This window comes from Undibacterium sp. RTI2.2 (assembly GCF_035018705.1).
Taxonomy (GTDB): domain Bacteria; phylum Pseudomonadota; class Gammaproteobacteria; order Burkholderiales; family Burkholderiaceae_D; genus Undibacterium.
Genome location: NZ_JASJXN010000005.1, coordinates 57672 through 171623, shown reverse-complemented (window position 1 = coordinate 171623; position 113952 = coordinate 57672). Strand labels below are relative to the sequence as shown.

At 46.7% G+C, this 113952-nt stretch carries 95 protein-coding genes, 1 tRNA gene and 2 pseudogenes (1 of these 98 cut by a window edge); 40 read left to right on the top strand and 58 right to left on the bottom strand.

Annotation, left to right across the window (positions count from 1 at the left end):
- Both QN395_RS04755 and QN395_RS04750 read right to left on the bottom strand, forming a co-directional pair.
- A pseudogene (locus QN395_RS04755) lies at positions 1–494 on the bottom strand (hypothetical protein); the annotation flags it as partial.
- A gap of 661 nt (positions 495–1155) precedes the next feature.
- Positions 1156–1908, bottom strand: coding sequence for a DUF2846 domain-containing protein (locus QN395_RS04750; protein ID WP_323492567.1), 753 nt, complete (start codon positions 1906–1908; stop codon positions 1156–1158).
- 382 nt (positions 1909–2290) lie between these two features.
- Here QN395_RS04750 and QN395_RS04745 point away from each other — a divergent pair, with 382 nt between their 5' ends.
- From QN395_RS04745 to QN395_RS04730, 4 genes are all read left to right on the top strand, one after another.
- The gene (locus tag QN395_RS04745; RefSeq protein ID WP_322117860.1) at positions 2291–4213 is read left to right on the top strand and encodes a PrkA family serine protein kinase; all 1923 of its coding nucleotides are present in this window, start codon (positions 2291–2293) and stop codon (positions 4211–4213) included.
- A 73-nt stretch (positions 4214–4286) separates the two neighbouring features.
- Positions 4287–5555, top strand: coding sequence for a YeaH/YhbH family protein (locus tag QN395_RS04740; RefSeq protein WP_322117861.1), 1269 nt, complete (start codon positions 4287–4289; stop codon positions 5553–5555).
- 8 nt (positions 5556–5563) lie between these two features.
- Complete coding sequence (locus tag QN395_RS04735; RefSeq protein ID WP_322117862.1) at positions 5564–7219, top strand: SpoVR family protein; 1656 nt, start codon at positions 5564–5566, stop codon at positions 7217–7219.
- A gap of 224 nt (positions 7220–7443) precedes the next feature.
- Entirely contained in the window at positions 7444–7755 is a 312-nt protein-coding gene (locus QN395_RS04730; protein WP_322117863.1) for a hypothetical protein, read from the top strand.
- Positions 7756–7854: 99 nt separating this feature from the next.
- On the opposite strand, the gene QN395_RS04725 is transcribed toward QN395_RS04730, so the two are convergent.
- The 5 genes from QN395_RS04725 to QN395_RS04705 all read right to left on the bottom strand — a co-directional run bounded on the left by QN395_RS04725 (position 7855) and on the right by QN395_RS04705 (position 16274).
- Entirely contained in the window at positions 7855–8538 is a 684-nt protein-coding gene (locus QN395_RS04725; RefSeq protein ID WP_322117864.1) for a MarC family protein, read from the bottom strand.
- A gap of 604 nt (positions 8539–9142) precedes the next feature.
- A complete protein-coding gene (locus QN395_RS04720; RefSeq protein WP_322117865.1) occupies positions 9143–10624 on the bottom strand; it encodes a PepSY domain-containing protein in 1482 nt (493 codons plus the stop codon).
- Positions 10625–10678: 54 nt separating this feature from the next.
- Entirely contained in the window at positions 10679–12985 is a 2307-nt protein-coding gene (locus tag QN395_RS04715) for a TonB-dependent receptor (RefSeq protein WP_322117866.1), read from the bottom strand.
- A 273-nt stretch (positions 12986–13258) separates the two neighbouring features.
- The gene (locus tag QN395_RS04710) at positions 13259–15652 is read right to left on the bottom strand and encodes a TonB-dependent receptor (RefSeq protein ID WP_323492566.1); all 2394 of its coding nucleotides are present in this window, start codon (positions 15650–15652) and stop codon (positions 13259–13261) included.
- 223 nt (positions 15653–15875) lie between these two features.
- Positions 15876–16274: a DUF2946 family protein gene (locus QN395_RS04705; RefSeq protein ID WP_322117868.1), complete on the bottom strand. Its 399-nt coding sequence runs from the start codon at positions 16272–16274 to the stop codon at positions 15876–15878.
- Between the two features lie 362 nt (positions 16275–16636).
- On the opposite strand from QN395_RS04705, the gene QN395_RS04700 reads away from it, so the two are divergent.
- From QN395_RS04700 to QN395_RS04685, 4 genes are all read left to right on the top strand, one after another.
- The gene (locus QN395_RS04700) at positions 16637–18037 is read left to right on the top strand and encodes a metal-dependent hydrolase family protein (protein ID WP_322117869.1); all 1401 of its coding nucleotides are present in this window, start codon (positions 16637–16639) and stop codon (positions 18035–18037) included.
- 382 nt (positions 18038–18419) lie between these two features.
- On the top strand, positions 18420–19898 hold the full coding sequence (locus tag QN395_RS04695; RefSeq protein WP_322117870.1) for an APC family permease: 1479 nt from the start codon (positions 18420–18422) through the stop codon (positions 19896–19898).
- Between the two features lie 204 nt (positions 19899–20102).
- A complete protein-coding gene (locus QN395_RS04690) occupies positions 20103–20540 on the top strand; it encodes a CreA family protein (protein ID WP_322121517.1) in 438 nt (145 codons plus the stop codon).
- Positions 20541–20659: 119 nt separating this feature from the next.
- Positions 20660–21523 (top strand): HDOD domain-containing protein, encoded by an 864-nt coding sequence (locus tag QN395_RS04685; RefSeq protein ID WP_322117871.1) that lies wholly within the window; start codon positions 20660–20662, stop codon positions 21521–21523.
- A gap of 48 nt (positions 21524–21571) precedes the next feature.
- Here QN395_RS04685 and QN395_RS04680 read toward each other — a convergent pair whose 3' ends face one another.
- The 4 genes from QN395_RS04680 to QN395_RS04665 form a co-directional block, all read right to left on the bottom strand.
- Positions 21572–21766 carry a hypothetical protein gene (locus QN395_RS04680; RefSeq protein ID WP_322117872.1) on the bottom strand — a complete coding sequence of 65 codons (195 nt, stop codon included), beginning with the start codon at positions 21764–21766 and terminating at the stop codon, positions 21572–21574.
- Between the two features lie 429 nt (positions 21767–22195).
- The gene (locus tag QN395_RS04675; protein WP_322117873.1) at positions 22196–22477 is read right to left on the bottom strand and encodes a DUF6968 family protein; all 282 of its coding nucleotides are present in this window, start codon (positions 22475–22477) and stop codon (positions 22196–22198) included.
- A gap of 69 nt (positions 22478–22546) precedes the next feature.
- Positions 22547–22918: a glyoxalase superfamily protein gene (locus tag QN395_RS04670; protein ID WP_323492565.1), complete on the bottom strand. Its 372-nt coding sequence runs from the start codon at positions 22916–22918 to the stop codon at positions 22547–22549.
- 285 nt (positions 22919–23203) lie between these two features.
- Positions 23204–24133: a LysR substrate-binding domain-containing protein gene (locus QN395_RS04665; protein ID WP_323492564.1), complete on the bottom strand. Its 930-nt coding sequence runs from the start codon at positions 24131–24133 to the stop codon at positions 23204–23206.
- A gap of 107 nt (positions 24134–24240) precedes the next feature.
- On the opposite strand from QN395_RS04665, the gene QN395_RS04660 reads away from it, so the two are divergent.
- On the top strand, positions 24241–25260 hold the full coding sequence (locus QN395_RS04660; RefSeq protein ID WP_322117876.1) for a DUF1338 domain-containing protein: 1020 nt from the start codon (positions 24241–24243) through the stop codon (positions 25258–25260).
- Positions 25253–26707 (top strand): FAD-binding oxidoreductase, encoded by a 1455-nt coding sequence (locus QN395_RS04655; RefSeq protein WP_323492563.1) that lies wholly within the window; start codon positions 25253–25255, stop codon positions 26705–26707. Before QN395_RS04660 ends, QN395_RS04655 begins: the two co-directional genes overlap by 8 nt.
- Positions 26708–27129: 422 nt before the next feature.
- Here the strand turns inward: QN395_RS04655 and QN395_RS04650 are convergent, their stop codons facing one another.
- Positions 27130–29100 carry a protease pro-enzyme activation domain-containing protein gene (locus tag QN395_RS04650; protein WP_323492562.1) on the bottom strand — a complete coding sequence of 657 codons (1971 nt, stop codon included), beginning with the start codon at positions 29098–29100 and terminating at the stop codon, positions 27130–27132.
- Positions 29101–29403: 303 nt separating this feature from the next.
- On the bottom strand, positions 29404–29742 hold the full coding sequence (locus QN395_RS04645) for a hypothetical protein (RefSeq protein ID WP_322117879.1): 339 nt from the start codon (positions 29740–29742) through the stop codon (positions 29404–29406).
- Positions 29743–30561: 819 nt separating this feature from the next.
- On the opposite strand from QN395_RS04645, the gene QN395_RS04640 reads away from it, so the two are divergent.
- From QN395_RS04640 to QN395_RS04610, 7 genes are all read left to right on the top strand, one after another.
- Positions 30562–30960: a hypothetical protein gene (locus tag QN395_RS04640; protein WP_322117880.1), complete on the top strand. Its 399-nt coding sequence runs from the start codon at positions 30562–30564 to the stop codon at positions 30958–30960.
- A 149-nt stretch (positions 30961–31109) separates the two neighbouring features.
- Positions 31110–33278 carry a TonB-dependent receptor gene (locus QN395_RS04635; RefSeq protein ID WP_322117881.1) on the top strand — a complete coding sequence of 723 codons (2169 nt, stop codon included), beginning with the start codon at positions 31110–31112 and terminating at the stop codon, positions 33276–33278.
- 285 nt (positions 33279–33563) lie between these two features.
- Complete coding sequence (locus QN395_RS04630; RefSeq protein ID WP_322117882.1) at positions 33564–34481, top strand: DMT family transporter; 918 nt, start codon at positions 33564–33566, stop codon at positions 34479–34481.
- A gap of 112 nt (positions 34482–34593) precedes the next feature.
- The gene (locus tag QN395_RS04625; RefSeq protein WP_322117883.1) at positions 34594–35574 is read left to right on the top strand and encodes a quinone oxidoreductase; all 981 of its coding nucleotides are present in this window, start codon (positions 34594–34596) and stop codon (positions 35572–35574) included.
- Between the two features lie 415 nt (positions 35575–35989).
- Positions 35990–37825, top strand: a complete 1836-nt coding sequence (locus tag QN395_RS04620; protein WP_323491784.1) for a S41 family peptidase — start codon at positions 35990–35992, stop codon at positions 37823–37825.
- Between the two features lie 143 nt (positions 37826–37968).
- On the top strand, positions 37969–38112 hold the full coding sequence (locus QN395_RS04615; protein ID WP_322117885.1) for a hypothetical protein: 144 nt from the start codon (positions 37969–37971) through the stop codon (positions 38110–38112).
- 183 nt (positions 38113–38295) lie between these two features.
- Entirely contained in the window at positions 38296–40560 is a 2265-nt protein-coding gene (locus QN395_RS04610) for a DUF1631 family protein (RefSeq protein ID WP_322117886.1), read from the top strand.
- 146 nt (positions 40561–40706) lie between these two features.
- On the opposite strand, the gene QN395_RS04605 is transcribed toward QN395_RS04610, so the two are convergent.
- Positions 40707–41381 carry a DUF4136 domain-containing protein gene (locus tag QN395_RS04605; protein WP_322117887.1) on the bottom strand — a complete coding sequence of 225 codons (675 nt, stop codon included), beginning with the start codon at positions 41379–41381 and terminating at the stop codon, positions 40707–40709.
- 356 nt (positions 41382–41737) lie between these two features.
- Here QN395_RS04605 and pepN point away from each other — a divergent pair, with 356 nt between their 5' ends.
- The 3 genes from pepN (at position 41738) to ribA (ending at position 46804) form a co-directional block, all read left to right on the top strand.
- The gene (gene pepN, locus QN395_RS04600) at positions 41738–44422 is read left to right on the top strand and encodes an aminopeptidase N (protein ID WP_322117888.1); all 2685 of its coding nucleotides are present in this window, start codon (positions 41738–41740) and stop codon (positions 44420–44422) included.
- 158 nt (positions 44423–44580) lie between these two features.
- On the top strand, positions 44581–45582 hold the full coding sequence (locus QN395_RS04595) for a class 1 fructose-bisphosphatase (RefSeq protein WP_322117889.1): 1002 nt from the start codon (positions 44581–44583) through the stop codon (positions 45580–45582).
- A 535-nt stretch (positions 45583–46117) separates the two neighbouring features.
- The gene (gene ribA / locus QN395_RS04590; RefSeq protein WP_322117890.1) at positions 46118–46804 is read left to right on the top strand and encodes a GTP cyclohydrolase II; all 687 of its coding nucleotides are present in this window, start codon (positions 46118–46120) and stop codon (positions 46802–46804) included.
- A 142-nt stretch (positions 46805–46946) separates the two neighbouring features.
- On the opposite strand, the gene QN395_RS04585 is transcribed toward ribA, so the two are convergent.
- The 3 genes from QN395_RS04585 to QN395_RS04575 all read right to left on the bottom strand — a co-directional run bounded on the left by QN395_RS04585 (position 46947) and on the right by QN395_RS04575 (position 50546).
- Complete coding sequence (locus tag QN395_RS04585) at positions 46947–48050, bottom strand: branched-chain amino acid aminotransferase (protein WP_323491783.1); 1104 nt, start codon at positions 48048–48050, stop codon at positions 46947–46949.
- Between the two features lie 437 nt (positions 48051–48487).
- Positions 48488–49888, bottom strand: coding sequence for a sensor histidine kinase (locus QN395_RS04580; RefSeq protein ID WP_322117892.1), 1401 nt, complete (start codon positions 49886–49888; stop codon positions 48488–48490).
- Positions 49872–50546 carry a response regulator gene (locus QN395_RS04575; protein WP_322117893.1) on the bottom strand — a complete coding sequence of 225 codons (675 nt, stop codon included), beginning with the start codon at positions 50544–50546 and terminating at the stop codon, positions 49872–49874. Before QN395_RS04575 ends, QN395_RS04580 begins: the two co-directional genes overlap by 17 nt.
- A gap of 299 nt (positions 50547–50845) precedes the next feature.
- Between QN395_RS04575 and QN395_RS04570 the strand changes: the two genes are divergently transcribed.
- From QN395_RS04570 to QN395_RS04560, 3 genes are read left to right on the top strand one after another with little or no spacing between them, the layout of a single operon-like run.
- Positions 50846–51853 (top strand): ABC transporter substrate-binding protein, encoded by a 1008-nt coding sequence (locus tag QN395_RS04570; RefSeq protein ID WP_323491781.1) that lies wholly within the window; start codon positions 50846–50848, stop codon positions 51851–51853.
- A 41-nt stretch (positions 51854–51894) separates the two neighbouring features.
- The gene (locus tag QN395_RS04565) at positions 51895–52698 is read left to right on the top strand and encodes an ABC transporter ATP-binding protein (RefSeq protein ID WP_322117895.1); all 804 of its coding nucleotides are present in this window, start codon (positions 51895–51897) and stop codon (positions 52696–52698) included.
- Positions 52699–52713: 15 nt separating this feature from the next.
- Positions 52714–53583: an ABC transporter permease gene (locus tag QN395_RS04560; protein WP_322117896.1), complete on the top strand. Its 870-nt coding sequence runs from the start codon at positions 52714–52716 to the stop codon at positions 53581–53583.
- A gap of 464 nt (positions 53584–54047) precedes the next feature.
- Here QN395_RS04560 and QN395_RS04555 read toward each other — a convergent pair whose 3' ends face one another.
- The 6 genes from QN395_RS04555 to QN395_RS04530 all read right to left on the bottom strand — a co-directional run bounded on the left by QN395_RS04555 (position 54048) and on the right by QN395_RS04530 (position 59044).
- The gene (locus QN395_RS04555; RefSeq protein WP_322117897.1) at positions 54048–54719 is read right to left on the bottom strand and encodes an SAM-dependent methyltransferase; all 672 of its coding nucleotides are present in this window, start codon (positions 54717–54719) and stop codon (positions 54048–54050) included.
- Between the two features lie 82 nt (positions 54720–54801).
- Complete coding sequence (locus tag QN395_RS04550) at positions 54802–55653, bottom strand: PA4780 family RIO1-like protein kinase (protein WP_322117898.1); 852 nt, start codon at positions 55651–55653, stop codon at positions 54802–54804.
- Between the two features lie 885 nt (positions 55654–56538).
- Positions 56539–56997: a DoxX family protein gene (locus QN395_RS04545; RefSeq protein WP_322117899.1), complete on the bottom strand. Its 459-nt coding sequence runs from the start codon at positions 56995–56997 to the stop codon at positions 56539–56541.
- Positions 56998–57047: 50 nt separating this feature from the next.
- Positions 57048–57854 carry a DNA-binding domain-containing protein gene (locus QN395_RS04540; RefSeq protein WP_322117900.1) on the bottom strand — a complete coding sequence of 269 codons (807 nt, stop codon included), beginning with the start codon at positions 57852–57854 and terminating at the stop codon, positions 57048–57050.
- The gene (locus tag QN395_RS04535; RefSeq protein WP_322117901.1) at positions 57847–58770 is read right to left on the bottom strand and encodes a DUF692 domain-containing protein; all 924 of its coding nucleotides are present in this window, start codon (positions 58768–58770) and stop codon (positions 57847–57849) included. Before QN395_RS04535 ends, QN395_RS04540 begins: the two co-directional genes overlap by 8 nt.
- Before the next feature lie 22 nt (positions 58771–58792).
- Positions 58793–59044, bottom strand: coding sequence for a DUF2282 domain-containing protein (locus QN395_RS04530; protein WP_322117902.1), 252 nt, complete (start codon positions 59042–59044; stop codon positions 58793–58795).
- A gap of 531 nt (positions 59045–59575) precedes the next feature.
- Here QN395_RS04530 and QN395_RS04525 point away from each other — a divergent pair.
- The gene (locus tag QN395_RS04525) at positions 59576–59794 is read left to right on the top strand and encodes an RNA-binding S4 domain-containing protein (RefSeq protein WP_322117903.1); all 219 of its coding nucleotides are present in this window, start codon (positions 59576–59578) and stop codon (positions 59792–59794) included.
- Positions 59795–59829: 35 nt separating this feature from the next.
- On the opposite strand, the gene QN395_RS04520 is transcribed toward QN395_RS04525, so the two are convergent.
- The 7 genes from QN395_RS04520 to edd all read right to left on the bottom strand — a co-directional run bounded on the left by QN395_RS04520 (position 59830) and on the right by edd (position 68958).
- Entirely contained in the window at positions 59830–60285 is a 456-nt protein-coding gene (locus QN395_RS04520) for a hemerythrin domain-containing protein (RefSeq protein WP_322117904.1), read from the bottom strand.
- Positions 60286–60598: 313 nt separating this feature from the next.
- The gene (locus QN395_RS04515; protein WP_322117905.1) at positions 60599–60799 is read right to left on the bottom strand and encodes a YjfB family protein; all 201 of its coding nucleotides are present in this window, start codon (positions 60797–60799) and stop codon (positions 60599–60601) included.
- Positions 60800–60852: 53 nt separating this feature from the next.
- A complete protein-coding gene (gene mobB / locus QN395_RS04510) occupies positions 60853–61383 on the bottom strand; it encodes a molybdopterin-guanine dinucleotide biosynthesis protein B (RefSeq protein ID WP_322117906.1) in 531 nt (176 codons plus the stop codon).
- 81 nt (positions 61384–61464) lie between these two features.
- On the bottom strand, positions 61465–64215 hold the full coding sequence (gene ppc / locus QN395_RS04505; RefSeq protein ID WP_322117907.1) for a phosphoenolpyruvate carboxylase: 2751 nt from the start codon (positions 64213–64215) through the stop codon (positions 61465–61467).
- Positions 64216–64548: 333 nt separating this feature from the next.
- Complete coding sequence (pgi, locus tag QN395_RS04500; RefSeq protein WP_322117908.1) at positions 64549–66168, bottom strand: glucose-6-phosphate isomerase; 1620 nt, start codon at positions 66166–66168, stop codon at positions 64549–64551.
- A gap of 197 nt (positions 66169–66365) precedes the next feature.
- Positions 66366–67016: a bifunctional 4-hydroxy-2-oxoglutarate aldolase/2-dehydro-3-deoxy-phosphogluconate aldolase gene (eda, locus tag QN395_RS04495; protein ID WP_322117909.1), complete on the bottom strand. Its 651-nt coding sequence runs from the start codon at positions 67014–67016 to the stop codon at positions 66366–66368.
- A gap of 73 nt (positions 67017–67089) precedes the next feature.
- Complete coding sequence (gene edd / locus QN395_RS04490; RefSeq protein WP_322117910.1) at positions 67090–68958, bottom strand: phosphogluconate dehydratase; 1869 nt, start codon at positions 68956–68958, stop codon at positions 67090–67092.
- A gap of 388 nt (positions 68959–69346) precedes the next feature.
- Here edd and zwf point away from each other — a divergent pair, with 388 nt between their 5' ends.
- From zwf to QN395_RS04465, 5 genes are all read left to right on the top strand, one after another.
- Complete coding sequence (gene zwf / locus QN395_RS04485; protein ID WP_322117911.1) at positions 69347–70816, top strand: glucose-6-phosphate dehydrogenase; 1470 nt, start codon at positions 69347–69349, stop codon at positions 70814–70816.
- Positions 70803–71504 carry a 6-phosphogluconolactonase gene (gene pgl / locus QN395_RS04480; protein WP_322117912.1) on the top strand — a complete coding sequence of 234 codons (702 nt, stop codon included), beginning with the start codon at positions 70803–70805 and terminating at the stop codon, positions 71502–71504. The genes zwf and pgl overlap by 14 nt, the downstream gene beginning before the upstream one ends.
- A 33-nt stretch (positions 71505–71537) precedes the next feature.
- The gene (locus QN395_RS04475; RefSeq protein ID WP_322117913.1) at positions 71538–72437 is read left to right on the top strand and encodes an SIS domain-containing protein; all 900 of its coding nucleotides are present in this window, start codon (positions 71538–71540) and stop codon (positions 72435–72437) included.
- Positions 72438–72594: 157 nt separating this feature from the next.
- Positions 72595–73437 (top strand): HDOD domain-containing protein, encoded by an 843-nt coding sequence (locus tag QN395_RS04470; protein WP_322117914.1) that lies wholly within the window; start codon positions 72595–72597, stop codon positions 73435–73437.
- Between the two features lie 273 nt (positions 73438–73710).
- The gene (locus tag QN395_RS04465; protein ID WP_322117915.1) at positions 73711–74652 is read left to right on the top strand and encodes a DedA family protein/thiosulfate sulfurtransferase GlpE; all 942 of its coding nucleotides are present in this window, start codon (positions 73711–73713) and stop codon (positions 74650–74652) included.
- A gap of 76 nt (positions 74653–74728) precedes the next feature.
- On the opposite strand, the gene QN395_RS04460 is transcribed toward QN395_RS04465, so the two are convergent.
- The 6 genes from QN395_RS04460 to QN395_RS04435 form a co-directional block, all read right to left on the bottom strand.
- Positions 74729–75634: a neutral zinc metallopeptidase gene (locus QN395_RS04460; protein ID WP_322117916.1), complete on the bottom strand. Its 906-nt coding sequence runs from the start codon at positions 75632–75634 to the stop codon at positions 74729–74731.
- A gap of 69 nt (positions 75635–75703) precedes the next feature.
- Positions 75704–76057 (bottom strand): single-stranded DNA-binding protein, encoded by a 354-nt coding sequence (locus QN395_RS04455; RefSeq protein ID WP_322117917.1) that lies wholly within the window; start codon positions 76055–76057, stop codon positions 75704–75706.
- Between the two features lie 95 nt (positions 76058–76152).
- Positions 76153–76524: a hypothetical protein gene (locus tag QN395_RS04450; RefSeq protein ID WP_322117918.1), complete on the bottom strand. Its 372-nt coding sequence runs from the start codon at positions 76522–76524 to the stop codon at positions 76153–76155.
- A gap of 96 nt (positions 76525–76620) precedes the next feature.
- The gene (locus QN395_RS04445; protein ID WP_322117919.1) at positions 76621–77352 is read right to left on the bottom strand and encodes a flagellar brake protein; all 732 of its coding nucleotides are present in this window, start codon (positions 77350–77352) and stop codon (positions 76621–76623) included.
- 120 nt (positions 77353–77472) lie between these two features.
- A complete protein-coding gene (locus tag QN395_RS04440) occupies positions 77473–78789 on the bottom strand; it encodes a sensor histidine kinase (protein WP_323491780.1) in 1317 nt (438 codons plus the stop codon).
- Position 78790: 1 nt separating this feature from the next.
- Positions 78791–80209 carry a sigma-54 dependent transcriptional regulator gene (locus QN395_RS04435; protein WP_323491779.1) on the bottom strand — a complete coding sequence of 473 codons (1419 nt, stop codon included), beginning with the start codon at positions 80207–80209 and terminating at the stop codon, positions 78791–78793.
- A 349-nt stretch (positions 80210–80558) separates the two neighbouring features.
- Here QN395_RS04435 and QN395_RS04430 point away from each other — a divergent pair, with 349 nt between their 5' ends.
- From QN395_RS04430 to QN395_RS04410, 5 genes are all read left to right on the top strand, one after another.
- A complete protein-coding gene (locus tag QN395_RS04430; protein WP_322117922.1) occupies positions 80559–81845 on the top strand; it encodes an efflux RND transporter periplasmic adaptor subunit in 1287 nt (428 codons plus the stop codon).
- A 360-nt stretch (positions 81846–82205) separates the two neighbouring features.
- The gene (locus QN395_RS04425) at positions 82206–84722 is read left to right on the top strand and encodes an ABC transporter permease (RefSeq protein WP_322117923.1); all 2517 of its coding nucleotides are present in this window, start codon (positions 82206–82208) and stop codon (positions 84720–84722) included.
- Between the two features lie 86 nt (positions 84723–84808).
- Positions 84809–85489: an ABC transporter ATP-binding protein gene (locus QN395_RS04420; protein ID WP_322117924.1), complete on the top strand. Its 681-nt coding sequence runs from the start codon at positions 84809–84811 to the stop codon at positions 85487–85489.
- Positions 85490–85603: 114 nt separating this feature from the next.
- On the top strand, positions 85604–88012 hold the full coding sequence (locus tag QN395_RS04415; protein ID WP_322117925.1) for an ABC transporter permease: 2409 nt from the start codon (positions 85604–85606) through the stop codon (positions 88010–88012).
- Between the two features lie 116 nt (positions 88013–88128).
- Positions 88129–88656 carry a GNAT family protein gene (locus QN395_RS04410; protein WP_322117926.1) on the top strand — a complete coding sequence of 176 codons (528 nt, stop codon included), beginning with the start codon at positions 88129–88131 and terminating at the stop codon, positions 88654–88656.
- A gap of 145 nt (positions 88657–88801) precedes the next feature.
- Here the strand turns inward: QN395_RS04410 and QN395_RS04405 are convergent, their stop codons facing one another.
- Positions 88802–89068: a hypothetical protein gene (locus QN395_RS04405; protein ID WP_323491778.1), complete on the bottom strand. Its 267-nt coding sequence runs from the start codon at positions 89066–89068 to the stop codon at positions 88802–88804.
- Between the two features lie 282 nt (positions 89069–89350).
- Positions 89351–89737 (bottom strand): glutathione S-transferase N-terminal domain-containing protein, encoded by a 387-nt coding sequence (locus QN395_RS04400; protein ID WP_322117928.1) that lies wholly within the window; start codon positions 89735–89737, stop codon positions 89351–89353.
- Between QN395_RS04400 and QN395_RS04395 the strand changes: the two genes are divergently transcribed.
- Positions 89736–89861, top strand: coding sequence for a hypothetical protein (locus QN395_RS04395; protein ID WP_322117929.1), 126 nt, complete (start codon positions 89736–89738; stop codon positions 89859–89861). The two genes, QN395_RS04400 and QN395_RS04395, sit on opposite strands and share 2 nt — an antisense overlap.
- Positions 89862–89915: 54 nt before the next feature.
- On the opposite strand, the gene QN395_RS04390 is transcribed toward QN395_RS04395, so the two are convergent.
- From QN395_RS04390 to QN395_RS04375, 4 genes are all read right to left on the bottom strand, one after another.
- Positions 89916–91319 (bottom strand): tetratricopeptide repeat-containing glycosyltransferase family protein, encoded by a 1404-nt coding sequence (locus tag QN395_RS04390; RefSeq protein ID WP_322117930.1) that lies wholly within the window; start codon positions 91317–91319, stop codon positions 89916–89918.
- 219 nt (positions 91320–91538) lie between these two features.
- Positions 91539–92372: an alpha/beta hydrolase gene (locus QN395_RS04385; protein ID WP_322117931.1), complete on the bottom strand. Its 834-nt coding sequence runs from the start codon at positions 92370–92372 to the stop codon at positions 91539–91541.
- A 190-nt stretch (positions 92373–92562) separates the two neighbouring features.
- Complete coding sequence (gene maiA / locus QN395_RS04380) at positions 92563–93231, bottom strand: maleylacetoacetate isomerase (protein ID WP_322117932.1); 669 nt, start codon at positions 93229–93231, stop codon at positions 92563–92565.
- 535 nt (positions 93232–93766) lie between these two features.
- Positions 93767–94231, bottom strand: coding sequence for a hypothetical protein (locus QN395_RS04375; protein WP_322117933.1), 465 nt, complete (start codon positions 94229–94231; stop codon positions 93767–93769).
- 200 nt (positions 94232–94431) lie between these two features.
- Between QN395_RS04375 and QN395_RS04370 the strand changes: the two genes are divergently transcribed.
- Entirely contained in the window at positions 94432–94701 is a 270-nt protein-coding gene (locus QN395_RS04370; protein ID WP_322117934.1) for an N-6 DNA methylase, read from the top strand.
- Positions 94702–94768: 67 nt separating this feature from the next.
- Here QN395_RS04370 and QN395_RS04365 read toward each other — a convergent pair whose 3' ends face one another.
- The 5 genes and pseudogenes from QN395_RS04365 to QN395_RS04350 all read right to left on the bottom strand — a co-directional run bounded on the left by QN395_RS04365 (position 94769) and on the right by QN395_RS04350 (position 97662).
- Positions 94769–95203: an Imm50 family immunity protein gene (locus tag QN395_RS04365; RefSeq protein WP_322117935.1), complete on the bottom strand. Its 435-nt coding sequence runs from the start codon at positions 95201–95203 to the stop codon at positions 94769–94771.
- A 335-nt stretch (positions 95204–95538) separates the two neighbouring features.
- A complete protein-coding gene (locus QN395_RS04360; protein ID WP_323491777.1) occupies positions 95539–95820 on the bottom strand; it encodes a hypothetical protein in 282 nt (93 codons plus the stop codon).
- 21 nt (positions 95821–95841) lie between these two features.
- A pseudogene (locus tag QN395_RS21590) lies at positions 95842–96030 on the bottom strand (DUF6538 domain-containing protein); the annotation flags it as partial.
- Between the two features lie 94 nt (positions 96031–96124).
- Positions 96125–96209: transfer RNA gene (locus QN395_RS04355), tRNA-Leu, on the bottom strand.
- Positions 96210–96342: 133 nt separating this feature from the next.
- Positions 96343–97662 carry an aspartate aminotransferase family protein gene (locus tag QN395_RS04350; protein ID WP_323491776.1) on the bottom strand — a complete coding sequence of 440 codons (1320 nt, stop codon included), beginning with the start codon at positions 97660–97662 and terminating at the stop codon, positions 96343–96345.
- Positions 97663–97946: 284 nt separating this feature from the next.
- On the opposite strand from QN395_RS04350, the gene QN395_RS04345 reads away from it, so the two are divergent.
- Entirely contained in the window at positions 97947–98345 is a 399-nt protein-coding gene (locus QN395_RS04345; protein ID WP_323491775.1) for a hypothetical protein, read from the top strand.
- A 271-nt stretch (positions 98346–98616) separates the two neighbouring features.
- On the opposite strand, the gene QN395_RS04340 is transcribed toward QN395_RS04345, so the two are convergent.
- The 10 genes from QN395_RS04340 to QN395_RS04295 all read right to left on the bottom strand — a co-directional run bounded on the left by QN395_RS04340 (position 98617) and on the right by QN395_RS04295 (position 106807).
- A complete protein-coding gene (locus tag QN395_RS04340) occupies positions 98617–99849 on the bottom strand; it encodes an AI-2E family transporter (RefSeq protein ID WP_322117939.1) in 1233 nt (410 codons plus the stop codon).
- A 243-nt stretch (positions 99850–100092) separates the two neighbouring features.
- A complete protein-coding gene (locus tag QN395_RS04335) occupies positions 100093–100404 on the bottom strand; it encodes a BON domain-containing protein (protein WP_322117940.1) in 312 nt (103 codons plus the stop codon).
- A 150-nt stretch (positions 100405–100554) separates the two neighbouring features.
- Positions 100555–101103: a hypothetical protein gene (locus tag QN395_RS04330; protein ID WP_322117941.1), complete on the bottom strand. Its 549-nt coding sequence runs from the start codon at positions 101101–101103 to the stop codon at positions 100555–100557.
- Positions 101104–101181: 78 nt separating this feature from the next.
- Positions 101182–101397: a CsbD family protein gene (locus QN395_RS04325; protein WP_322117942.1), complete on the bottom strand. Its 216-nt coding sequence runs from the start codon at positions 101395–101397 to the stop codon at positions 101182–101184.
- Between the two features lie 118 nt (positions 101398–101515).
- Positions 101516–101662, bottom strand: coding sequence for a lmo0937 family membrane protein (locus QN395_RS04320; protein ID WP_154668220.1), 147 nt, complete (start codon positions 101660–101662; stop codon positions 101516–101518).
- A 215-nt stretch (positions 101663–101877) separates the two neighbouring features.
- On the bottom strand, positions 101878–102531 hold the full coding sequence (locus QN395_RS04315; protein ID WP_322117943.1) for a glycine zipper 2TM domain-containing protein: 654 nt from the start codon (positions 102529–102531) through the stop codon (positions 101878–101880).
- A 93-nt stretch (positions 102532–102624) separates the two neighbouring features.
- Positions 102625–102843 carry a glycine zipper 2TM domain-containing protein gene (locus QN395_RS04310; protein ID WP_322117944.1) on the bottom strand — a complete coding sequence of 73 codons (219 nt, stop codon included), beginning with the start codon at positions 102841–102843 and terminating at the stop codon, positions 102625–102627.
- Positions 102844–102936: 93 nt separating this feature from the next.
- Positions 102937–103248 (bottom strand): BON domain-containing protein, encoded by a 312-nt coding sequence (locus QN395_RS04305; protein ID WP_322117945.1) that lies wholly within the window; start codon positions 103246–103248, stop codon positions 102937–102939.
- A 559-nt stretch (positions 103249–103807) separates the two neighbouring features.
- Positions 103808–106576: an EAL domain-containing protein gene (locus QN395_RS04300; protein ID WP_322117946.1), complete on the bottom strand. Its 2769-nt coding sequence runs from the start codon at positions 106574–106576 to the stop codon at positions 103808–103810.
- Positions 106577–106585: 9 nt separating this feature from the next.
- Positions 106586–106807, bottom strand: coding sequence for a hypothetical protein (locus tag QN395_RS04295; protein WP_322117947.1), 222 nt, complete (start codon positions 106805–106807; stop codon positions 106586–106588).
- Positions 106808–107500: 693 nt separating this feature from the next.
- On the opposite strand from QN395_RS04295, the gene QN395_RS04290 reads away from it, so the two are divergent.
- From QN395_RS04290 to QN395_RS04275, 3 genes are all read left to right on the top strand, one after another.
- On the top strand, positions 107501–108220 hold the full coding sequence (locus QN395_RS04290; protein ID WP_322117948.1) for a Crp/Fnr family transcriptional regulator: 720 nt from the start codon (positions 107501–107503) through the stop codon (positions 108218–108220).
- Between the two features lie 158 nt (positions 108221–108378).
- Positions 108379–111093, top strand: coding sequence for a PAS domain S-box protein (locus QN395_RS04280; RefSeq protein WP_416352034.1), 2715 nt, complete (start codon positions 108379–108381; stop codon positions 111091–111093).
- Positions 111094–111208: 115 nt separating this feature from the next.
- Entirely contained in the window at positions 111209–112042 is an 834-nt protein-coding gene (locus tag QN395_RS04275) for a response regulator (protein WP_322117949.1), read from the top strand.
- A gap of 298 nt (positions 112043–112340) precedes the next feature.
- Here QN395_RS04275 and QN395_RS04270 read toward each other — a convergent pair whose 3' ends face one another.
- Positions 112341–113952, bottom strand: partial view of an AsmA family protein gene (locus QN395_RS04270; RefSeq protein ID WP_322117950.1) — the 3' portion only. It continues 545 nt past the right edge of the window; only the last 1612 of its 2157 coding nucleotides appear in the window; its start codon lies off the right edge, out of view; its stop codon occupies positions 112341–112343.

Genomic DNA, 113952 nt, shown 5'->3' with positions numbered 1-113952 from the left:
CGGACATCGTGCCAGTCCTGGTGTGCTGCGGTTTCCAGATAGCCGGCATTCTCAATCCGTAAATCACGTTTGCCGCCGCGCTCTATCAATTGATCTACTCTGATCGTACTATCGACAGTTTTATCTTTAGGTTTTCCTGCGCCGATTCCCAGTTTGGGATTAATACCAGCGGTTTGCAGCGTCAGCAAGGGATTAGGCGGCGCAGCAGCTATCGTTTTCATCGCGTTGGCAGTATCAATCGCAATATTGCCAAGCTTGAGATCGCGGTTGTGCTGCAACGCATATTCCAGCGCTTGCTGCAAAGTCAATCGGGGCAGTGACGATACGATCTCCTGCTCATCATGCGCTCCAGAGTTACGACTATTTTGGACGGAGGAGGTAGTGGCGCTATCGATTAAATTTGCGTGTGCTGTGATTGGTGCTAGCAGACTGATCGTAGCAAGCCCGATTAAAAAGACGGCAGATTGGGCTTGCCATGAGTTTGACGAAATCATTACGGTTTCTCTATACAAAAAGGTAGAGATGAAAAAGCATTTTTTTGCTTTTAAAAAAATATTGGAGCTAATTTGACGTCTGTTTTAACGCCATTATTAGTCTCTGTTTTAATGTCAGTTGTACTACGTGTATGAAGCGATTTCCTTCCGGTTTATTTGTATTTTTTTTGTCGTTATGAAAGCAAACACTATACTCAACTTCGCTAAGATGAAAGACATGAATCAGTCACTTTCGCCAGATATGGCCCAACAAAAATGTTTCCAAATGTTTCAATTTTTTTGTCCGGCTTACGAATAAATATTTTCGTAACAGGTGTTGGTAGTTGTTGATCTGCTTTGATGATGACAAAACAATGAGTTTGTCATCTGCTATTGACATAGCTAAATCAGCTTCTAGTGATTTAGAATTTGAGAAAGATTTTTAGTCTTTGAGTGAGGTGAATAATCAAATATTTTTGTGCCGGGTCAGAGGTTTATTTCACATTGATTGTTGACGATTTTCGTTTGCAAAAATAATGGATTTTTAGTGACCTTGATTCAATCAAATATGCCAAGCGCAAAAAATCAGTCAATAAAAAAGCGCCGGTGATTGTTTGTATTAAACAATCACCGGCGCTTTTTTACTTTTATTTCACATAGCTAATGCATTTTAATGTGCGCTTTATTTCATCATCTGACATTGGCGTAATTCACAACGCGCCATAAACGTGCCGCCGCCTTCACAGCTCATACGATAAATTTCTATTGGACCAGGTGGCGTCAGCAAGCCCGCTCCTTGCCCTCCATTGCAGTTATTTTGTTTCGCTAGTTTCTCTACCGTCACCGATGAACTTCCAGGACGGAATTCTACTTTTTGCAGCGACGCAGTTCCATTGCCATCCATTATTTGACTAGAAGCCCTGTTGCTGGATGACGCGAACTTTGTGCTGTAGGCACCGGATATAGTGATTAATTCAGAACCATTGACCCCAGCTTGACCCGTTGTTGCATCGACCAATTGCAATTTGCTGCCCGCCGATATAAACCCTAATTTGACTTCTTGCCAGACAAAATAATTTTTCCCGGCTTCAGTCATAATACTTAAAACTGATTCGTTTTCTGCTTTTGATGCCAACTTGTGTTGACCAGGATTAACGCTGACTAACATGTAACTTTTTGACGTAGTCTGGCCGATTTCTTTTCCGTCGAGTTCTACCGGCATTTTGCTGACGGCACCAAAGAGCTCATTGCGATAAATGTAGATATTGGCTTGGCTTGGATTAGTTTTAAAGGTTTTAGCTCGTACATCCTGCTCTTGGCTGGCCATTTGTACCGATGCACAACCAGTTAACAGGCCGGAGGCCAAGCTAGATAGCGCTATTACGCTGAGTGTAAGTAATCTGAGTGATCTGAAAGTGCCGAGCAAACGTTTCATGTTTTTCCTGTTGATAAAAATAGCGCTCCTATTTAAGCAAATTCTTGCTGACATGAAAAGCTAAATGTTACAAATGGAGAAATGCTTGCACGACGCTTTGGTGTCGCCGCCACAAAGTTGGCGTTTAGTTTCTGCTTAATTACATTTAAATTTGAATTAGCTTGCATCTGTAGAAAAAAATTATTAGGGGATATGCTTTTGATTTTTACGGATAAATATTTAATGTTTCGTTTGAGACACAAAATTTCACGAATTTCGCCAACTTTTTTTGTAAATTCACCTACACTAAAGTTGTAGGGTGCATAAAAGCAAAGTGTCGGAACTCTAGTTAGCTTGCTTTGTCTATCAGCTTATCGGTCTATCGCTATCAAAGGAGATCACTATGAAAATCTTTGACAACTACACAGCACGGTATGAGAGGACTCGTGAAGAAGAATATTCTTTGCCAGAGTTCTTAGAATTATGTAAGAAAAATCCATTGGCTTACGCCACCGCCCCCGAACGCATGCTGGCCGCGATCGGTGAGCCAGAAATGGTTGATACGCGTCATGATTCCCGACGTTCACGCATCTTCTCCAACAAAGTCATCAAAATTTATCCCGCCTTCCGAGAATTTTATGGAATGGAAGAGGTGATAGAGCAAGTCGTATCTTATTTCCGTCATGCTGCACAAGGCTTAGAAGAGCGCAAACAAATCTTGTATTTGTTAGGCCCCGTCGGTGGCGGTAAATCTTCGATAGCCGAAAAGCTGAAGTATTTGATGGAGAAAATTCCGTTTTATTGTATTAAGGATTCGCCCATCAACGAATCGCCTTTGGGCTTGTTTGATGAGGCTGAGGACGGAACGATTTTAGAAGAAGATTTTGGGATCCCACGGCGCTATTTACGCAATATTCCTAGTCCTTGGGCGGTTAAACGCTTGCATGAATTTAATGGTGACATTAATCAATTCCGTGTGGTCAGGCGCTACCCATCTGTATTGAAACAAGTAGCGATTTCTAAGACCGAACCTGGCGATGAAAATAATCAGGACATTTCTTCTCTGGTCGGCAAAGTAGATATCCGCAAGTTAGAAGATTATGCACAAGATGATCCCGATGCCTACAGTTACTCGGGTGGCTTGTGTCTTGCCAACCAGGGTTTGATGGAATTTGTAGAGATGTTTAAAGCGCCAATCAAGGTGCTGCATCCATTGCTGACTGCGACGCAAGAAGGTAATTTTAAAGGTACTGAAGGCTTTGGCGCGATTCCGTTTGAGGGCATTATTTTGGCGCACTCAAACGAATCTGAATGGAAAACTTTTAAGAACAATAAAAATAATGAGGCTTTTTTAGATCGTATTTATATTGTCAAAGTACCGTACTGCCTGCGGGTCAGCGATGAGGTAAAAATTTACGACAAGCTGGTACGTACATCTTCATTGTCCGAAGCACCTTGCGCGCCGGGCACATTAAAAATGATGGCGCAGTTCGCCGTATTATCACGGCTGAAAGAGCCGGAAAATTCCAGCATCTTTAGCAAGATGCAGGTCTATGACGGTGAGAACTTAAAAGACACTGACCCCAAAGCAAAATCGCGTCAGGAATACGCGGATTATGCCGGCGTTGATGAGGGAATGAATGGACTTTCTACCCGTTTCGCTTTCAAGATTTTATCGAAAGTATTTAATTTTGATAATACCGAAGTAGCTGCAAATCCCGTTCATCTCTTGTACGTACTGGAGCAGCAAATTGAACGTGAACAGTTTGCCCCAGAAACGGAGCAAAAATATTTTTCCTACATTAAAGAATATTTAGCACAACGTTATGCAGAGTTTATTGGTAAAGAAATTCAAACCGCTTATTTAGAAAGTTATTCCGAATACGGCCAGAATATTTTTGACCGTTATGTAACCTTTGCCGATTTCTGGATACAAGATCAAGAGTTCCGCGATCCTGATACCGGTGAAAGTTTTGATCGTGATGCACTAAACAATGAATTGGAAAAAATTGAAAAGCCAGCAGGCATTTCCAACCCTAAAGACTTTAGAAACGAGATCGTCAATTTTGTGTTGCGTGCCAGAGCACAGAACGCTGGTAAAAATCCTACCTGGACAAGTTACGAAAAATTACGCACGGTCATAGAGAAAAAAATGTTCTCTAATACCGAAGAGTTATTGCCAGTCATTTCATTCAATGCCAAGGCGAGCGCCGACGATGCTAATAAGCATCAGGAGTTTGTGTCGCGTATGGTTGCAAAAGGCTACACGGCCAAACAGGTACGCTTGTTATGCGAATGGTATTTGCGAGTGAGAAAGTCTTCTTAAGCTGAAAGCCGTGATGATTGGGCTGATTCAATCTAGGTGAGGTTTTAAAACAGTATCTTTACAGGAGACCGCTTTGGTTCATCTGATAGATAGACGTGTACAGGGAAAAAATAAATCTGCCCCAAATCGTGAGCGGTTTTTGCGGCGCTACAAAGGGCAGATTAAAGAGGCGGTTGCACGCGCGATCAAAGGGCGTTCAATTACTGATTTTGAAAATGGCGAAAATATTCGCATTCCAGTTAAGGATGTAAGTGAACCTACCTTTGGTCATGACAGAGGTGGTGTGTGGGAGACAGTGCAACCTGGTAATCAAGAATATCTAAAAGGTGATCAGGTTGCCCGGCCCAAAGGTGGTGCAGGATCAGGAAAAGGGCAAGCCGGTAATAGCGACGAGTTAAGTGAGGATGATTTTGTTTTTCAGCTTAGCCGTGAAGAATTCATGAATTACTTTTTTGAAGATCTGGAGCTGCCAAATCTGATCAAAACTCAACTGGCATCCACCACTGATTTCAAAAGCCAGCGCGCCGGTTACAAAACCTCAGGCACCACCTCCAGCTTGCATGTACTCCGTTCTTTACGCGGCGCTTTAGGGCGGCGTATTGCCGTCGGCGGCAGATCTGCAAGACGATTAAAACAAGCAGAAGCCGAAATGGCAGATTTGTTGCAAACGGTCTCCGACATGGCGGATGAGCGCATCGTGTTGCTAAAACAAGAGATACATCATCTGCGTACTCGTTTGTTGGCAATCCCATTTATTGATCCGTTTGATTTGCGCTACAGCAATCGCATCAAAGTACCGAAACCCTCTACGCAAGCTGTCATGTTTTGTTTGTTGGATGTATCGGGGTCTATGGACGAACAAAAGAAGGAAATCGCTAAACGTTTCTTTATTTTGTTGTATCTGTTTTTGACCAGAGCGTATGAAAAGATTGATGTGGTGTTTATCCGTCACCACACAGCTGCATTAGAAGTGGATGAGAATGAGTTTTTTCATTCACGCGAATCAGGCGGCACCATCGTATCTTCTGCTTTGCATTTGCTGACCAAGATCATCAAAGAACGTTATCCCAGTGGTGATTGGAACGCCTATGTAGCGCAAGCCTCTGATGGCGATAATTGGGATAATGATTCTATCGCCTGCCGCCAGTTATTGATCAATACAATTATGCCGCTGGTTCAATACTATGCTTACGTAGAAATCACCGAGGGCGACCCCCAAAATTTATGGGAGGAATACGCCCAGGTAACAGATCATCATGCGCACTTTGCGATGCAAAAAATTCGGACACCGGCGGATATTTACCCAGTGTTCAGAGAGTTGTTCAAGAAACAAAGCAAATGAGGTCGGCCATGGACAGCGACAAAAACCATACCGCAATTAGTAAGACAGAAAGCACTGGTGAAGTGAATGAAACCAGTGATGTCAATGCTAACAGTACCAACCGTGCCAATGTAAACGGCGCTACTATACCGACTGACGGAGTGCGTCCTAAAAATCCTCATCGCTTGCCAGAACAGTCCGAATGGACGTTTGAGTTAATCGAACAAGTGCATGATGAAATCCGTCGTGTTGCACAATATTTTCACCTCGATACTTATCCTAATCAATTAGAAATCATCACCGCAGAGCAAATGATGGATGCTTATGCATCCGTTGGTATGCCGGTCTCTTACCACCACTGGTCATTCGGTAAGCATTTTGTATCGACTGAGAGAAATTACAAACGTGGCCAGATGGGTTTAGCGTATGAGATCGTGATTAATTCTGATCCTTGCATCTCCTATTTAATGGAAGAAAATAGTTTGACCATGCAGGCTTTGGTAATTGCCCATGCTGCGTATGGACATAATTCTTTTTTTAAAGGGAATTATTTATTCCGGACCTGGACTGATGCCGATGCGATCATTGACTACATGGTATTCGCCCGAAATTATGTTAGCGATTGTGAGCAGCGCTATGGTGTAGAAGCGGTGGAGTTATTGCTGGATTCTTGCCATGCTTTACAAAATTACGGAGTCGATCGTTACAAACGTCCCGCTAAATTGTCGCTGGCAGAAGAGCGAGAAAAACAAGAAGAGCGCGAGCGATATTTGCAATCACAAGTTAATGACTTATGGCGCACTTTGCCACGCCGCGATGAGACAGTAGCGAGTGAGGAAGTGCTACGCTTTCCTCACGAGCCGCAAGAAAATCTACTCTACTTTATTGAGAAATATTCGCCTTTGCTAGAGCCGTGGCAGCGTGAATTAGTGCGTATTACACGCAAGATTTCTCAGTATTTTTATCCCCAACGCCAAACCCAGGTAATGAACGAAGGATGGGCAACCTTTTGGCACTACACGATTTTGCATCAGCTATATGACGAGGGCATTGTTGGTGATGGTTTTATGATTGAGTTTTTACAAAGTCATACAAACGTCGTTTATCAGCCGCCTGTGACCAGTCGTCATTTCAGTGGAATTAATCCCTACGCGCTCGGTTTTGCGATGATGCGTGATATCCGGCGTATTTGTGAAAATCCAACTGAGGAAGATAAACATTGGTTCCCGGATATTGCTGGCAGCGATTGGCAAAAGACGTTAGATTTTGCGATGCGTAATTTTAAGGACGAAAGTTTCATCGCCCAATTTTTATCACCTAAATTGATACGTGACTTTCACTTCTTTGCGGTATTGGATGATGATAGCCAGGATAAATTAAATATCTCTGCCATCCATGATGAAAATGGTTACCAATACCTGCGCCAGCAATTGGCAGGACAATACAATCTGGGTAATCGTGAGCCTAATATTCAGGTCTGGTCCGTAGATTTGCAAGGCGACAGGGCGCTGACGCTGAGGCATACCGAATATCAACGGCGTCCGTTAAATAAGCAAACCGATGAAATGCTCAAACACGTAGCGCGCTTGTGGGGATTTGATGTGTATCTGGAGACCGTCGATACGCAAAATAAGATATTACATACACAAGAATGTAAATGGGAGAAACGTAGCCGCGTACGTTAACTCCGATTGATTCACGTTAAGTAATTATGGTGCTCTGAACAAGCGCCATAAAATGCAAATACCCTAGATTAACTTAGATTAAATTTGCAACAGCCCTCAATTAATGTCGGTCTATCGGATAGAATAAGCGCAGCACTGATGCGTATCCACTGTGCGATGCAGCAAGCATCGTTAAGAAAAACATCAGAATTCTCTCAGCTAAACCATTCGACGGAGTGTGCAAGATGTACCTCGACCATCCAAAAATTTCTGCAACCCACAGTGAGACAGAGCCGGACAGGCTGGAGCGTTTATACCGAGTATATGGCTACGCCATTGGTCTGGCGGATGTTGATGGCAACACCACTTGCATTACCAAGTTAGCCAAAGTCCATGATCACAAAGGTACGTTGATGGTGATCTGGCATGTTGCACCGACCGAAAAAGAAAAGCAGTATTTTGTCCGCGCCTGGCAAAGTAAAGTAGGCGATGAATCCTCACAGGTAGAACACGCGTTGATGTTGGCTGAGACGCCGATAACAGCGGTCGCAGCTTGATTGGTTTTAGGCCGAGTAGCTGAGCTTATTTCTTTATAGAGTTTAAAAAAAGCGCCATGCAATCTTACTTGCATGGCGCTTTTGCGTAAGTCCAAATTTTTAATGCAATTTCAAATCCACTAGCAAATCAGAAATTCCCGTCCAGCCAATTTCAATACCAATACAAAGCAAAATAAAAGCGGATAAACGCAACAAAACGATCGCTCCGATATCACCTAAAAATCGCTCCATATTGCGGGCAAAGCGATAGCACAGATAGATTACCAAAGTTGTCAACAAAACCCCAATAGCAGAAGCGATACTGGTAATCAGAAAATCCACCGGCTTGTTTGGCATTTGCGTGCCCAGTGTGACCGATGCCGCAATCGTTCCGGGACCGACCGTTAACGGAAAACTAAAGGGATAAAAACTACGACGACGCAATTCTTCTTTGCTCCATATACCTATTTGTGACTCGGCAACCGAAGTGCGCAACTTATCTTGCTCTTGGTCATTCAATAGCTTCCAGCCTGCCATCGCTACGACTATCCCACCCGCTACCCGCACGATAGGGAGTGAGATACCGAAAAAATCCAGAACATAAGAGCCGATAAAAATCGCCCCCATCAACAAGAAAAAACAATTCAGTGCAATGCGCTTTGCCAGACGACGAGCAACAATCGTCTCAATCGGCCCGGTCATTGAGAGAAAAATCGGCGCAATCGCTATCGGATTTAAGATGGGCAGCAGCGTGATCGGAACCACGATCAAGGCCTTAAAAAAAACAATCACTGAAATGCTCATAACAACTCCTGAAAAATCTGAGCCTTGATTATAAAGTTGTATTGAGGTTTAAAGCGAATTTGCGTTATTTATAGATTTCAAAAATAGTAGTCCAATCATTCTGGGGCTTGTAGCGCGAAAATGGCCTGGAAGCCGCATAATGATTGGACGATGCTTTTTTTAGGAAATGTCTAAAATCTATTTGTTTGCTCTTCGCTTCTGTGCAGTGATCATCGCTAGCAAGCGATATTCTTAAACCCAGATTTTCCATTAGACCGCTACCACTTCGCAAAAAACGCAGACGGCGTGCGGTCTTCAGAGGGATAGCACCACCGCGATTTGATTGGGAGCGCTACAGCGATAATTGCACCTTTGGCGAACTGCCTGGCGTTGTTGCTCCTCCTAGCAAGATGCAGCTTGCGTCGTCGTCGCGTCTAGCCAGTCAGTCCGCCAAAGGCGCACTTGTCGCTGTTCCAATGGAAAATCTGGGTTTAAGTGATAGCAAAAGTCCGGAGACGTTTGTTAAATCATGAACGCCGCTGGATTCTTGCTAACAGCACGCAGGAATGACATGCTTAGAGCTTACCTTTATTTAGTTAGTGATCTGTCTTGCACTCAATTGTTTTCACATTACAGGCTGTCTTTGCCACAGCAGTGCACCTGCTTCTAAACTTAAAATGATTAAGAGGCTCATTCCCAGAGTGGGTAAGAAAATACCCAATCCCAGCAAACTGACCCACATCCACCAGGGGACGGCACGTATATGATAGCTTTGGATTTTAGGCGCAGAAATGGATCTTGCTTTGCGGCGTTGTAGCCACATCACATAGCCTGAAATGACGGAGAACATCACGCTTAATCCTACTAACACCAGTAGAGCTTGATTCCACCATCCAAACTCACCGCGATGGAAAGCGATACCAACTGCGGTGGCGCGTGCCAGGGTCGGTAAGCTTGCCCAGTCAGACTGGTATAAAGCGTTGCCTGCATAGGCATCTAATACTAGCTGAAATCGCTTTGCAGGTTGGCTACGATCATAGTTTTCTACACGCCAGATACCGCCCGAAGCTTTTGGTGGCGTCAATTGCATTTGTATATCGGGTGCGAGCTGTTTTGCCTTGGTATATATGGCTTGCAGGCTCAGTGCAGCAGCTCCATCAACTGGTACGATTGAGATCAGATTTTTGGGTGCTCTGGGCGAATTTTGTGATGTCAGGTTTTGAATCATGCGGAAATTTTCTCCCGCATATTTTGACCAGGTGATGCCGGTTAATAAGATCGTCAGTGTGACTAATCCTAAGGCAACGCTGACGATACTATGCAGATAGCGCCAGTTGGCGCGAGTATTTAGCGCGGTGTTATTTCCTGTCCACTGCAAGACGCTACGCCAACTTGCTTTGCCGCGTGGCCACCAGAGATAGATGCCAGTGATCATCATCAATAACATCCAGCTCGCTCCCAGCTCAATCAGCCAACGCCAGCCGTCACCTTGCAACATATTTGAATGCAGCTTGCGTGACCAGTTACGAAAACGATCCGATTCTGCCAATGCCCCTTGTACTCTTGCCGTGCCGGGATCAACATAGGCAACGATTGTTTCGGCAGCCGCAGGCTGGTTGGTATTGTGCTCTGAATGATCTGTCTTACTTTCCTTACTGATTTTATCGACAGGCGCTGGATGCTTGTGCTCAATATGATCACTGTGCTCGCTAGTGTTTGTTCCTGCCGGTACCGCCGCTATCGATGCTTTCGGTAATAGTTGCTCGCGCTCTTGCCTTGCTTCGCCAAAAACGATTTTGGTGGTTTCACCTTCCAGATACGCTGGGATGATTGTTTTGACGGTTTTTCCTGGCAACGCAGATTGTGCTGCTGCCAGTTGCTGGTCTAGCGGCAAGCGAGACATGATGCGGTCTACCTGATCTAAGTCCTGATATTTCCATGCTTCGATTTGCGGCGTAAAAATATATAAGATGCCGCTGACCGCAGCGAATAAAAGAATAGGTGCAGTCATTAAACCTGACCAAAAATGTAGTCGCCAAAAGATGCGATATAACATGGCTGCGGTGTTGCCGCTTGATGCTTCGTTAGTAGACAGATGAGTGCTCATATTATTCCTTGAACAAAAATAGAGCAGGGCATCAGCGCTGCTCCGTGCTACAAATTAAAATGCGTAACGGGCTTCGGCAAACAAATTGCGCGCTGGTAGAGGATGCGATTGATAAGCGCGATAATCAAATACGTTATCGATACCTGCTGCTAGTTCCAGACCTTTTGCTGGCTTAAATAACACCCGCAAATCTAGTTGTTTAACCCGTGATAAACCGCCATAGGTATCTGGATTGATATCGATATTCGTCATCTCGTTGTATTGACGACCGGAGTAGCGATAAGTCCCGGCGACACTCCATTTGTTGCTCGTCGCATAGCTTAGTGTGACGGCACTGCGCACACGTGGAATACGTACCCAGGTTTTTCCGACGGAGGCGATAAAATTATCATTCTCGATAATTTTACTGTCGTTAAAAGCCAGATTGCCATCCAGATTAAGGCCATTGATAAAGAGGTTGTCCATCTCTGCTGCCAACTCTATCCCTCGGGTGCGGACTCGTCCCACATTTTGTACATTGGTGATGTTAGGAAAAACAGCCGTATTGGTCTGGCTCCAGATAGTGTTGCGTATGTCATCCTGGAAAAGCGAAACCCGCAGGCTGGCATTGCGGTAGCGCTTTTCTAACATCAGCTCTACTGCATCGGATTGTTCTGGTTTAAGATTAGGATCATTCACGACGATGGCGCTACCTGATTGCGATCCCTGGAATAGTTCTGCCACGGTAGCAAAGCGGGTACCGCGACCTGCAGATAAACGCAGAGTCATATCGTCGGTGGCTTCCCATGCAAGTGATACTTTAGGTGAGGCGGCTGAGATAGATCGCTCGGTATAATTCTGGGTTGCGCCAGGGATAAACCGTTGCACGCCATTAAAGGCTTTCCAAGATTCTAGCCGCAAACCAAATGTGGCTCTCCAGTCGCTTGCAAAGCGCCATGCATCCTGCGCGTATAGCGCAAACAAACGAGTGTCGCCGCCAACAAATTGATTCTCTGCGCCTGCGCCAGTACGCCAGTCGTTGTTCAGGGTTTGAGTGCTTTGTTGTAAATGGTAATCGTTGGCGTGAATGCCAAAAGTCAATGCGTGTTTGCCATCGCCAAAATCACCCGCCACTGGTGTGTAGGCAGACTGGACTTCAAACGTACGAAAGCCTGTGCCATCTCGCAATACTGCGTTACCGGCACCGCCATTGGCCGCGATTGGGTCAGCAAAGTTAGCATTGCGTTGCAGGTCTTTAAGTATTCGATATTGACTGGCGACGACTGACATATTCCAGCCCGTCTGATAATGGGATTTGACGGTCAGACCCGCTTGCAAATGGGTTTCTGCACGGTTGTAAGGGGCAAAACTATTCGCCGGAATATCGAAGACGTTGCCGTTGTTGCTGACGCGCCCCGACCATATCCGATTGCCGTTTGCGTCGCGTAAAAAGCTGTTGTTGCGAGTGACGGTGTCATTCGTCCACCAGGCAAGCATTGCCTCGGCACTGATCGCTGACGTGATGTCGTAGCCGGCGACCGCTTTTGCAGTGGTTTGTACGGTGTGGTCAATTGCGCCAGCGTTGGCACCAAACACAGCGCGGGTTTGTCCGGTTGGTGCAGCATCGTATTGCACGCCAGTGACTGGCGTCGTTGGCTTGCTACCAGTAGGCGGGACAAAAATGCCAGCAGCATTGGCGTTGACTGTGTAGTACTGCATAGGGTGGCCGGTAGAATCCTGACGATTCAGCATCAATCGATAGGACCAGCCGGACGCCAGTTTGTCGCCCAATAAAACGGAGGCTTGGGTGTTCGTAAAAGTTTCGCTCTGACCATACGCATCGAAGCTTTCTGACTGTACCGCAAAGCGGGCTGAGCCTTCAAACGTCTTCGGTTTTTTCGTCGTCATTACCACTGTTGTGCCGATAGAGTTACCAGGATAAATAGCAGAGAAGGGGCCGTATAAAACATCGACGCGTTCGATTTCCTCAGGTGCGATCATGTTCCAGCGTGGCGCGTCAAAGCGTCCGAGGAAATTAGAAATCAAATAGCCATCCATAAATACCAGACCACGCGGTGCTTGTGTGGTACCAAAGCTACGACCACCTATGAGTGCGTTGCGGTCGCCGCTATAACGTTTGCGGATTGTGGTGTTGGGGAGATTGCGCAGGACATCCTCTGGATTAAAAACATTTTGCTGCTCGCGTAACTCTTGGGCAGTCATGCTGGCAGTGGTCATCGGCAGATTGGGTGCGAGCGGCAAGCGGTTGCCATCAATTGCCACCGACTGCAATTGCTGATCGCTGGCGACGCCTTGCGCGAGACTGCCCCCTGAGAAGGTGGTAGCGATGAGTAAAACTAAAGGTTTAAGGGATGATTTCATAGAGTTGAGTTAAATTTTTAAATGAGCTGTAAATGAGCTGTAAATGAGCTGTAAATCAGCTGTAAATAAGTTGTATGTGCGTTTGAAATAAGCTTGAACTGAGTGCTCAATAAGTCGGACATAACTTGGAAATAAGTTTGTTTTGCAAAAGTGGCCAACTGAAAAAGTCAAAATTGATCGTCCAATCATTCCGCGGCTTCTGGCACAAAAATGGCCTGGATGCCGCAGAATCATTGGACAATGCTTTTTAACTTTTAATAATCAGATTAAATTTTAAAAATCAAACTTCAGCTCACCCACCACAGTGCGCTGTGTGTAAGGATGAAAAGCCCAGTATTTGGCGTTGTTAAGATTGTCGATGCCGACTGATGCAGTCCATTGCTTGGCGACTTGGTATTGCACGCGCAAGTCCACCACAAAAAAGCGAGAAAATCCTGTGTACGTTTTGCCATTAGGATCGCTGTTGTCTAAGGTGCCGTATTGCTTGCCGCTATAACGTGCGCCGAAGGTGGTGGCGAGTTTGTCGTTGACTTTGTAGCTGCTGACAAAGTTGGCGCGCCAGTTAGGTACACGTGGTTGCCACATGCCGACGCTGGTGGGGAATTTATCGTTTTTTACGATTTTTGAATCGGTATATGTCAGGCTGGCAGTCAGGTCTAAGCCGCGGGTAATGACGTCATTTGCCATGTACGCCAATTCCAATCCGGTAGTGTGGATGTCATCAATGTTTTGGATATTGGTGATGTTAGGTGTAACGCTGACATTGGTTTGCGAATACAGCGCATCCTGCGTACGCTCATGGAATAGCGTAGCGCGCACCATGCCAGTTTCTAAGCTTCTCTCTACGCTCCATTCTGAGGTCCAGGATTTTTCTGGCTTTAAGTTCGGATCGTTATTGACGATGGTATTGACGCTGACCGACCCCTGATATAACTCGGACACAGTCGGCATACGTATAGCCCGACCGACGGATGCTTTGATCGTCCAGTCGTTATCGGCTTTGTAGGCCAGGGCGGCTTTGGGCGAGAAGGCGGTTTCTTTCCGTGGAATAAATGGCAAGCTGCTGGTGGCGGTACAGATGACACCATTATTGGCAGCCCACTGTTCTATGCGGCCGCCGAGTATGGTTTTCCATTGCGGATTGATGCGCCACGCGTCTTGCGTATATATGCTTTGTAATTCGGTATTGCCCTGGAAGCCGGAGAATACCGTGCTGGCTGCACCGTTAATCCAATCGCTGGTATTGGAAACTAGGGTGCGTAGTTTGTAAGCTTCGCGCTGGTAGCCGAATTCAACCGTATGATCTTTGGCCGCTTCTGGACGCCAGATGCCTTTGAGTGCCAGCGTGTTCCAGCCGGTACCGCTCATATCGGTGATGCGACCTGCGCCGCCGCTGTTGGCTTGCGGGATTGCAACGGTAGGTGCGCGTGCGATATCTTTGCTGTAATCGTAAAGGCTGGCGGCGATTTCCCAGTCCCATACGCCTTTGGTATTGCTCTTCAGGTTGAGCCCGTGGGTGACATGCTCCAGGCTATTGGTGCTGTTGGAAAAATCGGTCGGAACCAGGGTATATTTTTTGCCGTTGACATTGATGTCGCCGTTAAGCACCGGATTGCCAGCAGCATCGCGCAGATAGCTTTCTACGGTGCTGGTCATATTATTGCGCCAGTAGCCCAAGGTATAGCTGGCACGTAGCGTGGGTGTGATGTCGTAAGCGACTTTGAATTTGGCGTGGTCTTGCACCGTATTGTATTGACCCGTTGCACCAAGGATGAGCCAATCTTGATTTTTCGGATTTTTATCCAAGATCGCGCCGCTCACTGGCGTACCCAAATTGCTGCTCACGCCTGCGGATAATAATTTATTCACGAAGACAATAGGGTGGCCATCACTATCGAGCCGGTTGACATTCGCCCACCATGACCAGTCACCTTGTTTGTCACCTAACGAGGCGCTGAGCTGATGGCCGCTATAACTTTTATCGGTACCATATTGCTGAAAATTCTCACTAAAGGCCATGACTTTTGCATGGGCTTCAAATTGGCTGGGCATCCTTGTGATGTAGTCCACCACCGCACCGACCGAGTTGCCAGAATATGCTGCTGAAAACGGACCGTAGAGGACGTCGACACGTTCGATCTCTTCGGGCGTCACCAGTCCCCAGCGTGGCGTATAACTTGCGCCATTACCTAGTAAGTTCGACAGTAATATGCCGTCGGCATACACCAGCGAGCGGGCGCTATTGCCTGTGCCAGATGCGCGCGTTGCGAGCACGGCATGGTTGTAGTCACCAATGTAGCGCTTGCGCACTAGCAAGCTGGGCAGATATTTGAGCGCGTCTTCTGCATCCGTCGCATTGATGGTTTGTGCCAGCGTTTTAGCATCGATACCTTCGATCGTAGTTGGGATTTCGGTCGGCAATGAAGACGGACGACCAGCAGTAATCAAGACACGATCGGCCACATCATTGCTGCCAACGACGATATCGCTAGCGGCGTCATTATTACCATTAGCCGCCAGTACGCTGGCAGACAATAAAGGCAATGCGGCGGCGATGCCGACGCTGAGTGTGTGCCGGATAAAACGGTCGCTGCGCTGAGACGACGGATTTTGGGACGAGTTTTTTGGCGGATTTTTGTATAGCGTGAGGGTGATAAAAGGATTCATGATGTGAGCAAACTTTAAAAAAACAGGACTTACGCAAAATTGTCCCAGCAAGGCGCAGCGACGACGACAATACCTCTGTACGGCTAGTCGCTGTAACGCAGCTGGGGCGGTTTTGCGCAAGTTCTGAAAAAAACAAACGCACGCAGCACCGCATTCGCAGGTGAGCGCAGGACAAAATCTGATCAAATGAGTAGATGATCAGACGTTGAGCAAACAGATTGTTTTAATTTAAAGCAGGTGGCCCACGCGCCGGTAAAGGCGCAGAAACCATAGAGGCCAGCCGTGCCGCTGGAATAGCGCGCAGGGCATAAGACAAAGTATGTGGTGGTTCTACGATGTCTTGTTGAGGAAACGCATTAGTGATGCCGGTTGCCAGGCAGAACGAGCAATCCAGCAAATGCGACATAGATTGGCCAGTTTTGCTAGTTTTTCCATCAGCGGATAAGTCATTGCCAGCGAAATCGCCGCTAGTCTGGCTGATCAGCTTGATACCCGTGCTGGTACAAATCACATTCATTGCCTGCGGATTGAACACCGGAGATGCAATTGCCACGCCCAATGCCGTAACGTACAAAAAAAGTACGAGGGCAACCAGTTGGCGGGAGAGGCGGGGCATGTTCATGGAAGCGGATTATAACAGCGCTGTAACAACTGGATACAAATTGGCTTCTGTCGTGGCGAATATCTGATCAGGTTTGTTTGGCGTAGTGATATCCAGCGACATGCCCAGCGACATGTCCAATGATATCGGCCGCGATAGCCGTAAAGCTGCATCTGGCAATAGCTAAAAAAGCGGCATGACGCGCCGGATAGGAGTAAAAATCATCTAAATTGTTCTACAAAATACAACGGACTTCTTTTTGCAACACAGATAGAATGTTCGACACTGTAGGCGAGCCATCAGAACCTTGATTGTCTTGCTCTGCTATTGGCCTTTCCGTTATTTTTTTGGTTCTTTTATTGATCTTGCTCTCAGAGGATTACATGCAAAAGCGTCGCCCTGTTTTGTCACTCGCTATGTCCCGCGTTTTACCTCGTATTTTGTCCCCGCTGGCTGCCAGCTTGTTAATGGTCAATTGCATTGCGGTTGCTAATCTTGCGCATGCTGCGGATGCTGCTACCTCGGTTGCTACTCCAGTGACCCAGTCTACAAATAAACCAGCGCCTGTGCTTGCAATCAAGGCAGGTAAATTGATTGATGTAGAGGCCGGTAAGGTATTGCTGGATCAAATTATTTTGGTACAAAACCAGCATATTCTCTCCGTCGGTTCTAGCAAAACCATGGCGATCCCGGCAGGTGCGCAAATTCTCGATTTGTCCAAATCCACGGTATTGCCCGGCTTGATTGACTCTCACACGCATCTGACTGGGAATGCACATCAGCATGGCTATTCCAGTATTGGTACTTCTAATATCCGTGCTGCTTTGTATGGTGTTCGCGCTGCCCGCGACACTTTGCAGGCCGGTTTTACGACAGTGCGTAATGTCGGTGCAGATGGTTTTGGCGATGTCGCCTTGCGGGACGCGATCAATGACGGCGATGTACCTGGCCCGCGCATGCTGGTTTCTGGCTATGCGCTGGGGATTACCGGCGGTCATTGCGATAATAATTTATTGCCGGCTGAATATAACGATATCGGTAAAGGTGTGGCCGACGGACCTTGGGCGGCCCGCGCTAAGGTGCGCGAGATGGCGAAGTATGGCGCCGACTTGATTAAAATTTGTGCGACCGGCGGTGTGTTATCCAAAGGCGATGCTGCTGGTGCGCAGCAATATACGCTGGAAGAAATGCAAGCTATTGTGTCTGAAGCCCACAAACTCGGTCGCAAAGTCGCAGCGCATGCGCACGGCACCAGCGGTATCAATGATGCTATCCGCGCCGGTGTCGATTCGGTAGAGCATGCCAGTTTGATTGATGCAGAAGGCATGCGCATGGCGAAAGAAAAAGGTACTTATCTGGTCATGGATATTTATGATGATGACTACATTTTGAGTGAAGGCGAGAAGGCAGGATTTTTACCAGAGTCCCTCGCCAAGGAAAAAGAGATCGGTCAGCTGCAACGCGATAACTTCCGCAAAGCATTTGAGTTCGGCGACAAAATGGCATTCGGTACTGATGCCGGCGTCTATCCGCATGGCGACAACGCTAAGCAATTTTTCTACATGGTCAAATACGGCATGACGCCGATGCAGGCAATCCAGGCAGCGACCATTAGCGCGGCTGATTTACTCGGCTGGAAAAATAAAGTAGGTAGCATTAAGGCTGGAAAATTCGCCGACATTATCGCCGTAACAGGTGACCCTATGAATGATGTGACGGTACTGACCAAGGTTGATTTTGTGATGAAAGATGGCGAAGTTGTGAAGTCGTCTGTAGCGCAATAAGGATTGTTTGCTCGATATTTCCCCTTGGTAAATTTTATAAAAAAGGGGGAGTATGTTGGTAAATATGCCTTAATGTCCAGTTATTGTATGGACGTTAAAATATACATAGGTGGAGTATATTTTGCGGGGTACGAGGTGTAGCGTGCTTAAAGAACGAATAAGCCGGAGTGCTTCAACCTCGGGATTCTAGTCTTTTGGTATGGCGAGCTTTTGGAAACTTGAACTTCCCCCTCATCCTGCCTTCTCCCGCTAGCGGGAGAAGGAGCTACAGCAGATGCTAAAGTCGCTGCTACAGCCGAAGCCAAAGCCAACGTAGACAATAATTATTTAATACAGCATTACAATTAAATCCTGATTCAAAAATTTAAAAAAAGGAATTCTTTTGGGACAGCAAACATTTGGGCAGCAACTGATACGTACCAAGCCAGTTGATGCCAGCGGTAGTGAGGTTGAGGCAGGTAGCAGCAATGGTTTACATCGCTCGCTAGGCTTGTTTTCTTTAACCATGATTGGCGTTGGTGCCACGATTGGGACCGGTATCTTTTTTACCATGGTGGAGGCCGTGCCCAAGGCAGGGCCTTCGGTGATTTTGTCCTTTATTCTGGCGGCAGTGACGGCGGGTCTGACGGCACTATGCTATGCCGAATTGTCATCCCGCATCCCAGCGTCAGGCTCTTCATATTCATATGCTTACGCTACCGTCGGCGAGTTTCCTGCGTATATCGTCGCTGCTTGTTTACTATTGGAATATGGGTTGGCTGCCAGCGCTACGGCGGTGGGTTGGTCAGCTTATTTAAATAATTTTCTTGCGAATGCCATTGGATGGCAAATCCCAGAAATGCTGCGCTCATCCATGATAGTGGCAGGGGCAAATGGGGTTGAATTCCACCCCGGGCAAATTAATTTACCGCCAATTATTCTGGTGATCGTTTGTGGTTTTTTATTGTTACGCGGAACCAAAGAATCTGCCACCGTCAACGCGGTGATGGTACTGACTAAATTAGTTATCTTGACTTTTTTTGCAGTAGTGGCGTTCTCTGGTTTTAATGCAGAACACTTCACACCATTTTTCAACCCAGACAACAGCAAAGGTCTGGGCGGCATGGCTGGCGTGACCGCTGCTGCCGGTACCGTGTTTTTTTCTTTTATCGGTCTGGATACCGTCGCTACCGCAGGTGAAGAAGTTAAAAATCCAAAACGCAATGTGCCACTGGCGATCTTGGCCGCATTGGTAATTGTGACGGTATTTTATTTATTGGTTGCTGTTGCGGCCGTCGGCGCTCAGCCTGCCAGCATGTTTGCAGGGCAAGAAGCTGGTTTGTCCGTGATTTTGCAAAACGTAACTGGCAAAGCCTGGCCTGCTTTGATCTTATCTGCCGGTGCAGTGATCTCGGTATTTAGCGTGACGCTGGTGACGATCTACGGTCAGACCCGGATTTTGTTTGCGATCAGCAAAGATGGCTTGATCTCACCCTCTTTCCAGCGCTTGCATGCACGTACTCAGACCCCGACTAGCAATACAATTATCGTTTGTGTCGTGGTCAGTATTGTTGCCGGTTTAGTCGATGCGACCTTCTTGTGGGACATGGTTAGTATGGGCACGCTGGTGGCATTTATCGTAGTCTCAACGGCTGTGCCAGTGATGCGTGCTAAAGGTATTGGTGCTGGCAGTGGTGGTTTCCGGGTTCCGTTTGGGCCATATTTTTTACCCGGACTAAGTATCTTGGCTTGTTTATATATCGTTAAAGATTTACCACCGACGACTTACAAGGTATTTTTTATCTGGATGGCAGTAGCGATCGGTGTATATTTTTTATATGGAATGAGACATTCACGTTTGCGCCAAAATGACGAAAAATAAATATTGGTATAAGCGCAATGGCATTGCAAAGCCATTGCGCCATAGACCAGATTTTTTCATGATAGCTTTATGATGTGTCAGATGGACATACGGTTAACGATTGATCGTGCTAATTATTTTTCAAATTGGTGATATATGAAATTGAAACTGAAAAAAATCTGCAATGGCGTAGTCGCTGCAAGTAGCCTGGCTGTCCTCGCTTTGATGACGCCGGTATGCAGCGCAAACGCTGAAGTCATTGGCAGCGTAGATACCGCTTTCATTTTGATTGGACCCGACCATAAAATTATCGTTGAGGCCTATGACGATCCTAAAGTGGATGGCATAACTTGTTACATTTCTCGTGCAAAAACGGGTGGTATCAAAGGTGCGATCGGCTTGGCAGAGGACAAGGCAGAAGCTTCTATCGCATGCCGCCAGGTTGGCCCTATTAGTTTTAAAAAACCTTTGGTGCAGCAAGAAGAAGTATTTAATGAGCGCTTATCTATTTTGTTTAAAAAACTCAGAATAGTCCGTGTCGTTGATACCAAACGCAATGCGCTGGTATATCTGACGTATTCTGATCGCCTGATTAATGGTTCACCGCAAAATAGTGTGACCGCAGTGCCGGTAGATAAAGCTATGCCGATTCCGCTAAAGTAAATTATCTGAAAGATTTAGTGATAAATACGAGAAATAAATGCAGCAAAGCAACGATTGCGCTTTAAAATCTGGGATTACACGAAAAAATGTGCTGGCAATATTTGTCCTAAATCAAATCAATGAAAACCTCTGCTGCCCCAGCCAGAACCACTGAGCAATCAGTTGATGCTCTGCTTAAAACGATCAGAATTCCGCCGCGCCCTAGTTTGTTAGCAGAGGTTCAGCAAGAACTGTCGTCTAAAGAGCCCGATCCGCGTCGCCTCGCAAAAATTATCGCTAATGATGTCGGCCTGGCAGGTTCTTTGATGAAGTTGACCAACTCCTCTTTTTTTGGATTACGTTTAAAGGCGAGTTCTGTCGATCATGCGGTTGATCTATTAGGCATGGCGCAGTGCGGCACATTAATGACGGGCATCATTGCCCGTCAGTCGGTTGTAGTGCAAGGGCAATCACTGGTGAAGTTTTGGGATTTTTCTACCAAGCGGGCGCAGGCGATGATTTATCTGGCGCGTAATATGCATATTTATCCCTCAGATATTGCGCATACGTTTGGCTTGTTTTGCGATATCGGCATTCCAATTATGCTGGAGCGTTTTCCTCACTATGCAGCAACGCTGACTAAAGCTAATCAGGAATTTACTAAAAAATTTACCGAGATCGAAGATGAGGCGCATCAGTGCAATCACGCCGCAGTCGGGTCTTTGATGGCGCGTACCTGGGGTTTGCCCGAAGATGTTTTTACCGCGATTTTATTGCACCATGACTACGCGGTTTTAGAAGATAGCGCTACGCCAGAAATGGTTCGTGCACTAGTAGCAATGGCCTTGATGTCGGAATACGCCATACAAAAATATCATGGGCAAGATGTTTCCGCCGAATGGGAAAAAGGCGGAGTGCAGGCTTGCCATTTTCTGGGTTTATCCACAGATGAAGCTGCCGATAAATTTGATGAATTACATGAAATGTTTAATAGTATGGAGTGATCACGGTATTTTTCTTGCAACGACTCCTACCGTGAACATCACCAAACTTCAAGCTTTCCCCCGCAGTAAACGTGCTGGCAACAAAACGATTGCACGCAATAATTCAAACACGCCTTCTACGGCAATCCCCATCAGTCTGAATGGCAAGCAGATCAGCCATACCAGCGGATAAAGCACCAGTGCGAACAAGGCCAGCGGCCAGCACATTACTAACAGCACAATCCACAAAATAAACGTCAGCATTGAGTTTCCTAGACTTGAGGTTTCAGACAAAAAGTTGGTGTATCACACTGCTGATAATCAGGATGGCGATGCTCAGGATAACAACGCCATCCATGTCTGCTTTGAGGTCCATACAATATCCTTTCAAATTCTTGGGTTGGTTTTTGTTAGCTTATAAAAATCCGTATCCCTGGTGCGGCTAGCTTGCCAGACTAGCATGCTGGATCAAGCAGAATATGCGCTTAAGTATTGATCCAAATACGCATCACAGTCTTAGTTTTTTTAGAAGCTAACTCCAATATAGTCAGTGTCGCTCAATCCCGCTAGGACGGTCTGACGAACTGTAATTTGGCAGGCTTGATCGATCTGAATTGGAGGATCAATGGTGTAGGGGAGATTTAAAAAACTCCACATTTGAGCACATAGCGTTATGGTTGTTGTTCAGTTTGATCAGGTGGATTTACTTAATCCTGAAGTAATCAGATCGTGTAGCGTTGCCGGATTGCCGTCTTTGTCCCAATAAAATAACCAGCCAGTTTCAGAAAAATGCCTAACTCTCAGTGCAATGAATGACATTGCCATTTGTACAGCATGCCAGCTATCGCACCCATAAATCCTTGATGGGTGCGAGTCGAGTATCCCCAGCGATACGGCGCAACCCCAGTCAATATGATCCTTGATCGGGGCAGCAATACTTAAGTTCAGGTCTGCGCCGACACCGTCTGGTGACACGGCATATCAGCGTCGTTCTATCAAAAAATCGTTCATGACCGAGCCTCTTTCTTTGAAATGGATTTCTGTTTAGCTTGTGGTTTTTACTTCATTGAACAGAATCTTGTTGGAAAAAGGGTCTGTCAGGCTCAAGATTCTGTCGCCCCATACGGCGATTTCAATGCCAGGTTTATTGTATTTGTAGGTCTTCTGAGATAACTCTTGGTACAACGCATCGATGTCTGATGTGTTTACAAATACCTTGCTTCCCGGTGTGCAGTCACCGGAATGTTCGCTCAGGTGAAAAACTAGATTGTCTTTCGATACTTGCATATAGATAGGAAAATCGTCCTTAAACCGATGTTCCCAATCGATACTCATGCCGAGAAACTCAACATAAAACTGTTTCGCTTTTTCTTCATCAAAGATGCGTAAGACGGGAATGCTCTGGAAGTCCATCATTGCTCCTTATTCCTATGCCAGTTGCGACAGTGTGTTGAGTGAATGGTAATCAAGATAATAATTTATATTTAGGACTGACGTAAAAATGCCCCAGCCACGTTGTAGCTCCTAGCCGTACTAAAGTACTGTCATCGTCGCTACGCCTTGCTGGGACAGTTTTGCGTCAGTCCTAATATTCTCAACTTAAATATACTGCCTATTAGTATATTTAAGTTGTCCAGGTAATATTTGGAGGATAAGCGGTATTTTATAAAAATAATGGGGAGTATATAAAAATTTCTAGGTTTAACCCGCCTGTTTGGCACTATCTAACAACCAGTTCTTAAACGCCAGCAAAGGTCCCAGACTCGCGTTTTGTTCCGGATACACCAGATAATAGGCGGCCGAGCGGGGTAGGCTTAATTGCAGTGGAATGCTTAGCGTGCCAGCATCCAATTCTGCCTGCACCATAAAACGCGGAATCAGCGCCACACCTAAACCGGCGGCGGCGGCACTGATCAGCATGGTGAACAATTCATAGCGAGCACCTTTGACAGCGGATACATCATTGCGGCAATCATGTAAATCAAACCAGCGTCGCCAATCGTCTAAACGGCTGGTCAGGTGCAGCAAAGGCATTTTGCTGATATCTGTGATGCCTATGATGTTCTCGTTGGCTTTGGTCGCATCCGTAGTTTGATATTTTGCCAATAAGGCAGGGCTGCAAACTGGTGTCGTGTCATCTTCACCGATTAAAAAATCCCCAATGGTGCCGGGCCAAGGCGCTTGTCCTGAATGAATCGCCGCATGGAAATGCGATTCAGAAAAAATAAACGCATCGGTTCTGGTACTGAGATTAATCGTAATGTCGGGGCGCAGTGCGTGGAATTGTGCCAGACGCGGGATCAGCCATTGGGTCGCAAAAGTCGGTACGACTGCCAATTCCAGCACGCCGGAACCCTCCTGGCTCGCCATTAACTCCAGGGTGTCGCGCTCTATTCGGCCCAGATGCAGACGTATACGTCCGGCATACTCTTGCCCGGCAGGCGTTAATACGACGCGTTGTTTGATGCGGGCAAATAGCGGTATACCCAACCAGCTCTCTAACCCCGCAATTTGTTTGCAGACCGCGCCTTGGGTCAGCGCCAGTTCATCCGCGGTACGGGTAAAACTTTGCAGGCGTGCTGCAGCCTCAAAGATCATGAGCGCATTTAAGCTAGGGATTTTTTTTCTCATTGATATAGATTATTCTTTTTATTCACTAACTTGTGATTTTATATCGTTTGTCCCGATTGTCCAGTTAAGTGAGAATGCTGCACTAGCTAACAATTAAACTATCTACTATGAATCCACATATTCAAACCCTGCTTGTTGCCAGTATAGGCGAGCAGCAAACAAGCAACTTAGTGAATTTATTGCATGTATCTCCTAAATTTGACCACGTACAACCGGGGCAGGTAACACGTGCCGAGATCGCGCAGGCCTTGAATATGTTGCTGTTTTACGGAATTTTGCAGCGGGTTCCCAGCGGGAAGACTTACACCGATGAGCTCGTTGCCCGTGGCGGCAAAGTCATGCTGGATCATGGTGCTTTGCGCACGGTACGCTGGTTTGGCATCGGTGCTTTGCCACCGGGCGAAGCCGCTGTGACGCGGATTCTCAAGCCACTAGGGTATCGCCTGAATGGCAAATATCCGCTGGATCGTTTAAACATGACCGGGCGTTCTTATGCACAGATCGATGATCCTGAAAATATCTCGCAGTTTTTTGTCAGCGAACTACATCCAGAACGTTTTAGTCCGGCTTTTCAGCAAGCGGTGAGCCGGGTTTTGGGCGACTCCAAAGATCCTTTGACGCCAGCGGCGTTTAGTCTGCTCAATGAACTGGAGCGCGACGGCAGTCTGAGCGTGCAGCAGTCGCTGGAATTATTGCCCGTGCTGGTTGCCTGTTTTGATCGTCAACATGGCACTCCGCAATTAAGCGACTATGAGTTGCTAATCAAAGAATCCGCCGAAATGGCATGGATCGCCACTGAGGGAAATGTGTTTAACCACGCAACGGACCGCGTAGCGGATGTGTTCCAGACTGCGGAGGAGCAAAAAGCCTTGGGGCGCCCCATCAAAGCGCAGGTCGAAGTCTCTGGCTCTGGCCGCGTAAGGCAGACCGCGTTTAAGGCCGACAATGTTGTGCGGGAATTTTATGATGCAGAGGCGGCGCTGGTGATGCGCGAAGTGCCGGGATCATTTTATGAATTTATCTCACGCGACACGATGCTTGATCCCGTCACCGGATTGTCAAAACTCGATCTGCAGTTTGACACAGGCAATGCGCAAGGTATTTTTAAGATGACTGCCAATGCTTGAGCCTGTCAACCGCTTAGCTGTGCTGGAGTCACTGCAAGATTTATTGGGTAATGCCGGCTTGCTGACCACGCCAGAGGACTGCGCTCGTTACGTAACCGGAGCGCGTTATGGCGTCGGGCAGGCAATGGCGGTCGCGCGTCCCAATAGCACCGCGCAATTGTCGCAACTGGTCAGTCTGTGTGCAGCGCATCACTTGAAGCTGGTGGTGCAGGGTGCCAATACGGGCTTGGTCGCAGCCAGCACACCAGATCAGAGCGGACAGTATTTGGTGTTAAGCACGGAACGTCTTAGTCGTTGCATAGAGATTGATACGGTCAACCGCTCAGTCACCGTCGATTCTGGTGTGACCTTGCACGATCTGAATGAGGCGCTGAAAGAACACGATTTATGCTTCCCGATTGACCTCGGTGCCAACCCGACCATCGGCGGTATGATCGCCGCCAATACTGGGGGTGCACGATTGATTAAATATGGCGACGTGCGGCAAAATTTGTTGGGGCTGGAAGTCGTATTGCTGAATCCGGCAGGCAGGGTGCTGGATCTGCAATCGGCGCTTCGCAAAAATAATACCGGCCCCGATCTAAAGCAATTGTTTATCGGCACCAGCGGCGCCTACGGGATTATCAGCAAAGCCGTTTTACAAGTGCATCGCCTGCCAAAACAAAGCGCTACTGCATTAGTTGTGCCGCGTGATCAGGCGGCGGTTTTAGAATTGTTGCAAAGGCTGGAGCGTGATTGCGGCGAATTTTTGAGTGCCTTTGAGGGGATTTCTGGACAAGCATTGGCGTCGGTATTGCGACATGTCCCCGCGATCAGCAATCCCTTTGGCGGTCTGGCTGATATCCCCGATTATTGCGTCCTGATTGAGCTGGATACCAGCATCACTCAGCAGCATTCAGGCTTGTGTCTGGAGGATTTATTAAGCAATTCGCTGGCTGCCTTGTTGACTGGAAGCGATGACGACATCATCACCAATGCAGTGATTGGTCGCGGTAAAGATTTATGGCGTATCCGGCATGCAATCAGTGAGTCTTTGCGTAGCGAAGGTAAGATCATTGCGTTTGACATTTCTATGCCGCGTTCATCTTTGGTTGATTTTCGGCAGCAGGCGATTGGCTTGATCGAAACCGATTATCCATTTTTACAGATCATGGATTTTGGTCATTGGGCGGATGGCGGTTGCCACTTCAATCTGGTGTGGCCGCATGTGGCGACGATCGCTTACGATGCGGCAACGGTCAGCGCAGTGCGTGATGCGATCTACGATATGGTGGTGAATGAGTATCAAGGCAGCTTTAGTGCCGAACACGGAGTCGGCCCCTATAATCAAACCTACTACCATCGGTTTACGTCGCAAGCAGCGCAGCAACTGGCGGGAAAAATGCAAACACTGCTCGACCCTGATCGCTTATTTGGCCTGACCTGGTTCGGTGAGCTGGCTGAATAAAGCAATGCGCTCATTGCTACGTTTGAGAGTGACTTTTGAGCGACCGCTGAATGACGAGGCAGGGAAAATAAGTGGGCGAAACCTCATTGAGAATGTCTAAATCGATTCGTCGTTAAATATATACTCATAGTAGGTATATTTTAGTAGTCCATATATTTAATGGTCAATAAGCCAGTTTTTATAAAAATAAACGGGAGTATGTTGATTGTTGTGGAATCCAATTGCCTCCACGCTACCTTGTTAAGCTAATCAAGCAGTGTCTTTTACCAATGCTTAGTCGCACCAGATCAACATCAGCGCTGAAACGATTTCGCCCTCATTCTCGTCAGAATGAGGGCGAAATTCTTTATAGCTTATTTGACTGACCGCAAACTTGTGGCAGCCAGCCAAACTCACTAGCGACTAATCGCTAACAATACCTATTAGTCAGAAGCCACCAAGCTCACGCCGCTGAAGCTAGCGTAAGAGTTGAGCAACAGGTAGTAAGTACCTGCGGCTGGTGAGCTAATAGTGATCGTTTCAGTCGTGGTAGAACCATCAGATTTTTTCAAATAAGATGATGTTGTCGGTGCAGAACCTAGTTTGACGTAGATATCTGCATCGCCAGTTCCGCCCGATATTTTAAAGGTCAATGTAGTGCGACCTGATGGAACCACAAAAGTGTATACCGTGGAGTTGCCAGTCGTCAGAGCGAGGCCAGTTTTTGCTACGCCATTGCTCAATACATTGGATGGTGGAGGTGTTGTACCGCCGCCTGATCCCATGACAGTCGCAAAATTAGCAACGTTCAAACTGCCGTAGCCACTCGCATAATCCCAACCAGTTTTTGCAGTATAACCACCGTTGCTGCCAGAAGTTACGTCATGGAACATTGTTGGATTAGCCGCTGCTTTTTGATAAATGGCAGAAGCTGGGAAGGCCAGTGTATTGTTGTTCATGGACTGAACGCGAGCCCAGAAACCAGTGAACAACGGTGCTGCCAGACTAGTACCACCGATTTGCGAGCTAGTACCGTTGACGATTACCAATGCGCCGCTATTAGGTGATGCATCAAATGCGACGTCAGGTGCGCCACGTTTGGTTGAGCTGCCTAATACGCCGGCGGCAGTTTGCCAGCTTGGTGCTGCTTCTGTCAGGCTTGGTCCGCCGCCTGCGCCACCACTGGAACTTTGCTGGCAATTAGCAGAGCTGGTGCAAGCCCATACTGTTTCAGATGTCCATGTGGTACCTGACGTGTTCAGCAAAGTGCCGCCAACAGAGATGACATAAGGGGATACTGATGGATAGCTTTGAGCAGTGCTGGTGCCGCCGCATTCATATGCGCCTGAATCGCCGGAAGAGACCGAGAAAGTCTGCCCTTGTGCTACCGCAGTCTGGAAGATCTGATCATTACTTGCGATGATGCCGGAGCTTTGCGCATCAGTTTCGCATTCGCCTAAAGACACGTTGATGGTTTTGGCCAAGTTATCACTGACAGCTTTGTTATAGGTATTTGTCAGGTCAGCATCGCTCAAGGTATTGGCTGTATACAAAATCATCTGTTTGATCGTACCACCTGCTGCTGCCAGTGCATCTTGTGTATCCATATTCCATTCATCTACACCAGACGTATCTGTGCTGGCAGAGCCGACAGTAACAGTAGTGACATTGGTTTTTGGATAACCAGCGTTGGTGGTGAATGTGTTCAGATCTTTGATCGTTTGCGTCATGCTACCTTGGGTAATAATACCGATAGTGGCATTGGTCGCACTTGGCAAGCTCGATGCATTATAGATCAGAGGAAAATCAGTTGGATTGTGACCAGCTGTCGTCAGTGTTTTTGCATCAGGACGTATTGCCATTGTGTGATGCAGATGAACAGTTTGCAGACCATGGACTGCCAATACGATATCACCCAGCGATTGGGGTACAGAGACATCACTTACGTTGGCATGCGCAGTGCGGCCATTGATGTTGTATGTTTGCAGGTCGGTGTTGAAGGCAGTTTTGATGGAGGATGCAGTACCGTCAGCACTCACCAGCATACGATTGTCAGCAACGACGATGTTGACGAAACCGCTTTTTGTCAAATGATCGACTACGGATTTTACTTGTTCTGCGGTTGGTGCGTAGTGACTCAAGAACTCTGCGCTAGTGATGGGCTTTGCGCCGCCGCCAGTGATGAGGTTGGCCGTCAATGCATCAAGATCTGCTTTATTGCGTACTTTTAAAGAGATCACAACATGGGTAGGTGTACCCGCTTGCATCAATGCAATGGGTGTCGCTGCGCTAAGTAAACGAGGTGCTTTAGTCGCGGTAGATGCACGTAGTTCTGCTGCATGTGCTGCGCCACCAATTGTGGCTAAAACCATTGCTGCCACTGGCAGCATTTTAAATTTACAACTGAGTTTCATTACTTATCTCCAAATGGTAATACGAAGAAAGTGACCAGTCCAAAGGATTTTGAAGCGATCGGTTCAGTCACAGCAACCTGAGAGAAAATCTTGTTTTCTACAGGCTTGGCAAATTCAATTTCCCGTTTTTAAGAGGCGGTCTAGAAAAAATGCCTATTACAGGGCCGACTTACGTTGGATAGTAAGTTGGTCGACCTTGAAATATTCTTGGTAAAGCAGTGATGCGTAAATCTAAAAACGAGGCTTTGAAGCTAGATTTTTAAAATCAGACTTTTGAAATAATATTTTTACAGCTCGGAATTGTTAACTGAGGCAAAAATAATTAGGTTTGAAACGCTTAGTCTCAAAGTCATACTGGCTAATTTGACTGTTGACGCTGTTGTTTGATGTTGGAGCTAATGTTGTAACTGATGCTGGAACGAGAGGATTGAAGTGATGCAGCTGAGGTGTATCAAGCTCAGAAGCAATTACCGTAAAGAGGGACATTTTTTCTTCTGTTATCGATAATCTCAGATCAATAGAACCGGGAGACGTTGGGTGGCGCATGGCGATCAGGTCGCCATCATTAAAGAGACTTTTTTTGTCTATACAATCTGCATTCCAATTAACTCTTTCAGCAATCTGTTGATAATGCTGGATCATCTTTAATGCACTCCAATGAATGGGTGACACAAACAATTACAACCAATTTTAAGCAACTTTATACTGATGCATCGCCAGTTTTTCGCAGCGCCAATCAGCTTCTTTTTTTGGATCTTGCTAGTTTATTAATTTAGTTCCCGGCTCGCAGTTTTACGCTCAAATCTGAATTTAATTTAGCGTTTAAATCTGTTGAATCTGAGATAAATAATTGACTGAAAGAAAACTTATGCTAGCAGAAGAAATATTCTGGAAAGTTAAGGAACACCGATTAATGTGTAACTATCAGTAACAATCTGCTGAAATGGATATTGAAAAATAAGTCATTTTTATGTTTTTTTTACATTCCTAAAAATCACCAAATTTATCTGCAAAGATGCAGCTTTTTTTCTCATCGATTTTGGAGATTTAATTTGTGTAAAGAAATCAGCTTAGAATTTTTATACTAATACTGTTGTATTTTCTGCCGTTGTTTTCAAGCGTCAAAATTCATAATCAAAAAACTTTCTTCAAGAAAAAATATTCAACGGCTTTTTTGCTGGATAAAAAATTTTGATGAAAATCTCGTCAGCTTGGGAAGTGCAATGATCAGATATTCGACAGATATTCTCCAAGCGACATCCTCGCCGCTGCGCCTTGCTGCGACAAATTGGCGTAAATCTTGTTGACGACTTAGTGAAGACTTAGTGATGATTGAGTGGCTGGCTAATGCTGGGTCAAATGCTGAGCCAAATGTTAAGGATGCAATCCGATGATGTCAGAATGTTTTTTTCTTGTTATGATCTCGCATCCTTAATGCAACTCAAGTGCAAAAACAAAAGAATGGTTCAGCGTAAGTCTACCGATCAACATCCGCTTGCTAAGCAAGGCACTGCCGCCATGTCGGAGATGCCTGCAAAGTTGGCTACAGCTACATTCGCTCGTGCATTTGCAGCGCGTGATGTATGGCGCTTGCTGATTATTTTGTTTGGTGCTTTTGCCTTGGTCTTAGCTTTGACAACGGCTGCGACACATCAACACAAGACCGCGCTGGACACCAAAGAATGCGCCATCTGCAGCGATGTAATCGATAAGGTAGTCGGTCTGCCGTTGTTACCTGCGATTGTTCAGCACGTTTATGTTATGCCTTACCGGGTTCTCGCTGTCTCGGTCAAGATCGCCAACTATTGCTCGCCTGAGCTTTTTCCACCAAGCTGCGGTCCCCCGCACGCCTCTGCGTAATTCATCAAAAACAGTTCAATTTAAAAATTGAGCTGAACTCCGGTTTTAATTTAAATTTTCGAACTTCAGTTTGAAAATTATATTTTTAAGCGAGCTTGCCTTCATTCGACAAGGCTGGGTTTCGCGTATTTTATTCAGAGGTTATTAACATGCAACGTACTCTTAAACTGAGTAAGCTTTCACTCGCCCTGGCTGGTCTGTTTGCCATTTCATCCACTCATGCTGCAGGTGATTCTGTGGCGGACACGCCGGACGCATCAGGCAAATCTGACACGCCAGTACAAAGCGTAGAAGTGACCGCGGCGCATCTTAAAAGTGCGCGGATTGAATTGTCACCCAAGATCGGTACCACCGTTTATAGCATTGATACCCACATGATAGACATGCTGGGACAAGGCGATAACACACCGTTTAATGAGGTTTTGCTGCGTTTGCCTGGCGTCGCTCAAGACTCTAAGGCGTCTGGCGGTTTGCACGTACGTGATGATCACGCTAACGTGCAATATCGGATTAACGGTGTCCAGCTGCCAGAAAGTATTACTGGTTTTGGGCAGTCGATTGACACGCGTTTGGTCGATCAGACTGATTTTATGACAGGGGCATTGCCAGCACAGTTTGGTTTGCGTACTGCGGGTATTGTTGATATCCAAACCAAGGAAGGCGGCGTAACGCCAGGTGGCCGGATTGGTATCCAGATGGGTAGCCATAGCTATGTTGAACCTAGCGCGGAATTTTTTGGTAGCAAAGGCGCGTTCAATTATTATTTGTCCGGTAGCTTCTTATCCAACTCTCTGGGGATTGAGAATCCGGTACCAAGTTCTAGCGCATTGCATGACAAAACCCGGCAATCTAAAACCTTTGGTAATTTGTCTTATTTTTTAGATGACAACACGCGTCTGGGTTTGATGTTTGGTACCTATAACGGTCGTTTCCAGATTCCAAACAATCCTAACCAGGCGCCCGGTTTTGCGCTCACAGGTTTTAGTGACGGTACCACTAGCAGTTTGCCCTCATCCAACCTGAATGAGAACCAACGTGAGGTGAACCGCTTCGCCGTGGTTTCGCTGCAAAAAAGTTTAGGGAACGTCAATTTTCAGCTATCCGCTTTCAATCAATATTCTGAATTGCATTTTACGCCGGATGCGAATGGCGATTTAATTTATAACGGCGTCGCTTCAGATTCGCTGCGTTCTAACCGTGCCAACGGCGTGCAATTTGATATCAGTTATAAACTGCATCAAGATCACACTTTGCGGGCGGGCGGTGCTTATACCCGTCAAGTCACGGCCAGCAATAATGCTGTGTCCTTATTTACGACGGATGATTCCGGCGCACAAAATTCTTCAGACGCCATCACGATTCAAGACAATGGTGGCAAAACCGGTACGCTATCTAGTTTGTATTTGCAGGATGAATGGCATATCGCCCAACCACTGACATTGAACTACGGCGTGCGCTTTGACAAAGTGTCGGCCTACACCTCTGAACAGCAATGGAGTCCCCGTTTAAACCTGGCGTATAAATTGAGTGATACCACCGCTTTACACGCAGGTTATTCACGCTACTTCACGCCGCCACCGCAAGAATTGGCCGCGCAATCGAGTATTAATTTGTATGCCGGTACCACCAACGCACCACAAATTCCGACCTCCGACAACGTCAAGGCGGAGCGCACGCATTACTACGATCTGGGGATTAGCCATCACGTCAATCAAGACCTGGTATTGACCGCTGATGCTTACTATAAAAAAATTACCAATATGCTGGACGAAGGCCAATTTGGCCAGGCCTTGATACTCACGCCATTTAACTATGCGCAGGGTTACGCCAAAGGCTTGGAGTTGTCTGCAATTTACAGCCAAAAAAATTGGGGAGCGTATCTGAATCTGGCTTTTCAAAAAGCTCAAGGTAAAAATATTAATTCCGGCCAGGCTTTGTTTGGCGTAGATGAAGTTGCTTATATCGCCAATCATTACATCTATGTGGATCATGATCAGACCATGACGTTGTCGGGCGGTACTCACTACCATTTCGGCGATTCTCAACTCAGTGCCGACTTCTTATACGGTAGTGGTTTACGTGATACGCCAGATGGTGCAGCACCAAATTCAGGTACTTTGCCAAGCTATACAACGATCAATACGGCGTTCACCCATACCTGGAAAAATACCCCCGCCGGTAAGATAGAAGGACGAATTGCCTTGATCAATTTGTTTGATAAATCCTACTTACTACGTGACGGTTCTGGCGTCGGCGTCGGGGCTCCACAATATGGCCCGCGTCGTACTTTGTATGTGGGATTGTCCACCAGTTTTTAAGAGAATGTTTATTTAAATTTGTTAATGTGAAATGAATAGCCGATACTATAAAAAGATCGGCTATTTTTATATACTCCCCATAAATTTTATTATAAATGCCTTATTGTCCAATTAAGATATGGACGATCAATTTATACTTAAGGTGAGTATATGTTTTACAAGCGAGATTTATATCGGTATCTTGACAATAAAAAATGAATGTTAATACGTACAAATAAGTATCTGCAATTGAAACATCAGCATCCAAAATAACCTCAAACTGAATATGCTCGTACAATATTCCAAATGAGCACACCCACCTCGAACCCTCAATCCGCTTACGAGCGCCGTCAATATTTAATTGGTCTGGTGATCGCCATTACTGGGGCGATTTTATTTTCGACCAAGGCAATTGTCGCCAAACTGATTTACCGTTATCACGTTGATGCGGTCACTCTGATTATGTTTCGCATGCTATTTTCTTTGCCAATTTTTGCTGCAATTGCTATTTGGCAAGCACATAAAGGTGGCGCCTTGTCAGTAGCTGATCGTTGGCGTTTAGTGGTCTTGGGTTTGATCGGTTATTACCTCTCCAGTTTTTTAGATTTTTTGGGTTTGCAATACATCACCGCAGCACTGGAACGCCTGATTTTATTTTTGACACCTTCATTTGTGCTGCTGATTTCAGCAACATTTTTAAAACGTAAAATCAGCAAAATAGAATGCGCCGCTTTAGCAGTTTCTTACCTTGGAATAGTGCTGGTATTTGTGCATGATTTACAGTTTGGTGGCGCAGATGTTTTGCTAGGCGGGTTGCTGGTTTTAGGTGCCGCCACATCGTATGCTCTGTACTTAATACAGTCTGGTCAATTGGTGATGCGCCTTGGTAGCCTGCGCCTAGTTTCTTATGCGATGTGTGTATCTAGTGTGGCATGTATCGGGCAATTTTTTGCGCTGCGCCCTGTCAGCATGATGATCCAGCCCGCACCTGTATACTGGTTGTCTTTAATTAACGCAATATTGTGTACTGTGTTGCCGGTATTCCTGACCATGATTGCGGTGCAACGTATTGGCGCGCCCATCGCCTCGCAAGCAGGCATGATAGGGCCGGTTTCTACTTTATTTTTAGGGGCGTTTTTTTTAAGTGAACCGATCACCGCCTGGCAGCTTGCAGGCACTGTTTTAGTCGTTGGCGGCATGTATTTATTGTCGATGAAAAAATGATTATTTTTTTAATCTGAGTTCACATTTCAATTCAGCTCAATTCACATTAAGAGCTAAATTAAAACTTTAATTCAAATTTGAATTACAGCTAATTAACCAAGAGAGCGAGACCATGACAACCACAAAAGCCATCATAATCCAGCAAACCGGCGGTCCAGAAGTGATGGAATACGTCGATGTCACACTGGGCCAGCCAGGCCCCGGCGAAGCGCTGGTCCGCCATGCCGCCTGCGGGCTGAATTATATCGATGTGTACTTTCGTACCGGCCTATATCCGCAAGTCTTGCCAGCGGGTTTAGGGATGGAAGCCGCAGGCGTAGTGGAGGCTGTTGGTGCTGATGTGACTTATGTCAAGGTAGGTGATCGTGTTGCTTATGCCGGTCGCCCCAACGGTGCGTATGCCGAGGCTAGGATTATGCCAGCCGATAATCTGGTGCGTCTGCCAGACAATATCTCGTTTGAAACCGCCGCAGCAATGATGTTGCAAGGCTTGACTGTGGAATATTTGTTTAACCGCACCTTTCCGCTCAAAGGTGGAGAAACTATTTTGTTCCATGCCGCAGCAGGTGGCGTCGGTTTGATTGCTTGTCAGTGGGCGCGGGCGATTGGCGTGACGATGATAGGTACCGTCGGTTCGGACGAAAAAGCCGAGCTCGCCAAAGCGCACGGTTGTACTCATGTGATCAATTACAACAAAGAGAATTTTGTTGAACGGGTGAAAGAAATTACCGGCGGCAAAGGCGTGCCAGTCGTGTATGACTCCATCGGTAAAGATACCTTCATCGGTTCGCTCAATTGTTTGTCGCCATTGGGCATGATGGTTAGCTTTGGCAGCGCTTCCGGTCCCGTACCAGAATTTGGTTTGAACGAACTCGCATCGCGCGGATCTTTGTTTATCACCCGTCCTAGCCTGATGAGTTATGCCGCTAAGCGCGAGGATCTGGAACAGATGGCAGCGCATTTATTTGCCATGGTGGAGGGCGGCAAAATCAAAATCGACGTGCATCAGCGCTATGCTTTAAGTGAAGTAGCCCAAGCACATCACGATCTGGAAGCCCGAAAAACAACGGGTTCTACCATTTTGATTCCTTAGTATTGATTCCCTAAGATCGGCGCTGTCAGACACTCGGGACTTACGGAAAAACTAAAACCCCTCATTGCAGGGTCGTGGAGGCGCGGAGTCGCAACAAGAGCAGAGAAAAGCATTGATTTGCTGTTTCCCAGATTTCTCTGCGTTTGTTCATCTTCTCTTCCTCTGCGGTGTGCGGGGTTTTTTGTAGATTTGAATCCAAGCATACAGTTAGAAACGACAATAAAGCAACAGCACAATTAACAGCAGTGCATGTGGTAATCCTCATCAAATTTTTGTGCATGCAAATTTATTTGGTATTTTCAAAATAGATCATCCGCAGGCTTAACTTTTTATCTGTTTTTTTGGTTGTTTTTTATTTGCGTCGTTTTATACTTCAGTCAAGTATGTTGGGTGTATTTATTCTTTTTATCTCGATATGAATCCAAAAATAATCTATTCAACCGTGATAGCAGCAATGTTTTTTTACTTTGATTTGACTTCGATTGCCTGTGCAGAGACTCCATTGAATCATTTGGTTCAAGCAGACATCGAGTTGGGTAAAGCTAAGACAGCGTTTGAACTTCTGCGCAAGCAAGCTGACAGTTTGATCTCAACAAATGATGCCACCAAGATTCAACAACTTGCCCAAGAGCTGGCAGAAGCAGAGGTGGTGTTAAGTGGCAAGAGCCTTAGTAAGATTGACGGAGACTACTCTCGCTTAGGTGGGCTGTTGTACGATATACGCTCTGACCTTGCCAGAGCGTATATGAGGTTAGGCAATACAGAGCGCGCACTATTGGTATTGGAATCAATGAGTGGCCAAGTAATTGGACCATTTCTTCGTCCCCTAATTGAAAAGGATGAGATATATAAACCAGTTATAACAGATTCTCGATTTCAAAAGTTTCTTGCTACTCAAGATATACCCAAGTCAATTGGCAGCAACTCGCCGATTGGAAGTGGTTTTCAGACCACACTTTCAGTCGAACAACGTATCGCTGGTTTATCACTCTTTTGGGCTAATGCGAGACGTGATTTTGTCTACATAAATCGACTGCCTGAACTGAGCTGGGACAAGATTTATATGGAATTTCTTCCTCAGGTCATCGCTGCAGAATCAACCAAGGATTATTATCAGGTCATGATGCGTCTGGCTCCGCTGTTGAACGATAGTCACACCAATATTTATCCACCAGACGAATTATCAGAAGTTTTCTTCTCGCGCCCTCCAATGATGACTAGCAAGATTGGCGATCAGGTCATCATCCTTGAAATAAGAAGCAATACATTACGCCACCATTTATCCGTCGGCGAGGAAATACTGAAAGTTAATGGGCAAGAGGTGCATCAATATGTAGCCTCGCGTGTGGCGCCTTATGTGAGTAGTTCAACGCCACAGGATCGTGCTGTTCGTGAGTACTATTACCAATTTTTGGCAGGAGATGCTGATACTCCAGTCAAATTTACCATTCGTGGGATTGACGGAAAAATACGTGAGGAAATTGTTGCCCGAACTGGTTATACGGATATTGAGGAGAGGAAGATTTTTAGTTTTGCAGTATTGTCGGACAATATCGCGTACTTAGCCCTTGAGCAATTTGAAAATAATGACGGTGTCCAGGCGTTCATAAAAGCCCTTCCCATTATTTTAAAATCGAATGGATTGATCTTGGATGTCCGGAGAAATGGTGGGGGCTCTACTAATGAGGGGCTAAAAATTTTAAGCTACCTCACCAAAGAATCAATCCCATATCCTACAAGTATAAAGAGATCGGAAACTGGGCTTGATCGCGCACGTGGTGACATCATATCCTGGACTCCAATACCTTTAAGTGGAAATTTTGTACTTCGACATACGCAGATTTATTCTGGACCTGTTGTCGTTCTCGCTGGGCCACAAACGTTTTCTGCTGCAGAGGATTTTTTAGTGGCTTTTGACGTCATGAAGCGCGGAAAAATTATTGGAGAAACGTCTGCCGGTAGTACTGGTCAGCCATATTTTTTTAAGCTGCCAGGTGGCGGTAATGCGCGAATTTGCGTAAAACGCGACACATACCCAGATAGCAAACAGTTTGTCGGTGTAGGAATAAAACCAAATATTGAGATCATTCCAACTGTGAATGACATTCGCTCAGGCCGCGATATTGTTTTGGATACGGCAGTGTTACAGTTAAAATCGTACTCAGAACAGACTGCTAACAAGGTAGAAGCTAGTGATAGCGCAGGTTTTCATTTTTTCTCTAAAAAATCAACATCCAGTGCGATAAACTAATTTTCAATATGTTTGATTAATAAGCAAAATAATTCATTTCCTGAGTCTGCGCTAGGGAGTGGTATTGGTCTCTGTTACCATTCATGACTTGAGACAATTTCAAAATTAAGACAAAATCAAGACAAAACCGAGACGAAATTAATATGAGCAAGCAAGAGCAAAAAGAACCAGTCGCCTCAAATAATGTAGATGGCGTACCAAAGTTTGGGCGGTTATTGATCGTACTATTTTTGGCTGTTGCCTTAATTGTATTTATTACGTTTGCGACAGAAGCTTATTACTCATAAAGCATAACGCTGGCGCAAATCATTTTTTGATTAAGTTAGGACTTACGCAAAACCGCGCCTAACTACGTTGTATCTCCTAGCTGTGTAAGGTAGTATCTTCGTCGCTACGTGTTACCGGACAATTTTTCGTAAGTCCTATAAGCTTAATTGATGGTGTGATTCATAAAATAAGTTAAATAAACAATGGACACTATCCCACTCGGACTTGGCAACACCACCAAAAAGAGCGAATTTTCTAGCTCGAGCAGACTATTGATTTTACAAAGTCTGGTACCGGTTGCGACTAATCGAGTCTCTTCTCAATTAGAGGCATTTTGTGCCCGGTTAACGGAGGCTTTGTTTAAGATTTCTGATCAAACGGTCAGGCCGGAAGAGGCGACTACTAGTTTTCATGCCTATCAGCTTTTAAAAAGAAACAGCACAACCTTTTATCGTTTGGTCGGTGGGCAAATTAATGCAGCGCTTGCCAAAGAAGTTAGCACTGTTAATACCCGCAAAAAGTCCAAAAAAGAAGATGAAAAACAAGACTTCTCGCTGGTCACCTTTGAGGAGATGGAAAGTAAAGTCTTGATCCGAAACTTGTGCCAATCTTTAGAAGTCAGCAATGCAGAGCAGTTAGTGGCATTGAATATCCGTATTGGACATGTCTTAAGGCGGACACCAATCAACGTGTCGCAGAATCCATTCCGGCCGGAGCTGTTTGTACGTGCGGTATATCAAGCCTGGATGGAATTCGACACCACACCAGAATCACACCATCTGGTATTACGGCTGTTGCAGCCTAATTTGTTTTTGCAGCTCGCACCGATATTGCAAGAGGTGAACGAGGCCTTAATCGCGCGTGGAATTTTGCCTGATATCAGCGAATCATTTAGGAAGAATCAGCGTAAAAGTGAGTTTAGCCGCTCTGATGATATTGCCGACCGTGATCCTTATTTAGAAAATAAACTCAGGAATATTTTTTCTGCACAATCAAATAATCAAGCTGTGTTCAGTTCATCCGGGCAGAGTGGTCAAACTCATCAAGCTGGCCAAACTCCTCAAACCGGCCAAGCTGGTCAATCTAATCAAACTGGTCAATCTGAGCATGCAGGAAAAGAACATTCTCTCGAGTGGACTGGTAGAGAAACACATACCGCAGGCAATGTTAATCATGCCGAGAAAATCACCATAGACCGTAACTTTTTTGACTACCTGACCAGCATACAAAGAAATAATAATTTGGCGTCTGCTACCGGCAATCCAGATGCGTCGGCTTTGCGCCAATTGTCGCAGCAAGCGACAAGCGATAGTAAGCTGACGCACATTGATCAAAATACGATAGAACTATTGGCACGTATTTTTGATTTTGTTTTTAATGATCCGAATATTCCAGGTGACATTAAAGGATTGATTGGGCAGTTGCAGATACCGACGCTCAAGGTTGCGTTGATGGATAAAGATTTTTTTTTCAAAGAAACGCATCCAGCGCGAGTTTTGATCGACACTCTCGCCAAGTCCAGTATTTTGTTGAATGCAGAGAGTAATAGCGAGGATCCCTTATATCAAATGATAGAAGGCATCGTCGAACGCGTGCAGCAAGAGTTTGATCAGCAAATCGATTTGTTTTCTGATGTGGTTTCTGATCTGGAAACCTTCCTCAAAGATGAAGAACAGAAGATAGAAGATGCGATAGTGCAGCCCGTTGCTAACGCGCTCAAGCAAGAAAAAATGCGCCTGGCGCGCGAATTTGCAGAGCATGACGTGTCTTTGCGGGTAGAGACAGGTGAAGTTGCCGGCTTCTTAGAAACCTTTTTACTAGAGCAATGGATACGTATTCTGACCATTGCGCACAGCGTAAAAGAGCAAAAGCCGCACGCTCTGGAAAACGCCTTAAAAACGATGGACGACCTGATCTGGAGCTTAAAGCCTAAGAACAGTGCCGAAGAACGTAAGAGCCTGGTCAGCAAATTACCATCGATGCTGACCTTGCTCAATGCCTGGTTAAATGCGATTAAATGGGATGAGCCAGATCGGGTGATTTTCTTTTCTAAGTTGGCCGAGCGGCACGCTGCCATTGCCCGCGCCCCGCTGGAGTTTTCACCGCGTCGTCAATTAGAAATCGCGGTGAACATTGCTCAGCGTGCGAGTGAGCGCCGCCTCAATCGTCATGTGCAAGACCAGATTGATCAAACGGATGATGAATGGGTATTATTGCTGGAGAGTTTGGAGAGAGGCATCTGGATCGACTTTACCCGCAGCAATGGCTCTATTGCGAGATTCAAACTAGCATGGGTTAGCCCAAAACGTACCCGCTATATTTTTACTAATCGTCAAGGGCATGACGCTTTTTCTATCGCCAGTGAAGAGCTGGCAAATAAATTCCGCAATGGAGAAGCGCTATTAATTTCAGCAGATTCTGTGGTTGACAGAGCGCTGGTCGAAGCGTTGCGCGATCCTCCAAATTAAACTTGAGCTGTTTAGTTGGTGCCAACAGGATTGCAATTCTGCTAGTCAGCAATAATATACTCCCCATTATTTTTATTGAAAATGCCTTATTGTCCAGTAAGCGCCTGGACAATCTAAAAATACGGGAGGGGAGTATATTTTCTGATTTACTTCATAATTGGTAATTCTATCTCCATCGTACTGCCAGTTTTGGCGGGGAAATCAATAAAAGCGCTATCAATCAAATACGGCATTTGCAGATTAATTTCTGGGCTCAATTGCTCGGTACTGGCTTTGATTTCATACAGCTTTTTGCCGCTGACTTTGTCGGCAATGCCAATTTCTAATTGATGCAAATAGTAACGTCGCACGCTCAGATCTGACATCAGCATGCTATCGGTGCGCCCAAAATAGTATGGCGAATAAGAATAAGGGTAGCGATAGTAATAGGCTCTCGGGATAAGGCCTCTTCTGAAATGGCTACCCCAGAATGGGTCATACAAAGCTAAATCCCAAGGTGCGGAGAATTGGATTTCACTTAAGCCAGTGCCGTATTGCATGCTGATTTTAAGCGCCGCATTCGCCTCGCTGCCAGCTTCTGCAAAGCCTAATGTCTGTAATTTGTTACGCAATAATTGCTCATAGCTGTTGTACTCAGGACTATTTTGTTGCGGCTCTGTGCGCTCGATGACATAGCTTTTATCTTTAATATCGGCTGGCCATTCCTGAAAAACACTGACTCTGCTCGTTACGCTGGTTGCGCAGCCCGCTAACAACAAGCTAGTCGTCGCCAGTAATAACAAAAGAGATTTTCTGATGGGGGAGGTTCTTCCTGTTTTCATGATCGTGCTCCTGTTTTGCTTTTACATTGTTGCTGTGTTGCTTCGATTTGTATCTCTGTTGGTGTCTGTACATATTAGTCGATAGAATTTTAAGTTGGTTCTGTTTGCGATCTATTATCTGTTTCTCTTTGTAACTACGTTACCTCTTAACGATGATTTACTCGACTTAAACGACGATTCGCTTAACCATATCCCTAAAAATCCACACACTTACCCAAATTTTCTGCGGTAATCATCAAAGCTTGCATGCCTTCCGGCGCAGCTTGGTAAAATGGTAGCCTTTGCTGTGTCTTTAAACTAGTTGCAAAATAGATTAAAGACACAGCACCTATTCTTTTTAGAAGGCTCACCATCACATGCGCACAGACAACAACGATACCGCAGTTACCCCAGTGACGATTTATCGCAAAGATTACATCGCTCCAGGATATTGGGTAGATACGGTCGAAATGGGTTTCGACCTCGACCCTGACGCTACCCATGTTGCCACCAGAATGGTGATGCGACGTAATCACGATAGCAGCGAAAAAGATATCGTGCTGTTTGGTGAGTCACTCAAATTGCTGCAACTGCGCATGAACGGTGTCAACCTCAAAAAGTCGGCGTACAAAATCGAAGGCGAAACACTACGTATCGCCAATGCGCCGGACGAAGTCACGCTAGAAATTGAAACGCTGATCAAGCCAGTCAAAAATACCTCCTTGTCCGGCTTGTACACCTCCAATCAAAACTTCATCACGCAATGTGAGGCAGAAGGTTTCCGCAAAATTACCTGGTTTCCGGATCGTCCTGATGTGATGGCGAAATACACCGTCATGCTGCGCGCCGATAAAAAGAAATTTCCGGTCTTGCTCTCCAACGGCAATCTGATTGAAGAAGGTGATCTGGGTGACGGCCGTCATTACGCCAAGTGGGAAGATCCGTTTAAAAAACCTTCTTATTTATTCGCGCTGGTTGCAGGTAAATTAGTGTGTCAGGAAGAAAAATACAAACTTAAATCTGGCCGTAAAGTCTTGTTGCAAGTGTGGGTAGAAAACGGCAATCTCGACAAAACCCAACATGCTATGGATTCGCTGAAAAACAGTATCCGTTGGGATGAGGAACGTTTCGGCCTGGAGTTGGATTTAGATCGTTTTATGATCGTTGCCACTGGTGACTTTAATATGGGTGCGATGGAAAACAAGGGTCTAAATATTTTCAACACCAAGTATGTACTAGCGAATCCACGTGTTGCAACGGACGTGGATTATGCCGGTATTGAATCGGTCGTCGGACACGAATATTTTCATAACTGGACCGGTAATCGCGTTACTTGCCGCGACTGGTTTCAGTTGTCGCTAAAAGAAGGCCTGACAGTATTCCGTGACCAGGAATTCTCTGCTGATCTGGTCGGTACTGCCACTGGCCGCGCCGTAAAACGGATAGAAGATGTGCGCTTGTTACGCCAAGTCCAGTTCTCTGAGGATGCAGGTCCGATGGCGCATCCTGTGCGTCCAGATTCTTTTGTTGAGATTAATAATTTTTATACTGTCACGATTTACGAAAAAGGGTCGGAAGTCGTACGTATGTATTACACCTTGCTCGGTCATGAAGGATTCCGTAAGGGCATGGATTTATACTTCCAGCGCCATGATGGGCAAGCAGTCGAGTGTGATGATTTCCGTGCGGCGATGGCGGATTCTTCCGGTCGCAATCTGAAGCAATTTGAACGCTGGTACAGCCAGTCTGGCACGCCTCGCGTCAAGGTCGTGACGAGCTTTGACGCCGATACAAAAACTTATGAAATTAAGCTGAGCCAGTCTTGCCCGGCGACGCCAGGTCAGCCAAAAAAACAGGCTTTCCATATTCCTGTTGCAGTCGGTTTGCTGGACGCGGCTGGTAAAGATTTACCATTAAACGTAGAGGGGCAGCCAGCCACGGATAAAACTACTTTAGTGCTGGAACTGACGCAAGCCAGCCAGAGCTTTAAGTTCACTGGCATTGCGCAAGAACCTACGCCATCAATTTTGCGTAATTTCTCTGCACCGGTCATGTTAGAGATTGATTACACCGATGAGCAACTCGGTCATTTGCTGGCACATGACAGTGATCCGTTTAATCGTTGGGAAGCCGGCCAACGTCTGGCAATACGTCGCTTAGTGAAGCTGACAAACGCAGTACAAAATGCGGAAGTCTTAGAACTGGACAGCATGTTTATCGAAGCGCTGCGGTCCACTTTAAATGACAAAACATTAGATCCGGCTTTCCGTGAACTGGTCTTGACCTTGCCATCCGAGGCAATGATCGCAGAAGAGTTTAAGGTGGTCGATCCGCAAGCGATCCATATCGCCAGAAAATTCGTCCGTAGCACTCTGACACAACATCTCAAAGCCGATCTATTGACGACCTATGAAGAGAATTTGACGCCAGGAAAATACAGTCCAGATGCAGTGTCTGCCGCTAAACGGGCGCTAAAAAATCTGGCATTGTCCTATCTGCTGGAGTGGGCGGATGACAGTACATTTGATCTGGCAAAAACCCAGTTTGATGAAGCCGAAAATATGACAGACAGAATTGCAGCGTTGACTGCCTTGACGAATTTTTCTGGCTCTGCCAAAAATACTAAAGCTGCTGCCCAGGCATTGAATAAGTTCTTCAGAGACTTCAAAAAAGAAGCTTTGGTCATCGATAAGTGGTTTATGTTGCAAGGCACGGCACGCACCACGGATGTGGCAAAGGTGCGCGAGTTAATGAAGTATCCAGCCTTTACTCTGAGTAACCCAAATCGTGCACGTAGTTTGGTGTTTAGTTTTTGTAATGCTAATCCGTCCCGCTTCCATGCGGCAGATGGCAGCGGTTATGCTTTATGGGCAGAATTAGTCATCACTTTAAACAAGATGAACCCACAAGTTGCTGCACGTTTAGCGCGCAGTATGGATCGTTGGAAAAAATATCCTAAGAATTTGCAAGTGCATATGAAGGCCGCTTTGCAAAGTGTTGCCGATACTAAAAAATTATCTAGCGATGTGTTGGAAGTGGTGACAAAAGCACTTGCTTCTTAAGTTTCTGTTGAATTGCTGCTGAGCTGTAGTTGAGTTGCAGCTCAGTTGCAGCTCAGTTACAGTTAGCCGCTCTAATTTTGAATTGTTATGTTGAATCACTGCCTGTGCGTTGTAATACGTTTTAATAGTAAGCAACGCAGAGCATAAAAAGGAAGCTCATGAAACGTGTCAGTCTGACCCAATATCTGGTCGAAGAACAACGCCTGAATAATTCGATTCCAGCAGAATTGCGCTTGTTGATCGAAGTCGTCGCACGCGCTTGCAAAACCATTAGTCATGCCGTCGGCAAAGGTGCCTTGGGCGAAGTCTTAGGTACCGCAGGTAGCGAAAATATTCAGGGCGAAGTGCAAAAGAAATTAGATATTTTGTCTAATGAAATTCTGCTGGAAGCCAATGAATGGGGCGGCCATCTGGCAGCGATGGCATCCGAGGAAATGGAAAGTATCCACCCAATTCCCAACCGGTATCCTAAAGGCGAATACATGTTGCTATTCGACCCGCTCGACGGCTCCAGCAATATTGATGTCAATGTTTCCATCGGTACGATTTTCTCCGTGCTCAAGGCACCAGAAGGTATGGCAGAGCCGACTGAGCAAGATTTTATGCAGGCCGGTAATAAGCAAGTTGCAGCGGGCTATGCGGTATATGGTCCGCAAACTGTGCTGGTGCTCACCACTGGCAATGGTGTAAATTGCTTTACCTTGGATAGGGAAATGGGTTCTTGGGTACTGACTCAACAAAACATGCAAATTCCCGTCGATACCAAAGAATATGCGATCAATGCCTCTAATGCGCGCCATTGGTTGCCGCCAGTGACTCGCTATGTTAATGAGTTACAGGCTGGCGTCACTGGTCCACGCGGTAAAGATTTTAATATGCGCTGGATTGCTTCTATGGTGGCTGACGTGCATCGTATTCTTAACCGTGGTGGTGTCTTCATGTACCCGGCTGATGCGCGTGAACCAGACAAGCCAGGCAAGCTACGTTTGATGTATGAAGCGAATCCTATGTCCTTCATCGTAGAACAAGCGGGTGGCGCATCCACCGATGGCAAGCAGCGTATGCTGGATATTCAGCCAGAGAAATTGCATCAACGCGTACCCGTTTTTCTGGGGTCGAAAAACGAAGTTGAGTTAGTGACTCGGTATCATCAGGAATAGTTTGATAACAGGTAGTTACTGCGAGCCAACGCTGCTGAGGACGTAGCTGATCTGTTGATAGAAAAAGCCCACTTCATTGTGGGCTTTTGCTTTTATCGCCGAATCCGGCTCTGTGACTTGGAATTACACTTTTTGGCCTTATATCGGTAAAGGACGTCATCAAAAGTATCACCAATAGCATCACCTAGCAAAGCAGTTGCAAAGCTAGATAAGCAGAATTTTTTACGAAGAACTATTGTTTTTATGTAAATTAATTGCGATTTAAATAAATACAACCAAGCACAACCAAGCACAATCAAGCGTAACCAAGCCAGAAATAGCCTGTAAATCCCGCCAAGATGCTTGGTTCGCCTCTAAATTGGTACCGTCGTTTATACTCTGCTCTTCACGTTGTCACTGTAAGTTGTTGTGGTGATAACAGCTAGATAAGCTTTATACATGTTTATATTTGTTTAAACCCGTTTTAGACATGGTTTACAGATAAGAAGTAACGAGTCATCAAGACTCCTAAAAAGAATCAATCGCGAGAACCTTTATGTCCAGCCACCCATCGCCTGCAAGTACGCTCGCAGGTAATCCAAAATCTAACGACAGCAATACCAGCAACCCGAGCAGTAGCTCAGGTCAGGATTTGGATTATGTTACCTCCTGCATTTTGCCAACGACTTGGGCAACTTTTCAGATGCATGCTTTTTTTGAGCCAGCCACCGGCAAAGAGCATATTGCGCTGACCCTGGGTGATGTCGCCAACGGTGAACCTGTATTAGCCCGCATTCACTCAGAATGTCTGACCGGCGACGCCTTATTTAGCCAGCGCTGCGATTGCGGTCCGCAGCTGGAACTAGCATTACAAAAAATCGCCCAGGAAGGCCGCGGGGCTTTGCTGTATCTGCGCCAGGAAGGACGCGGTATTGGCTTGCTAAACAAAGTACGTGCGTATCATTTGCAAGACTTGGGTGCCGACACGGTAGAAGCCAATCAACAACTTGGGTTTGCTGCAGATTTACGTAACTACAGCCTGTGCGATCCTATGCTCAAGCATCTGGGCATTAGCTCGCTAAAACTGATGACCAATAATCCACGCAAAATCGCCGCGATGGAAGGATTAAACGTCAAGGTCACAGAGCATATCCCGCTAGTGATCAAACGCAATCCCCACAATGATCGCTATTTGAGTACCAAGGTTACCAAGCTGGGACATTTGATACAGCCGGAGTTGTAATTATTTCGCTATGTAGTTAAAAATAAATCGTTCAAAAACGAACCTCCAATACTATTGCGGCTTCTGGCATGAAAACATGCCAGAAGCCGCAATAGTATTGGACATCTAAAAGTAAGTTTTAGATGTCTGCAATAAATTCACATTAGCAAACGCTATGCATCCAGCCATGCGTATCTTCCGCGGTACCGTGCTGTAGCGCCAGCAGAGCTTCACGCAATGCCATAGTGACTTTGCCGTTTTCACCTTGGTTGATTTGCATCTCAAAATTCTTTGCTTTGACATGGCCGACTGGTGTGATGACGGCGGCTGTACCGCAGGCGAATACTTCTGTCATCCGCCCTGATGCGATGTCGTCGCGCCATTGTTGTACTGTGAGCTTGCGTTCTTCTGTTTCGTAACCCAAGTCTTTGGCCATTTCCAGCAAACTACGACGGGTGATGCCGGATAGCAGCGTGCCGGTGAGTTCTGGCGTAATGATGCGAGTTTTCCCTGCTTCTTCGTAGACAAAGAATAGGTTCATCCCACCCATTTCTTCTATGTATTCGCGCTTTACTGCATCCAGCCACACCACCTGGTCGCAGCCTTTTTCCAGCGCTTGCGCTTGCGCTACCAAGCTGGCGGCATAATTGCCTGCGCACTTCGCCTCTCCAGTGCCGCCGGGTGCTGCACGGACAAAATCTTCGCTGATCCACACCGTCACCGGTTTAACGCCTTGAGGAAAGTAGGCGCCGGCGGGGGAGGCAAATAAGACGAACAGATATTCGCTGGCAGGGCGCACACCCAAAAACGGATCAGTGGCAAACATCAGTGGTCGCAGGTACAGACTTTCTCCCACATTTTTGGGTACCCAGGCCTTATCCATGGTGATTAAAGCGTCTGCTGCTTGCATGAATATATCACCGGGCAAATCCGGCATTGCCAGCCGCTGTGCGCTGCGGTTGAAGCGCGCGCTGTTAGCATCTGGTCGGAAGGTTTTGACACTACCATCCGGCTGGCTGAAGGCTTTAAAGCCTTCAAAAATAGCCTGGCCGTAATGTAGTGCAGATGCCGCAGGGTCCAGGCTTAAAGGGCCGTAGGCTTTTAATTCGCCTTGTTGCCAAGCGCCGTTACGATAAGGAATGACCACCATATGATCCGTAAAAATTCGGCCAAAACTCGGGTTCGTCATGCGTTCGGCACGTTGTGCATCGCTCAGCGGGTGATCAGAGGGTGTTACTAACAGAGTCGGTGTGGAGGTGATCATCATTATCTTAGAAGTCAATGTAGGGAAAACAATCAAAATATTGCGTAAGTCCTGATGAATTAATTTTAGCCTTATTTTGCGATCAAGATAAGTTTTGCGCTAAAGATGTTGATCGCGGACTTGTCAGGGGCGACTAAGCGCAAGTACGCGGAGACTTGGTGGAGACCGTCACAGATGGCAATCGTAATCCCAAAATGATAATTTGGGACTGATGCGAACCGTCCTAGCTGTGTTGCCTTCGTCGTTAGGTCTTGCCGGAACAATTTTCAGGAAGCTCCCCAAGTATGAATATTCATATACTCCCCTGTTAATTTACCAAATATGCTACTTTATCCAATGATTATATGGACACCTAATATATACAGGGTGAGAGTATTTAAATTAACCTGGCTAAGCTGATTGACGGTGGATTGGTATAACCTCGCTTTGTTCCAACAACATCAAACTGAAGATACGCTTTTAGGAAACCGCACATCCACTTGCAAACCAATCCCATTGTCCGGCGTCTTTAAATCAATAGTCGCGTTTAAAGAATCACCAATCTCTTTCACAATCGCCAGCCCTAGACCAGAGCTATTGGGTTTACTGTCATCCAGACGGTAAAAGCGGTCAAAGACTTTTTGCTGTTCTGTTAGCGGGATACCGACACCGTTATCGATCACACTAAGTAAAACTTCGTTTGCTACCTGGCTGAGTGATACCGTAATCGTCCCTTCAGTTTTCATATGCTGTATGGCATTGTCGATTAAGTTGGAAACCAGTTCGCGCAGCAGATAGGGCGGTGCATCGACGATCGCAATGTCATCAAGCACGTCAATCCCAAGCTCGATATTTTTTTGTTGCGCTAGCGGTGCCAATTCTTCCATCACGTTTTTAATCAGGTCGGCAAGTTGTGTCGATTTGCGAGTGATGTTTGCATGTCGATTCTGTTCTACTGCCGCCAGAACGAGTAATTGATTGATGACTTTTGTGCCTTGCAAGATCGTTTTTTGGATGGCGTTCAATACTTCTTTTTGGGTCTGATCAAGATGACTATTTCGATGACCATAGTTGATCTGCGATGTGATGATGGCAAATGAGGTTCTTAACTGGTGTGCCGTATTTGCGACAAATTGCTCGTACGATGCCAGTGTCTTGTCTAGTCGCGCCACATAGTCGTTCATGGCAAAAATCACGGGTCTGATTTCAGCGGGAGCGGTTTTTTCATCCAGCTTTTCTAACGAGCCTGGCTGACGTAATAATAATTTTTCACCGAACTCAATGAGCGGACGGAGTGTCCAGCGAAACGCAATCATCATCCCGATAAGCACAATCGATAACAGGATTAAATGCTCCCGCATTGTTAAGTAAAATAAATTAGATTTGAATGCATCATGACCTCGTAGTGTCTGCGCTACTTGGGTAATCACGTAGTCCTTAGAGCCGCTGCTTGGCAACTGATGGGAGTAGGCAATTACCCTGACTGGTTCGCCACGGATGGTGCTAAGAAAGTAAGCAGCTTGCTCTGTCGTGAGTGTTGCTTTATAGACGCTTAGCTCCGGGTTACCTGCGATCAGTACCCCGGTGTTATTCCGTACCGAATATAAGACACGGTCTTGATATTTACTGGCGAACAGCTCTACCGCAGCAGGCGGCACACTGATTTCATACACGCCATCGACCTTCGAGATCTGTTCTGAAATAATTTTTGCAGCACCTTTAAGCAATTGTTCTTGCACCAAGGTAGCAACCTGATCTGTATTGATATAGGTCACAAGCAAATCGATTGCCGAGATCAGCACCGTTGGCAAAAATACCCAAAGAGCTAGCCGGCTTTTAAGACTTTTAAGTCGAGGCAACATAGGTCAACATATATCCCAGTCCACGCAAGGTAATAATCTGCGCACCCGAGCCTTCAATTTTTTTACGTAGGCGAAGAATATAAATTTCTAGTGCCTTTGGTGACACGGTATCGTCCAGAGTGAACAAGCCATCGGCTAATTCTTTCTTAGAAACGGTTTTCCCGGATTGTCGTATCAGCGCTTCTAAAACCGCATATTCTCTTGGCGTCAGGTTGATGTCCTCACCGTGACTACTAAATTTTTTTGAGTTACTGTCATAGCTTAGTGCTCCACATGCCACGACAGGATTCGTCTTGCCACTGGCGCGACGCAGTAAGGACCGCAGACGTGCCTCTAATTCTTGGATGTCAAACGGTTTGGCGAGATAATCGTCGGCACCTAAATTTAAATTTTCAATAATGTCGCTCAAGGTATCAAGCGCACTGATGATGAGCACCGGGACTTGATTATCTTTGCTGCGTAATTGCTTTAAGACCGCTTGCCCTTTTACTCCGGGTAGTGTCAGATCTAACAGGATGGCATCATAACTTTGCGTAAGCAGCAGGTGTAACGCATCCTCGCCTGAGAAGGCTTGCTCAACGGCATAACCCGACTGCGCTAATAGCCGTGTGAGCCAAGACGACAGCTCCCGGTTATCTTCTACTAAAAGTAATTTCATGGGAATAAGGCTAAACCATCTTGGCGATAACCGGGCAAGTGAGTTTCTTTTTTTCCACAAACAGATAGATTGAAGGCTGACTGAAGGTTTAAATCATCTACATTTGCCAACGTAGAATGAATCTATCAAAGCAGACTCGATAATTTTTTTGGCTTTTGGCTTGAGCGATAACAAAGTTAGAGTAAAACCTTATTTGCGATGAGGCCAAAGCGCAGGTCTGGCAATAGATCAATAAAAAACGATTCAAAGAAATCGAGAGTCATCTTGTAATACAACTCAAAAAAATAACGGAGACAATCATGAAAGCAGTATTAAAACTCGCATTAAAACCGATAGCAGCCATGCTGATGCTGGTATCCAGCATGCAAGTCCATGCGGCTGACAAAATCACGATTATGGTCGGTGGGATAGAGAAGCAAATCTACTTGCCGGCTAAATTGGCAGAGCAGTTAGGGTATTTAAAAGAAACCGGTCTGGAGATTGAATTACTGAGCGAGCCAGCCGGGGTCAATGCAGAGACAGAAATGTTATCTGGTGCAGCGCAAGGTGTAGTAGGTTTTTATGATCACACCATCGATTTGCAAGCGCGTGGAAAATTAGTGCAATCGGTAGTCCAGTTTAGCCAGGCACCGGGCGAAGTAATTTTAGTGTCCAAGGCGGCTGCCAAAGAGATCAAATCCCCCGCAGACTTTAAAGGTAAGACATTAGGCGTCACAGGTCTTGGCTCTTCCACCAATTTTTTGACGCAATATCTGGCGGCTAAAGCAGGCGTGAAGAATAGCGAATTTACGACCTTGCCAGTGGGCGCAGGCTCAACTTTTATTGCAGCAATGGCACAAAATAAAATTGATGCGGGCATGACCACAGAGCCAACAATTTCGCGTCTGGTATCCACCGGTGCGGCTACCATTTTGGTCGATTTGCGCACGGTGAAAGAAACTGAAGCTGCGCTCGGTGGTACTTATCCGGCAGCTTGTCTGTATATGCCCACTGCCTGGGTGAATACGCACAAAGATCAGGTACAAAAGCTAGCAAACGCGTTTGTAAAGACCTTGAAATACATTAAAACTCATAGCGCAAAAGAGATCGCAGACAAAATGCCAGCGGATTATTACGCATCCAATAAGCAGATGTACATCGATGCGCTGGAAGCCAGCAAGCAGATGTTTACCGCTGATGGTGTGATGCCGGAAAACGGCCCCGCGACCGTACTCAAGGTATTGAATGGTTTTGATAAAGCGGTACAAGGCAAGACGATCAATCTGGCGAATACCTTCACCAGCGAGTTTGTGAAAGCGGCGAAATAATGGAACATTCGGTGATTGAGGTGATGACTACGGCAACCAGTATGGCAACGAGCCTAACTAAGAATGTGGCGACGAATGTAGCCATCGAGTTGACCAATGTCAGCAGAAAATTTATCAGTCCGGCTGGCAAAGTAACCCTTGCATTAAAAGATTTTAGTTTGACGGTCAATGAAGGTGATTTCTGCGCGATTGTTGGTCCTACCGGCTGCGGCAAATCAACTACTCTAGGCATGATCACGGGTTTAAATCCGCCGTCTTCAGGTAGCGTTAAAGTATTTGGTAAGCCGGTGACGGGGATTGATCCCGACATTGGTTTTGTGTTTCAGGCAGATGCAGTTTTCCCCTGGAAAAACGTGATCGATAATATTGCGATTGGTCCGATATTTCGCGGTAAGGATAAAAAAACGGCGAAAGAGATGGCGGGCGAGTGGGTGCGCAGAGTCGGTCTGGCGGGCTTTGAATACCATTATCCGCATCAGTTATCGGGCGGTATGCGTAAGCGTGTTGCACTGGCGCAGACGTTTATTAACGAGCCAAAAATCTTGTTGATGGACGAGCCATTCTCCGCATTAGACGTGCAGACCCGTGCACTGATGCAGGACGAATTACTGGGCTTGTGGTCAGAGAAAAAAGCCTCCGTCGTGTTTGTGACCCATGATATTGAGGAGGCGATTGCATTAGCAGATCGTGTGGTGGTGTTGTCTAAAGGTCCCGGCTCTGTCAAGAGCTGCTACGAGATTCCTTTAGCACGTCCGCGGGAAGTTTCTACGGCACGCTACTCAGAAGAATTTATCCATCTGTCAAAGCAAATCTGGACGGATTTAAAAGATGAAGTCCAAATTTAAAGCGGGATTAAAAATATGAATACTACTGTCCTAAATACGTCGCTCAATCTGCCTGAAATCGGTGAGGAAGAGCGCAAGGCGATTGCCAAAGGGGTTAATCATCACCGTCTGGTTATTTTTTTACGAATCGCACTGGCCGTGGTGACTTTAGGTGCGTGGGAATTATCGGTTAAAGCGGGTTTAATTGATCCTTTCTTTTTCTCGCAACCGACGGCTATTTATGAGCAACTGATGACATGGATCACAGAAGGTACGGCGCAAGGTCCGCTCTGGCGTGAATTGCTGGTAACGATGGAAGAAACGGTACTGGGGTTTTTGATTGGTAGTTTTCTGGGTATTTTTTTCGGGATTGCTCTGGGCCGCAATAAATTGGCAGCGGATGTGTTGAGTATCTATATCAAAGTCGCTAATGCTATTCCGCGTGTGGTGTTGGGGTCGATTTTTATCATCATGTTTGGTTTGGGCATGGGGTCTAAGATTGCATTAGCGGTTGTGATGGTATTTTTTGTCGTGTTTGGTAATGCGTTCCAAGGCGTGCGTGAGGCGGATAAAAATCTGATTGCCAACGCATATATTTTGGGGGCGAGTAAACGTCAGGTGACTTTCTCGGTCGTGTTTCCGTCGGCACTGACTTGGATTTTAGCCAGCTTGCATGTCAGCTTTGGTTTTGCATTAGTCGGTGCCGTGGTCGGTGAGTTTTTGGGTGCGCGACACGGTATCGGTTTGCTGATCGCCACAGCGCAAGGGACGTTTAATGCAGCCGGTGTATTTGCAGCAATGATCGTGTTGGCGGTGGTCGCCTTGGCGGCCGAGTATCTGCTGACTGCGATTGAAAACAGATTATTGAAATGGCGTCCGGTGCAGTTTGTTGAGCAGGGTATGTGATTGTTAGGCAGGTTTTATGTACTCCAATTGGCCCGCTGACGCGGGCTTTTTTTTCGTTATATTGCGTGATGTCGGCGATATCTGTGTCTGGCTTAGCTCGTTTTCTACAAGTGGAATACGGTATAAATCAATATACTCCCCATTATTTTTATTGAAAATAGTTAATTGTCCAATGAATCATTGGACAATTAAAATATACTATATAGGAGTATTTAATTTAACTGTGGTGAGAATGCAAATGCATTTCCATGCAGGCAGCGCTAAGGATTGTGCTTTGCTCGCTTTGCCTGTTTGCACTGACTTGATATTCGATTCCGGGCTATGCTGGAATATGGGATAGGCGGAGCCTTATCAGCGTGAGGCGTTGGAACGGGGTGAGAGAACTGTCGTGCTAATTTTCATCAGCACGATTGCTGCAGGAATGCTTAACTATTGCGCTTAACTACTGCGCTTAACTACTGCGCTTAACTACTTTGATTTCTTTGTCCCGTTTTGATATCGACTGAAATACGTACGCCTTTTTCCATCAGCCAGATTTCATCCGGTGGTTCGTCTCCTGCCAGTGCGCCAAATACGACGGGCAAACCTTCCCCTTTGCGCATTAACTCGTCTGCCCGTTCGTACACGTTAGGGCAGCCAGTTTCTGCCATCAGTGCCTGGACAATGGCGACTTTCCAGGCATCGACGCCAGCGGCATTAAATTGGCAGATCAGATAATCGTTCACTGCTTTGCTGTCGTCATTGGTACTACCATCTTTAATCCAATCAACCACCAGACCAGATAAACCATCTTCTTCACCGGATACTAGAGAAATAGACTGACTTACGTTTTTGCTGGCGCTGTTTACATTCGCTTTACGCTTGAGAACAGCCGTCTGAACACGTCGTTTAATCATGGCGTGATCGACGGATTCGTTTTGGTCAAAGGTCCAGACGCGGGCACTGATTTGTGATTTTGCGTTGTAGGCAGCACGTGCCAGAAATTGACCGGAAGACGATTGAACCAGGACTGTCGCGCCTAATTTATTTCGTTCTCCGGGTTTGCCATCGACCCGCGCCACGGCAGATAGATAAACCCAAGGCTGTCGTTCTAGCAGGCTTTTTTCTTTGCCTTGTTTAATAGTGAGTGTCAGCATGAGTCAACTTAAAATCTGTTTAAAAATAGTTAGAAATGAATAGTGTTGCTTTAGATGCCGAGGTTTTTACCGCTCGACCGACCTAATTATCGTATTGCGATAAACGCCGCTCTTCGTCCGCTTGTTCAATCCGCGCGATTTCAATCTCACGCATCACCGCGCCAACATCGGCCGGACGTTTATCCACTGCAACGCGACCAGTCAAGACGGTTTCTGGTGTGAGCAAACCTGCCTGATATAGCAGCCAGATTTCTTTGCCGTATTTGGTTCCTGCCAGTTGTGGCGCAAAGGGACTGAAGAAGTTCATCAAATTATCGACATCGCGCTCCAGCATGGCGCCTGCACTGGTATTGCCTGCAGCATCAATCGCTTGCGGCAAGTCAATGATGACAGGACCCTTGTCATCCACCAGAATATTGTATTCAGACAGATCGCCGTGGATGACGCCGGCACATAACATCAGGACGACCTGATGCAGCAATTGAGCGTGATAGTCCAGTGCCAGCGCTTCGGTCAGTTCAACATCATTTAAACGCGGTGCGGCGTTGCCAGTGGCATCTGTCACTAGATCCATCAGCAGTACGCCTTCAAAGCAGATATACGGCGTCGGGACGCGCACACCGGCAGCGGCCAGACGGTATAAGGCATCGACCTCGGCGCTTTGCCAGACTTCTTCCTGCATCTTACGGCCGTAGCGGGTGCCTTTTTCCATCGCCCGCGCCTGGCGGCTATTTTTGACGGTACGACCTTCCTGGTAGGCGACGGCTTTTTTAAAACTACGCTGATTCGCTTCTTTATATACTTTGGCGCAACGGATATCCTCACCGCAACGCACGACATACACCGTGGCCTCTTTGCCGCTCATGAGCTGGCGCAAGACATCATCGATTAACCCTTCATCAACAAGTGGCTGTATTCTTTTTGGTATTTTCATAAGTAATTAGTATAAATAATTCGGCTGAGTGCTTCCAATTTCCAGACACTGTAGCCAAACCGGGCGAAAAAATCAGATAAGCACCAAATTTAGCTATGACAAACAGTATGTAAAAACGGAATAGATAACGGATAGTACCAATTTGTGCGTCCCAGTCATACCATTGCGCACCATTCGACCTATAATCCAGTTTATCGCAGTACTGTTGTACTGTTTCACCAAGGAGCACATCATGAGCAAAGCACAAGACAGTAAAAAAGCAGTCAAAAAAGAACCAGCAAAAACCATGAAGGAAAAAAAAGCGGATAAGAAAGTGAAGAAGGAGGCAATGAAGCGTCAGTGATGCTGGATGTTGTCTACACCACTATCCAATATCATGTTTCCTTAAGATTATTGATTTTGGATATCTAAAGATAATGCGGCTTCTGGCATGTTTCTATGTTAGAAGCCGCATTATCATTGGACTTTGTACTTTTTGAATTTCCAAAAAATTACAAATGATGACCAGAGCTGATGACTCTAGTTCTGCATGGCTTTAGCAGGTATCCAAAGGGCGTTATTGAATTAACGCACGTCTCTGGACTCCCGCCTGCACAGGAGTAACAAGAAAAATAGTTTTTAGAAATTCTCTTAGCACTTATGCAAAAATCAAAACCCCTCATCACAGAGGCATGCAGACACGCGGAAACAGAGGAACAACAAAGGAAGAGAAAGACAGGTTTTCGCTGTTCTCATGGCTTTCTCTGTGGCCCTGTGCCTCTATGTTGAGAGGTCTTAATTTTTTATGTACAGCCATCTAGTTCCATGGGAATGGTAGTAAATAGCTTTACGTTTTTGCATCAGTCCTATTAATATCTCTATTTTAGAAAAGTATCCGCTTCTAATTTAATATCGAGATTTGATCCAGTCATCTATCGCAATTTTTCCAGGTCCAAATACTGCTAATACAGCCAGCAGCAAACCCCAATACAGATGATCATTGATGGCCGCCGGACACTCAAATGACCAAAGCTGCGGATACGATACGACTGCCATTGCATTGACTGCAAATAATCCTAAAGCGGCAGGGCGGGAGAATAAGCCTGTAATTAACAAAATCGGGAAAAACAATTCTCCACCAGCGCCGGTAATCGCGGCTAGCTCCGGCGGCAAGACGGGAACATGATATTCCTCGCGGAATAGGGATAAAGTTGCCTCCCAGTCCTGAATCTTTACCATCCCAGATTTTAGAAATTGCCAGCCTACAAAAATCCGCAAACCAAGATTAAGCAATGCGCCGCCCCATTCTTGTATTAGTTGATCGATGCTGGTGCTGAGTTGATGCAGCCGCAAAAATTGGTTCATTTTATTCTCCCTGTTAGTTATGCAAGTCAGTCGGAGGAGTGCGGTTTTCCTTACATGCGTTCATCGCTGGAAGACAGTTTACTCTCTACAAAAATGCCCCAGTTAAACCATTGCTGTAGTTGATCCGCAATCTGAAAATCGGGATCGTGTTCCATCGCTTGCTCCAATGCCCATCCGATACTTTCTCCTTGCGATAAGGCTAGCAATCCAACATACGACGCTATGCCTAATGCATGTACTTCGACTAACCAATGTTGGCGGTTGACTAAGCAATAGTTTTTTACCTCTAATTGCTCTGGATAAGCGACATCGATTTTTGGTTGGTGTGCTTGCCAAATGCTTGCACAAGCCCACTCCGATGTTATTAATCGGCAAGCTGGGTGTAGGCGCAAACGGGTTTGTCCAAAATGTTCTCCTGTTTTTTCAATCACTTCGGCCAGGCCCAACGGCGCTGTATTGGTTGCGTAATAGGCCGTATGCACATGCCACTCTAAGTTGGCGACATCTGGAAAATAGGGATAGTCATTGATGATACCGATACCAGTTGCTGGATCAGCTAAAAAAATGGATAGCTGCGATCCAAATTCGTTTAAATCGCCTGAAGTAGACGGATGGGCGCGTCCGTAGGCTTTGGCCATTTGCTCAAAAAATTCTGCGCCGACCAATTGATATAAAACAGGATAGGTATTTTGTAAGGCTTGAGTCCAGATGGCGGACACATTCCCCCTATAAATCCCCAAGCGTTCTTGTGCTTGTTCCGGCGAGGATTTGAACAATGGACTGGTACTTTGGTCGGGAAACAATAAAGCATCTGCAAACTGCTGTTGTATCGCAGAGAGGCTGCGAGGGTCAGCCATGATGTGCCGCTGATATTGAGTTACTGACACTACTTGCGTTGATGATGTTGGCACGAGACGCATCCCTGTAATACGTCGCCTTAGCCGCTTCGGCCAGCAGAACCGGTAGCGCCGGAATATCGGTATCCCATTCAATCAACACAGGAATTTCTGTGCCCAGTAGCGAGCACGTTGTTTGGTATAAATCCCATACCTCCGGCGCTAGTTCACAACCATGGTGATCGATCAGGCAGTCATCAGTACGCAAATGTCCTGCCAGATGAATCTCACCAATCACACCTTGTGGCAGATCAGAGAAATGACGCAGCGCTGCTAAGGCATCTTCGCCGTGATTATGCTGATTGACGTAGAGGTTATTGACGTCTAATAAAATGCCGCAGCCTGTACGCTTTGCCAGTTGTACCAGAAATTCTGCCTCGGACATGTCATCTTGGGCGAAGCGTAAATAGGTCGAGACGTTTTCGATCAGCACGCTTCTTTGCAATAGATTTTGTACTTGATCAACCCGCTCGCATATCAACTCTAAAGCATCTTGACGCAATGGTAGCGGGAGTAAATCGTTTAAATGACGACCAGTCACAGCACCCCAACACAAATGTTCGGATACCAGAGCAGGTTGTATGCGTTGAACCAGGTGGTGTAATTTTTGCAGATGGGCGTCGTTGTAGGCGTTGTAACCAACGGCAGAGCCGAGAGCTAAACCGACACCATGCAGGCTGATGGGATAATCTTGACGTAGTTGCTGCAAAACATGCAAATCGTAACCGCCATCGCCAAAATAATTTTCTGAATGCACCTCTAACCAGTCGATTGCTACTGGCGCATTCAGAAAATCACGGTAATGCTGACTGCGCAAACCAACGCCAACCCCTAAGTTGACGGTCGGTTTGCGCATCGTCTCGAACGCGGAGTTCAAGCTGTATTAAATTTAGCTAAAATCAGGCTGCTTTGTCTACTTTGCCGCCCATTTTTTCACAGGTGCCTGCCGGGACTTTTTTCCATTCACTAGGGTCCATATCTTTTTTGCCTTGGCCAGCGCAAGAATGGGAGCCAGTTTTAGTAGCGCAATCATTTTGACCTGCTTTGGCGACGCCAAAACATTTTTCTGTTTTTGCTGGTTCAGCGGCGGCTGCCATAGCGGAACCAAGCAAACCTGCTAATGCAACTGCGATCATGGCTTTGTTGTTCATGTTGATCTCCAATAAATTAAAAAGGGCTTACATTAAGTTGAATCGATAATTGAATCAATACACATCACTTACAACGAATAGTCGATCAAAGCAGAGATACCTTACACATCTTTTTAAAAAATGTCCTGCTTTTGTGTGAATCTTGTATTCATTATTAATTTTTACGAAACAAATTTCAAATTAGATTCAACCCAGATTTTCCATTGGAACAGCGACAAGTGTGCCTTTGGCGGACTGACTGGCTAGACGCGACGACGACGCAAGCTGCATCTTGCTAGGAGGAGCAACAACGCCAGGCAGTTCGCCAACGGTGCAATTGTCGCTGTAGCGTTTCCACTCGAATCGCGGTGGTGCTATCCCTCTGAAGACCGCACGCCGTCTGCGTTTTTTGCGAAGTGGTAGCGGTCTAATGGAAAATCTGGGTTCAATCTTGATTGGATACTAATTTTTAGCGGCAGTTTGGGTTATTCAGCGGATAGGTTATTCTTCGCCTTGTAGCTAACAAGAAGCTTAATGTTGATCAGGAATTTTATGCAAGAACTTACTTTTAGCCTGGATGGCGAATTCGTTGAATTGAATCAATTATTAAAACTGGTCGGACTATGCGACAGCGGTGGTGCAGGCAAAGTGATTGTCGCCAGTGGTGCCGTTGCCGTTGACGGCAAGCAGGAGTTGCGTAAAACAGCCAAAATCCGGCAAGGACAAAAAGTAGTCTTGGGCGATGTTCGCATCAAGGTGATTGCGGCTTAATTCACCCTAATACGTTTTGCTTATTTGTTGAATAATCAAACGGCTGCTGTGCCGGCGCTGACTGGCTCTTCAGACAATGTTGCAAGTTGATTTTGCTGCATTTGCTCATTACTCATAAAGCGCGCCAGCATATTGTCCATGGTATCAACATGATGTTCAAACCAGTGCGGCAATTCTTCTGCCAGGCGTGCGCCTAAATCGGTTTCTCCTAATTCTATCCGGCGTCGCACTTCGTGCATGACTTGCAGTATGGCGTTGTGCTCTGTGATATGACAGCCGCCTGGTGGAAATTGGGTTTCAGTCATCCATTGATTTTCTTGATCGAAGTGTTCGACTGAATGTGCGATCAAGGCATCTAAACGCTCGATGTAGGTTGCCGGATTGTCTTCTGCCAGCGCAGCGCAGAGCGTGACAAATTCTTGATGTGTTTCATCCATGGGCGCATAGCTCAAACTTAGCCGATCCGACCATCCCCATTGTGTATCAGTCATTATTTTTCCTAGTCGCGCCAGGCTCACTGGCGATTTCATTGCCAATTAATACTGCTCAATATTCTCGACAGGATTATCACTGATTGTAGATTTTTTTGCTGCGGGATTTTTTGGTGGTGTGAGCGTAATTTGTTAGTTCATCAAGGTGCGCTTTAATTTTTGGCTGACACGCTTGAATTACAACAAATCGTTGGTGAAGTGAGGAGGCGTGAGAAAAACTTAAGAAACAGTTCAAATGTAATTCATGAGTATGAATTACCGTAAAAATAAAGTCACCCGACGCACAACCTTGTACGTCGGCAACAAAATAACACTAAGCAGTGGTATTGATATTTCTGCCAAGATTTGGCGGTAAATTCGATACCGTTGGAGCGCTTGGAATCGCTTCGATCAAAGCGGTTGCGCTGTCCTTGCTAATGTCTTGCGCTTTTTTAAGCACAGCAATACTAACCGCTTGGCTAGTACCTACATCGGCCAAAGTTGTGGCAACGCTGGCAATACCTGTAACGTCCATTATATTCTCCCATTAATACGTGTCTTCCTTAACGGCTGGAACTGGGTGCGACTTTATAGCGAGACCGAAAATAACTTTTCCGCCAGCGCAAGTTGTAGCCATTTTAGTATCTGCTCCGGTTGATTCAGATCGAGCCAGACTATGCCGGCACTCAGATCTGCTGGCGCTGGCGTATCTGCCGCAACTGCCACCACTCGCAGATCGCTTGAATACAAATCAGGTTTGCCGAGGCCGGGGCGATGGATTTCTAGTTTTGGAATGGGCTCCCACTTATAACCTTCTACTAAAGTCAGGTCGGCGGCTGCCAGACGGCGGAGCAAGTCAGACAACGAGGGTTCTGGCTTTTGCCGTAACTCTGTGATTAATGAAACACGATAAGGCGAGGCCAGCAGCACTTCATTTGCGCCTGCCATACGTAATCTTGCGCTATCTTTGTGCGGCGGCTCTAAAACAATATCATGATGACTATGTTTGATCACATTCACACTTGTACCTTGAGCAACTAGTTGTGTGATGAGATATTCCAACAACGTGGTTTTTCCACTACCAGACCAGCCGATGACGCCGAGTAATTGAGTTGACATGTAATAATTGATTTTTTGGTAACTTAATAATTTCCTTGTCCGTATGGTACTCCAATAGAGAACAAGACTAGTGATCCAGAATCAACCACTATTCCGCAAACCAGCAGCAATCCCATTGATCGATAAGTGTATGCCCCGCCTTACCCGCTCATCCGGGTCGCCATTGCGATAGCGCTCCAGTAACTCAACCTGCACATGGTTTAGCGGCGATAAATATGGGAAGCGATTGCTGATTGAGCGTTTTAGCAAAGGGTTCGCAGACAATAATTCTGACTGCCCAGAGATCGACGTTAAAGCGGCAATAGTCGCTTCATGTTCGGCTTTTAAACGCGGGAAGATACGATTACGTAAAGCCTCGTCCTTGACCAGTTGCGCATAGCGGCTGGCGATACCGATATCGCTTTTGGATAACACCATCTCCATATTCGATAAGACCGTAGAAAAGAACGACCAGTCTTTAAACATCGCTTGCAGAGTTTGCAACCCATAGTCTGGATGTGCTTGCAAGTAGCTTGTGACGGCTGAGCCAAAACCAAACCAGCCCGGCAACATCAGGCGACATTGTGACCAGCTAAATACCCATGGAATCGCTCGTAAATCCTCTATCGCCGTAGATTTTTTACGCGATGCCGGACGGCTGCCGATATTCAGTCCTGCGATTTCTGAGATCACTGTGGATTCCCAAAAATACTGCTCAAAACCCTCGGTCTCATAGACCATATTCCGGTAAGCGCGGAAAGCGTGATCGGATAACTCTTCCATCACTTTTAAAAATGCGGGTGGTGGCGCGGGCTCTTTATCCGACAGCAGGCTGGCTTCCAGAGTCGCTGCTGCCAACACTTCCAGATTGCGACGGCCAACTTCAGGATTGCCATATTTAGCGGTGATCACTTCGCCTTGTTCAGTCAACCGGATTTGCCCCTGCACTGCGCCAGCTGGTTGCGCCAGAATCGCCTGATAACTTGGGCCACCACCACGGCCGACCGAGCCGCCACGGCCATGGAACAAGCGCAAGCGTACTTGATGTTTAGCGAATATTGTTACCAGATCTAACTCAGCTTTATACAGTTCCCAACCGGATGTCAGGAAGCCGCCGTCTTTGTTGCTGTCGGAGTAGCCCAGCATGACCTCTTGCGCATGATTGCGACTTGCCAGTAAGCGTGCGTAAGCGGGTAAAGCGAGCAATCTATCCATCGACGGTGCGCTGTTTTGTAAATCACCAATGGTTTCAAACAGCGGAATAATATTCACATCCAGACTGCCTTCTAGCGGATGTAGTAAGCCTGCTTCTTTTAGCAATAAAGCCAGTTCCAGCATGTCCGATACGCCATCGGTTTTGGAGATAATACAGTTGGGCACAGCTCCTTTGCCGTAGCGCAATTGCGCCGTTCGGGCGCCACGATAAATCGCCAGCTCAGATTGAGTCTCTTCCGAGTAAGTAATATAAGGCGAGGCAAGTGGGCGCGAGGATTCGATTTCAGCCGCCAACAAATGGATGCGTTGCTCTTCGTCTAATTGCAGGTAGTTGCTGCCGGGTTTGGCGGCTTCTAATAATTCAGCTACGACCCGCTCGTGCACGTCGGAGTTTTGACGCAGATCGACCGGCGCTAAATAGAATCCGAACACACGTACTGCTCGGCGCAGGTGTCGCAAACGACCCCGTGTAATCGCAGCCGAGCCGTTGTCCAGTAGGGATTGATGGACGATATCGAGGTCGGCTGATAATTCTTCCGCCGTGGCATAGGGCGTCGCATCGCCGGATGCATGAATGACCGGGTCTGCGCCCAGCAATTGTTTGTAGGTGCCAGCCAGCCGCGCATAAATGCCGCTGACGGCAAGGCGATAGGGTTCATCTGCTCGATGCGGTGAGTGATCGGGCGAACGTTCCGCCAGATCCAGCAAGTCTGCCGACACATTGACCAGTAAAGTGGCCATCGACAATTGCGAACCCAGCGTATGCAATTCATCCAGATAAAATTTGAGTGCGCGGGTTGCTTGCATTGCCAGAGTCTGTTCCAGCACGCTAGCAGTCACAAAAGGATTACCGTCGCGGTCACCGCCAATCCAGCTTCCCATCTTCATAAAACTAGGCAAATCAATTGGCTTATGGCTGTCCTCTTTGCTGCTCAGCAAATCCTCTAAACCTGCATACAAACTCGGTAGCTCGCGTAAGAAAGTGGCATCGTAAAAACTCAGACCGTTTTCCACTTCATCCAGCACCGATAATTTAGAGGTGCGCAGCATGCGGGTTTGCCATAAAGTCAGCACGGCACGATTGAGCGCCTCATCATTGGCGTCCGATTCTTCCGGCGTCAATTGCATACGATCACGCTCATCCAAGAGGCGAGTGATCACGGTCTGGCAATTCAAAATACTTTTGCGCTGCACCTCGGTCGGATGCGCTGTCAGCACAGGACTGACTTCTGCGGTCTGAAAAAAATCCAGTAACTGTTGGGTACTGTGACCGCTGCTGTACAAGGACTCTATTGTGTGCGCCAGACTGCCTGCGCGTGGTGTTGACCCAGCGATCAAATGCTTACGGGTGCGGCGAATATGATGCTGATCTTCTGCCAAATTTACCAGATGAGAAAAATAACTAAAAGCGCGGATGACTTGCGTCGTCTGATCGTTGGTGAGCGTATCCAGCGTCGATTCCAGTTCTTCCCGCGCAGCCTCATCGGCATCGCGCCGGAAGCGGATCGAGTTTTGCCTTACCGTCTCAATCAAATCAAACACAATGTCGCCATGCTGATTGCGTACGGTGTCGCCGAGTATCCGTCCGAGACGACGAATGTCTTCGCGCAGGCTTTGGTCTTTGTCGTCTTCAGTCATGTCGATTATTTGAGAAGAGTGAGTATTCATCAGGTGAGCATTCATCGGGCAAACTTATCGTTAATCGGAATTACTTAAATAAATATACTCTGGTTAAGTATATTTAAAGTGTCCATATAATCATTGGACAATAAGGCATATTTTTATAAAAAAATTGGGAGTATATAAAATGAGGCTGTTGTAACGATCTTTTGGGCAGGATTTTCCAGCGACCTACTGTCTTTCTCAATACCCCATAAAAACGGTCAATTCGCGTCAAACTCGGCACAAAGAAGCACCAAGCAGGCATCAAATTCAGCGATGCCCCCGCATTTCTGGACGCCTCAGTTCGCTTTATTGATATCGTTTACTAATCGCCTTCAGCAATCCGCGGGTAGAACTGTCGTAGTCTTCTTTTACCGCAGATGGGTCCAAGCTAATCAATTGCTGTGCCAGCGATTTACCGAGCTCTACACCCCATTGATCAAACGCATTAATATCCCAGATCACTGATTGTACAAATACTTTGTGCTCGTACAGTGCAATCAATGCACCTAATGAGCGCGGTGTGAGGGAATCTAGCAACAATGTTGATGTCGGACGATTTCCTTCAAAAACCCTAGGCGCTAATATCTGGTCTGACAAATCTCCAAGTTCAGCGCGAACCTCGTTAATATCTTTACCCCATGCCATAGCTTTTGATTGTGCAAAGCAGTTGGCCAGTAGTGCTTTATTGTGTCCTGGCATGCCAGCATCATCTTCTGCCACCACAATAAAATCAGTCGGGATAATCGTCGCGCCTTGATGCAATAACTGAAAGTAGGCATGCTGACCATTGGTACCCGCCTCACCAAATAAAATTGGTGAGGTGGCGTAATCTACCCGCTGACCTTCTCGCGTGACAGACTTGCCGTTGCTCTCCATTTCTAACTGTTGCAGATAAGCAGGCAGGCGTGTCATGCGCTGATGGTAAGGTGCAATCGATAGCGCCTGTAATCCAAGGAAGTTGATATTCCAGACACCGATCAAGGCCATTAATACCGGCAAGTTTTGCTCAAGCGGTGCTTGCGCGAAATGTAAATCCATCTCGTGCGCACCCGCCAGCATTTCTTCAAAGCGGTCTGCGCCGACATACAACGCAATCGACAAACCAATCGCACTCCACATCGAATAACGACCACCAGCCCAGTTCCAGAACGGGAACACATTTTCTGGCGCAATCCCAAAATCTGCCGCCGCTTTTACATTCGTACTGAGTGCCACAAAATGCTGACGGATTTGTTCTGCCGGACATCCGTGCGCCAGCATCCACTCGCGTGCAGTGCGGGCATTGGTTAAAGTTTCCATTGTGGTAAAGGTTTTGGATGCGACAACGAACAAGGTCGTTTCAGGATTCGCATTTTTCAACGCATCGGCGACGTGGCGACCGTCCACATTGGAGACAAAGTGCAGGGATAAATTATTCTTCGACCACGGTGCTAGGGCGATGCACGCCATCTGCGGTCCCAGATCCGATCCACCGATGCCAATATTGATGACGGTACTAATCGGTTTGCCGGTATAGCCTAGCCAGCGACCTTCGCGTACGGCATCGCTGAAGCTACGCATTTGTGCCAACACCTGATGCACGTCGGCAGCGATATTCTCGCCATTCAGATAAAACGATTCGCCTTTGGGTAGCCGCAACACGGTATGCAGTACGGCACGGTTTTCGGTATTGTTAATCGCTTCGCCGCGTAACATGGCATCACGATGAGACTCGACCTCTTGTTGTCGCGCCAGCGCCAGCAAATTGAGCTTGGCGGTCGTGTCGATTCTCTGTTTGGAGTAGTCCAGCAAGATACCGCAAGCCGATGCAGAAAAATGCGTAAATCGCTGCGGATCGGCGCGGAATAGTTCTTTCAGGCTGGGCAGATTAGTCGCCCGCTGCTGCAGCAAACACCAAAGGGAAGTACGAGAAACAGAGGTCGTCATGATCAGGATTGATTCTATGAACAAAAAGTCGATTTAAGGGGGAGTATCTTGATTAAAACTCTAATTGTCCAATAAATCATTGGACAATTAGGGTAAAAAGCACAATACATATATGAGTATATGTTTTTTTAGAGGGAGTTTTATGGATTGCTTCTTACCCGCTTGATGCGTTTTCCACATGGAAATTATGTGGAAAATCAAGCCAACTGAGGGCGTCCCGCAATCATCGCTTGCGTCGCCAGTGTGCCGATTGCTTCCCAATCGCCAGCATTGATCAGGGAGGCAGGGCACATCCAGGAGCCGCCGACGCACAAGATATTGTTTTGACGTAATAAGCCCGGCGTTGCTTCCACCGTTACGCCGCCCGTCAGGCAAAAACGTACGTCGGGGAAAGGACCACCCAAGGCTTTTGCCATCTTGATGCCACCGACGATGTCAGACGGGAAGAGTTTGACGACATCAAAGCCATGTTCCAGCGCCAACATCAAATCACTCGCACCGCCAACGCCTGGGAAGTAAGGCAAGCCAGATTCTGCCGCTGCTCTGGCCAGGCTCGGTGTGATACCTGGGCTGATGCCGAATGCGGCACCAGCATATTTCACTGCATCTAGCTGCGCTGACGTCAGCACCGTGCCTGCGCCAACAACGACATTCGGGCAAGCTTTGATCACTTCGCGCAAGACAGTCATCGCGTTTGGTGTACGCAAGGTAATCTCAACCGCAGGCAAGCCGTTTTCTGCGAGCGTCGTCACGCAACGAATCGCCTGATCCACATCGTCCGTCACCAGAATCGGCAAAACACGGAGTTGTTCTAATTGCGCAATGATGCTTTGTTTTGTGTGGATCATGATGGTCTCAATTCTTTAGTGATGGTTCTTTTTTAACAGATAAATAGCGGCACATCCTATTTGCTTGGCGGCCTCAATCAATAAACAAGGTCGATGCACCGTGTTCTGGCGCAGTGACCACGCGTCGCTGTGCTGCAAATAATTCGCGACCGTAATCAAATGTTGCTTCGGTCGATGGCACGCGAACCGCGCGTTGTTCCCACTCTTCCGCATCGACTAAGGCAAGCAGTTCACCGGTATGGACGTTTAATTCAATGAGGTCGCCATCACGTACTTTACCTAGCGGTCCGCCTTGTGCCACTTCTGGGCTAACATGCAATGCAGCAGGCACTTTGCCGCTGGCACCGGACATGCGGCCATCGGTGACCAGGGCGACTTTATAGCCAGCCGACATCAGACTACCTAACACTGGTGTGAAGTGATGCAGCTCTGGCATACCGTTGGCTTGTGGGCCCTGAAATATCACGACTGCGACAAAATCTTTATTCAGTTCGCCTGCTTTGTAAGCGCCGACTAGTGCGTCTTGCGACTCAAATACAATCGCTGGCGCACGTACGATCCAGGCGTCTTCTGGTACCGCAGAGGCTTTCACAATCGCCCGACCGACATTGCCCTGTAACAAGCGCAAACCGCCAGTCGGTGCGAACGGATCATTCACATTGCGCACGACATCGTGGTTGGTCGAGATAGCGGGTAGCGCTTGCCATTGGACTTTATTGCCCTCTGGATGCTCTACCAGTACCGGGCGGCTGGTGTGTCCTAACAAACCTTGATTACCGTAGACAGTTTTGACATCGGCATGCATCAAACCTGCCGACAATAATTCACGGATCACAAACGTTGGACCGCCCGCATCTTCAAAGGCATTTACGTCGGCTGTGCCGTTGGGATAGACGCGTGTCAGCAAGGGGATAACCGAGGACAATTCATCAAAATCTTGCCAGTCGATCAGGATGCCCGCCGCACGCGCTACCGCAATCCAGTGAATCGTATGATTGGTCGAGCCGCCAGTGGCCAGCAAGGCGATGACTGCATTGACGATGACTTTTTCATCGACCAGTTGACCAATCGGCGTGAACTGATCGCCATGTTCAGTCAGCTGCAAAACGCGCTCAACCGCAGCATCTGTCAGCACATGGCGCAAAGGATCGCCTGGATGAATAAAAGCCGCGCCGGGCAAATGCAAGCCCATGGCTTCCAGCAACATCTGATTGCTGTTGGCCGTGCCGTAAAAAGTGCATGTGCCAGCGCTGTGATATGCGGCGCTCTCCGCTGCTAGCAATTCTTCCTTGGTCGCCTTGCCTTGGGCATAGCGCTCACGTACTGCGGCTTTTTCTTTATTCGATAATCCCGAGCCCATAGGGCCGGCGGGAATAAAAATCGTCGGCAAATGACCAAACGCCAAAGCGCCGATCAATAGGCCCGGCACAATTTTGTCGCAAATACCCAGACACAAGGTCGCATCAAAGGCATCATGCGATAAAGCCACTGCAGTCGCCTGCGCAATCACATCACGTGAGAACAACGATAGCTCCATACCTGGGCGACCTTGCGTGACGCCATCGCACATGGCTGGCACGGCGCCTGCGACTTGTGCAGTGCCACCAAAACGTAATGCTGCCTGACGGATTTGTTGCGGATAAGATTCATAGGGCTGATGCGCCGACAGCATGTCGTTGTAGGCGGTGATGATGCCGATATTCGGTTTTTGTGCCTGATTCAACCAGATTTTGGTGCCGCTATCCATCGCTGCGTTGGCATGTGCCTGATTGGCGCAAGACAAGCTGGCACGACGTGGACCGCGTCCCCGCATTTTTTCCAAGCGTGCTAGATAGGCAGTGCGCAAGGTTTTGCTACGTTCAATAATGCGTTCTGTCACGCGGGCAACAGTTGGGTTGATTGGGTTGATGTTGGCGGGTGTATTTGATGCAGATGTACTCATGAGGAGGCTCGCTTCAGACTTTTTTGGATAATTTTTTGGATGGAATGAAGATAGCATAAATCCAGCAAAACTGTAACAAACTTTCATTTACGAGTATTTAACTCGATTAAAACAGTAAAAATGACAAATTTATCGTAATGAAACTACATTTTTGATTGAAATCAGGCATAATCAAGAAAATAAAATCACATAATCAAACATGAAATCAGTGTAGTAAAAATATCGGTATAACCTAGTTTATTTTCGTTTCATCAGGACTTACGCAAAATTGTCCCAGCAAGGCGTAGCGACGACGACAGTACTTTATTACGGCTAGGAGCTGCAACGCAGCTGGGGCGGTTTTGCGTAAGTCCATTCATCTCAAATTTAGAATAACTCTGGAGTCAGCATGACCACATTCGTATTATTTGGCGGCACTGGCGATCTCGCCAAACGCAAGATCATTCCCGCGCTGTATAGCGCATTTGTGAACGGTCGTTTAGATGCTGACTTTAAATTTATCGGTGCCGCACGCGAGGTGCTGACGGACGAAGAGTTTCGCGCCCGCGTTGCGGCAAGTATCGAGTCGCACGGTACCAAAGCGATTGATAAAGACGCAGGTCATAGCGAGAAGACGGCCGCCTTTTTGGCGCTGACGCATTACTCCAAAATTGATGCCCGCGAAGCTGGCGATTTTGACGCCTTAAAAAGTCAGCTCAATACCAGCGACACTAATCCGACTTTGTTTTATCTGGCGACTGCCCCCGATATTTTTGTACCAGTAGTAGAGCAATTGTCCAAGCATGGTCTGGTGGAAGGCAATGCCCGGGTTGTATTAGAAAAACCTCTGGGACGTGATGCGCAATCGGCAAAAGAAATCAATGCATCGTTGCGTACGCATCTGCGCGAAAATCAGATTTATCGTATCGATCACTATCTTGGCAAAGAGATGGTGCAAAACTTGTTGGCGCTACGTTTTGCTAATGCATTTTTAGAGCCGCTCTGGAACCGTAAGTCGATTCAAGATGTGCAGATCTCTATTTCTGAACAGGTCGGCGTCGAGTCCCGTGGAGATTTTTATGATCACACCGGCGCTTTGCGTGACATGGTGCAAAACCATTTATTGCAGCTGGTATCGATCGTCGCGATGGAGCCACCAGTAAACGCCAATCCCGATGCGATTCGCGATGAAAAAGTCAAAGTCCTGCGCGCATTGCGCAAGTTCACGCCAGACGATATTGCGAAGAAAACCGTGCGCGGCCAATATCGTGCTGGTGCGGTAGACGGCAAGCCTGTGATTTCGTATCAGTCGGAACCCGGCGTGCCGCCTGCATCGCGTACCGAAACCTTTGTGGCGATTAAAGCAGAAATTGATAACTGGCGTTGGGCTGGCGTACCGTTTTATCTGCGCACAGGCAAACGTATGGCGAGTCGCAGTGCTGAGATTACGATTAATTTCAAACCGATTCCGTATTCTATTTTTGGTAGTTCGCAAAGTAATTTGCGCTCTAATCGCCTGGTCATTTCTTTGCAGCCGGAAGAAAGCGTACAACTGTTTTTAAAAGCCAAAGAGCCGGGCGAGGGTATTCGTTTATCTGACGTCGCTTTAAATCTGGACTTTGCTGAAGCCTCTAGTTTGCGTCGAGTGGAATCCTATGAACGTCTGTTGCTCGATGCGATGCATGGCGACCTGACTTTGTTTGTGCGTGATGATGAACTGGGTGCCGCATGGGCATGGATTGATCCTATCATGACCGCTTGGCAGAACGACAGCGAGGGTTTGAAGTCATACATTGCCGGTAGTTGGGGGCCATCTGCTTCTAGCTATTTGCTGGCGCAAAACGGTGCGGCATGGGGCGAAGAATATGTTGAAAACTAATAGTATGGTGCTGCATAGTTTTAATAATTTTGCCGAACTCACTGACGCTTTAGTCGCACAATGGATAGATATTATCGATAGTGCAGCAGCTGAGCGACTCCCGGCTTATTTTGCTCTTGCTGGTGGCTCAACACCTGCACCGATCTATCGCCAGCTTGATCAGCTATTGTCGCAGCGCGATGTGAATAATGTGAACCTCGTTGCGACTGATGAGCGCTGGGTTGAGGACGCCGATGTACAAAGTAATGAAGGTCTTTTCAAAAAAAGTATGGCCTCATCGTATCGTCGTCAGTGGAATTTAATTTCATTAAAAAACGATGCAAGTACGCCGGAAGTAGCGACCGAGGCCATTAGTCACCGGTTAGCGCAACAAATCCCACAGCCATTTAATGCCGTGTTATTAGGGATGGGCGCGGATGGTCATGTTGCTTCATTATTTCCGCAAGCGCCTACCCAGCATGATGATCTGGCTTGTCTGGCCGCGTTACATCCGCAGACGCATCAAAGCCGCATGTCTTTATCGCTGCCACGTTTACTTGATACCGACAGAATTTGGTTAGTCATTACCGGCGCAGAAAAACGTCAGGTTTTAGAGGGCGCATTAGACACTGCTGCGGGTAGCGCTTTACCGATTTCTGTATTACTGCAAGAAGCTAGCTGTGATGTCGATGTATTTTGGTGTCCTTGATTACCACTAATAGTTCTCTAATTAAAGAGCAACATGCCTAATTCTGCCACCGTACTACAAGACCCAAAACCAATTCCTTCTGAAAAAGGTTTATTGGCACGCATCCGCACGGCCAGCACGGCGCTGAGTCGTGCTGAGCGGCAAGTAGCAGAATTTTTACTGCTCAAACCGCACGATGCATTAGAAATGTCGATACGAGTTTTAGCCCAGGCTTGTGATGTCAGTGAGCCTACGGTCGCACGTTTTTCGCAATCCTTGGGCTTTGACGGATTTAAAAGTTTTAAGCTGGCATTTGCAAAAAGTCTGGCAACTGGCATTCCCTATTTGCATCTGGATGTGAACCAGGCAGATCATGTGCGTGATGTGTTGCCCAAGGTATTTGATCGCACCATCGCCGCCTTGATGGAGGCGCGTAATTCTGCCAATACGGCGACCTTTGAGGCGGCAGTCAATCTGCTGTCGCGCGCGCGCCGTATTGAGTGCTATGGATTGGGATATTCCGGTGCCTTGGCGATTGATGCGCAACTCAAGTTTTTCCGTTTCGGGATTCCGACGACGGTATTTTGTGATGCGCATTTGCAGGCACAATCGGCATCTTTATTAAATAGCGATTGCGTGGTTGTCGCCTTCTCTCGCACAGGCCGTACCCGTGACATGATACGTAGTGTAGAACTGGCAAAAGGTGCTGGCGCCAAGGTGCTGGTGCTATGCGCTAGTGGTGGTCCATTGGCAGAATTGGCGGATGTCCACTTGAGTGTGGATGTAGAGGAAGATCCGGATATCTACACGCCCATGACCTCGCGTCTGGCACATCTGACGTATATCGATGCATTGGCAGTCGCCGTCACTTTACAGCGCGGTCCTGCTGCGATTGATATGTTAGAAAGAGCCAAAGCTAGCATTAGTGAAAAACGGCTGGACAGTAAAATTTAAGGCCGATTTTTTCTGTGGTGAAGGGTTTGGGTTTTTGCGTCAATCCACCGTATAAAATCTACAACAAGTTAATTTAAATCTGTAATGCTATTCGCTATCCTTTGGCGATTCCCCTGTTTTGGGTAATACTGGGAAAAAACCAGTCTAGGAATTGTCTATGTCAGCCATTGCGATTGAGCAGATTATTCAAGAAGTCAAAGACTTACCCACCTTGCCCGGCGTGGTGATGGAACTTCTCAATACCATTGATCAGGACGACGTGAATATCAATGAGCTGGCACAAAAAGTCAGCCGTGATATCGCGCTCACTGCCAAGACCTTGCGTTACGCTAATTCGGTGTATTACGCCACCATGGTGAAGGTCGCGACAATTCCACAGGCGATCACACTGCTGGGATTAGACACCTTCAAGCAAATGGTGATGATCGCTGCCTTATCTGGCTGCTTTCCAGAAAACAAGTGCAAGGGATTTAGTCACAAACGATTTTGGTACCACTCCAACGCGGTCGCTATCGCGGCAAAGATTTTAGCCCGGCGACTCAACTTTAATCTCGACCTTGCCTTCACCGCGGGTTTGTTGCACGACATCGGTTCGCTAGTCTTAGTGACACATTATTTGTCTGAATACGAGGCAACGATCGCATTCCGTTTAGAACATCAAGTCACGCAATTTGAGGCAGAGCGCCAGGTCTTGGGCATTGATCATGCGGTAGTGGGCGAGGCGCTGGCAAACCAGTGGCAGTTTTCTGAACTGATGGCCAAGGCCATTGGCGGTCATCACCAGCCCGACAAACCAGGCCTCGGCTTTTTGGCAACCATCGTGCATGTCGCTGATGGTATTGCGCATGCACTCAACATCAGCACAACACCCGATCACACGCCACCAGAGATTAGCGGCCAGGCATGGGAGAGTCTGGGACTAGATCAAGCATCGCTAGAAGAAGTCCTGGCCGAGGCGCAACTCCAGTTCGATAAACTGAATGCTGAAATGGATGTTTGATTGTTTAGGGTGAATTTGATACTGGTAGTAAGTATATTTAATCGTCCATATAATCATTGGTCTATAAGCTGATTTTAGTAAAATAAAGGGGGAGTATATTGGTTGCTCCTCACTGAAAAGAGATTTTTAGTCTTCGCCAACTCTCTCTACTTAGTCACCGCAATATCTTAAAAGCTAGCCCGGCATACAATACGTCTTTGCGTCCATCCTGCAATTTGTTCTCCACTATTTAGCTTCATTTTGATTTAATTCTGCAACTGGGTTCCCCACATCATGATGCAATCCCTGATCCACCTTGCACAACAATACGGCTTGATTATTGTCTTCGGCAATGTCTTGCTGATGCAATTAGGCCTGCCTTTGCCGACAGTTCCTACCTTAATTATTTCTGGCACATTGGCTGCCGATGGTCAGGTATCGCTGGCAGCCTTACTTGCGGTCACGCTGCTGGCCAGTTTGATTGGCGATACCGTCTGGTATCTGATCGGTCAGCGCCATGGTGTGCGGGTGATGCGCCTGTTATGTCGCTTATCTTTATCCCCAGACTCCTGCGTCAGACAAACCGAAACCCGGTTTGAGCGCTGGGGTTTGAGTACGTTGCTGATCGCCAAATTTGTGCCGGGTTTATCGCTGATCGTCGCGCCAATGGCAGGAGCTTTGCGTTTGCCATTGCTAGCTTTTTTATGTTTTGATGCAGTCGGTATTTTATTGTGGGGCGGGATTGCCATCGGTGCTGGCTGGTTGTTTCACCCCGATATTGAGATGATCAGCCGGCATCTGCTGGAGATGGGCAATGGCGCTTTGGCGCTAGTGGGCATTGCGCTCATTTTGTACGTCAGTTACAAATGGTGGCAACGCTGGCGTTTTCAAAAAATCCTCAACATTACCAGGATCAGCGTCAATGAGTTAGTCGATCTGATGGCAGCAGGGAAAACACCTGTGATCGTCGATATCCGCTCTTCATCCGTACGCAATCTGGATACCCGTCACATCCCTGGTGCCAGAATGATCGCCTTAAACGAATGGCAAACCTTAATACCGCATGTGCAGCAAGACAGCGATATCGTCGTCTACTGCAATTGCCCTAACGAAGCCTCCGCTGCTCAAATGGTGAAATTGCTGATGGGACGTGGCTACACTAGAGCAAGGCCGTTGCTAGGTGGATTAGACGCGTGGGAAAAAGCGGGGCAGGCGATACATACTCTGGATGCTTGAAAACCTCATCGTATCTCCACCACGCCTCCTAATCCCGAAAAAAATACTCTGATGGGATCAAAGCTACTCGATCACATCAAAGCTGCTTCGCCTGGAAAGTATTGCACTGATCGACTTTACCACTCTCCAATCCGCGGCTAAACCAGCGTACCCGTTGTTCTGATGTGCCATGCGTGAACGAGTCTGGCACGACCTGACCTTGTGCCTGACGTTGTAATGCATCGTCACCAATCGCGGTTGCTGCACTCAAGGCGGTTTGTACATCGCCGCTTTCTAATATGCTGCGTGACTGGTTGGCGTGGAACGCCCAAACGCCCGCAAAACAGTCCGCCTGCAATTCCATCCTGACCGACAAAGCATTGCCCATCACTTGTGATGCGCGTGATCTCGCCTCATGTACTTTGTCGGAAATGCCCATCAGATTCTGTACATGATGTCCGACCTCATGCGCGATCACATAGGCTTGCGCAAACTCACCGCTGACATGAAAACGATCACGCATTAGACGATAAAAGCTCAGATCGATATAGACTTTTTGATCCACCGGACAATAAAAAGGCCCGGTCGCGGTCTCGCCTTTACCGCAAGCAGTAGAGGTACTGTTATTAAAAATGACTAAAACAGGTTTGACATATTGCTTACCGCTGGCGCGGAACATTTCAGTCCACACGTCTTCCGTATCACCCAGTACGGTTTTTACAAATTTAGTTTCTCTGTCATTAGCAGGTGGGCGATGTGCTTGCGGCTGCTGGCTTTGCTGTGACGATGTGACCGGTGCTGATCCGCCGCTTAACAGGCTTAACACCGTCATTGGATTAATACCAAAAAAATACGAGGCCACCAAAGCGATCACTACCGAACCGATACCAATATGACGCCCGCCGAAACCACCTCCGCCGCCACCGCCAGTATTGCCGCCATCATCACTATCACCACGACGATCTTCTACGTTATCGCTCTCGCGATTGCCTTCCCATTTCATATTATTCCTCTAGCTTGATCGTTACGGATAGATTTCATCACGCTGTTTTTTGCGTTGTTCGTTTTCAGCTCAGTCGTTGTTATTGCGGTCTTCATCATCCATCAGCATCGCATCCCGCTTTTGTCTAACGTGATATGCCGTCAATACAGCATGCGCTACCAAATCTACGGCTGGTCTGGTGTTGCCTTGTTTATCTTCCCAGACTTTAGGTGTTAAGGCGCCCGATAACGCGACAGCATCGCCATCACCCAGCGCTAATAACTGATCTTGCAGATCGTCGTTAAAAGCGATGACGTTACAGAAAATAAAGTCACCATCCGGTGTCGGGAGTCGTAGTTTGCAAGTGACATAACTACTGCCGCCTTGTCCTTTACCTTCTTGTGCTTGGCCATACAATCTGCCGGAAATTAATGCATCTATCACTTGAGCCCTATTATGTGAAGGTTGAAACTAAGTATTGAAACTAAGTATTGAAAAAAATACTGAAGAAACAAATACTGAAATCCAGAGGTGAATTTTTATTTCAGTAGTTGAAAAAAATGTTCCGATTTACGGACTATTTTTTTTGATTCCATACCGAATAAGTCATGCGTTTCTTGCAGCACGAATTCATTGACTTCTTTGAGGTGGAAAATCAGACCACGGAAGTTGGTTCCCAAATAATCAAACGGTGCCAATTTGGTTTTTACCGGCACATCGGTTGCCAGTAAAGTACGCAGCTTACGTTCCAGATCATATAAACTTTTCTCATCAAAACTGACAATCGATCCCTTGGGAGTGGGGAAGCTGGTTGAGAATGAAGAGTTTTGTCCCATCGGGTTTTTCAGGGTAATTTTGATGCCTAGTCGCAAAAACTTCGCTATCGCAAAAAAATCATTATCGTCGTACATAGGTTCTCCGGGTGTTTTCTGTTTTTATACTGCCTGCCAATATAGGCTGACTTGTAATTGATCAATCTGCAAACTAAACATGAAAAAGACCAGCGATCAAAGCATCAGTAGCTTACGTCTTTCATATTCGGTCTTGATGATAAAGCGTTGAATCGCAACTTCCATCACATGCGGTAATTTTAAAAATTTGACGCCTATGCGATAACGGCCATTACCATCACGACTAATCAAGGTGACATGCCGAATTTGTCCGGGACAGATCAGGACATTTTTATCGGATAACTGGATTTCTAACTGCGCGATTTTATCGTCTGGTCGCAACGGCGTTTCGCCATACACGGTGGCGGCAAAACCACCTACGCTCAAATCATGTAATGCCAGATCATATAGTTGGCTATCTTCTTCCATGAGTAATTTCACTCTTAGAGGATTGACCACCGGCAGAGCATTGCGATAACTCTCGCGCCTTTGCAGGCGGACAATCCGTTCTGGTAAAGGGACCCAAAACGCATCTTTATCACCCCATAAAAACCGATTCGGTTCTATCCCGGAAAATTGCACGCGTATCCCATCCGGCAGTGCTAAAAACGTGCAACTAGCTGCTTTTTCTAACAGTTTGTTCGCTCTTTCATCGCCACCCAGATCAAAAATCAATGCCTCTGCTCTGGCCTCTAACAGCAAGCTCAATATAAATTCATTACCGCCATTAAAATAAACGGTCACAGGTTCCCGGCGATGGATCAGATCATTCAGTATGTTCAGGATCTCCATTCGCCCAAGCAAAAAAAAGCGATCCTCAATTTCGTCATTACTTAAGGACGCTGACATGGGTTTGTCTCCATCAAACGTTGGTGAGTATGACCATACCCTTTGCTGTTAGGGAGGTCAATACTCTTCAATCCAGATGTTGGATGCAGCTATGTCGATTAGGTACTATGAGGTCGATTATTAAACAGTCAAAATGAAGCGCGCACCGCCTTGTACCACGTGGGCATAGCGGATAGTGCCGCCGTTACCCTGGATCAGTTGCTGCACCATTGCCAGGCCGATTCCGCTGCCTTTTTCTTTGGTCGAGAAAAAAGGCGTAAAAATATGAGGAACAAATTCTTCCGGTACACCAGGCCCGTTGTCGGTGACTTCTACCCGCAAACGCCCGCCACGACTCAGTTTGGCGCGTATGACCACTTCGGGCGAGGCTTTTTTGGATGTCGCTTCTTCCGCATTTTTGATGAGGTTAATCAAGGCTTGTTCAAATTGGGCAGGGTCTATCATCAATTCTAGCGATGCCGGTTCTGTTATAAATTCGGCACGTCCGCCACGTTGTGCCCACGCTGGAGAGATTAAGGTGGATAAGCGCGTAAAAAGTGTCGCCAGATGGATACGTTCTGGATGTGCAGCCGGGACATTCGACAAGCTCCGGTAGCTACCGACAAACTCCGCTAAACCATGCGCGCGGCGACTGATAGCGTCTAAAGCCATGGTCAAGTCCTTGATGCTGTCGGTAGGTAAGCTTGGTTTTAGGTCCTCTAACAAATCATGCGCGGTGCGGGATAAAGATGCCACTGGCGTCAAAGAATTCATAATTTCATGGGTCAGCACATGCACTAATTTTTGCCATGCCTGTTGCGCCTCGGATTGCAGTTCGCTTTCTACCGGCATTAAGGCAATCATCAATCGCGTGTTGCCATGCGTGGTCAAACTGCTGGTTGCAAGTAATGCGCGCTCTAGTCCTTGCTCTGTTTCAAACAAAATCATGCTGCGCTTGCCCACTACTTGCGTTCTCAGCAGATCAAATAATTGCTCAGGCTGGACCGCACGACCTGGGGCGATCAGCCGACGTGCGTTGCCATTCATTGCTTGCACGGGATAAGGCGTGGATGTGGTGTCAATCGAAAACAGGGCAATCGGTGCGTGTTCCAGACTATTTTCTAGTGTGCTTAGATTTTCTTGCAGCGTTGATGAGGTATGCGGTAATGCGGGTGCCACATCGGCTAGGACATAGATTTGGCGCGGTAATAAACCTGTCAGACCAAAACCAAATAGCCAACTACCGATCAGCGCTAGTAATCCAGACAATGCCAATAATCGTGCTGTCTGTGTAAGCTGTGTTGCAGTCAAAATATAGGCCGTAGCGCCCGCGGCAAGCATCAAAATCAATACGCCAGAAATACAGAACAGTTTGCGATATCGATAGCGCGGGTCCGGCGTTGGTGATGCCGGTGACACTGGTGACGTTGGCGATGTTTGCAATGTTTCAGTGGGCATTTCAGATGTCATGCTTTTCTAATTTCCGGTACAAAGCCGCACGACTTAAGCCCAGCAATTTAGCCGCCTGACTAATATTGCCACTAGCTTGCGTCATGGCGCTGGCAATTGTGTCGCGTTCCAGTTTGGTCAGCTTAAATGTATGAACGGTATTCTGAGTATTGTTATCTGGCGCAATCCCCGCTACTTCCGCCATCGCTACCAAAGTCGTGTTTGCAAAGCGTAAGCCAAAATCCTGAAGCTGATAATCTGCCTGCGTTCCTAAGATCACGGCTCTCTCGCATGAGTGCCTTAAAGAGCGAACATTGCCCGGCCAATCGTACTCGCACAGCGCGTTCAAAGCGGTATCGCTGAGCTGGCGTACAGGGCGCTGATATAGATTTTGATATAGCGCCAGATAATGGCTGAGCAAATCAGGGATATCTTCCCGCCGCTCGCGTAAAGGTGCTACGCGCAGGACGATGGTATTTAAGCGGAATAAAAGGTCCGAGCGAAAAATAGAGGGATCAAATAACTTGACCTCGCTTAAATTAGTCGCGCTGACGATACGCACATCAATTTTTTCTGCCTTGTCCATACCGACCGGTGTGACTTCACGCCGTTCTAGCGCGGTCAGTAATTTCGCTTGTGCACCCAAAGGTAGATTGCCAATTTCATCTAAAAATAAGACGCCACCGCGCGCCGTCTGAAAGCGTCCTGCACGGTCGCTACGCGCATCGGTAAAAGCGCCTTTGCGATGACCAAACATATCGCTCTCAAATGTGGTCTCGGGTATCGCTCCCATATCGACCGCTAAAAAATGAGCTGCTTTACGTGGTGACGCTAAATGGATGGCGCGTGCGACCAGTTCTTTACCCACGCCGTTCTCTCCCAATACCATGACATTGGCCTCGGTCGGAGCGACGTTGGCGATCATGGATTTGAGTTCACGCATGCTGGCAGAATTACCCATCAGGTTTGCAAATGCGATGGACGTATCATTATTACTGACCGCATCAGATGTACCTGATTTGTTAGATACGTGAGTAGTAGATTTTCTGGCGAGAGCCGTTTCTACCGCTGCCAGTAGTCTGGCATTGTCCCAAGGCTTGGTGATGAAATCGCAAGCACCGCGTTTTAATGCCTCCACCGCCAAAGGTACGTCGGCATACGCCGTTATGGCGATGACCGCAGGAGCGGGATGTTGTGCCCGCAACAAATCTAGCATCGCCAAACCCTCGCCTCCATCAGTGCGGCCAGCGGTAAAATTGAAATCCAGCAAGACGACATCCGGGTGTTCACGTGCTAACAAAGTTTTGACTTGTGCCGGTTCGGTCACAACCTTGACTTGCGCATATTTACGACGCAGTAAAAGTTGCGCTGCACAAGCTACATCTGGGTCGTCATCAATGATCAGCAGATGAGGTGCGCTATTAGACATGATTGTGCATAGTTGAAAATAAAGCTGGCTGGGATTTCTGTAGGTACTGGTAGGATTTTAATTTACACGGGTCAATGCACAGTCTAGCTTTGATAAAGGACACTAGCAATGATTCGCCAATGCTAACAAGCGTAAAAATAGGAAGTATCCGTGAAGTGTTCAATATCGGACAGTTTTTAAAATCTGTCTGAATCAGATTGTCCGATACCGATCAATGCCGATCGATAATCCCCAATTTTTAGTCCTTTTCAATCCAAATCAGCATGGCACAGAGATTGCGATAGTAGACATGAGTTTCAGAATGAGTAAAACATTCTCAAACAAAACCTCCTACCATTTTGATTGAACCATGAAATTATCTACGCCTCATCTTGCTGTGACCGGTGCCGCGATGGATGTCATCGTGCCGCAGAATCACAATAAGAAAATTCTGATTAGCGTGGTGTCAGTATGTTTAATCGGATTGGCGATTGCTGGTTTATGGAATCTGATGCCGCGTGGTTTGCAGGTATCTGCTGCCGATGTGCGTATCGCCAACGTCGAGAGCGGGATTTTTTTGGATGACATTATCGTCCGCTCTAAAGCCGAGGCGCTGCATTCGGTGATACTGGATTCCGTCGAATCCGGCAGGGTAGAAGAAGTGTTTGCGCATGATGGCGCGTTGGTGAAAAAAGGCGATATTCTTTTTAGGATTTCTAACCCTCAACGCAATTTAGAACTATTGCAACGTCAGTCAGAACATACTCAGCAGATTTCTAATCTGGCCAATTTGAGAGTGAATTTTGAGGCAGCAAATTCTGATCATCAGCGCCGCTTATCTGACCTTGAATTTAATCTGATGCAAGCGAAAAAAAAGCATGCCCGGAACGTCAAATTGGCTCAGCAAGGTTTTATTTCGTCGGTCGCTCTGGATGAGTCTGCTGACACCTTAGAGCAGCAGCAACGCGCTTTTAATGAAGAGAAAAATCATAGCGCGAGTGAGACCGAAGTCAAGCGTGACGCTGTTGCCCAGATGGAGTATGCGATTAAGACGATAGAAACGGGTTTGACACTGGTCAACGCTACGGTCGATGCGTTGGTGGTGCGGGCTCCAGTTGCCGGTCGCCTGACAGATTTCCGTTTGCAGATCGGTGAGACCGTGAAGACAGATCAGCATATAGGGCGTATCGATGATCCCGACCAATTTAAGCTCACAGCACAAGTCGATGAGTATTATCTGAACCGTATTGCGATAGGGCGACAAGGTGTGTTTAAGCAAGACGCCAAAGAGTATCGTGTCGAAGTTAGTCAGGTCTATCCACAAATCAAAGATGGTCGCTTTTCGATTGAATTAGTGTTTAAAAATGCACAACCTGCCAGCCTCAACCCCGGTCAAAGCCTGGATGCGCAAATTACCCTAGGTGAACCGAAAGATGCTTTGTTATTACCCAATGCGGCATTCATCACCGATAGCGGCGGCGCTTGGGTCTTTGTGGTCGCAGCCAATGGCGTTGATGCCGAGAAGCGCATGATTAAAACTGGGCGTCGCAATAACCGTCAGATAGAAGTCTTATCAGGCCTCAGTGCAGGAGAAAAAATAGTCGTGTCGAGTTACGCTACATTTGGTAATGCGACGCGCTTGCAATTGAAAAAATAGCTTCAAAAAAATAGCATCCTCGGCGCGTCAACTTAGGAAGGCGACAGCATCAACGCGATAGTTTTTTCTTTGCTGTATCAGAATGATAATTTATATACTCATAGATAGTATATTTAATTGTCCATATAAAGTCTGGACAATAGGCCAATTTTTATAAAAATGATGGGGAGTATATGGTTTTCATCAAAATTTTAAGATGCTTAACCTCATCATAAGCGCCGTACAGAACAGAGGAAATTTATTAGGGATTGTTGAGTATCTTAGATGTAATGAGAAAGCAAGCAGAGACGGTTGATGCAACTAAGTTTTTAATCAGTAAATCGGTAGTAAATCGGCAAAAAAAAAGAAAGCGATAAGACAATGAACTTTAAAGATTTTCGGATGGGGTGGCGCCTGTTGCAACAGCAGCCTGTGTATTCCGCCATTATGATTGTCAGCCTGACGATAGGATTTACTTTTTGCTTTTTGGTACTGGCATTCACCCGCTACGAATTTGGATTTGATACCAATGTTCCAGAGGTACAGAATGTGTATGTCGTCAAGGCACGTCCTAATTGGGGATTTGGTTTTTGGAGCGAGAATGTCCCTTTGTCGATGAAAGACTCGCTGGAAAAAAGCGATGCTCATTTATTGGTCACAGCAGTGTTGCCGTATTCCGCCGCAATGCGGGTGAACGACGGCGGCAATGATGTCGTGACCAAAGTAGAGCTGACTCTGGTGGATCCGGCTTTTTCTACAGTATTTGGTATCAAGCCAATGGAAGGTGATTTGCAAGCGGCACTCAGCCGCCCAGATGCACTGGCACTGTCAGTAGCGACAGCGCAAAAACTCTTTGGCGATCGTCACGTTGTTGGCAAAAATTTACAGATCAGAGGCGCTTCTTACCGTATCGCGGCGGTATTGCCTGATCAGCCGGCCACCAGCTCGATTCAGTTTTCCGCGCTAGCTGGTCTTAACTCTGCCGCATGGCCAGAGGCAGAGCGCCAGCGCGCAAGAGATAACTGGAATTACTATTCCTATGACGATAAAAATTTTCTGAATAACAAAGTCTATTTCCGCTTATTGCCCAATACGTTATTACCAAGTACGCAGTCGAATGCTACATCAGGCATTAAAACGGATACCAAGTCTGGCGGTTTATTGAGTGAGCTTGCCAGCGCAATCAACACCGACATCAGTCGCTCGGCATTGGCCGGACATCTGAATGCAAAAGATACGCAAGAGCTTGGCAACAAGCCTTTATTGAAGATCGCATTTGGTGCATTAGCAGACTCCCATCTGGATAGCGAGGCTCGCAGTAATAGCGGCTCTAAGGGTGACCCTATCGCTACGTTGGCGATGAATGCCGTCGCGTTTTTAATCCTCCTGCTAACCGCAGGCAATTACGTTAATCTCGCCACCATCCGCACCATAGCGCGTCAGCGCGAGATGGCGATCCGCAAAGTGCTGGGTGTGACAGCAGGGCGGTTGCTGATGCAGATGATGGCAGAATCGATCTTGGTATCTTTGATCGCCGCAATTGCTGGTGCCTTCTTAGCATGGTTATTACTACCAGCCTGGTCGGAGTTAACTGAGTTAGATATGGTGAGCGTTTTAACGCGTCAGGACTGGATGGCATTTGTCGCCATTGTCATCGTGATGGGTATATTGGTCGGTATCTGCGCTGCACTATATCCAGGTTGGATTGCACTCAAGATGCGCCCTGCCAGTGCTCTGGGTGGGCGTGGGAATAGTGAGACAGCAGGCGGTTTGTGGCTACGCCGCGTGTTAACCGTGATGCAATTCGCTATCGCCATGTTCGTGACCGGGGTGGTGATGACGATAGGGACGCAAATCCAATATCTGAAGCACATCGACTATGGCTACCAATTAGACTCACTGCTGATCATCAACTTGCCTGCAGAATTGAGCCAGACTGAGGTTCGTAGTTTTCAGGATGCTCTGGCACGTCGGCCAGAGATCAACGGTGTTGCAAATACAACGCCATGGCCTGCTAAGGTGGAATTTAAGACGACCAAGGCAGAGACTATTAGTCTAAGCACCTTGAGAGTAGGTCCAGAATATTTCCATACCATTGGTTTGGGGGCAGCAGTAGGGCGCGTGTTTGACCCCAACATCGATTCTGGTGACAGCAGTAATGGTTTGGTGATGAATGAGTTAGCCGCAACCCGGCTGGGCTATGCCAATGGCAATGCGGCGCTGGGGCAGATTGTTAGTATGGAAGGCAAAGCGATGCAGATTGTCGGCATCAGCAACAATGTCAGCAGCGGCTTTATGCATGGATCACCACGTCCGATTGTGTATCAGATTGCGACCTCAGAAAAATCGTCGCTAGCGCCGCTCTTGCCGCAATTAACCGTCAATGGACGCAATGATCTGACCGCAGCAAAAACAGCCATTACTGAGGTCTGGCATCAGCATTTCCCAGATATGTATTTAAATCTTAGTCATCTACGACAAAATTTGGAAGTCAACGCAGGCGGTCCTCAAGCTATTTTTGATTCTTGCGTGATTGTCGCTGCCATCATGATTCCATTGGCTATTTTCAGTATCTACATACTCTCTGCCTATGCTGTTCAGCGACGCGCTAAAGAGATCGTTATGCGTAAATTATTTGGTGCTGACAAACTCGATATCGCCAAGCTACTGCTCAAAGAATTTACGATTTTGCTCAGCATTGCCGCCATCGTCGGCTTGCCCTTGTCGTATGTTGCGGGTAGAGGTTTTGTCGAGCAATTTGCAGACCAGGCACCGATGGGATTATGGCCAATTGTCCTGGCATTGCTGGGTGCTGTCGTAGTGACTTTGCTGGCGACTACCAGACACACCTTAATCGCCGCAAGAATGTCCCCGGCAGTCGCCTTACGCGCTGCCTGAGTAAATTAGTTGTAGCAGAATTAAAAGTAAGCTGAATTAACAAGTAAATCTATTCCAGCCTTTAACAAAACATATAAGGAAGCATCATGCTAAAACTAGTCAACGTCAGCAAACTCTATGTCGCAGGCGAAGTACAGACCGCCGCACTGAACGGGGTAAATATCGAAATCGATGCTGGAGAATACGTCGCCATCACAGGCCCTTCTGGTTGCGGCAAATCGACTTTACTTAGTCTGTTGGGTTTGCTGGATATTCCTAATTCTGGTGAGTACTGGTTTGAGGGGCAAAACGTCGCAGGCTGGAGTGAGTCGCAATTAAATCAACTACGCCGCGGCAGAGTTGGCTTCATCTTCCAAAGTTTTAACCTGATAGAAGAACTCAGCGTATATGAAAACGTCGAACTGGCCTTGGAATATTCTGAAGTACCAGTCAAAGAGCGCCGCATTAAAGTCACCGCAATGTTAGAGAAGTTAGGCATAGGGCATAGGGCAAAACATAGGCCATCCCAATTGTCTGGTGGCCAGCAACAACGTGTCGCTATTGCACGTGCCTTAGTCGCTGGCCCCGCTATTTTATTAGCCGATGAACCGACAGGTAATCTCGATACTGCACATGGCGATGAAGTCATGCGCATCTTACGCACCATTAACGCCGAGGGCACGACCGTCGTAATGGTTACGCACTCGCCATCGCACGCAGCACAAGCATCACGGACATTGCATCTGCTGGACGGGCATGTGGTAGTGGATGCTTTGCGTGCCGCTTGATTGTTTGCTTTCTGACGAACTTGCCTGCTGATTTTGCATGGTGAGTTCACCATGTGGCGACCTGAACTCCCTGTCAGTAATAGCTGACGCCCCCATTACATAAGATAGACATTGATGAAATTCAGAGATTTCCGCATAGGCTGGCGCCTGCTGATACAAGAACCTGCGCATTCGCTGGTAGCGATCATAGGATTAGCCATAGGATTTATGGTGTTCTTTCTTGGCCTTAGCTATATTTATTATGCTTTGCATTTTGATCGTCATGTACCTGACAATCAGCATATCTTTATCGTCAAGAGTTTGCCAAATTGGGAGGATCAGCGCTGGCATGAAAATATTCCGACTTTAGTAAAAGATGGCCTGGAGCGCAGCGGCTTGCCATTGCATGCAACACGCTTGGTGGTGCTTGATACCGAGATGCGCGGTGACGGTGCAGTGCAAAACGTCAAACTCACCACGGCTGATGCTAGTTTGATAGAGGTATTTGGTATCAAGCCGGTTGAAGGCGATCTGTTAGTTGCCCTAAGTCGTCCGAATGCTCTGGCACTCACCGTATCGACTGCACGACGACTTTTTGGCGATACCCATGCCTTGGGAAAATACGTGCATATCAAAAACGATACTTTCCTCGTATCAGCAATTATCAGCGATACACCGGACAACTCTACAGTTCCGTTTTCTGCTGTTACCGGTATCAATACCTTGGCGTGGAAAGCGGATGAGCGTAAAGCCATATTAGACAGCTGGTCCGATTTGTCAGCTCGTCTTTACATCAAGTTAGGTGCAAATATCTCCGCAGATCAAATTGCGCGGCGTATTGCAGAGGATGCCGACAGGTCGCCTTTACGTGCGCAACTCAAAGCGGAGCAACTTGCACAATTAGGTCACGATCCGTTATATGAAGTGAAGTTAGGACCACTGACCGAGTCTTTCCTTGACCCTGTAGTCGGTGGTGGTAACGGATCAAGAAAAGGCAATCGAACGATCACTATTTCAGTTGCGTGCATCGCCTTATTCGTTTTGTTGTTAGCGATTGCAAATTACGTCAATCTGGCTACGGTCAGGATCATAGCGCGACAGCGCGAGATCGCTATTCGTAAAGTGCTTGGTGCTCCGCATTGGCGTGTCATCATGCAGATATTGACAGAGACGATACTGGTCTCTCTGATCGCGGCAGGTGTCGGGATGCTGTTGGCATGGCTAGTCTTGCCAGGATTTTCTGCTTTATCCGGTTTTGTATTGGAGTCACTGCTGACCGCTACCAATTGTTTATTGGGTATATTGGCTGTGCTAGGTTTCAGCATCGTTATAGGATTGCTGGCAGGTTTTTATCCGGCATTGATGACAGCCCAAATACGTCCCTCCGCAATCCTCGCTGGACGCGGCAGTTCGGTGAGTACTCATGGGATGTGGTTGCGCCGCAGCCTGACAGTATTTCAATTTGCAGTCGGGATGTTTTTTATTAGCATGGCATTGACAATGTCAGGGCAGCTTCAACACATCAGCCGTTTAAATTTTGGATTTGATCCAGACAAATTTCTCTCGATTGAGATGCCTTACGGATTAGAGCAGGTAAATTCTAAAAGCTTCAGTGACGCAGTAAGGCGCCTGCCTGGCGTCGTCAAAACAACGGCTTCTACCGTGGCAATCGGCCAGGCTGATTTTTGGAATGTCGATATCACCATGCCCGATGCTCGTGTCATCAAACTCGATAAAACGCTGGTCAGCCCCGACTACTTTAATGTCTATGAGATCGCCCCATTAGCAGGTCGCTTATTTGATGCAAAGATAGATAACGTTGACAATCCCAGTGTCGTAGTGATTGACGCTTTGGCTGTTACGCGCTTGGGCTTTAGCTCGCCTACCGCTGCCGTTGGACAATTCATTAAAGTCAAAGACAAGCCCTTACAAATCATCGGAGTCAATCAACCTGTCAGGACGCAGAGCCTGCTGATGGATGCTGCACCACGCGTGTTTATGCTGTCGCTAGAAACGCCATCGCTGTCCGTCAAATTTGAGGGTGATCCAGCTATTGTTAGCGCCGCTATCGCCCATCTTTGGGCGCAACATTTTCCTCAGAATATATTGCAGATTAAGCCGGTAAGGAATTTGCTGGAAAGAGGGCCAAGACAAATTGAACCTATGTTAATCATTTTTTCGATTGTGATGTGTATTGTGATTTCTCTGGCGTTTGTTGGCATGTATATTTTGTCCGCCTATAGTCTGCAACGGCGGTCAAAAGAGATCGTTTTGCGCAAGCTATACGGAGCCATGGGACGAGATATCGCTCAGTTACTTAGCTATGAGTTTATTGCGCTGATCGGCGTCGCGGCGCTACTTGGTTTGCCTGTGGCCTACGTCATGGGGGAATCTCTTTTAGATGAGTTTGCTGAACGTGCGGCGATCGGACCATGGGCGGTATTGGCCGCGCTGGTCAGTGCTTCGATCGTAGCAATGATCTCGACCATACGGCATACCAGAGTGGCAATGCATATGTCTCCTGCATCGGCTTTGCGAGGATAAAACTCTTTGTCATGTATTGAAAACGAGTGACTGGCTGGTACACTGGAGGATAAAACCTTGTTCATTTTCATTAAAAATTCTTTCAGTATTACCACTCGATACAGGAGACCATCCATATGATCAAAGGCAGTTGCTTTCATCTTCGGCATGTGCAAAAAGATGATATCCCTGAGCTGATCAGATTACTCAACGCGCCAGAATCTAAAGGTGATTTTCTCTCTTTAGAGATGATGTTGCCAGGTGCATTGGAGAAGAAATTTGAAGCAGAATCCTTGAGTAAAGAACTCAATGAAACGTTTTTAATCGTTGATCACGACGGGACGATTTTAGGTCGCGTGTTTCATTTTAAAACTATCTCTTACTTTAACTCACGTGAGATCGGCTACGGACTATTTGCTAGCGACAAGCGTGGCAAAGGCATCATGACGGAGGCCGTGCAACTGCTGACCGATTATCTGTTTAAGACCTTACTGATCAATCGCTTAGAAATCCACATGCATGTCGATAATATCGCCTCAGAAAAAGTGGCGATCAATTGCGGCTATCTAAAAGAGGGCATCGCCCGTGGCGCCTCTTTTAGCCGGGGTAGACATGTTGATATGGCCATGTATGCACTGTTGCGGCATGAGTGGGAAGTACTTTGAGTAAGTCTGAGTTAGTTGATGTAGGTTTAATTACTGGATCAATCTAAAATTTCGATTTAGAGCGTCCAATCATTCTGCGGCTTCTGGCGTGATTTCCTTCCAAGAGCCGCAGAATGATTGGACATCCGTTTTTAGAGTTGACTTGTTAATCTGCTTTACGTGTTCTGGCGATGAACTCTGCATGCGGATAATCTGCTACCGTAAAATCAAATCCGCGTGAGGTCAGCCAGGTACAAGCTTCTTCTATCGTCGAGAAATAGTGGACTAAGTTTTCTGGCAAGTTGCCAGTTTGGCGGCGGTGGATTTCTTTGCGCATATTGTCTGGCACAACTACAGCGAGACAGACGCAAGAATTCTGGAATGCCCATTCACGCATTTTAGGGAATGCTTGTAGCGAATCTACATTCGACATCTCCCAATGAGCGGCATTGGTCAGACCCGCCCAAGACTGGTTGACCGGTGCCTTTTTTTTCGTATCGAGAAAGCAAGCCCAAGTGCCTTCTTCATTAAAACTACCCGCTGTAGTGCGTACGAGGACGTTGCGTACTACGGTAATTTCCTATTGACCATGTATTTTCATCAGATTGATTTTAGATGATGGAATTCGTATTTTACTAGTGTCTTATTAATGTCGGATCGATGTCTGATCAATGCGTTATTTGTGCATGCTAACAATTAAACGCCTTGCTAAATCCTATGTTGATACTACCGCAAATTCCTGCTGCAAATAGTGCACGATATCCTTGGATTCATATAACCACTTCACGCTGCCGTCGTCGTTGCTGATCTTCAGGCAGGGGACTTTAGGGCTGCCGCCTTGGGCTAATAAAGTTTGGCGATGTTCTGTCATATGTTGCGTATTACGTAGTTCTATAGTCAGCGACAGGCGCGCCATTTCTTTCCGCACCTTGATGCAAAAAGGGCACGTTGCAAACTGATATAAGGCCAGCTTTTGGCATGCTGCATCGACCTTAGTCTGATCAGCGACGGGGCGCACGACACCTTTTGGCCGTGTCAGGCTTTCTTTCAACAGCATGAAAGGGCCGAGGACGATGCGCAGCAGTCTAAAAAAGTATTTCATGAGTTCTACCAGGTTTAAAAATGATGACGCTGTTATCGAGATTGCCGATGTTATGGACGATGTTGTGGACGACGGTATCGACGATGGTATTGATAACGATTCAGCGCAGAAGGGCGCATTGTAAGCGACAAGTGCATGATTTCGGCAGATTGTATTGATGCGTGATCCACGCATCTCCCTAAGAAAATGTCTTACCGTCTTTGACCCAAATTGCCAGAGCCACAGCAAGCTCGTCCATCACAGTATTCCAACTTCCTGCTGAGTCCTGCCTGAACAGACGCATTTGATGCGGGTACCATGGGCTGTCCTGACGATGCGCCAGCCAGCGCCAGTCTGGTTTATAGTCCGGCACTAACAGCCAGCAGGGCACACCCAAAGCACCAGCCAGATGTGCGACAGCGGTGTCGACACTGATGACTAAATCCAGTTGTTTGATGATGGCCGCAGTGTCTGCAAAATCTGTGACGCAGTCACCCAGCATTAACACTGAAAATGACTCAGGGATAGATTCTCCCGCCAACTCTTTTTGCAGGCTGACAAATTGAACGCCAGGCACTTTTAATACCGGCGTCAAATAGGTCACCGACGGCAGCGAGCGGTGCGCATCATTTTCAAAACGAGAGTTGCCTTTCCAGACCAGACCTACGCGTTTCTGATTGGCAGACGACAGCTGTGAATATTGGGCTGGCCATTTTTCTGACCACTGTTGCAGCACATCTGCATCGGCATGCAGATAAGGAATAGTCGCAGGGATAGTATCTAAGCGGGTCTCAAAATGAAAAGGCAAGCTCATTGGTAAGGTCCAAAAATCCCATTCCCGGTTCGATAAATTATCATCCAGAGATAAAATTTCATCCACATCCGCCAGACCGCCGAACAATCTTTTTAAACCTGGATGACAAATCAACGTGACTTTAGTCGCGCCTTTTTCTCTCAGAAAAACAGCATAGCGACAGAATTGGATCATGTCGCCGTGACCTGCCTCAAAACCGATCACGATCGATTTGCCGGACAGGTCGCCACCTTGCCAGCGCTGACAAGTAAACACAGCCGATATACGTGTAATCCAATCACGCGCTTCCATGCAAGGCCAGCCTTCGGCATAGCGCCCTTGCCGCAACAAAATATAGGCTAAATTAAAACGTGCTGTCGCATAATCGTGGCTCAGATTGAGCGCAGTACGGTAGCAATCCTCAGCTTCTTCCTCTCGTTTCGTACAGGCTAGCAAGACACCCAAATTGGACCACAATGCGGGTGAGTCGGAGGTAAATAATAAACACTGCCGGTATACGTTCTCCGCCTCATCAAAGCGATCGCGTGCCATCAGCATCGCGCCTAAGTTCAGATAAGTTTGTACCACGTCGGGTCGTACCGTGATCGCTTGCTGATACCAAAACTCAGCACTCCTCCATGCGCCAACTTGCTCTTGCAGATAAGCCAGGTTAATCATCACCTCGGAAAAGTCGGGAGCGATTTCCAGCGCTTGCATAAAACAGGCAAGCGCTTTGTCATTTTCAGCAACTGCCATCAACTGATTACCGGTAGCGAAAAGTGTGAGAGCTGATTCGGGATAATCTGACATCGGATTCGCTTATGGGAAAAATCTGGTTTCTGTCCTGCGGGATTATATTTGCGTAAGTACTAATTTTTTAAAACAATGTGTTACAACGATGTATGTAGTTTGAGACTGTTCGCTGTATAACTGATGATTTTGGACGCCTCGATGCTATACACTATGACGGCCATTTAACTACTCAATTATTTGAATAGCTAAATAGCGCGTTGTTCTTCGGGAACCGGTTTAAGACGCTAAAAAATCAATCAAGCCTTTGTTAAATTCTGCTGCATGAGACAGATTAAATCCATGCGGGCCGCCCTCGATGACGCATAACTGGCTATCCTTAATTGCTTTGTGAGTTCTTGCGCCACTTACCTCCAGAGGCACGATACCATCAGCATCCCCGTGGATCACCAAAGTTGGTATGGTGCATTTAGTCAGGTCGCTACGGAAGTCCGTGTAAGAAAACGCGCCAATACAATCTAATGTCCCTTTGGGTGACGCGAAAGATGCAATCTCACGCGCATATACGCGCTGTGCTTCACTGACTAGCAACTTACCGTTCACGCTGAAAAAGTTAGTCGTGAACGTATCCAGAAAACTGATGCGGTCGCTGATGACGGCTTCCTGAAATTGCTTGATCGTCGCATCATCTAATCCTCCTTCAGGATTGTCGGCCGACTTGTAGAGATACGGAGGTACAGCGCCGGCAAATACCGCTTTGCCGACACGCTCGGTGCCGTATGTACTGATATAACGAGCGACTTCACCACCACCCATAGAAAAGCCGACAAGTGTGGCGTTTTTTAGATTGAGATGGGTTATCAGTTGATGCAAGTCAGCAGAAAAATGATCATAGTCGTAACCGGACCAGGGTTGTGACGACCCGCCAAAACCACGACGATCATAGGTTATTACACGATAGCCAGCTGCTACCAGAGCGGGTACTTGTGCCTCCCAAGATCGGCCACTTAATGGCCAGCCATGGATAAGGACAATCGGCAATCCGCTGCCATGATCCTCATAATACAAGTCAATCGGGGCTTGTTGAGGACTTTCAATTTTCAATATAGGCATTTAAAAACTCCTTGAGGTGATGTTGATACAAGCTTGCCGCGAGTTTTAAATTATTGATCGCGACCATTTTTCCGTTATCAATTACGGCAAAGCAAAATACATTATTGTTTTATGGATAAATTAACTGATCACTCATCACAGGCTAGAAGATAAAGCGCTATAAGCTCAAATTAGGCAACTCTGCATAAAATTAATTTGCTGAGGGCGCACCGACTTGTCGTTGCGGCGCCGCTTTGGCAAAAGCATCCAGTGCTTCACAGCTAGCCATAATCCTGTCAACAGTCGGTATATCGTTAACAGTGATTTTAAAAATGCGCATCACGGCAATAATACTGGCGAGGCAAATATCCGCGATGGTCGGTTTATCGCCATGACAAAATATTCCTGTATCTGGCTCCGACGCCAGCCGTTGTTCCAGCGCTTGCAGGCCAGTGGTGAACCAGTTAATTTGCCAGGCTCGCCAAGCTGCGTCATCAAAATGGCTAGTGCCAACTAAATATTTTTTTACTCGCGGGGTGATTAAAGGATGCATGTCGGCAACCAGTATTGATGCCAGAGAGCGCACTCGGGCACGAGCGTGCAGATCTTTTGGCAGTAATGCTGGGGACGGTTGAGATTCCTCTAAAAATTCCAGAATCGCTAGAGATTGCGTAATTGGCGGATGTCCTGCCTCAATCAGTGCAGGGATTGCCCCCATAGGATTGATCTTAAGGAAAGCCTCACTGCGTTGCTCGCCAGCATCGATGTTGACGATCTTCTCGTGCGCGACCAGACCTTTCAGATTCAAGGCAACGCGCACACGGTAAGTTGCTGACGTGCGCCAGAACGCAAATAACTCAAACTCAGGTTGTTTCAACATAAGACCTCCTAAAGAACAAAATTGAATGATTTGGCTAACAGAGCGTTGACTAATAGGGAAATCAATTTAGATGGTTAAAACTCTCTTTATTTCGTCAATTTTCAATGAAAAAAAATCTCTATTTTGATCGTACCACCTCGGTATTTCGCATTGGGTAATACGTTGCAGAATATGGAGGCTATCTTTCTGGGAAAAAGGTATGAGGTCAGATCAAACATTGATTTATTTACTGATTTTACTACAGTCACTAAAGTAAGTTTTTTCAGGCTGCGCGCATACTTTTTTAGGGTATCGATTGATGTTTTTGGTAGTTAAACGCTATTCAGGTAGCATCATTTTATCTCTGAGTTTAACTGCCAGTCAGAGCATTTATTTGCCTAAGATTGATATGGTAAGTATTGCAGGAAATGATGGTAAATAATGACGGTTGGAGCTACCGGATTTTTTATGAATTGTGTAAGCGTTTTAAAGTTCTGCGATTCGGAGTTTACTTGGGCTAAATAAATCCGTATTACTCCTATGGTGATTTTTATAATCACTGATTATTTCTTTCCAGAGTTTTCAGCAGGTATACTTTTGGAAAAATAGGTATTACACCAATAGTTAAATTGAAGATGCTGATGCCAAGCACATCCAGTTCTGAAATTAATTCTGGGGAATAAATTTCAGCAATTACCTCAGAATTTACGCTGTAAACACCACCTTTACTCAACGTAAAGTTGTAAACAATATTTAAGGTATTTTCAGCAGATTCCCACAAGCTATTTATATGTGCTAGGAACAGAGGACTATTTTTAATGTTTTGATAGGTCGAGGGATGATTCACTCTTGCCGCTTTTAGATAGGATAAGGTGTACAGCATAAAGTCGCTCATGCCGCTTATATTTCCAGCGTAAGATTGGAGTCCACTAGTTTTTAATTTTTCATAAACGCTAGTAGACGTTAAGTCTAGTTCCAGCCTAGCGGTAAGCGTGTAGGCGTTGAATTCATCCACCCCCATTGATATATCGTTACCTATGAATTTTTTGCTGTTAACAATGTAAGTGTTAAAGTTTGAATTTGACGGTAAAACTACTTTGAATTTGTCTGGTATTACTTCCTCGACGATGGAAAAGTTAGTGCTATCACCCGGACGTCGCTCGGTTAAACAAAGCAACCGAAGCGATTGAAGAACACAACACCAGCTTGGAAGGCGCCTTGGTGTCGATTGACTTCAACGTCAAAAACAAACTCTCCGACAAAAAACTGGCAGACCTGCTATCGCACTTTTCTAAACATCGTCTCCGCAACCAAGATTTCGAATCGACCGATTTGTTAGGCACTGCCTACGAATACCTGATCAAAATGTTTGCCGACTCAGCGGGTAAAAAAGGCGGTGAGTTCTATACGCCTAGCGAAGTCGTGCAATTGCTGGTGGCTTTATTGCAGCCGCATGAATTATCGCACTTGGCTTTCAGCTCGCGACGATAGCCTTTAATTCTATAAATGTTGAGTTTGACTGACCGCAATAAAGAGCCTCGAACGGCAGCAGAGTGGGTTAGGCTTCAATGGGTATTAAGCGGGATACACTCGCTACCTTTGCGCTGTTGCAGAACAATGTTGCACCAAAGCCGTAGATTGACTCGACTTCAACTCGCATTCGTTCCCTGACCCCTTGGGTCACCGGGTAGATGACGAGCGAGTTGATGACATTTTGAAAATTGAAATCCTCGACCTGGACTTCTTCGACTCCGACGAAGGCGAATCGGATGACTACTTCCTTGATAAGAACAACTTTGTATTCTGCTGTTCCCACGTTTCTCGGCTCGTACTCTCGTACTTGTACTTCAAGCTCGGCGTCGGACGTCTTGGTGTCTGGCGATGCACCGCGGGCAAGCGAGAAGCGAATGACCTCTGCATCATGGAACGACGGCCACCACCCCAACGCAGACAGCACTTCTTCTGCACCTTGGATGGGAGGAATGTTCGCCATATGAGACCTAACGTTAAATTGACCGGCGCGAAGCGTCCGTGTCGGATGTTGAGTTAAACGGACTTGTTGTCTGCCAATGGAACATATTATTGAAGTCATCAAAACATTCGTTGCAGATCTAACGATCACGATCATCTGCCGTAAATCCCTCACGCAATGCGTCTACGGATTCGTTAGACATAAATTTAGCAAAACAAAACTCGCAATAGTCGTGATCATTTTCGGAACTCTTTGGTGCGGAACTACACCAATGAAGTGCGACACTTTTTAAGTATCGTTCCTGATTCGTTAGCCGCCAATCGCCCGTTGCTTTCATGTAGTTTGTGCGTTTAACTTCAAATAGAGTTAAATAACACGCATAACCTAGAGGTCTGTCCGCCTATTCTGGCGAAGCAGTTGCTTCCTAGCTGTGCGCGTTTCAGTTCTACCTCGTGTCTTTGCCTGGCGTTTGCTTGCTCCAAGCCCAGATTGGCGATCAATTGCTCTCGTTGCGCTAATTCCTCCTCTTGCTCTTGTGAAGTGGCTTGTAATCCAGCCAGCCTGATGCGCTCGCGCAGATCGGGCAATTGAATGAAATCGTTGAGTGCGTCTGCCGTTGTTTTTGTTGGTTTGCTCATCGATTGGCTCCGTAGTTCTCTAAACAAATGCTTAAATTTGAGAGCCATCGTTTGTGCAGCGCCAGAAGCGAGCCTGATACTGGAAGTGAGTAAGCTGCGGTAGATTACTTTGGTCTCAAAGAAGCCGTGTAGGTCTTCGGGGATATTGAGACGAAAGTACAAAACACCATGTCTATTGCGGTGTAAATTGGAAGGTAATTTGATGCCCATTTTGTGTGAGTTGTGACACTCATATGTGACACTAGACAAAAACAGAGCATAAAAACAAAAAAACCCTTGAAAAATCAAGAGCTTAGTGTCTTCTTGGTGCCGAGAGCCGGAATCGAACCGGCACGCCTTGCAGCGCGGGATTTTGAGTCCCGTGCGTCTACCTATTCCGCCATCTCGGCAACGCAAGCCAAGATTATGACAGAGCGGCAAAAATATTGCAAGAGCGCGCTAGCATTCTTGCTTTGCTGGCGCTGATTCTCCTTATTTTCTCGCTAGATTATTGCAATATCGTTGTTTGGATGTGGTTTTTTGCTATTGCGCTTTTAGGATACTGGCGATTGCTCCGAACAATTCATCCATCTGTGTTGGATCAATGATCAGTGGTGGTGACAGCGCAATGATGTCGCCAGTGGTGCGGATTAAGACGCCTTTTTCCCAGAAACATTTGAGGAACACGTCAAAGGCGCGTGCGCCGGGTTTGCCTGGAATACTTTCTAATTCGATGCCGCAAACCAGACCCAGATTGCGGATATCTTTGACGTAGGGCAGACCTTGCAAGCTGTGAGCTGCCTGTTCAAAATAGTTGGCGTTTGTGGCGGCGCGGTCAAACAGTTTTTCTTCTTTGTACACATCAATCGTCGCAATCGCCGCGGCGCATGCCAGTGGGTGTGCGCTGTAGGTGTATCCGTGGAAAAATTCGATAGTGTTTTCTGGCGCTGCATCCATAAATGCATCATGCACTGCTTGTTTGACGATGACTGCGCCCATCGGCACTGCCGCGTTGGTCAGGCCTTTGGCACATACAATCATGTCCGGAATAACGCCAAAATAATCAGCCGCAAACGGTGTGCCGAGGCGACCGAATCCAGTAATAACCTCATCAAAAATCAGCAGAATGCCGTACTTGTCACAAATTGCTCTTATTTTTTGTAAGTAGCCTTTGGGCGGCAAGATGACGCCGGTTGACCCTTGTAATGGTTCAACAATCACCGCAGCGACAGTGGATGGATCATGCAGGGCGAGCAAGCGTTGTTCTAACTCATCTGCCATCTCTGCACCGTGTTCTGGCAGGCCGCGGCTGAAAGCATTTTTTGTGATATTTAAAGGATGGCGCAGATGATCGACTGCGGGCAGAGCCGGACCAAAATGTTTGCGGTTGCCAGCGATACCACCCACAGAAATGCCGCCAAAGCCAACACCGTGATATCCACGCTCGCGTCCGATCAGGCGATGTCGCATGCCGTCTCCGCGTACCCGATGATAAGCCAGCGCCATTTTTAAAGCTGTATCAACGCCTTCAGACCCGTCATTACAAAAGAACACGCGGTTCAATCCCTCTGGTGCAATCGAGACTAATTTGCTGGCAGCCTCAAATGCCAGCGGATGTCCCATCTGGAAGGTGGGCGCAAAATCCATACGCGCTGCCTGTGTTTGAATCGCCTTCACGATGTGCGGGTGTCCATGCCCTGCATTCACGCACCATAAACCTGCGGTTCCATCCAAAATTTGTCGTCCGTCGTCCGTGGTGTAATGCATGCCCGCGGCGGCGACCATCAGACGCGGTTTGGTTTTGTATTGACGATTGGCGGAAAATGGCATCCAGAAATGTTCTGTGTTCAGAGCAGAGCTCATGGTCTTAAGTCCTGATGGAGTAAAATTTTTTGCGGGCTGCTTTGATTGTGACACTCCTGATTAGCTTACTCAAGAGCTTGTTTGATTAAACTGAGGACTTACGCAAAACTGCCCTAGCTGCACTAAAGTACCATCGTCGTCGCCAGGCCTTGCTGTGACAGTTTTGCGCAAGTCCTAAAAATATAAAGATCTGGACTTCAGTTGGGGTACGTTAGCGAACAGACTGGATTAAGCGATCAGTTCATTCTGATCTCTGTAAAAACTTTCAGTTAAAAGGCGACGTAATGAAAATCCTTACCTGTGTAGATAAAGCCTACGAAAATATGAACTTCCACGAGCTTGCCAATGCGCCGGTCGATGCCTTGCTAGGCGTTAGTGCCAAGGATGCTGAGTTACTAAAAAAGGCATTTAACGTCACTACTATCCGCGAACTTGGACATCTTAAATTCGTTAAATGGGCGATAGCCATAACGACTTTGGCAGATGAGATAGAAACGAAAGAAGATAAAGCCAGAGAGTGTTTGCTAGACGATGCGCTGGAAATGTCGTTTCCCTCCAGCGATCCAATTTCCGTTAATTCTGGCATCACCAGGATTGAAGTCGCGCCCGACATGGTGGATGCCAGCACCGACCATCAAAATAGCTTATCGATCGAGCCGCCAAATAAAACTAGCCATAATTAATGTTGGTTAGTGATTTAAGGGGAGTATTGCTAGATTAGTCTAAATCGTCCAAGTAATCAGTGGACGATTTTGCATTGAATATACATACACTATCCTAGTATATGTAAAACTCTTTAATACTTACGCAAAACCCCCAACTGCTTTGCAGCGATTAGCCGTAGTGAAGTGCTGTCCTAGTCGCTACGCTTTGCTGGCACAATTTTGCGTAAGTCCTGTTATTAAAGCCTAGCGAAAAAATCACTTTTACTGCATCAGCTTTTCTCGCTATTTTCTATTCACTCAGCAATTCAGCCACCGACTGCATCCCGTCGATATGCTCAGACACGACGCGTACCATCACGATAATCGGCACGCCTAGTAACAAGCCCCAGATTCCCCATAGCCAGCCCCAAAATAGTAAGCCGATGAAGAGCGCCGCCACATTCATTTTGGCGATTCTGCCGGTCATCCAGGTAGTAATGAAAGTACCGACCAAGACCGTCACCACTAGCGTCGCTCCGGTCACTAACAAGGTTTGCGACAAAGATCCAAACTGCATAAAGGATGTTGCTCCTAGCGCCAATGTGATGATGACCGGACCAAAATACGGAATGATATGCAAGCAGCCCGCAGCGACTGCCCAAGCACCGGCATTTTCTAATCCTAACCAGCGAAAAACTACCCACAGCAATAAGGCTAAAAGCAGATTAGTGACTAATAGCATAAACATATAGTTCTGGATTGACTTATTAATGTCATCAAGAATATGCACAGTCACTTTTTTGGATGACAGCGATGGTCCGGTGATTTTGACGAGTTTTCGCTTGAAGCTATTGCCGGACAAGAGGAGGAAAAAGATCAGAAAAATCAAGACAGTGATTTGACCAACGACACTAGCCGCACTCACTGATCCTGCTAACAGCCAGTCCTGTATTTTGAACGGGGGAGTCGCAACGATCACGGTGGTAGGTGTTTGCCGCGAACTTGGGCGCACGCTACTGGATTGATTTGCGGCCTTCTCAATCTCGTTTGCGATTGCCTGCATTTGTTGCATCGTGCTTGGCTGATTGTCTTGTGTTTTGGTGATCGCTTGCGATATTTGCCGCGCTGCGTCGGGCAAACTGACCAGGATAGAATTAAATTCGGTACGCAGAGAATTACCAACTACTCCTGCGCCACACAGAATAGTGATTAGCACAAGGCTGGTACCAAAAACACGTGGAATTTTAATGCGTTCCAGCCAGACCACAACCGGATTCAGTGTGTAAGAAATGATGATGCCAAAGACCAGCGGGATAAAAAATCGCTGCGCTGTTTGTAATGCAAAAACAAAAGCAACGGTGGCTAATATAGTCAGCGCCAAACCGCGGGCATTGACTGGAATGTGGATGGTAGGTGGTGCAGAGGATCTATTGATGGACAACAAATCACTATCGCTGATTTGTATGGTCGGCGGGCGATCATCTGGTGCATGGATATTCGGCATACTGTCAGCGTCGACATCTTTATGTTGAGGGGCACTCATTTTTTACCCTATTGACGTTAAACGGCTAACTAGCAGCAATTCTCCATCGACTATCAGCATGGTGAATCATTCGTACTCTCAATGCAAAGCGGGCAATGCATTTGACTTGATATTGATTTATATGACCATTGATCTGGCTGTATAAATCAGTATTGTCTTAACAGTACCCGCTTGCATATTAGATGCGAGTTGATTTTTAATCAGCTCGCATCTAGGTCGAAACACACTATATATCACGCAATATTATTTGACGTGCATATCGTTTTTAACCGATTTCACACCTTTAACACCACTGGTAACTTCTACGGCTTTGTTGATGTCAGCCTGTGATGATACGAAGCCGCTCAACTGAACAATACCTTTGAATGATTCAACATTGATCTCACGGGATTTCAACATTGGTTCGTTCAAGATTGCCGCTTTTACTTTGGTTGTGATAACGGTGTCATCAACGTACTCGCCTGTACCTTCAGATTTTTGTGTGGATGCGCAACCAGCTACAGCGATAAGAGCGAAAGAAAGCAAAGCTGTTGCAAAACGTTTAGATATATTCATGATAATGATCCTTCAAAAGTGATTAGAATTAGCTTGGTGATCGAACTTCGACAATCAAGATTTTTACTGCAATAGAGCTAAACTACCGGTCAAACTTAAAACCTAAATTTCAAGTAATAAACTTTAAGTGTTGAACTTTAAGTACGAAACTTATTTACCAAACTGTGATTTAGCACCAGCGACACAACTATCTTTTGATGGGCCTGCTAAAGCGTCACATTTTTCCAGAGCGACTTTGTAGTTGGCTTCTACTTTGTCATCTCTTGCATCAACACGTGCCTCAACTACTTTTTTGTCTGCTTTGGCATCTGCTTTGGCTGCAACCATAACGGCCTTCGCTTCTTTTACACAGACATCTTTCTCATTGCCGGTTTTGCTATCGCACTTTGTTTTTGCAACGTCATAATCTGCATTTGCCATTGCGTTGCGCGCGTCGGTGCGGGCACTGACAGTATTTTTGTATTTTGCTTCTGCATCTGCTTTAACGTGTTTGCGTGCGGATTCAGCTTCTGCTACGCAAACATCTTTTGGATTTCCAGCCAGTGCATTGCATTTTTCACGTGATACTTTGTAATCGGTATCTGCGGTTTCTTTTGCTGCTTTAAAGCTTGCTTTGGCCTCTGCCGTCGCTGCAACGGCCATGTTGGTAAAACCCAGAGTAGCTGCGCTGATTAGGATAATTGAGAGTGCTTTTTTCATGTAGTGCTCCTTGATATTATTAAAATCGCTTACGGAAAAATGCCGCATGCGGTTTGCTACTTTCGACTAAATGTCTGGCTAAGAAGTACGAATTTCTTTAAGAAATTTCTGAAAAGCCTTCACTTGCTTATCAGCCTCGTCCTTGTCTATGCCATATGCTTCCTGAATCTGGCCCAGCAACTGGTCACGTTTGCCTGCGATGACGTCAATATGATCATTTGTCAATTTGCCCCATTGCGCTTTTACTTGACCTTTGTATTGCAGCCAGTTTCCTTCGATTACATCCCAGTTCATTATTTTCTCTACATAGTTTTGAAGTGAGTGATGACAACGACATTAGTTGCTGGCATCACATAAATTTATTTGCGTTACTTTTGCTGCGATTTTGCCTTTGTCCAAAATTCGACGTTAGCTAAATCCCTCGTCCGCTAATCAGGCGCAGCAAGATCATGATGACGGCCACCACTAATAAAATATGGATGAAGCCACCAATGGTGTAAGAAGTGACCAAGCCAAGTAGCCACAAGATAATTAGAACAACAGCGATGGTATAAAGCATGATTTCTCCTCAAGAATTTTATTCAATGGTGTCGATGAAACTAGTTGTAATCCGCTATTTTTTCAGTACATCAAATTAAGAAAATCAGCGCTTACAACATTCAACATCGTGGGACTAAGTATGCAAGCTGCTTGCATCAGGTTCTGTTCGCTGGCGTACACAACATGTAAATAGTTAATTAAATTCGTATTGTTTTAGATAAATTTGGATAAACATTAACCGTTAGACTGTAAATTGCCATCAACAATCTTTACCCGGTCACCAGAGCGCCATTGCGGTGGATTGGTTTGATGTACGGTGCGGCTTGATCCATCTTCCATGCGGATAGAAATATCGTAGCTATTGCTGGCATTGACCCGACCTTCGATTTGATTACCAGCGACTGCGCCGCCAATTGCGCCTAACACTGTGGCAGCTTCTTTGCCATGGCCGCCGCCCACCTGATTGCCTAACAAGCCACCGACTACCGCACCACCAATTGCGCCGACGCCACTACCTTGTGCACGGGTGTTGATCTCGCGTATTGATTCCACGATCCCGCAGTTGTAGCAAGGGAGTTTGTTGGACGGCCGATAGTCATCATTAGCCGCAGCATAAGTTTGTTTGTGATGTACAGGCGCAGGTGTAGTTGCACGCGGCGTCGTGTTTGGATTATTTAAATTATTTGGATTTGTCGTATTGCCGTTAGCTTGCGTCGCCGCTTGATCAGCTTGCGTTAATGCGCCGTTATTATTGCTACCGATCGAGGTTGGAATCCATCCCATGATGGCAGCAATACCAGCAGCACAGAATAAAGTTACAGCAAGACCTGCGATGATAATCATCGGGTGTAGTCTGGATTTGGGGAAACCATTGGTAGGGGTAGTCATGATGAATTCTTCCTTGAATATTTTGTTGTGAGTTATTTTTTATTTGGCTCGCTAAGCTAGTTTGGTAGCTAGGCGAGCCAGATTGATGGCAGATTATTTAGGTTTGACCTGGTTGCCGATCACACCGCCAACTGCTGCGCCACCGACCGTGCCGACCGCGCTACCACCAGTCAGTACCGCGCCAACCACAGCACCAGCACCTGCGCCGACGGCGGTATTTTTATCCTGGTTAGACATACCAGCACACGCTGTCAAGCCGAACATCAGAGTGATAGTTGCAGCGTAGCCGCTTAATTTTTTGATCGTATTCATGATTAAACCTCTTTGAAAAGAAATTAAAAAAGTGGATGGTGACGAGTCGTTACAGTCTTTACAGCCGTTACGATAGCGTCACCGATATCCTGATTATTTCAAACGCATATCGTTTTTAACTGCAGTCACGCCATTGACGCCACGTGCCACTTTGATTGCAGTATCAATATTCTCTTGCGAGCGGACAAAACCACTTAACTGGACTGCGCCTTTAAACGTCTCTACATTAATTTCGCTGACCTTCAATGTAGGCTCGTTCAGGATTGCTGCTTTGACTGATGTGGTGATGACGGAATCATCGACATACTGACCAGTGCTCTCTTGTTTTGGTGTGGCGGCACAGCCGACGATAGTCGTGAGCATGAGTGCGGCGATCAGGCTAGATACAATTTTGAAGTTTTTCATTTTTATTCCTTGATGTAGTTTGTTTGGTTTGCGTAATCTGCGTAATTTCTTTAACGCTGCTACAGCAAGTAGCTATGCGATGAGGCTAGATTGAGGCTTGGCTCGATTTACTTCTGTACGTTAGCGCACGTAGTATTTAATTTTTTTATTTAGCTTTTAAAGTGCTGTTACGAATACTTTTGGGTATCGTATTTTCTGGAGGGCGGCGGGCGCTAGCAAGGTACTGACTGTATGCCTGCATTCAGCGAGATTTGATGTGGAAACTAGACGACAAGCTAGCTGTTACGCTGACAAAAAATGAACTGAAAACCGACTCAGTATTTAAACTGAACGTCAGTTGATATAAATATACTCCCCATTAAATTTATAGAAATTAGTCTATCGTCCAAGGATTATATGGACAACTTAAATATACCCATTGGGAGTATATTTAGTTACTCTTAAAAAATGTGGTCGATCGTACTTCAGTCTGCTACGCGTAATCAGCTAATAATTAGGCTAGGCATCTACTTAGATCATCGGCCACGCAGGCCAGCATAATCCATCAATAATCCATCATTTACTCAGTCGTCTGCAACAAACTTCGCTCGGATTCCAGCAGTTTTTCAAACGCATCGGCGGCAACGGCGCGGCTGAATAAATAGCCTTGCACCTGGTCGCATCCATGTGCCCGCAAGTAGTCTAATTGTTCGGTAGTTTCGACCCCCTCTGCAATTACTTTTAAACGCAGGCTATGGGCAAGTGAGATGATTGATGCAACGATGGCAGCGTCATCGGCATCCACCGTAATATCATTAACGAAGGACTGATCAATTTTTAGTACATCAATCGGAAAGCGTCGTAAATACGACAGGCTAGAGTAGCCGGTACCAAAATCGTCGATAGAGATATGGATGCCTAAGCTCTTCAGATTGCGCAAAATCGCAATCGCGCTTTCAACATCGCTCATCACCATACTCTCTGTCAGTTCTAGCTCTAAGGATGAGGCATCTAATCCAGTCGCATCCAAAATATCGGAGATTGATTGCACCAGCATTTTTTGTGTGAACTGACGGGCAGATAAATTGACCGCCACTCGCAAATGCGCAAAGCCAGCGTTGTGCCACGCTTTGGTATGCAGACATGCCGTGCGGATAACCCAAGCACCAATCGGTATGATTAAGCCCATCTCTTCTGCCAAACCGATAAAGCGTGCTGGTGCAATCATACCGTGTACCGGATGATTCCAGCGCAGTAGTGCCTCCATCCCGACGATGCGTCCATTGCTTAAATTGATCTGTGGTTGGTAGTGGATCACCAACTCATTGCGCTCTAATGCGTGACGTAAATCGGCTTCGATACTTAGCCGGTCCAGCGTGCGCTCGTTCATTGCCGGCGTATAAAACTGGAAGCTATTACGGCCCATTTCTTTGGCGCGGTACATGGCGATATCGGCGTGTTTGATCAGACCTTCTGCCGTTACGCCATCCAAAGGATAGGTCGCTATGCCGATGCTACAAGTTAAGAAAAATTCATAGTCACTTAGCATCAACGGTTGAGCGATGGCATCCATGATCTGCTGTAATACAGCGAGGCCATTGGTATTAGTATTACCATCGTCAGTTTGCTCTGGCAGCACCAGGACAAACTCATCGCCGCCAAGTCGCGCTACCGTATCGGCCTCGCGCACTGCAGATTGTAAGCGTCCAGCCAAAGTTTTTAATAGTTCATCGCCGGCCTCATGGCCAAGGGTGTCATTCACAAAATTAAAACGGTCAATATCAACAAACACGACCCAGATAGAATTGTTATTGGCGTTGCTATTGCCGTCCCCGGTGCTATTTTTATTCCGGTTGGCGTTGCTAATCGCCTGGGTCAGGCGTTCGCGCAGGAGATTGCGGTTGGCAAGGCCAGTCAGGCTGTCATGTTTGGCCTGGAACTCCAGCTCGGCCTCAAACCGCATTACCGCCGAGATGTCATATTGCGCGACGACAAAATGGCTGATGATGCCGCTATCATCTTTTACTGGTGCGATAAAAAGGTCGCTCCAATAACCACTACCATCTTTGCGGTGATTACGCAGCAGTGCATGCCCCTCGCGCTGCTCACGCAGGGCAGTACGTATCTCTTCTATATTTTGCTGATCCTGACCGCTGCCTTGCAAAGATTCCAGGCTGCGGCCGACGACATCAGCTGCGGTATAGCCACTGATATTCTCAAAAGCCGGATTAACATATTCAATCGCGTAATGTGGTGCGTCGGCACTGCAAATGATGATGGCATTGGACGATACTTCAATCACCTTTTCCCGCAAGCGTAAAGATTTTTCTGTGCGTTTGCGCAGTGCCAAATCTTCGCATAAACGTAGGTTGGCAAATTGTAAGGCTGCGGTACGCTCACCCGCCACCCGTTCTATGATGGCCTTGCGTGAGACTAATGAATAAACATACGCGGCTGCTAACAGACTAAATAAGATGCCACCTAACAGCACATATAAAGAGCCATTATTATTGGCCGTAAACAGCACGGGTGTTTTTGCAATCTCAATGTGCCAGGGATTACCGCCTAATGTGAAATTATCGTTGAGCGTGACAGCGCGATCATAAAATAGCCAGCGTGGTAGCAAAGAGAAATTATTGTCGGTGTTTGGCTGTGCTCTAGCTTTAGTTCCCGCTGTAGTTCCATCTATACTTCCAGCGCCAGCGCTATCAGCCACAGCGGTCGGGTTATTAGGTAATAGATCAGAGGCAGCATCGTGCTGGAATGCCAGATATTGTGGATCATTCCCCGGCCCTGCATAAATGCTGATCGCCAAGCCCGGCATGGCTAAAAAACCTCGGCTGCCGAGTATGCTGTCGATCAAATGATCTACCCGCAAGATTGCTGCGGTTTCTCCAATCACCGCGCGATTGCGTGATGCGGCGGTATCTAGCGGCGCACCTTGCAAATACACCGGCACCATCAGCATAAAACCTGTGTGCCAGGTTTTATGCTGTATGACCGGTATCAGGCTGGTCGCGGTTGCCAGACCCGTGGAGCGTGAACGCAGTCTGGCCTGTGTCTGATCCGCCGTAATGGCGGTATCAACGCCCAGCAGCTGCTCGTTGGTCGCGCTCGGTTCTATGTACTCAATGACGTTGTAACTATCACGCAGGCCAGCAGGTTTTTGCTCATCATCGACCACTTCGGTCAGCTTAAAATTGGGCAGGCGCTGACGCATCCTTGCTTCGTAGATCTGGCGATCGCTTTGCATGACAAGACGCTGAAAACTCAGTGCCTGAATTTGCGGATAGCGTTGTAGCAGCGGCGCGGTGAAGCTTCTAAATTGCTCGCGACTTACCACACCCACGCTACGGAATCATTGATTTAGCACCATCAATTGCTCAGCTGCATCATGCAGACCCTCTGATACCGCCACCGAGCATAATTTGGCATTCTGCTCGAACTGGTTGCTCTGTCGCTCAGATTCCACCCGTCGTATCGATGCAAACAATAAGGCCGTCAGACTCAGACCGATCACTAAAGTAATCAGGGCCGAGACCGAGACCGAGAAGCGAATACGGCGAAATAGTTTATCCACGATGGTCTTTCAGCAATATCTTTTAACGCAAGACTGCGCGGCTTTTAATGAGTACATGCTATGGCAATGCTATAGAGCAAGCCGATAAAACAACGTATTGACATGAGGGCAGACTTGGCCACGACCTTCATTGGACGCAGCTATCAATCAAAGAAGACTTTAATGAGATCGGCTCGTCGTGTATGTGCGATCGCGAACATACGAATGGAAGTTTTAGCTTAACTAACTTAAGTTTAAGCTTGTTAACTAAAAATCATTTTTAATGGTGACATTCTCAAAGCACGTCTTTTAACATACGAAAGAGCCGTTATTTAAGGCAAAATAGATAGCGATACTTTTCTATTTATCGCTTATTCCAGTCTCAACTGTATGCAGTTATTGAATATACTCCCCTTCTTTTTTTTAAAAAATACCTTATTGTCCAATCATTATATGGACGATATAAATATACTTATCATGAGTATATGCATTTGATATCAAGCACTTAGGTTTTGTAATCAAGTGGAATCACGCCCGCATATAGGGTAAACTACTTAGCTATGCGTTTTCACTTTTATGTTCGGTAGCGCACAGACGGTATTGTGCAAGGTAGAATATAGTCAAAGACCTCACGTAATTGTGTTACCTTCCGTTGTCAAAAATTTTCCTGCGCGACGTCCCCTCACTCTCATGACTGGAAACAGAAAATCTTCTATGGCCAGTGCACATCACCCGAGTCAGAATCATTTATTAGCCGCTTTACTCGATGCGGAATATGACCGACTGTCCCCTCATTTAGAACTAGTACCCATGTTACTCGGCGATGTGCTGTATGAGTCCGGTGGCAAGCTGGCGCATGTGTATTTTCCAACGACCTCTATTATTTCTTTGCACTATTTGCTAGAAGACGGCGGTTCTTCGGAGATCGCAGGTGTTGGTAACGAGGGCGTTATTGGAGTTTCTCTTTTTATGGGTGGTAATAGCACGCCTAGTCGTGCGATAGTGCAAACGGGTGGTCATGCTTATCGCCTTAAGGCCGACATCTTGATGGCTGAGTTTAATCGTGCCGGGCCAGTGCTGCGTTTGCTGTTGCGCTATACCCAGGCTTTGCTGACCCAAATGTCACAAACGTCGGTCTGTAACCGGCATCACTCGGTAGAGCAACAACTCTGTCGCTGGCTGTTGCTGACTCTGGATCGCGTACCGTCTAACGAGCTGACGATTACGCAAGAACTGATTGCCAACACCTTAGGTGTACGACGTGAAGGTATTACCGAAGCGGCAGGCAAGTTACAGCAAGAGCACTATATTAGTTACCGCCGCGGGCACATCACCGTCGTCAATAGAAACGGTCTTGAAGACAAAGTTTGTGAATGCTATGGCGTAGTAAAAAAAGAATTTGCCCGCTTGTTATCGGACGTGCGTCAACGTTGATTAGTTTTTGATTCGCTTTTAAATCTCTACTGCCTTATTTCTACTTTATCTCCGTTTTATTATTTTTTTGACGGCTTCGCCGTTACCTTGTTTGAGCCGAGGTTAGCGCTCTGGTTTGTGCTCTACAAAAAGTATCAAGGTCAGAATTTATGCTCGTAATGAAGAAATCATCGATTGAAAGATTGATGTTAGTTGGTTTTGGTATGACACTCGTCGTGCTGTTACTAGTGGGCGGCATGGCCTGGAATATTGCCGTACCTGCAGCATCTTTTACCTCGGTAGAGCATACCCGCGAGGTAATTGCCAAACTGGATGCCCTAGGCTCTCAGATTGATAGGGCAGAGAATGGGCAATGGGCCTATTTTCTGACTAAAGAAAAACATTTTCTTGATGAACGTGATTCAGCGTTGGAAGAACTAAGAATCGTTTTCCGGCAAATATCTGAATTGACCAGAGATAACCCAGCGCAGCAAGAACGTATCCGTAAGCTCCAAATCGTATTAGACAAACGTGCCCATATGTTTGTAGATAGCCAGGCCGTTTTCGACACGCAAGGTTTTGAGGGAGCACGCCCTCTATTAAATGATGGCCGCGATACGGCCATCCAAATACGTCAATTTACTGACGAAGCGACTCAAGAAGAACAACGCCTGTTAGCCGAGCGTAAAAGTAGCGAGTTAATGCGTTTAAAAATCATTGTAGTCAGTACCGTCTTATTACTCGCTATCTTGGTATTTTTAGCCTTGCGCGTCCGATTGGCAATGCGCGGACGCTCAGAACTTCAGCAAGCTATAGACGACGGCCGACAACCTGTGCTCAAAGCTGAGGCACTGCAAAATGCGATTTTCAATAGCGCTAACTTCTCCGTCATTGCGACTGACGCACAAGGTGTAATCCAGATTTTTAATGTCGGGGCAGAGCACATGCTCGGCTATAAAGCGATTGATGTAGTAAATAAAATCACACCATCCAGTATCTCGGATGAGGGCGAAGTGATCGCCCGCGCTGCTGCCTTAAGTGCCGCATTAGAGACACCGATCTCGCCTGGATTTGATGCCTTAGTTTTTAAAGCTTCTCGCGGCATAGAGGATATTTATGAGCTAACTTATATCCGCAATGACGGCAGCCGTTTTCCTGCGATTGTTTCGGTAAGTGCTTTACGCGATGAACAAAATAAAGTCATCGGTTACCTCTTGATTGGGACTGATAATACCGCCCGTAAAAAAGTCGAGGCAGAGCAAGCCTTGCTCGATCAGCGACTACGCGACCAACAGTTTTATACCCGCTCATTGATTGAATCAAATGTTGATGCGCTAATGGCGACCGATCTTAAAGGCATCATCAGTGACGTTAATCAGCAGATGGAAGCATTAACCGGTTGTACCCGCGATGAATTGATTGGCGTTCCGTTCAAAAATTATTTTACAGACCCAGATCGTGCCGAGGCAGCTATTACTCGTGCATTAAAAGAAGGCAAAGTCACCAATTACGAGCTGACCGCGCATGCCAAAGACGGCAAAGAGACCGTAGTATCCTATAACGCAACCACCTTCCATGACCGTGACCGTAATTTGCAAGGTGTATTTGCTGCGGCTCGTGATGTCACCGAACGCAAGCAATTTGAGCATACCCTGCAAGAGAATAATGTGGAGTTAGAAAGCGCCAAGGCGGCAGCTGAAAAAGCCAACTTAGCAAAGTCAGAATTTTTATCCAGCATGAGTCATGAACTGCGTACGCCGCTCAACGCAGTACTAGGTTTTGCACAATTGATGGAGTCAGAAACACCATCACCGACACCGGCACAAAAATTATCCATAGACCAGATATTGCAGGCCGGTTGGTATCTGCTGCGTTTGATTAATGAGATTCTCGATCTGGCCATGATTGAGTCTGGCAAAATCACCATGTCGCATGAGTCCATGTCGCTCACCGATGTATTGCAAGATTGTCGCATGATGATGGAGCCGCAAGTGCAAAAGCGCGGCATACAAATGACATTCCCAAGTGTAGAGAATCTGTTTTATGTACATGCAGACCGTACGCGGGTCAAACAGGTTTTAGTCAATTTATTGTCGAATGCGATTAAATATAATCGGGATAACGGCGCAGTGATTATCCAATGCCAAATGAATGGCGAAAACCGAATACGGGTCAGTGTGCGTGATACCGGCAAAGGTTTAGAGCCAGATCAGTTGACGCAATTATTCCAGCCGTTTAATCGCCTTGGAAAAGAATCTGGCGGCGAAGAAGGTACTGGTATTGGTCTGGTCGTCACCAAGCAATTAGTCGAGTTGATGGGCGGTACGATAGGTGTAGAAAGTACCGTCGATGTTGGATGTACCTTCTGGTTTGAATTGTCCGCGTCTAGCGCACCTAAGTTAATATTCGGAGAAATGGGCGAAGACATAAGTACAGAGCACGGCGCTGTAGTAAAAACGTCGAATGGGATCAATACCTCAGCCTATCAACGTACTTTGTTATATGTTGAGGATAATCCTGCCAACATGGCATTGATCAAGCAATTGATTGAACGCCGTAGCGACCTTAAATTATTGACTGCGGTAGATGCACATCTCGGGATTCAGCTGGCGCGCACTTACCAGCCCGATGTGATTTTGATGGATATTAATTTGCCAGGTTTAAGTGGTTATGGTGCCCTAAAGATTTTGCATGATGATGCCACGACAGCGCATATCCCGGTGATGGCCTTGTCTGCCAATGCAATTCCACGTGATATAGAAAACGGACTCAAGGCAGGCTTTTTCCGCTATCTGACCAAGCCGATTAAAGTGAATGAATTTATGGATGCGCTGGATGTCGCATTGCGTTACGCGTCCGAGCATGGACTTGGTGGTAAAGAGCGCGATTTGTAAGATTTTTGGCCTTCATGACGTTACTGATATTTGTCTTAGGTTTATATTAGATGACGGGTAAGTGATCATTGCAATAAAGAGCAATAGAAAATAATCGAATTTTTGGAAGAAACTCATGTTAGAAGCAGCCGAGATCCTCAACGCCAGTATCCTCATCGTCGATGACCAAAAAGCCAATGTCATGCTGCTGGAGCAAATGCTGAGCAGCCGCGGCTATACCAATGTCACGTCCACTATGGACCCGCGCACGGTATGCGATCAACATGCAGCGAGCAAATTTGATTTGATCTTGCTGGATTTGCAAATGCCCGAGATGGACGGTTTTGAAGTGATGGAAGAGTTAAAAAAAATCGACACCAGCGGTTATTTACCCGTGCTGGTCATCACCGCACAGCCAGGTCACAAGCTACGTGCACTGCAAGCCGGTGCCAAGGATTTTGTCAGCAAACCGTTTGACTTGGTAGAAGTACAAACTCGTATTCACAATATGCTGGAAGTACGTTTGCTTTACAAAAGACTGGATAACTACAACAAGGTCCTAGAGCAAACCGTGCTGGAACGCACCGCAGAATTACGCGAGAGCGAAGCCCGCTTCAAGAGTTTTACCGAACTGTCGTCCGATTGGTATTGGGAGCAAGACCCGCAAGGCAACTTCACTAGCATCTCTGGCCCCGTGTTTGAAATGTTAGGGATTGATGCTGACGATATGTTAGGGGCGAGCCCCAAAGCCTTGGCAGGCTGGAATGCCGCCGAACGAGCGCAGCTAGATTCCAATATCGCCAGCCGCCGGCCTTTTTTAGATTTTGTCTATAGCCGCACCAATGCCGACGGAACGATCCAATATCTGCAAGTCAGTGGTGAGCCTATGTTCGACACTTCCGCAAGGTTTACCGGCTACCGTGGAATAGGCATGGATGTCACACACCGCATGCGACCTGAGCAGAAATAGCACCCGCTTTTTATCTGCTTATTCGCTGTTTTCGGGTGATTTTTTGCCGTTAATAAATCGCAGATGCGTAATATACCTCTATTAGTATATATAGAGTGTCCAAGTAATCATTGGACACTAAGGCATATTTACTAAAAATAATGGGGAGTATATGTTTTTTGCATATCGTAGGGTGCGCCATGCGCACCAAGCAAACTAAGCTAGTATTTGGTCAAAGTAGGGGCGTTAAGCTGCCTAAGAAAACACTAGGCGAACACTGCCGAAACAGCCAGCGCATTAGCTAGCAATTACGCAACCCTCACTTAGCAGCAGCCTTAGCACGATAAGTTTTACCCGGCGCTGGTGCCACCGGCGTGACTCTGGCCTCTGCCAGTAATTTGGCGCAGCCGCTATCGGCTTCAGGGCCTGTATTAATCAGAGGAAGCAAGGCAGCAACGGGTGCGGCCACCGCCAGCGCAATCGCGCCACCGGCTCTTAAGGCCAGCACACCTTTGTCTACGCTGACTTTGGGATCTTTAAAACTACCCTGAACATACAGCGGCGCTCTGAGTGAAAAAACCCGCAGCCCTTTGCTATTCGGCTTGATCGTCAAATCTAATTGTTCTTGCGCCATATTGACATTGCCACTGACATCTAAAACGGCATCATCGGTATCAACAATAAAAGTACGGGTTTGCATCACGCCATTAGTCACGGCAAAATCGGTTGCCATGCAATTAAGTTTGACTTGCTTGTCCCCTGACAGATAAGTTAGCGCGACATTGCCGATATTTAACCCCATCTGCTCTAACAAACGTTTGCTGATACTGCCCTGATTGATCAGGGTTTTAACCTCACCATTGGATGCTGCTAGCAAACTGGCGATGGAGTTGCCGGTTGCTGACAAAGATGCATCGCCGTTGATTTCACCCACGCTGGCTTGCAGTGCATCTAGTGTCGGGAATAATTGTTTAAGCTTTAAATGACGGGCACTGACTTTCATCGTTGCCTTTAATGCTTTTGCGGTTGGCTGCTTTTCTTCCGTTGGATTTGCTGCTATTTGATCTCCTGCGGCATCTGTTTTGCCGCTGCCATCCAGATGGATATCGGAGCTGAGCGTGCCACCTGCCATATCAAAAGTTAAAGGGGATAAATTAAGTACGCCGTCCTTCAGATGTAAGTTGGTGGTGAGTTTATTGATGGGTAGTGCTTTTTCACGGATAATTTTTTCTGCACTAAATTGAATGTCCGCATCTATGCTGGTCCAGCGCTCTGTTTTAAAGGTCTCAACCGGTAACACTTTATCGCCAGGTTGCACTGCCGCTGCACCGCGCTCTGTTTTATTCGCGTTAGAGTCCGCGCCTATCAACGCCCCTAAGTCGGAGAATTGCAGTACTTGCGATACGATCACACCTGATAATAAAGGCCGGTCAGGCGCAGGCCGGGTTTTAAAATCAAGACTACCGCCAATGTCGCTAGAGCCTACTTTGCCGCTAAATTTTTCATAGATCCAATGGCTATTATTTTTACCAAGCGTACCAATCAAATGGCCTTCGGTAGAAAACGGTGGCGTCTCTGGCAGCACAACGCCACTGAGCGCATACAGCCGTGCCATACTTGGTGCGGAGAGTTTTAAACGCATATCCAGCGCGGCTAAATCGGTCGGTTTGGTAATCGAGCCTTCAATATTCACCATAATTTTGCCGACGTTTATATTTGCTACGATAGGGTAGGGTGCAGTCTGCTGTTGCAGCGATAAAATGGCGCCAGCTTTACCACTGCCACTAACGGTATCGCCATTAAACTTGCCATGTAATTTCCAAGTCACACCATAGGCGGGGTCGGTATTGATTGTATCTATATCGGCCGTCATATCTGCGTGTTTGATTGCATCCATCAGATGCACTCTGCCTTTACTAAATACCACACGT

Excerpts from the sequence above, each read along its gene's own strand:
- QN395_RS04750 (WP_323492567.1), bottom strand. The coding sequence starts at position 1,908 with ATGAAACGTTTGCTCGGCACTTTCAGATCACTCAGATTACTTACACTC.
- QN395_RS04745 (WP_322117860.1), top strand. The coding sequence starts at position 2,291 with ATGAAAATCTTTGACAACTACACAGCACGGTATGAGAGGACTCGTGAA.
- QN395_RS04735 (WP_322117862.1), top strand. The coding sequence starts at position 5,564 with ATGGACAGCGACAAAAACCATACCGCAATTAGTAAGACAGAAAGCACT.
- QN395_RS04730 (WP_322117863.1), top strand. The coding sequence starts at position 7,444 with ATGTACCTCGACCATCCAAAAATTTCTGCAACCCACAGTGAGACAGAG.
- QN395_RS04725 (WP_322117864.1), bottom strand. The coding sequence starts at position 8,538 with ATGAGCATTTCAGTGATTGTTTTTTTTAAGGCCTTGATCGTGGTTCCG.
- QN395_RS04720 (WP_322117865.1), bottom strand. The coding sequence starts at position 10,624 with ATGAGCACTCATCTGTCTACTAACGAAGCATCAAGCGGCAACACCGCA.
- QN395_RS04715 (WP_322117866.1), bottom strand. The coding sequence starts at position 12,985 with ATGAAATCATCCCTTAAACCTTTAGTTTTACTCATCGCTACCACCTTC.
- QN395_RS04710 (WP_323492566.1), bottom strand. The coding sequence starts at position 15,652 with ATGAATCCTTTTATCACCCTCACGCTATACAAAAATCCGCCAAAAAAC.
- QN395_RS04705 (WP_322117868.1), bottom strand. The coding sequence starts at position 16,274 with ATGAACATGCCCCGCCTCTCCCGCCAACTGGTTGCCCTCGTACTTTTT.
- QN395_RS04700 (WP_322117869.1), top strand. The coding sequence starts at position 16,637 with ATGCAAAAGCGTCGCCCTGTTTTGTCACTCGCTATGTCCCGCGTTTTA.
- QN395_RS04690 (WP_322121517.1), top strand. The coding sequence starts at position 20,103 with ATGACGCCGGTATGCAGCGCAAACGCTGAAGTCATTGGCAGCGTAGAT.
- QN395_RS04685 (WP_322117871.1), top strand. The coding sequence starts at position 20,660 with ATGAAAACCTCTGCTGCCCCAGCCAGAACCACTGAGCAATCAGTTGAT.
- QN395_RS04680 (WP_322117872.1), bottom strand. The coding sequence starts at position 21,766 with ATGCTGACGTTTATTTTGTGGATTGTGCTGTTAGTAATGTGCTGGCCG.
- QN395_RS04670 (WP_323492565.1), bottom strand. The coding sequence starts at position 22,918 with ATGATGGACTTCCAGAGCATTCCCGTCTTACGCATCTTTGATGAAGAA.
- QN395_RS04665 (WP_323492564.1), bottom strand. The coding sequence starts at position 24,133 with ATGAGAAAAAAAATCCCTAGCTTAAATGCGCTCATGATCTTTGAGGCT.
- QN395_RS04660 (WP_322117876.1), top strand. The coding sequence starts at position 24,241 with ATGAATCCACATATTCAAACCCTGCTTGTTGCCAGTATAGGCGAGCAG.
- QN395_RS04655 (WP_323492563.1), top strand. The coding sequence starts at position 25,253 with ATGCTTGAGCCTGTCAACCGCTTAGCTGTGCTGGAGTCACTGCAAGAT.
- QN395_RS04650 (WP_323492562.1), bottom strand. The coding sequence starts at position 29,100 with ATGAAACTCAGTTGTAAATTTAAAATGCTGCCAGTGGCAGCAATGGTT.
- QN395_RS04645 (WP_322117879.1), bottom strand. The coding sequence starts at position 29,742 with ATGATCCAGCATTATCAACAGATTGCTGAAAGAGTTAATTGGAATGCA.
- QN395_RS04640 (WP_322117880.1), top strand. The coding sequence starts at position 30,562 with ATGGTTCAGCGTAAGTCTACCGATCAACATCCGCTTGCTAAGCAAGGC.
- QN395_RS04635 (WP_322117881.1), top strand. The coding sequence starts at position 31,110 with ATGCAACGTACTCTTAAACTGAGTAAGCTTTCACTCGCCCTGGCTGGT.
- QN395_RS04630 (WP_322117882.1), top strand. The coding sequence starts at position 33,564 with ATGAGCACACCCACCTCGAACCCTCAATCCGCTTACGAGCGCCGTCAA.
- QN395_RS04625 (WP_322117883.1), top strand. The coding sequence starts at position 34,594 with ATGACAACCACAAAAGCCATCATAATCCAGCAAACCGGCGGTCCAGAA.
- QN395_RS04620 (WP_323491784.1), top strand. The coding sequence starts at position 35,990 with ATGAATCCAAAAATAATCTATTCAACCGTGATAGCAGCAATGTTTTTT.
- QN395_RS04615 (WP_322117885.1), top strand. The coding sequence starts at position 37,969 with ATGAGCAAGCAAGAGCAAAAAGAACCAGTCGCCTCAAATAATGTAGAT.
- QN395_RS04610 (WP_322117886.1), top strand. The coding sequence starts at position 38,296 with ATGGACACTATCCCACTCGGACTTGGCAACACCACCAAAAAGAGCGAA.
- QN395_RS04605 (WP_322117887.1), bottom strand. The coding sequence starts at position 41,381 with ATGAAAACAGGAAGAACCTCCCCCATCAGAAAATCTCTTTTGTTATTA.
- pepN (WP_322117888.1), top strand. The coding sequence starts at position 41,738 with ATGCGCACAGACAACAACGATACCGCAGTTACCCCAGTGACGATTTAT.
- QN395_RS04595 (WP_322117889.1), top strand. The coding sequence starts at position 44,581 with ATGAAACGTGTCAGTCTGACCCAATATCTGGTCGAAGAACAACGCCTG.
- ribA (WP_322117890.1), top strand. The coding sequence starts at position 46,118 with ATGTCCAGCCACCCATCGCCTGCAAGTACGCTCGCAGGTAATCCAAAA.
- QN395_RS04585 (WP_323491783.1), bottom strand. The coding sequence starts at position 48,050 with ATGATGATCACCTCCACACCGACTCTGTTAGTAACACCCTCTGATCAC.
- QN395_RS04580 (WP_322117892.1), bottom strand. The coding sequence starts at position 49,888 with ATGTTGCCTCGACTTAAAAGTCTTAAAAGCCGGCTAGCTCTTTGGGTA.
- QN395_RS04575 (WP_322117893.1), bottom strand. The coding sequence starts at position 50,546 with ATGAAATTACTTTTAGTAGAAGATAACCGGGAGCTGTCGTCTTGGCTC.
- QN395_RS04570 (WP_323491781.1), top strand. The coding sequence starts at position 50,846 with ATGAAAGCAGTATTAAAACTCGCATTAAAACCGATAGCAGCCATGCTG.
- QN395_RS04565 (WP_322117895.1), top strand. The coding sequence starts at position 51,895 with ATGGCAACGAGCCTAACTAAGAATGTGGCGACGAATGTAGCCATCGAG.
- QN395_RS04560 (WP_322117896.1), top strand. The coding sequence starts at position 52,714 with ATGAATACTACTGTCCTAAATACGTCGCTCAATCTGCCTGAAATCGGT.
- QN395_RS04555 (WP_322117897.1), bottom strand. The coding sequence starts at position 54,719 with ATGCTGACACTCACTATTAAACAAGGCAAAGAAAAAAGCCTGCTAGAA.
- QN395_RS04550 (WP_322117898.1), bottom strand. The coding sequence starts at position 55,653 with ATGAAAATACCAAAAAGAATACAGCCACTTGTTGATGAAGGGTTAATC.
- QN395_RS04545 (WP_322117899.1), bottom strand. The coding sequence starts at position 56,997 with ATGAACCAATTTTTGCGGCTGCATCAACTCAGCACCAGCATCGATCAA.
- QN395_RS04540 (WP_322117900.1), bottom strand. The coding sequence starts at position 57,854 with ATGGCTGACCCTCGCAGCCTCTCTGCGATACAACAGCAGTTTGCAGAT.
- QN395_RS04530 (WP_322117902.1), bottom strand. The coding sequence starts at position 59,044 with ATGAACAACAAAGCCATGATCGCAGTTGCATTAGCAGGTTTGCTTGGT.
- QN395_RS04525 (WP_322117903.1), top strand. The coding sequence starts at position 59,576 with ATGCAAGAACTTACTTTTAGCCTGGATGGCGAATTCGTTGAATTGAAT.
- QN395_RS04520 (WP_322117904.1), bottom strand. The coding sequence starts at position 60,285 with ATGACTGATACACAATGGGGATGGTCGGATCGGCTAAGTTTGAGCTAT.
- QN395_RS04515 (WP_322117905.1), bottom strand. The coding sequence starts at position 60,799 with ATGGACGTTACAGGTATTGCCAGCGTTGCCACAACTTTGGCCGATGTA.
- mobB (WP_322117906.1), bottom strand. The coding sequence starts at position 61,383 with ATGTCAACTCAATTACTCGGCGTCATCGGCTGGTCTGGTAGTGGAAAA.
- ppc (WP_322117907.1), bottom strand. The coding sequence starts at position 64,215 with ATGACTGAAGACGACAAAGACCAAAGCCTGCGCGAAGACATTCGTCGT.
- pgi (WP_322117908.1), bottom strand. The coding sequence starts at position 66,168 with ATGACGACCTCTGTTTCTCGTACTTCCCTTTGGTGTTTGCTGCAGCAG.
- eda (WP_322117909.1), bottom strand. The coding sequence starts at position 67,016 with ATGATCCACACAAAACAAAGCATCATTGCGCAATTAGAACAACTCCGT.
- edd (WP_322117910.1), bottom strand. The coding sequence starts at position 68,958 with ATGAGTACATCTGCATCAAATACACCCGCCAACATCAACCCAATCAAC.
- zwf (WP_322117911.1), top strand. The coding sequence starts at position 69,347 with ATGACCACATTCGTATTATTTGGCGGCACTGGCGATCTCGCCAAACGC.
- pgl (WP_322117912.1), top strand. The coding sequence starts at position 70,803 with ATGTTGAAAACTAATAGTATGGTGCTGCATAGTTTTAATAATTTTGCC.
- QN395_RS04475 (WP_322117913.1), top strand. The coding sequence starts at position 71,538 with ATGCCTAATTCTGCCACCGTACTACAAGACCCAAAACCAATTCCTTCT.
- QN395_RS04470 (WP_322117914.1), top strand. The coding sequence starts at position 72,595 with ATGTCAGCCATTGCGATTGAGCAGATTATTCAAGAAGTCAAAGACTTA.
- QN395_RS04465 (WP_322117915.1), top strand. The coding sequence starts at position 73,711 with ATGATGCAATCCCTGATCCACCTTGCACAACAATACGGCTTGATTATT.
- QN395_RS04460 (WP_322117916.1), bottom strand. The coding sequence starts at position 75,634 with ATGAAATGGGAAGGCAATCGCGAGAGCGATAACGTAGAAGATCGTCGT.
- QN395_RS04450 (WP_322117918.1), bottom strand. The coding sequence starts at position 76,524 with ATGTACGACGATAATGATTTTTTTGCGATAGCGAAGTTTTTGCGACTA.
- QN395_RS04445 (WP_322117919.1), bottom strand. The coding sequence starts at position 77,352 with ATGTCAGCGTCCTTAAGTAATGACGAAATTGAGGATCGCTTTTTTTTG.
- QN395_RS04440 (WP_323491780.1), bottom strand. The coding sequence starts at position 78,789 with ATGCCCACTGAAACATTGCAAACATCGCCAACGTCACCAGTGTCACCG.
- QN395_RS04435 (WP_323491779.1), bottom strand. The coding sequence starts at position 80,209 with ATGTCTAATAGCGCACCTCATCTGCTGATCATTGATGACGACCCAGAT.
- QN395_RS04430 (WP_322117922.1), top strand. The coding sequence starts at position 80,559 with ATGAAATTATCTACGCCTCATCTTGCTGTGACCGGTGCCGCGATGGAT.
- QN395_RS04425 (WP_322117923.1), top strand. The coding sequence starts at position 82,206 with ATGAACTTTAAAGATTTTCGGATGGGGTGGCGCCTGTTGCAACAGCAG.
- QN395_RS04420 (WP_322117924.1), top strand. The coding sequence starts at position 84,809 with ATGCTAAAACTAGTCAACGTCAGCAAACTCTATGTCGCAGGCGAAGTA.
- QN395_RS04415 (WP_322117925.1), top strand. The coding sequence starts at position 85,604 with ATGAAATTCAGAGATTTCCGCATAGGCTGGCGCCTGCTGATACAAGAA.
- QN395_RS04410 (WP_322117926.1), top strand. The coding sequence starts at position 88,129 with ATGATCAAAGGCAGTTGCTTTCATCTTCGGCATGTGCAAAAAGATGAT.
- QN395_RS04405 (WP_323491778.1), bottom strand. The coding sequence starts at position 89,068 with ATGTCGAATGTAGATTCGCTACAAGCATTCCCTAAAATGCGTGAATGG.
- QN395_RS04395 (WP_322117929.1), top strand. The coding sequence starts at position 89,736 with ATGAGTTCTACCAGGTTTAAAAATGATGACGCTGTTATCGAGATTGCC.
- QN395_RS04400 (WP_322117928.1), bottom strand. The coding sequence starts at position 89,737 with ATGAAATACTTTTTTAGACTGCTGCGCATCGTCCTCGGCCCTTTCATG.
- QN395_RS04390 (WP_322117930.1), bottom strand. The coding sequence starts at position 91,319 with ATGTCAGATTATCCCGAATCAGCTCTCACACTTTTCGCTACCGGTAAT.
- QN395_RS04385 (WP_322117931.1), bottom strand. The coding sequence starts at position 92,372 with ATGCCTATATTGAAAATTGAAAGTCCTCAACAAGCCCCGATTGACTTG.
- maiA (WP_322117932.1), bottom strand. The coding sequence starts at position 93,231 with ATGTTGAAACAACCTGAGTTTGAGTTATTTGCGTTCTGGCGCACGTCA.
- QN395_RS04375 (WP_322117933.1), bottom strand. The coding sequence starts at position 94,231 with ATGGGGGTGGATGAATTCAACGCCTACACGCTTACCGCTAGGCTGGAA.
- QN395_RS04365 (WP_322117935.1), bottom strand. The coding sequence starts at position 95,203 with ATGGCGAACATTCCTCCCATCCAAGGTGCAGAAGAAGTGCTGTCTGCG.
- QN395_RS04360 (WP_323491777.1), bottom strand. The coding sequence starts at position 95,820 with ATGAGCAAACCAACAAAAACAACGGCAGACGCACTCAACGATTTCATT.
- QN395_RS04350 (WP_323491776.1), bottom strand. The coding sequence starts at position 97,662 with ATGAGCTCTGCTCTGAACACAGAACATTTCTGGATGCCATTTTCCGCC.
- QN395_RS04345 (WP_323491775.1), top strand. The coding sequence starts at position 97,947 with ATGAAAATCCTTACCTGTGTAGATAAAGCCTACGAAAATATGAACTTC.
- QN395_RS04340 (WP_322117939.1), bottom strand. The coding sequence starts at position 99,849 with ATGAGTGCCCCTCAACATAAAGATGTCGACGCTGACAGTATGCCGAAT.
- QN395_RS04335 (WP_322117940.1), bottom strand. The coding sequence starts at position 100,404 with ATGAATATATCTAAACGTTTTGCAACAGCTTTGCTTTCTTTCGCTCTT.
- QN395_RS04330 (WP_322117941.1), bottom strand. The coding sequence starts at position 101,103 with ATGAAAAAAGCACTCTCAATTATCCTAATCAGCGCAGCTACTCTGGGT.
- QN395_RS04325 (WP_322117942.1), bottom strand. The coding sequence starts at position 101,397 with ATGAACTGGGATGTAATCGAAGGAAACTGGCTGCAATACAAAGGTCAA.
- QN395_RS04320 (WP_154668220.1), bottom strand. The coding sequence starts at position 101,662 with ATGCTTTATACCATCGCTGTTGTTCTAATTATCTTGTGGCTACTTGGC.
- QN395_RS04315 (WP_322117943.1), bottom strand. The coding sequence starts at position 102,531 with ATGACTACCCCTACCAATGGTTTCCCCAAATCCAGACTACACCCGATG.
- QN395_RS04310 (WP_322117944.1), bottom strand. The coding sequence starts at position 102,843 with ATGAATACGATCAAAAAATTAAGCGGCTACGCTGCAACTATCACTCTG.
- QN395_RS04305 (WP_322117945.1), bottom strand. The coding sequence starts at position 103,248 with ATGAAAAACTTCAAAATTGTATCTAGCCTGATCGCCGCACTCATGCTC.
- QN395_RS04290 (WP_322117948.1), top strand. The coding sequence starts at position 107,501 with ATGGCCAGTGCACATCACCCGAGTCAGAATCATTTATTAGCCGCTTTA.
- QN395_RS04280 (WP_416352034.1), top strand. The coding sequence starts at position 108,379 with ATGAAGAAATCATCGATTGAAAGATTGATGTTAGTTGGTTTTGGTATG.
- QN395_RS04275 (WP_322117949.1), top strand. The coding sequence starts at position 111,209 with ATGTTAGAAGCAGCCGAGATCCTCAACGCCAGTATCCTCATCGTCGAT.